This is a genomic window from Micromonospora sp. NPDC051141 (assembly GCF_044455765.1).
Classification (GTDB): Bacteria; Actinomycetota; Actinomycetes; order Mycobacteriales; family Micromonosporaceae; genus Micromonospora.
In genome coordinates, this window is sequence record NZ_JBITFD010000015.1 from 1 (window position 1) to 115,343 (window position 115,343).

Annotated in this window: 88 protein-coding genes, 1 tRNA gene, 1 other RNA gene and 4 pseudogenes (1 of these 94 running past the window's edge); 39 read left to right on the forward strand and 55 right to left on the reverse strand. The window is 70.8% G+C overall.

The annotated features are described in order from the left end of the window. Nucleotides 1-32: 32 nt before the first annotated feature. The 8 genes from ACIA6B_RS25325 to ACIA6B_RS25360 form a co-directional block, all read right to left on the reverse strand. On the reverse strand, nucleotides 33-1,016 hold the full coding sequence (locus tag ACIA6B_RS25325; protein WP_396776959.1) for an ABC transporter permease: 984 nt from the start codon (nucleotides 1,014-1,016) through the stop codon (nucleotides 33-35). A 150-nt stretch (nucleotides 1,017-1,166) separates the two neighbouring features. Beyond that, nucleotides 1,167-2,093 (reverse strand): ABC transporter permease, encoded by a 927-nt coding sequence (locus ACIA6B_RS25330; RefSeq protein WP_396776961.1) that lies wholly within the window; start codon nucleotides 2,091-2,093, stop codon nucleotides 1,167-1,169. Nucleotides 2,094-2,311: 218 nt separating this feature from the next. Then, entirely contained in the window at nucleotides 2,312-2,953 is a 642-nt protein-coding gene (locus tag ACIA6B_RS25335; protein ID WP_396776962.1) for an HD domain-containing protein, read from the reverse strand. Nucleotides 2,954-3,013: 60 nt separating this feature from the next. Then, nucleotides 3,014-4,465 (reverse strand): FAD-dependent monooxygenase, encoded by a 1,452-nt coding sequence (locus ACIA6B_RS25340; protein WP_396776964.1) that lies wholly within the window; start codon nucleotides 4,463-4,465, stop codon nucleotides 3,014-3,016. A 208-nt stretch (nucleotides 4,466-4,673) separates the two neighbouring features. Continuing rightward, the gene (locus tag ACIA6B_RS25345) at nucleotides 4,674-5,492 is read right to left on the reverse strand and encodes an alpha/beta fold hydrolase (protein WP_396776966.1); all 819 of its coding nucleotides are present in this window, start codon (nucleotides 5,490-5,492) and stop codon (nucleotides 4,674-4,676) included. A gap of 631 nt (nucleotides 5,493-6,123) precedes the next feature. Further along, complete coding sequence (locus ACIA6B_RS25350) at nucleotides 6,124-6,519, reverse strand: hypothetical protein (RefSeq protein WP_396776968.1); 396 nt, start codon at nucleotides 6,517-6,519, stop codon at nucleotides 6,124-6,126. A gap of 108 nt (nucleotides 6,520-6,627) precedes the next feature. Continuing rightward, nucleotides 6,628-13,158 carry an FG-GAP-like repeat-containing protein gene (locus ACIA6B_RS25355; RefSeq protein ID WP_396776970.1) on the reverse strand — a complete coding sequence of 2,177 codons (6,531 nt, stop codon included), beginning with the start codon at nucleotides 13,156-13,158 and terminating at the stop codon, nucleotides 6,628-6,630. A 570-nt stretch (nucleotides 13,159-13,728) separates the two neighbouring features. Continuing rightward, on the reverse strand, nucleotides 13,729-20,064 hold the full coding sequence (locus ACIA6B_RS25360; RefSeq protein ID WP_396776972.1) for an FG-GAP-like repeat-containing protein: 6,336 nt from the start codon (nucleotides 20,062-20,064) through the stop codon (nucleotides 13,729-13,731). Nucleotides 20,065-20,580: 516 nt separating this feature from the next. On the opposite strand from ACIA6B_RS25360, the gene ACIA6B_RS25365 reads away from it, so the two are divergent. The 5 genes from ACIA6B_RS25365 to ACIA6B_RS25385 all read left to right on the forward strand — a co-directional run bounded on the left by ACIA6B_RS25365 (nucleotide 20,581) and on the right by ACIA6B_RS25385 (nucleotide 26,963). After that, entirely contained in the window at nucleotides 20,581-22,539 is a 1,959-nt protein-coding gene (locus ACIA6B_RS25365) for an anthranilate synthase family protein (RefSeq protein ID WP_396776974.1), read from the forward strand. A 319-nt stretch (nucleotides 22,540-22,858) separates the two neighbouring features. After that, nucleotides 22,859-23,722, forward strand: coding sequence for a hypothetical protein (locus ACIA6B_RS25370; protein WP_396776975.1), 864 nt, complete (start codon nucleotides 22,859-22,861; stop codon nucleotides 23,720-23,722). Between the two features lie 697 nt (nucleotides 23,723-24,419). Next, on the forward strand, nucleotides 24,420-24,683 hold the full coding sequence (locus ACIA6B_RS25375; protein WP_396776977.1) for a hypothetical protein: 264 nt from the start codon (nucleotides 24,420-24,422) through the stop codon (nucleotides 24,681-24,683). A 131-nt stretch (nucleotides 24,684-24,814) separates the two neighbouring features. Continuing rightward, a complete protein-coding gene (locus ACIA6B_RS25380) occupies nucleotides 24,815-26,254 on the forward strand; it encodes a hypothetical protein (RefSeq protein WP_396776979.1) in 1,440 nt (479 codons plus the stop codon). 220 nt (nucleotides 26,255-26,474) lie between these two features. Further along, the gene (locus ACIA6B_RS25385; protein WP_396776981.1) at nucleotides 26,475-26,963 is read left to right on the forward strand and encodes an IS30 family transposase; all 489 of its coding nucleotides are present in this window, start codon (nucleotides 26,475-26,477) and stop codon (nucleotides 26,961-26,963) included. A 1,053-nt stretch (nucleotides 26,964-28,016) separates the two neighbouring features. On the opposite strand, the pseudogene ACIA6B_RS25390 reads toward ACIA6B_RS25385, so the two are convergent. Then, nucleotides 28,017-28,149 (reverse strand): annotated as a pseudogene (locus ACIA6B_RS25390) (IS5/IS1182 family transposase); the annotation flags it as partial. Between the two features lie 536 nt (nucleotides 28,150-28,685). Between ACIA6B_RS25390 and ACIA6B_RS25395 the strand changes: the two are divergent. The 4 genes from ACIA6B_RS25395 to ACIA6B_RS25410 all read left to right on the forward strand — a co-directional run bounded on the left by ACIA6B_RS25395 (nucleotide 28,686) and on the right by ACIA6B_RS25410 (nucleotide 34,455). After that, nucleotides 28,686-29,708, forward strand: coding sequence for a hypothetical protein (locus tag ACIA6B_RS25395; protein WP_396776983.1), 1,023 nt, complete (start codon nucleotides 28,686-28,688; stop codon nucleotides 29,706-29,708). Nucleotides 29,709-29,754: 46 nt separating this feature from the next. Beyond that, the gene (locus ACIA6B_RS25400) at nucleotides 29,755-30,708 is read left to right on the forward strand and encodes a Rieske 2Fe-2S domain-containing protein (RefSeq protein ID WP_396776985.1); all 954 of its coding nucleotides are present in this window, start codon (nucleotides 29,755-29,757) and stop codon (nucleotides 30,706-30,708) included. A 208-nt stretch (nucleotides 30,709-30,916) separates the two neighbouring features. Next, nucleotides 30,917-33,781 (forward strand): AAA family ATPase, encoded by a 2,865-nt coding sequence (locus ACIA6B_RS25405; protein WP_396776987.1) that lies wholly within the window; start codon nucleotides 30,917-30,919, stop codon nucleotides 33,779-33,781. A gap of 407 nt (nucleotides 33,782-34,188) precedes the next feature. After that, nucleotides 34,189-34,455: a LuxR C-terminal-related transcriptional regulator gene (locus tag ACIA6B_RS25410; RefSeq protein WP_396776989.1), complete on the forward strand. Its 267-nt coding sequence runs from the start codon at nucleotides 34,189-34,191 to the stop codon at nucleotides 34,453-34,455. Between the two features lie 24 nt (nucleotides 34,456-34,479). Here ACIA6B_RS25410 and ACIA6B_RS25415 read toward each other — a convergent pair whose 3' ends face one another. Genes ACIA6B_RS25415 through ispG form a run of 4 tightly spaced genes read right to left on the reverse strand, consistent with a single transcriptional unit; the run spans nucleotide 34,480 to nucleotide 39,120 of the window. Further along, nucleotides 34,480-35,148, reverse strand: a complete 669-nt coding sequence (locus tag ACIA6B_RS25415) for a phosphatase PAP2 family protein (RefSeq protein WP_396776991.1) — start codon at nucleotides 35,146-35,148, stop codon at nucleotides 34,480-34,482. A 50-nt stretch (nucleotides 35,149-35,198) separates the two neighbouring features. Further along, a complete protein-coding gene (locus ACIA6B_RS25420) occupies nucleotides 35,199-36,239 on the reverse strand; it encodes a 4-hydroxy-3-methylbut-2-enyl diphosphate reductase (RefSeq protein ID WP_396776993.1) in 1,041 nt (346 codons plus the stop codon). Then, nucleotides 36,236-38,011: a 1-deoxy-D-xylulose-5-phosphate synthase gene (locus ACIA6B_RS25425; protein WP_396776995.1), complete on the reverse strand. Its 1,776-nt coding sequence runs from the start codon at nucleotides 38,009-38,011 to the stop codon at nucleotides 36,236-36,238. The genes ACIA6B_RS25420 and ACIA6B_RS25425 overlap by 4 nt, the downstream gene beginning before the upstream one ends. Beyond that, complete coding sequence (gene ispG / locus ACIA6B_RS25430; protein ID WP_396776997.1) at nucleotides 38,008-39,120, reverse strand: flavodoxin-dependent (E)-4-hydroxy-3-methylbut-2-enyl-diphosphate synthase; 1,113 nt, start codon at nucleotides 39,118-39,120, stop codon at nucleotides 38,008-38,010. The genes ACIA6B_RS25425 and ispG overlap by 4 nt, the downstream gene beginning before the upstream one ends. A gap of 158 nt (nucleotides 39,121-39,278) precedes the next feature. Between ispG and ACIA6B_RS25435 the strand changes: the two genes are divergently transcribed. Genes ACIA6B_RS25435 through ACIA6B_RS25445 form a run of 3 tightly spaced genes read left to right on the forward strand, consistent with a single transcriptional unit; the run spans nucleotide 39,279 to nucleotide 42,378 of the window. Next, the gene (locus tag ACIA6B_RS25435) at nucleotides 39,279-40,169 is read left to right on the forward strand and encodes a polyprenyl synthetase family protein (protein WP_396776999.1); all 891 of its coding nucleotides are present in this window, start codon (nucleotides 39,279-39,281) and stop codon (nucleotides 40,167-40,169) included. Between the two features lie 14 nt (nucleotides 40,170-40,183). Continuing rightward, nucleotides 40,184-41,281, forward strand: a complete 1,098-nt coding sequence (locus tag ACIA6B_RS25440) for a Rieske 2Fe-2S domain-containing protein (protein WP_396777001.1) — start codon at nucleotides 40,184-40,186, stop codon at nucleotides 41,279-41,281. Then, entirely contained in the window at nucleotides 41,278-42,378 is a 1,101-nt protein-coding gene (locus ACIA6B_RS25445; protein WP_396777003.1) for a Rieske 2Fe-2S domain-containing protein, read from the forward strand. Before ACIA6B_RS25440 ends, ACIA6B_RS25445 begins: the two co-directional genes overlap by 4 nt. A gap of 17 nt (nucleotides 42,379-42,395) precedes the next feature. Here the strand turns inward: ACIA6B_RS25445 and ACIA6B_RS25450 are convergent, their stop codons facing one another. Continuing rightward, entirely contained in the window at nucleotides 42,396-42,824 is a 429-nt protein-coding gene (locus tag ACIA6B_RS25450) for a protein-tyrosine phosphatase family protein (RefSeq protein WP_396777004.1), read from the reverse strand. A gap of 140 nt (nucleotides 42,825-42,964) precedes the next feature. Between ACIA6B_RS25450 and ACIA6B_RS25455 the strand changes: the two genes are divergently transcribed. The 8 genes from ACIA6B_RS25455 to ACIA6B_RS25490 all read left to right on the forward strand — a co-directional run bounded on the left by ACIA6B_RS25455 (nucleotide 42,965) and on the right by ACIA6B_RS25490 (nucleotide 52,155). Then, entirely contained in the window at nucleotides 42,965-44,014 is a 1,050-nt protein-coding gene (locus ACIA6B_RS25455; RefSeq protein ID WP_396777006.1) for a Rieske 2Fe-2S domain-containing protein, read from the forward strand. After that, nucleotides 44,007-46,559, forward strand: coding sequence for a PEP/pyruvate-binding domain-containing protein (locus tag ACIA6B_RS25460; RefSeq protein WP_396777008.1), 2,553 nt, complete (start codon nucleotides 44,007-44,009; stop codon nucleotides 46,557-46,559). The genes ACIA6B_RS25455 and ACIA6B_RS25460 overlap by 8 nt, the downstream gene beginning before the upstream one ends. Before the next feature lie 77 nt (nucleotides 46,560-46,636). Continuing rightward, nucleotides 46,637-47,680, forward strand: coding sequence for a lysylphosphatidylglycerol synthase transmembrane domain-containing protein (locus ACIA6B_RS25465; protein WP_396777010.1), 1,044 nt, complete (start codon nucleotides 46,637-46,639; stop codon nucleotides 47,678-47,680). Beyond that, entirely contained in the window at nucleotides 47,601-48,164 is a 564-nt protein-coding gene (locus ACIA6B_RS25470) for a hypothetical protein (RefSeq protein WP_396777012.1), read from the forward strand. The genes ACIA6B_RS25465 and ACIA6B_RS25470 overlap by 80 nt, the downstream gene beginning before the upstream one ends. Then, nucleotides 48,157-49,131 carry a lysylphosphatidylglycerol synthase transmembrane domain-containing protein gene (locus tag ACIA6B_RS25475; RefSeq protein ID WP_396777014.1) on the forward strand — a complete coding sequence of 325 codons (975 nt, stop codon included), beginning with the start codon at nucleotides 48,157-48,159 and terminating at the stop codon, nucleotides 49,129-49,131. Before ACIA6B_RS25470 ends, ACIA6B_RS25475 begins: the two co-directional genes overlap by 8 nt. Then, nucleotides 49,128-49,925 (forward strand): hypothetical protein, encoded by a 798-nt coding sequence (locus tag ACIA6B_RS25480; protein ID WP_396777016.1) that lies wholly within the window; start codon nucleotides 49,128-49,130, stop codon nucleotides 49,923-49,925. Before ACIA6B_RS25475 ends, ACIA6B_RS25480 begins: the two co-directional genes overlap by 4 nt. Next, nucleotides 49,922-50,644 (forward strand): hypothetical protein, encoded by a 723-nt coding sequence (locus ACIA6B_RS25485; RefSeq protein ID WP_396777017.1) that lies wholly within the window; start codon nucleotides 49,922-49,924, stop codon nucleotides 50,642-50,644. The genes ACIA6B_RS25480 and ACIA6B_RS25485 overlap by 4 nt, the downstream gene beginning before the upstream one ends. Before the next feature lie 50 nt (nucleotides 50,645-50,694). After that, the gene (locus ACIA6B_RS25490) at nucleotides 50,695-52,155 is read left to right on the forward strand and encodes a cytochrome P450 (RefSeq protein ID WP_396777019.1); all 1,461 of its coding nucleotides are present in this window, start codon (nucleotides 50,695-50,697) and stop codon (nucleotides 52,153-52,155) included. A gap of 36 nt (nucleotides 52,156-52,191) precedes the next feature. Here ACIA6B_RS25490 and ACIA6B_RS25495 read toward each other — a convergent pair whose 3' ends face one another. Continuing rightward, a complete protein-coding gene (locus ACIA6B_RS25495; protein WP_396777021.1) occupies nucleotides 52,192-52,398 on the reverse strand; it encodes a hypothetical protein in 207 nt (68 codons plus the stop codon). A gap of 249 nt (nucleotides 52,399-52,647) precedes the next feature. Then, complete coding sequence (locus ACIA6B_RS25500; protein WP_396777023.1) at nucleotides 52,648-53,079, reverse strand: RICIN domain-containing protein; 432 nt, start codon at nucleotides 53,077-53,079, stop codon at nucleotides 52,648-52,650. Between the two features lie 201 nt (nucleotides 53,080-53,280). On the opposite strand from ACIA6B_RS25500, the pseudogene ACIA6B_RS25505 reads away from it, so the two are divergent. Both ACIA6B_RS25505 and ACIA6B_RS25510 read left to right on the forward strand, forming a co-directional pair. Next, nucleotides 53,281-53,448, forward strand: a pseudogene (locus ACIA6B_RS25505) (transposase); the annotation flags it as partial. Nucleotides 53,449-53,615: 167 nt separating this feature from the next. Then, nucleotides 53,616-53,810, forward strand: coding sequence for a hypothetical protein (locus ACIA6B_RS25510; RefSeq protein WP_396777025.1), 195 nt, complete (start codon nucleotides 53,616-53,618; stop codon nucleotides 53,808-53,810). A gap of 159 nt (nucleotides 53,811-53,969) precedes the next feature. Here the strand turns inward: ACIA6B_RS25510 and ACIA6B_RS25515 are convergent, their stop codons facing one another. From ACIA6B_RS25515 to ACIA6B_RS25525, 3 genes are read right to left on the reverse strand one after another with little or no spacing between them, the layout of a single operon-like run. Next, a complete protein-coding gene (locus tag ACIA6B_RS25515; RefSeq protein ID WP_396777027.1) occupies nucleotides 53,970-54,872 on the reverse strand; it encodes a LysR family transcriptional regulator in 903 nt (300 codons plus the stop codon). Between the two features lie 42 nt (nucleotides 54,873-54,914). Further along, nucleotides 54,915-55,847 (reverse strand): peptidoglycan DD-metalloendopeptidase family protein, encoded by a 933-nt coding sequence (locus ACIA6B_RS25520; RefSeq protein ID WP_396777029.1) that lies wholly within the window; start codon nucleotides 55,845-55,847, stop codon nucleotides 54,915-54,917. A 22-nt stretch (nucleotides 55,848-55,869) separates the two neighbouring features. Next, complete coding sequence (locus tag ACIA6B_RS25525) at nucleotides 55,870-57,141, reverse strand: DUF3370 family protein (protein ID WP_396777031.1); 1,272 nt, start codon at nucleotides 57,139-57,141, stop codon at nucleotides 55,870-55,872. 243 nt (nucleotides 57,142-57,384) lie between these two features. On the opposite strand from ACIA6B_RS25525, the gene ACIA6B_RS25530 reads away from it, so the two are divergent. Together ACIA6B_RS25530 and ACIA6B_RS25535 are read left to right on the forward strand one after the other, a co-directional pair. Beyond that, entirely contained in the window at nucleotides 57,385-59,694 is a 2,310-nt protein-coding gene (locus tag ACIA6B_RS25530; RefSeq protein WP_396777033.1) for a M4 family metallopeptidase, read from the forward strand. Nucleotides 59,695-59,742: 48 nt separating this feature from the next. Further along, nucleotides 59,743-60,840, forward strand: a complete 1,098-nt coding sequence (locus ACIA6B_RS25535; RefSeq protein ID WP_396777035.1) for an N-acetylmuramoyl-L-alanine amidase — start codon at nucleotides 59,743-59,745, stop codon at nucleotides 60,838-60,840. Nucleotides 60,841-61,064: 224 nt separating this feature from the next. Here ACIA6B_RS25535 and ACIA6B_RS25540 read toward each other — a convergent pair whose 3' ends face one another. Further along, the gene (locus ACIA6B_RS25540; protein ID WP_396777037.1) at nucleotides 61,065-62,360 is read right to left on the reverse strand and encodes an MFS transporter; all 1,296 of its coding nucleotides are present in this window, start codon (nucleotides 62,358-62,360) and stop codon (nucleotides 61,065-61,067) included. A gap of 11 nt (nucleotides 62,361-62,371) precedes the next feature. Then, entirely contained in the window at nucleotides 62,372-62,497 is a 126-nt protein-coding gene (locus tag ACIA6B_RS25545; protein ID WP_396777039.1) for a hypothetical protein, read from the reverse strand. Between the two features lie 417 nt (nucleotides 62,498-62,914). On the opposite strand from ACIA6B_RS25545, the gene ACIA6B_RS25550 reads away from it, so the two are divergent. Continuing rightward, the gene (locus ACIA6B_RS25550) at nucleotides 62,915-63,163 is read left to right on the forward strand and encodes a hypothetical protein (RefSeq protein WP_396777041.1); all 249 of its coding nucleotides are present in this window, start codon (nucleotides 62,915-62,917) and stop codon (nucleotides 63,161-63,163) included. A gap of 165 nt (nucleotides 63,164-63,328) precedes the next feature. Here ACIA6B_RS25550 and ACIA6B_RS25555 read toward each other — a convergent pair whose 3' ends face one another. Continuing rightward, nucleotides 63,329-64,288, reverse strand: a complete 960-nt coding sequence (locus ACIA6B_RS25555; protein WP_396777043.1) for a proline dehydrogenase family protein — start codon at nucleotides 64,286-64,288, stop codon at nucleotides 63,329-63,331. 137 nt (nucleotides 64,289-64,425) lie between these two features. On the opposite strand from ACIA6B_RS25555, the gene ACIA6B_RS25560 reads away from it, so the two are divergent. Further along, the gene (locus ACIA6B_RS25560) at nucleotides 64,426-65,412 is read left to right on the forward strand and encodes a GlxA family transcriptional regulator (RefSeq protein ID WP_396777044.1); all 987 of its coding nucleotides are present in this window, start codon (nucleotides 64,426-64,428) and stop codon (nucleotides 65,410-65,412) included. Between the two features lie 82 nt (nucleotides 65,413-65,494). Here the strand turns inward: ACIA6B_RS25560 and ACIA6B_RS25565 are convergent. The 4 genes and pseudogenes from ACIA6B_RS25565 to ACIA6B_RS25580 all read right to left on the reverse strand — a co-directional run. Then, nucleotides 65,495-65,681, reverse strand: a pseudogene (locus tag ACIA6B_RS25565) (IS5/IS1182 family transposase); the annotation flags it as partial. Between the two features lie 50 nt (nucleotides 65,682-65,731). Continuing rightward, nucleotides 65,732-65,863: pseudogene (locus tag ACIA6B_RS25570) on the reverse strand (Arm DNA-binding domain-containing protein); the annotation flags it as partial. Between the two features lie 115 nt (nucleotides 65,864-65,978). After that, nucleotides 65,979-66,051: transfer RNA gene (locus tag ACIA6B_RS25575), tRNA-Ala, on the reverse strand. Nucleotides 66,052-66,138: 87 nt separating this feature from the next. After that, complete coding sequence (locus ACIA6B_RS25580) at nucleotides 66,139-66,729, reverse strand: YqgE/AlgH family protein (RefSeq protein ID WP_107157788.1); 591 nt, start codon at nucleotides 66,727-66,729, stop codon at nucleotides 66,139-66,141. A 149-nt stretch (nucleotides 66,730-66,878) separates the two neighbouring features. Here ACIA6B_RS25580 and ACIA6B_RS25585 point away from each other — a divergent pair, with 149 nt between their 5' ends. Both ACIA6B_RS25585 and mdlC read left to right on the forward strand, forming a co-directional pair. Next, nucleotides 66,879-67,679 carry an S-methyl-5'-thioadenosine phosphorylase gene (locus ACIA6B_RS25585; RefSeq protein WP_396777045.1) on the forward strand — a complete coding sequence of 267 codons (801 nt, stop codon included), beginning with the start codon at nucleotides 66,879-66,881 and terminating at the stop codon, nucleotides 67,677-67,679. 110 nt (nucleotides 67,680-67,789) lie between these two features. Further along, a complete protein-coding gene (gene mdlC / locus ACIA6B_RS25590) occupies nucleotides 67,790-69,385 on the forward strand; it encodes a benzoylformate decarboxylase (RefSeq protein ID WP_396777046.1) in 1,596 nt (531 codons plus the stop codon). A 3-nt stretch (nucleotides 69,386-69,388) separates the two neighbouring features. On the opposite strand, the gene ACIA6B_RS25595 is transcribed toward mdlC, so the two are convergent. From ACIA6B_RS25595 to pruA, 8 genes are all read right to left on the reverse strand, one after another. Continuing rightward, nucleotides 69,389-70,339 (reverse strand): hypothetical protein, encoded by a 951-nt coding sequence (locus ACIA6B_RS25595; protein WP_396777048.1) that lies wholly within the window; start codon nucleotides 70,337-70,339, stop codon nucleotides 69,389-69,391. A 553-nt stretch (nucleotides 70,340-70,892) separates the two neighbouring features. Then, nucleotides 70,893-71,268, reverse strand: a transfer-messenger RNA (tmRNA) gene (gene ssrA / locus ACIA6B_RS25600). A gap of 104 nt (nucleotides 71,269-71,372) precedes the next feature. After that, nucleotides 71,373-71,852: an SsrA-binding protein SmpB gene (gene smpB, locus ACIA6B_RS25605; protein ID WP_107157789.1), complete on the reverse strand. Its 480-nt coding sequence runs from the start codon at nucleotides 71,850-71,852 to the stop codon at nucleotides 71,373-71,375. Between the two features lie 133 nt (nucleotides 71,853-71,985). Further along, complete coding sequence (gene ftsX / locus ACIA6B_RS25610; protein WP_281943960.1) at nucleotides 71,986-72,861, reverse strand: permease-like cell division protein FtsX; 876 nt, start codon at nucleotides 72,859-72,861, stop codon at nucleotides 71,986-71,988. 67 nt (nucleotides 72,862-72,928) lie between these two features. Continuing rightward, complete coding sequence (ftsE, locus tag ACIA6B_RS25615; RefSeq protein WP_013284225.1) at nucleotides 72,929-73,609, reverse strand: cell division ATP-binding protein FtsE; 681 nt, start codon at nucleotides 73,607-73,609, stop codon at nucleotides 72,929-72,931. 118 nt (nucleotides 73,610-73,727) lie between these two features. Then, nucleotides 73,728-74,849: a peptide chain release factor 2 gene (gene prfB / locus ACIA6B_RS25620; protein WP_107157709.1), complete on the reverse strand. Its 1,122-nt coding sequence runs from the start codon at nucleotides 74,847-74,849 to the stop codon at nucleotides 73,728-73,730. Nucleotides 74,850-74,894: 45 nt separating this feature from the next. Continuing rightward, entirely contained in the window at nucleotides 74,895-75,410 is a 516-nt protein-coding gene (locus ACIA6B_RS25625) for a PadR family transcriptional regulator (protein ID WP_396777051.1), read from the reverse strand. Nucleotides 75,411-75,561: 151 nt separating this feature from the next. Further along, on the reverse strand, nucleotides 75,562-77,190 hold the full coding sequence (gene pruA / locus ACIA6B_RS25630) for an L-glutamate gamma-semialdehyde dehydrogenase (RefSeq protein WP_396777053.1): 1,629 nt from the start codon (nucleotides 77,188-77,190) through the stop codon (nucleotides 75,562-75,564). A gap of 424 nt (nucleotides 77,191-77,614) precedes the next feature. Between pruA and ACIA6B_RS25635 the strand changes: the two genes are divergently transcribed. Next, complete coding sequence (locus ACIA6B_RS25635) at nucleotides 77,615-78,631, forward strand: hypothetical protein (protein ID WP_396777055.1); 1,017 nt, start codon at nucleotides 77,615-77,617, stop codon at nucleotides 78,629-78,631. A 14-nt stretch (nucleotides 78,632-78,645) separates the two neighbouring features. Here ACIA6B_RS25635 and ACIA6B_RS25640 read toward each other — a convergent pair whose 3' ends face one another. After that, complete coding sequence (locus ACIA6B_RS25640) at nucleotides 78,646-79,155, reverse strand: DUF6912 family protein (protein ID WP_396777057.1); 510 nt, start codon at nucleotides 79,153-79,155, stop codon at nucleotides 78,646-78,648. Between the two features lie 198 nt (nucleotides 79,156-79,353). Between ACIA6B_RS25640 and ACIA6B_RS25645 the strand changes: the two genes are divergently transcribed. Further along, a complete protein-coding gene (locus tag ACIA6B_RS25645; RefSeq protein ID WP_396777058.1) occupies nucleotides 79,354-79,581 on the forward strand; it encodes a helix-turn-helix domain-containing protein in 228 nt (75 codons plus the stop codon). A gap of 100 nt (nucleotides 79,582-79,681) precedes the next feature. Then, nucleotides 79,682-80,350 (forward strand): Rv3235 family protein, encoded by a 669-nt coding sequence (locus ACIA6B_RS25650; RefSeq protein WP_396777061.1) that lies wholly within the window; start codon nucleotides 79,682-79,684, stop codon nucleotides 80,348-80,350. A 248-nt stretch (nucleotides 80,351-80,598) separates the two neighbouring features. Here ACIA6B_RS25650 and secA read toward each other — a convergent pair whose 3' ends face one another. Continuing rightward, the gene (gene secA, locus ACIA6B_RS25655) at nucleotides 80,599-83,502 is read right to left on the reverse strand and encodes a preprotein translocase subunit SecA (protein WP_396777063.1); all 2,904 of its coding nucleotides are present in this window, start codon (nucleotides 83,500-83,502) and stop codon (nucleotides 80,599-80,601) included. Between the two features lie 170 nt (nucleotides 83,503-83,672). Between secA and ACIA6B_RS25660 the strand changes: the two genes are divergently transcribed. Both ACIA6B_RS25660 and ACIA6B_RS25665 read left to right on the forward strand, forming a co-directional pair. Further along, nucleotides 83,673-84,830, forward strand: coding sequence for a GNAT family N-acetyltransferase (locus ACIA6B_RS25660; RefSeq protein WP_396777065.1), 1,158 nt, complete (start codon nucleotides 83,673-83,675; stop codon nucleotides 84,828-84,830). Beyond that, on the forward strand, nucleotides 84,827-85,933 hold the full coding sequence (locus tag ACIA6B_RS25665) for a GNAT family N-acetyltransferase (protein WP_396777067.1): 1,107 nt from the start codon (nucleotides 84,827-84,829) through the stop codon (nucleotides 85,931-85,933). Before ACIA6B_RS25660 ends, ACIA6B_RS25665 begins: the two co-directional genes overlap by 4 nt. A 45-nt stretch (nucleotides 85,934-85,978) precedes the next feature. Here ACIA6B_RS25665 and hpf read toward each other — a convergent pair whose 3' ends face one another. From hpf to mtrA, 5 genes are all read right to left on the reverse strand, one after another. Further along, nucleotides 85,979-86,623: a ribosome hibernation-promoting factor, HPF/YfiA family gene (gene hpf, locus ACIA6B_RS25670; RefSeq protein ID WP_396777069.1), complete on the reverse strand. Its 645-nt coding sequence runs from the start codon at nucleotides 86,621-86,623 to the stop codon at nucleotides 85,979-85,981. 249 nt (nucleotides 86,624-86,872) lie between these two features. After that, nucleotides 86,873-87,580, reverse strand: coding sequence for a ComF family protein (locus tag ACIA6B_RS25675; protein ID WP_396777070.1), 708 nt, complete (start codon nucleotides 87,578-87,580; stop codon nucleotides 86,873-86,875). A gap of 1 nt (nucleotide 87,581) precedes the next feature. Continuing rightward, nucleotides 87,582-89,375, reverse strand: coding sequence for an LpqB family beta-propeller domain-containing protein (locus ACIA6B_RS25680; RefSeq protein WP_396777236.1), 1,794 nt, complete (start codon nucleotides 89,373-89,375; stop codon nucleotides 87,582-87,584). A gap of 2 nt (nucleotides 89,376-89,377) precedes the next feature. After that, nucleotides 89,378-91,132 (reverse strand): MtrAB system histidine kinase MtrB, encoded by a 1,755-nt coding sequence (gene mtrB, locus ACIA6B_RS25685; protein ID WP_396777072.1) that lies wholly within the window; start codon nucleotides 91,130-91,132, stop codon nucleotides 89,378-89,380. 13 nt (nucleotides 91,133-91,145) lie between these two features. Then, nucleotides 91,146-91,835 (reverse strand): MtrAB system response regulator MtrA, encoded by a 690-nt coding sequence (mtrA, locus tag ACIA6B_RS25690; protein ID WP_091060316.1) that lies wholly within the window; start codon nucleotides 91,833-91,835, stop codon nucleotides 91,146-91,148. A 216-nt stretch (nucleotides 91,836-92,051) separates the two neighbouring features. On the opposite strand from mtrA, the gene ACIA6B_RS25695 reads away from it, so the two are divergent. From ACIA6B_RS25695 to ACIA6B_RS25715, 5 genes are read left to right on the forward strand one after another with little or no spacing between them, the layout of a single operon-like run. Next, nucleotides 92,052-92,894, forward strand: coding sequence for a hypothetical protein (locus tag ACIA6B_RS25695; RefSeq protein ID WP_396777074.1), 843 nt, complete (start codon nucleotides 92,052-92,054; stop codon nucleotides 92,892-92,894). Beyond that, nucleotides 92,891-93,517 carry a DUF4129 domain-containing protein gene (locus ACIA6B_RS25700; RefSeq protein WP_396777076.1) on the forward strand — a complete coding sequence of 209 codons (627 nt, stop codon included), beginning with the start codon at nucleotides 92,891-92,893 and terminating at the stop codon, nucleotides 93,515-93,517. The genes ACIA6B_RS25695 and ACIA6B_RS25700 overlap by 4 nt, the downstream gene beginning before the upstream one ends. After that, the gene (locus ACIA6B_RS25705) at nucleotides 93,514-94,806 is read left to right on the forward strand and encodes a DUF4350 domain-containing protein (RefSeq protein ID WP_396777078.1); all 1,293 of its coding nucleotides are present in this window, start codon (nucleotides 93,514-93,516) and stop codon (nucleotides 94,804-94,806) included. The genes ACIA6B_RS25700 and ACIA6B_RS25705 overlap by 4 nt, the downstream gene beginning before the upstream one ends. Then, entirely contained in the window at nucleotides 94,803-95,792 is a 990-nt protein-coding gene (locus ACIA6B_RS25710; RefSeq protein ID WP_396777080.1) for an AAA family ATPase, read from the forward strand. The genes ACIA6B_RS25705 and ACIA6B_RS25710 overlap by 4 nt, the downstream gene beginning before the upstream one ends. Continuing rightward, nucleotides 95,789-97,099: a DUF58 domain-containing protein gene (locus tag ACIA6B_RS25715; RefSeq protein WP_396777082.1), complete on the forward strand. Its 1,311-nt coding sequence runs from the start codon at nucleotides 95,789-95,791 to the stop codon at nucleotides 97,097-97,099. Before ACIA6B_RS25710 ends, ACIA6B_RS25715 begins: the two co-directional genes overlap by 4 nt. Before the next feature lie 81 nt (nucleotides 97,100-97,180). Here ACIA6B_RS25715 and ACIA6B_RS25720 read toward each other — a convergent pair whose 3' ends face one another. Next, the gene (locus ACIA6B_RS25720; RefSeq protein WP_396777084.1) at nucleotides 97,181-98,146 is read right to left on the reverse strand and encodes a stage II sporulation protein M; all 966 of its coding nucleotides are present in this window, start codon (nucleotides 98,144-98,146) and stop codon (nucleotides 97,181-97,183) included. Between ACIA6B_RS25720 and ACIA6B_RS25725 the strand changes: the two genes are divergently transcribed. Beyond that, complete coding sequence (locus tag ACIA6B_RS25725) at nucleotides 98,117-99,100, forward strand: RDD family protein (RefSeq protein WP_396777086.1); 984 nt, start codon at nucleotides 98,117-98,119, stop codon at nucleotides 99,098-99,100. The genes ACIA6B_RS25720 and ACIA6B_RS25725 overlap by 30 nt on opposite strands. 76 nt (nucleotides 99,101-99,176) lie before the next feature. Here ACIA6B_RS25725 and efeB read toward each other — a convergent pair whose 3' ends face one another. The 13 genes from efeB to ACIA6B_RS25790 form a co-directional block, all read right to left on the reverse strand. After that, a complete protein-coding gene (gene efeB, locus ACIA6B_RS25730) occupies nucleotides 99,177-100,499 on the reverse strand; it encodes an iron uptake transporter deferrochelatase/peroxidase subunit (RefSeq protein ID WP_396777088.1) in 1,323 nt (440 codons plus the stop codon). After that, entirely contained in the window at nucleotides 100,496-101,626 is a 1,131-nt protein-coding gene (gene efeO / locus ACIA6B_RS25735) for an iron uptake system protein EfeO (RefSeq protein ID WP_396777090.1), read from the reverse strand. Before efeO ends, efeB begins: the two co-directional genes overlap by 4 nt. Nucleotides 101,627-101,655: 29 nt before the next feature. Further along, nucleotides 101,656-102,663 (reverse strand): iron uptake transporter permease EfeU, encoded by a 1,008-nt coding sequence (gene efeU / locus ACIA6B_RS25740; RefSeq protein ID WP_396777092.1) that lies wholly within the window; start codon nucleotides 102,661-102,663, stop codon nucleotides 101,656-101,658. 243 nt (nucleotides 102,664-102,906) lie between these two features. Next, nucleotides 102,907-104,406: an adenosylhomocysteinase gene (gene ahcY / locus ACIA6B_RS25745; RefSeq protein ID WP_357302424.1), complete on the reverse strand. Its 1,500-nt coding sequence runs from the start codon at nucleotides 104,404-104,406 to the stop codon at nucleotides 102,907-102,909. Nucleotides 104,407-104,679: 273 nt separating this feature from the next. Continuing rightward, nucleotides 104,680-105,840, reverse strand: coding sequence for a mannose-6-phosphate isomerase, class I (manA, locus tag ACIA6B_RS25750; protein WP_396777094.1), 1,161 nt, complete (start codon nucleotides 105,838-105,840; stop codon nucleotides 104,680-104,682). Between the two features lie 3 nt (nucleotides 105,841-105,843). Beyond that, nucleotides 105,844-106,878, reverse strand: coding sequence for a cation diffusion facilitator family transporter (locus ACIA6B_RS25755; protein ID WP_396777096.1), 1,035 nt, complete (start codon nucleotides 106,876-106,878; stop codon nucleotides 105,844-105,846). Between the two features lie 28 nt (nucleotides 106,879-106,906). Next, a complete protein-coding gene (locus tag ACIA6B_RS25760) occupies nucleotides 106,907-108,103 on the reverse strand; it encodes an SIS domain-containing protein (RefSeq protein WP_396777098.1) in 1,197 nt (398 codons plus the stop codon). Beyond that, complete coding sequence (locus tag ACIA6B_RS25765; protein ID WP_107157732.1) at nucleotides 108,100-108,306, reverse strand: Trm112 family protein; 207 nt, start codon at nucleotides 108,304-108,306, stop codon at nucleotides 108,100-108,102. Before ACIA6B_RS25765 ends, ACIA6B_RS25760 begins: the two co-directional genes overlap by 4 nt. 159 nt (nucleotides 108,307-108,465) lie before the next feature. After that, complete coding sequence (locus tag ACIA6B_RS25770) at nucleotides 108,466-109,440, reverse strand: hypothetical protein (protein WP_396777100.1); 975 nt, start codon at nucleotides 109,438-109,440, stop codon at nucleotides 108,466-108,468. Between the two features lie 112 nt (nucleotides 109,441-109,552). Further along, nucleotides 109,553-110,230: a deoxyribonuclease V gene (nfi, locus tag ACIA6B_RS25775; protein WP_396777238.1), complete on the reverse strand. Its 678-nt coding sequence runs from the start codon at nucleotides 110,228-110,230 to the stop codon at nucleotides 109,553-109,555. 53 nt (nucleotides 110,231-110,283) lie between these two features. Further along, complete coding sequence (locus ACIA6B_RS25780; protein WP_396777101.1) at nucleotides 110,284-110,856, reverse strand: DinB family protein; 573 nt, start codon at nucleotides 110,854-110,856, stop codon at nucleotides 110,284-110,286. A gap of 16 nt (nucleotides 110,857-110,872) precedes the next feature. After that, complete coding sequence (locus ACIA6B_RS25785; protein WP_396777103.1) at nucleotides 110,873-111,313, reverse strand: hypothetical protein; 441 nt, start codon at nucleotides 111,311-111,313, stop codon at nucleotides 110,873-110,875. Next, on the reverse strand, nucleotides 111,313-115,343 hold the 3' portion of the coding sequence (locus ACIA6B_RS25790) for a toxin glutamine deamidase domain-containing protein (protein WP_396777240.1). 196 nt of this gene lie beyond the right edge of the window; 4,031 of the gene's 4,227 nt are visible here — the last part of the coding sequence; its start codon lies off the right edge, out of view; its stop codon occupies nucleotides 111,313-111,315. The genes ACIA6B_RS25785 and ACIA6B_RS25790 overlap by 1 nt, the downstream gene beginning before the upstream one ends.

The window sequence follows — 115,343 nt, forward strand, 5'->3', positions numbered from 1 at the left end:
CGGACACGAGAATGTCGGACAACTCAGTTCCCCTAACGGAGCTTCGGGTCGAGGGCCTCGCGGACCGCCTCACCGAGCATCACGAAGCTCAGCACAGCGGTGACGAGGAACGCGGAGGGGAAGAACAGCAGGAACGGCGAAACCCGGATGTAGTTCTGCGCCTCACTGATCATGATGCCCCAGGACACCACCGGGCTCTTCAAACCAATACCCAGAAACGACAGCGTCGCCTCCGCGCCGATGAACGAACCCACCATGATCGTGCCGTAAACCAACAGCGGCGCCAGACAGTTCGGCAGCAAATGCTTCAGAATGATCCGACCGGTACCGGCACCCAACGCGCGGGCCGCCACGATGTAATCGGCCTCCTTCGCCGCCAGCACCGACGAACGCATCAATCGCATCACCACCGGCCAGGTCAGCACCGTCAGCGACATGATCACCAAAAACATGATCTCGGCCTTGCCGTTGCTGCTGCCCGAGCCGTTGAACGTGGTCAGGATGACGATCGAGCCGAGCACGAACGGCAGACCGAAGAAAATGTCCGCCACGCGGGAGAGCAGGGAGTCCACCCAGCCGCCCCGGTAGCCCGCCATCATGCCCATGGCACCGCCGATGAGCAGCGTGCCGAGCACCGACAGCAGCGCCACAACGATCGAGGCGCGGGCGCCGTAGATGACCCGGGAGTAGACGTCACGGCCCTGCACGTCGTAGCCGAACCATGCCTCCGATGACGGTGTCCCGAGACTACGGGCCAGGTCACCGTTCACCGCATCACCTGAGGTGAACAACGACGGGACCGCCGCCATCACCACGAACAGCAGAATGAGCGCCGCCGAAGCCCAGAACAGCGGCTTACGTCGCAGGTCACGCCACGCGTCGCCAAGTAGACCACGGGTCTTCTCCATACGAGGGCTCTCCGACGGAGCGGCGTTGGCGGACGCGCTTGCGCCGGTCTCGGTCGGGAGGGTCGGGGGCCGCGTCGAGACGATCGACGCGGTATTCGGGTCACTCAACCTGCACCTCGCTGTGCTCAGAGCGGGAAACGCTATCTACGCCGCTTCCGCGGCTTAGCTTCGCTGAGGGGGCGGCTCGGGCGTACCTCGTTGCGCTTGGCACAGGAGTGGCTGCCCGCGCAGAGTGAGGACCCAACTTCCGCCGCGGGGTCAGTCATAGCGGATCCTCGGGTCCAGAGCCGCGTAGAGCAGGTCCACCAGCAGGTTCATCACGAGATAGATGAGCACCAGCACCACCACGATGCCGACAACGGTGGCGCTCTCCTTGGTGACGATCGAGCGGAGCACCTGCCGGCCGATGCCGTTGATACCGAAGATGCCCTCGGTCACGATCGCGCCACCCATCAGCGCACCGAGGTCGGTGCCGAGCAGCGTGACCACCGGAATCAGCGAGTTGCGCAGCAGATGCACCCCGACCACCCGACGCATCGGCAGGCCCTTGGCGATCGCGGTACGCACGTAGTCCGACCGCCGGTTCTCGGCGATGCTGGTCCGCGCGATCCGCGCGACGTACGCCATGCCGGCGCTACCGAGCACGAAGCCCGGCACGATCAGCTCGCTGAGCCGCATCTCATTGGAGACGGTCGGTGTGATGACCCCCCACTTGACGCCGAGGAACCACTGGAGCACGAAGCCGATGACGAAGACCGGCAACGCGATCAGGAACAGAGCGGAGACCAGAACGAGGTTGTCCAGGAAGCCGGTGCGGCGGAGACCGGTCAGCACGCCTGCGACGAGGCCGATGACCGCCTCGATGGCCAGCGCGACAATCGCCAGCTTCAGGGTGTTCGGGTAGGACGTAGCGATGATGTCGCTGATTTCACGGCCGCCGAACGTCACGCCGAAGTCACCCTGGAGAAGGTTCTTCATGTAGCTGGCGTACTGCACCCATATCGAGTCGTCGATATGGTACTTCTCCGTCATCACTGCCCGGTAGGCGGCTGGACAGCCACGGTCGCCGCACTTGCCGGCGAAGGGGTCGCCGGGGACCGACCAGGCAAGCCAGTAGATCAGGAACGTCGTGCCGAGGAACACCGGCACGAGCTGCAGTAGTCGTCTCACCAGGTAGCGCCCCATGGGGGTGATCCTCCAGAACAGCGAGCGTCGGCCAGCGGCCTGCCGGCAAGGCCGCCGCTCATAGTTACGTGCATGAGGGGCTCATCGGTTCTCGCCCAGACGTTCGCCCGCGGAGGGCTTGAGACGGCGAGGCTCCGGTGAGGTGTGCGGGGCCGAGGGTGACGCCGGGTTGACCGACCAGTTCAGCCGGGCACGTCCAGCGCGGCGAGCGGGAGTGCTCAGAATGCGGCGAGTCGTGCATCAGGGTCTGGCGCGCTGCGGTGCGCCGCCAGCAGGGCGGCCGGCCAGCTCGCTTCGGGCGCCCGGCGTTCGTCCCGCAGTGCTTGTTCCACCACCACGCCACTGAGTACGCGCTCGATATCCAGCCGAGGCAGCTCCGCCTCGACCATCTCCCTGATGTCACTGTCGAGCAGGTCCGCTCCGAAGTCGGCCATGACGCTGAGACGGACCACCCTGGCGAGAGGACTGATCCGTTCCGCGACATGCGGCGTGGTGTGCAGCGCGATGGCAGTCCAGATCGGCTGACACGCCTCGCTCGTCCAGCCGTGCGCAGCCAACAGCTGAACGGCCAGGTCTGCGCCCTGCACCTCGAACCGCTCCGGGCCCTGCGCCAGACCGGACGCGCCCAGATCATGCATGAGGCAGCTGTGCAACAGCATGGCATCGTCGAGCTCAATGCCCTCGCGCTCGGTGAAGTACAGGCCGTAACGCAGGACCCGGATGCTGTGGTTGACCACAGCGGGATGACAGGCTCGGCGCAGTAGGGCCAGCGCATCGAGGCCACCGTCGGCACTTGCCGCCCGCTGCAGCAACCATGGCGGCACCGTCGGCGAGGTGGCCCACCTGGCGCTGTTGGTCAAGGGAAACCTCCTGTCAGCACAGCAGTATGAGCTGAGTGCTGCCTTCAGCTTCGCGTTCGGTCAGCGAAGCTTGCCTCGGGCGACCGCGGCGACCGCGGCCGACAGGGCCTCTACGGCGTTGACGTGGGCCTGCCATCGTGCGATTGGGCGGCCGTCCGGGCCAACCAGCAGCGCATCCCCGTCCTTCAGGGCCACCGCCTGGGCCGCAGAGGCGTCGAGACTGCGTACGGCTATCGGGATCTCATCCCTGACAGCGCTTGCTGCGGACAGCCAATCACCTGCGCTTTGGCCCGTGAAGAGGGTGAGACCGGGCCCCACCAGGTCGATCGTCGAGACGCTTTCCCCGGTCGTCTCCAGCCAGGCATGCGGAACCCGTCCGTTCAGGTCGATCCGCAGCTCGCGTTCCACCTCGCGTTCCGTTCCCTGCGGGTCGGCCGAGCGGACGACGTTGTGGGCTGCCGGAGGGCGCCGGTCGGCCTCGTACGAATCGAGAATCCGGGCATGTGCCCAGCCACGCAGCGCCCAGGCCAGTTTCCAGCCCAGGTCATAGGCGCCGTGGATCGCCATGTTCATGCCGGTGCCGCCGCGCGGGGACACGCGATGCGCAGCGTCGCCGACGAGGAATGCGGCGCCGCGCCGGAATTCACTGGCAAGCTGTGCGCCGGCGGTGCTGGGGCCGAATTTTTCCACGCTCACGGGTAGGTTGGGCATTCCGGCGCCGATCCTGATGCGTCTCACGAAGTCGACTTCAGCGGCGGGGCGGGGAGAGTGCGGCGAATCGAAGAACACGGCATAGAGCCACCGGTCGCCCACTCCTGCGGGGAAGAATGTGCCCTCCGCCCCTGGATGTGCGACATTGTATAACCCGTACTTATGCCCACCCAGCGTTTCCCACAGTGGCGCACGAAACTGAGCGCTCGCGAACGTCATCACTGTTTCCGGCCCGCGCATCGCGATGTCCAGGTGTTGACGGATGGCGCTACGGGCCCCATCTGCCACCACGAGGTAGCGAGCGTTGACGACCTGCCTCTGCCCGGTGACGACATCGCGGAGTACGGCTGCGGCACCTTCCGCCGTGCTCTGGACCTCTCGGACCTCCAACCCGAACCTCACCTGCGCCGAGGGCACGCGGCTGAGCCGGCGGAGCAGCACCGACTCAAGGTGGTCCTGGGGTACGCAGGCGACGTAGCTCGGGCTCAGTCGGGCGGCCTGTGCGCGCGTCGGGTATCCCAGGTAGGTGCCGGAACCGTCCGCCACGTCGGTAAGAGTGCGACAGTTCCAAATGAGCCACTCCACGTCGACGCCACCGGCCAGGGTGTCCTGCTCCATTCCCAGGACGCGCAAGAGTTCCATAGATCGCGTGCTGACAACTGTGGCCTTCGCGTGCGTGGATGGCGCACTGCGCGTATCAGCGACGAGAACCGGGATCCCATAACGGGACAGCGTGACAGCGGCGGTCAGCCCGGCTGGGCCGGCTCCCGCGATCAGCACCGGCACATCAAGGGTATCCATGAATCCTCCGTCGTCATGAACAACGCGTAGCCCTCAAGCTGAGGGCTACCCGCAGAGCATTACGACAGCAGCCGGCGCCGCGGTTCGCCTCGCGGAGCACAAGCCGATTCCGGTTGGCGCATGGACATGCTGGCTGCACGGCGGGAAGGGTGAGGGACATGCAACGTCGGCAGGGCAGGCCGAACATGGACGGCGCTCTGAAATGACACTACGTGGTGGGGGTCTGACGACTCCAGGACGTCACGGCATCCGCTAGTTCGCGGGGGTGGGTGAGGGGCAGCAGGTGGTTGGCGCCGGCGATCGTAGTCGTGCTGGCGGCCGGCAGAGCACCGGCAAGACGGGCAACCAGCCGGTGCGTCGGCCCCGGGCTTGCCGCGCCCTGCACGAGAAGGACGGGCACGGTGATCCGGCTGAGGTCGACAGGGGTCCAGCGGTTCATCGCCGGTATCTCGTTGGCGAAGAAGAACCCGGCCTCTCCCTGGGCGTGGGTCAGCCCCGCCTCGCCGAGGACATCGACAAGCACCGACCGGTAGTCAGGGCCGAGGACCGCGGTGTTGAACGCGTCGGATGCTGCCGGAATGTCGCCGCGCGCGGCGGCCCCGAGCGCCGTACCCATGGCTGGCCCGAGCGTCGCCTGCACCTCGCCCACATCGGCGGGGTCGAGCAACGAGTCGATCAAGGGAGGCTCGGAGAGCACGAGACGCGTCACGAGGTCGGGCCGGTCATGGGCGAGCTGAAGCGCAATCACGGATCCCGAGGAGTGACCAACCACGGTGGCGGGGCCGGCGCCGAGCGTCTCGAGCACGGCGGCGGCGTGTGCGGCGTGATCGGCGACCTCGATGATCTCGGACACTGGAGGGCCGCCGGCGTAGCCGGCCCGCAGCATACGTACGACACGGCCGGGTAGCCGCTCAGCAAGTGGCGCGAACCAGGCCCCGAAGCCGCCGGCGTGCAGAAGCAACGTAGCCGCGCCGACGCCGGTGTCCGTCCATCCGACGGTGGCACCGTCGATTGCCATTGTCTTCATTGCCATCCTTCGTTGGGAGGTAACTCGGCGGACCGTTGGGACGCGGTTGAGTTCGACCATCTACCCGCCAGCACCCTGCCCTCGGGTTCGCTCGTGAGCCGCCTGACGAACAATCACCCCTTCACGGACAAGAGCATCATAACGGACACGGGTCGCTCATCCTGACCAATCAGCGTTGCCGCACCGGCTCCCACGAATACGCGGCCGAACAGGGCGCGCGTTGGCACGAGATGGCAGATCGAAAAGAGCAGCGGCCTGGGCTGTCGCGAGGCGTGCGGTCGTTCCGGGCGCGGCGAAGAGCCGCAGCGGCGGTTGAACGGCCGAGGGCCAGTCCGGCGCGATCCCGGACTGGCCCGAGGCCCATGCCGCTCACGTGATCAGCGGCTCTCCTGAGTGTGGGCCTGACCCCCGTTCCGGCAGGTCAGACCCCTCATGATCTTGTGGTGCCCGAAAGAACTCGAACCCCCAACCTTCTGATCCGTAGAGGTTGGTGACGGACGCCTCGCCCTACGGGGCGGATTGGGTCGGGCAGGCACCAGCCCGGCCACTGCGAGAGCCGAACGAGGAGAGATGCTTTCCGCCCTGGAGGCCCTATGACCCCGCGCGCGAAGGCGCCGAACTCCGCAACCTCTTATGCGCCGCGCAGGACGGCGGCGGATGAGTGCGGACTCAGGTAGTAATGGCCAGGGAAATATTCGACGTGAACATGCCCGCCCTTTGAAAGATCAGCGACACCCATGACGTTCTCGGCCAGAATCTCTAGGTATCTCGGGTCACCCGTGATGAAGAGCCGCCCATCTTCGGCATCGACACTGATAGCCACCAACTCCTCCGCGTGCGCCTCCACCACGATGCGCTCAAGATTCACAACATATGACGTCGAGGCGATCCCGGATTCGACAGAAAGGCTTCCATGGCCGGCCCTCAGCACAAGAGCGAGAGACTCAATGGCCTGCCGACTCGGCATCACAATGTCGATCTCGTCGGCGTCGGAATCATAACCGATCTTTATCGAACTGCTGGTCACTCTTCTCGCTCCTCGAATGAACAATAACGTTCGCCGGCCGGCGGGATGGCTGCACTAGGTGAGGTTGCTTCCGGCAGCCATCCCACCAGCCTGGAGTAGGCTGCGCTATCAGTAATCGCCCGGTCTAATCGTTGCCGGATCGATCGGGATATGCGGATCGGCCATGGGGCCACTCGTCACGGTTTTTCCATTGATTTGCGTCTCCAGGTTCAGATGCGCACCGAGCGCCTGCACATGCCCCGAATTTGGATTGATGTCGAACCTCGAAATTTTCGTCACGGTCCGGCCCGCAGCATCAACGCTTGAGTTGATGAACTGGACACCTCCACTACCGGAAGTCACCGCCTTTCCTTGACCACCAACATGGGCAGCGCCCAACTCCACCGCCTTGTTCATCGATATTGGACCAGTGCCTTTCAGCGATGCAGGACTGGAGGGCTGTCCGGCCATCACTGTAGCGGCCACCCCCACGACGGTGCCAATGATATCCAGGGCCAGAGCCTGGCCGGCTGGCGTCGTGATTCCTAGGGGCCGAAACACCGAGTCGACGAACCTTTCGATATCCTTCCCGGGATAGGTTTTGTTGGCAATAGGAACGTCGGTTGCTGCGGGGTTGTTGTTGCTGGTGCTCATTTCCGGGCTGGTCTGGCGTTCGGTGCTGGCGGGGTCGGCCGTCCCGGCGCTGCACAGGACCTCACAGACCTGGGGGCCGGAGTGGCCGTCGGCGGAATCTCCGTTGTCGTCGGGTAGGTCGTCGCACCTCAGCGGCGGGCGGCAGCTCTCGCCGGAGGTTTCATCCGGCTCGTCGCCGGGCTCGACGTGCCCGCCGGGGGCACCTCCGGTGTAGTGGTGCTTGCCCGGGCCGGGCCCGTCCGGCCCTGGATCACCGCACTTGGGCCACGTCGCGCACACCTCGATCATCGTCCCTCCGCAGGTGGCCTGATCGGCGCAGACCGGGTCCGGCGGCGGGCAGGAGTCGCACTCCTCGTGGCCGGTGGGATCGGTGTATCGAAGAGGGTTGTTGGACACGTAGGCGAAGCGGTTCCATGCCTGAACGGGGTTGGCGCCGCTGATGATGGTGTCGGGGGTGGTGAATCGGCCCAGGGTCGGGTCGTAGAGTCTGGCCTTCATATTGACCAGCCCGGACTCGTCGTCCTCGTCGTGGCTGGTGTAGCCCTGGTCGAGGGTACGGTTCTGGATGCCGGTCTGGTACTGGTCGTCACCGCGGGTCAGGTCCGGGTTGCGGCGCTTCCCGAAGGCGTCGTAACTGCGCTTCTCGACCGGTACGGCCTGCAGGCCGCCGGTGACGTTCTTGTTCTTCGTGACCAGCCGCACCGAACCGAGCCGGTCGGTGTGGGTGAACAGGGTGGGTTGCTTCGTCACCGTGCTGGCGCCAGCGGCCTGCCGGTACACGAGCGTCGCTGTCGCGCCGCCGGCCCGCACCAGGAGTCGGTGTTCGGTGTCGAGGCCGGTCTGGTGACGCTCGTACAGGCCGGGCAGGTAGGTGACGGTGTCGGCGCCTGTGGTCTTGCGGATCCGGGCGCTGTTGCCGTCGTAGAGGAACCTGGTTGCCGCCCCGCTGGTGGGCGTGATCAGATTTGGCAGGTCAGAAGTGTTGTAGCCCACCGTGGCGCCGGGGCGGCCGGTCTGGTTACCGACCTTGTCGTAGCTGTAGGTGCGGGTGCCGAACAGACCGCCGGTGACCTGGGTGACCTGGTTGGGCTTGGCCGGGTCCGCGTAGGTGTAGCTGCCACGAAGTTCGCTGGTGGTCAGATTTCCCAGCCTGTCGTAGTGCCAGTTGTCGGTCTGGTAGACCACGCCACTGGTCGGGCTGTATGTCTTGGCGGTAGCCAGCCGGTTCAGGTCGTCGTAGGTGAACTCTTCAGTGACCGCGCCCTGGGCGCGGGTCTTGAGGTTGCCCTCGTCGTCGTAGCTGTAGCTTTCGGCGAACAGGGTCGTGCCGGGGTTGATGTCGGTGTCGGACGTGGACGTGGTCAGGTCCTCCACCCGTCCGGCCCAGTCCAGGGTGCGGGAGGTCGTGACCCCGTCCCCAGCCTCTTCGACCACGAGACGACCCTGGGCGTCGTGGTCCTTGGCCGTCCACAGCGTCTCGGTACCGGTCTGCACACGGGTCAGGCTGCCGTTACTCGTCGCGGCCGGACCGTAGACGTAGTCGACCTTCACCGGACTGGTCTGGCCCGGCAGTTTCGGATAGGTGACGGCGGTCGGTCGGTTGAAGGTGTCGTAGTCGTAGTCGGCGGTCAGGGTCTCGTTCGGCGCGGCCGGCTCGGCGTTCTGCGGCTGGGTCTGGGTGACCCGGTCCAGCCGGCTGAACGTGTCATAGAAATAGTCGGTGCTCACCGTCACCGCCGCCGTCGCGATGGTGCGGTCGTTGTTGCTGACCTGCATCAGCCGGCCCTTGGTGGTGCGGCCGTTCAGGTTGTCCCAGGTGCGGGTGGTACTGCTGAGCAGCGCCCCGGCAGCGTCGGTCGTCTTACGCAGGTACTCGCGGCCGAGCGGATCGTAGTTGAGGACCAGGTAGCGCCCGTTGGCGTCGGTGCTGGTGGTCAACTGCCCGAACGCGTTGTAGGTGTAGACGGTCTTGCCTCGCTCAGCCTCTGTGCTGGAGGTCATCGCGCCCTGGTCGTCGAAACTGTAGGAGACCGTGGTCGCGTCGCTGCCGTTTCTCGTGCTGAGCAGCGTCCCGAACGGGCCGTAGGTGTAGGTGCGCGTCGGCGACTGGGGCTGGCTGGCATCCTTCTGGCTTTGGCTGACCACCTGGCCGCGATGATCCGCGGTGGTGCTCGTCTGCCCACCACGGGTGTCGGTGTAGGTGGTGACCAGGCCGCTGTAGTCCCAGGTGCGGGCCTTCGCGGTGCCGGGCTCACGCTGCGAGGTGATCCGGCCGAGATCGTCATAGGTGAACGTGACCTTGTCCAGGTCGGCCACGGGCGTACTGCTGTACCCGGGCACCGACTGCGACGTCAGCATGCCCTGCGCGTCGAAGGTCGCCACCTGCCGCCGCATCACGTTGTCGGAGCCCTTGAACCGGGAGATCACCGGGCGGCCCAAGCGGTCCAGCACGGCCTGCGTCATCGCACCCGTGCCGTCGGAGGACTGGACCCGCACCAGGTTCTCCGGCCCGACCTCCTCCAGGCCGTAGGAGACGCTCTGCTCCGCACCGGTCGGGGACTTCTCCTTCACCGGACGACCCAACGTGTCGTAGGTGTAGTCGGTGCGCAGCCCGTTGACGTCCACCGCGACCTTCACGACCCCCAGTACCGGGTCGTAGCCGGTGTAGGACGTCTGCTGCTTGCCGTTCATCGCCGCATGGGGATAGCCCAGGTCGTCGAAGGCGAACGTAGCCTCCCGTGTCTCGTCGGTCGCCATGTCGGTGAGCGTCGTGCGCAGCACGTTGCCGGACACGTCGTACTCGTAGGACGTCAGCAGCTCCCGGCCCGGCTTGGTGTCACTGGCGTACGACTTGTCCGTCTTCACCCGGTCGGTGGAGGTCTCGTAGGTGTAGAGGCGGGTCCGGGTCTGCGCGGGCCCCCACTGCTGAGTGACCGGGTCGAACACCTCATCGAGGGTGGTCACCTTCTTGGGCCGCTGCACCAACCACACCGACTCGTCGACGTCAGGCGTCAACGTCACCGTGGTCCTGCCGCTTCGGGCACTAGTCGCCGAGTTCGACAACGTCACCGTCTTGCCCGCGTTGCCGTAGACGTCCATGTCCGAAACGGTCCTGGTCACCGTCCGGAACGCGGGCTTGCCCAACCCGTCGAACTGCGCCGGCGTCAACTGGTTGAGGTTGCTGATCGTGGTGAACTCATAGCTGGGCTGCTTCGCCTCCGACACGTAGTTGAAGAACAGCAGCCCCGCGCCCTGCACGGCCCACGAGTTCACCAGCCGGTCGAGTCTCTGACGTCCGCCAGGCAACGAGTGGACCGTCCACTGCTGCTGCAGTCGCGGGTCCTTGTTCCGCTGGGTGTTCGTGTAGAAAGATCGCTGCGTCACCGCCCGCGACGGGTTGTCGGAGGGGAATGTCGTCAGCAGCCGCTCGGCGAACCCGAGCATGCCACGACCGAACCTGTCCAGTCGGCCGCCGACATAGAAATAGTTCGACACCAGGTGCTTCTGGGTGTCGACCCCGGCGTCCCGGCGCACCTGCTTGACCACGTAGCTGCCGCCACCTCGGGAACACGACAAGCCGGTGATTCGTGGACAGCCTCCCGGTGAGTAGACCGCGCTGTCGGACAAGGGGGCGTAGCGGAACTCCACCGTTGGCGGGAGGTCGCCCTCCGTGCCCTTCGGGTTGTGCGAGCCCTCGTACACCTTCCACAACAGGTCCAACCGGTCTCCACCGGGGCCGCCGTCGGTGTTGTGCCGATAGAGTTTCAGCACCGGGGCGCCGGTGGTGCCCGCCGGCGGACGCTCCACCAGCAGCACGTCGGTCAACCCGTCGCCATTGGCGTCGACCGTGCGCGCGCCCTGCCGGTCAAAGATGTCGGGGGCCATCGCGTTGAAGTTGATCGTCGTGACGTTGCGGGTAAGGGAAACCGCCCCGGCCGGCGAAACAGTCGCCCGAATGACGTCCAGACCAACATACAACGGCTCAAGCTGCGCGCCGCCAGCCGGACGCGCCACGAGGAGATCCTGCCTGCCGTCACCGTCGTAATCGACGACCAGGCCGTTACCGAAAGCGTGGGAACCCGCTGTCGCGCCCGTCGCCGTCGCCCCGGTGAACCCCCGACCCGTGTTGAGCCAGTAGTAGAGGCTTGAACCTTTCACCCCGTTCGCGCCGCCATTGGTCACCAGGTCAACCAGGCCGTCACCATTGACATCCAGCCACTGCTTGTCCAGCTGCAGAACCTTCGCCGGCAACTTCGTCGCCGCGCCCGAGCCCGACACCAGCAGGTCGCGCGCCCACAGCATTCCGTCCTGCGCGAACAGCACCCGATCCCGGCCGTCACCGAACACATCCGCGATCATGATGCTGGCCGGGGGATCCGACTGGGGTGGCCCGCCCGCCTTCGGAGCCGTGAACGCCTTGTCATCCGACGGATTCGTCGCCGCATCGAACGAGGCGCTCACCGCGCCCGTGTTCGCCCGCCACGACCAGTCCCACAGGTTGGTCGTACCTTGCCGCGCGTACTGCAACACATCCTGGTAGCCGTCACCGTTGAAGTCACCCGTGAACGCGCCGGAACTGCTGCTGTTGCTGTTCAGTCCGCCGGTGAACGGCGTCGACACATCCGCCACCGATCCATCCGGCCGCGACGCGTGCACCCGCCACGTCGCTGCTCCGTCGCGGGGCACCAGGTCCGTACGCCCATCACCGTCGTAGTCAAGCGGCAGGGCCCTGCTCGCTACACCCTGCGAAGCCGGCCCACCGTTCACCGTGGTGGTGTAAACGGCCGGGCTACCGGCCCCATGCGCCAACGCGCGCTTCCACGTCGCCGACTCCGGCCACGCCAGATCCGTACGCCCGTCGCCGTTGAAATCCGCCGTGACGATCTGACTCGCGTCCGAAGTCGGCACCAGACCCCAGGCGGTCTGCGCCGTCCCGTTGTCGAACCCCTGCGAGCCCAGGGTCCAGCGGAGCCGGGTGGGTCGCTTGCACTCGCCGGTGCTCACACCACACTCAAGCACCGAGCTCAACTTGCTCGCCTTACTCGCTCCCGTGTTGTCGTACGACAGCGTGTAGGACCTGGCCCGCTTCTTCACTCCGCCACTGACCAGGCTCATCGTCACCGACGCCAGCCGCTTCGTCGACTCACGGGGCGCGCCCAACGCGAAACCGTACCGGGCGTCCGGCCGCGTCTCGTACCCGAACTCCACCAACCGGTCCATCGACCCGCTACGCCCGTACCTGATGGAGTCGATCCACCGCTCGACCTCCGAGGCGGTCCCCGTCGATGTCCGACGCCCGTAGGAGTACTCGATCCGGTTACCCGAGCGATCGGTCGCCAACTCGATCAGCCACGACGTGTTCACCGTGCTCGACCCGGAGCTGACCTGAGCCTTGGCGCTGTTGCCGTACCACTCGATCCGCCCGTCCGGCCGCCACACCTGAAACTGCGTCGGTCCCACCTCGGTGGAGGGTGCCGCGGACGAGCGGTAGGACACCACCCGGACATGCGTGTCAGGCAGCGTCCGGTACTCGGCGAGGTTCGCCCCGTACACACCCTTGACCGCGATCAACTTCTGCCCGTTCAGGCAGAGCAGATCGTTGTCACCCAACTGGACGCCCTGGGCTACTCCGTCGTCACCAACCGAGCGGGCGCACCGCGAGATTTCCGACAACCCGGTCAGGCCGAAGCCCATGCCCACCTGACCGTTGCCGGTCTGGCTCGAATACCGAAGCGACAGCTCAGGCGCGAACCCGCCGCGACCCGGCACCACCCGCAGCGGGATCTCATACGTCGACCCGCCTGTGTCCCCTACTGAACCCTCGCCGGACGAGCCGCCCAGCCGGGTCGCACCAGCCGACACGGTCGCCGAGGGATTCGCCACCTTCGACGGATCCACCTGGGGGAACGGCAACGGCCCGGCTGCCCGCGCCGGCACAGCCCCCAGCCCTAGCGACACAACCTGAACCACGGCCATCACCTGTGCCGCCGATAGCCCGAACGCCACCCCCCTTCGCCATCGGTGTTGTTTCCTCTGTGTCAGTCCAGATCTCATCAGTCGTCTCCCAGACGCGAGGAGCGCTACCGGCAGCGCCCGAAACCGGCCGAGCGCAGGGACTATGTCGGCCCCCGCCTCCGGCGATACGGCCGCATCCGGGGAGTCGGTTCTCACCAGGAGCGATGCGGATGGCCGCCGTTGAATCCCTGCGCGAGCAGGCCCCGGGTGGATCGCCCGGCGTTGTCTACGTACGCGTCGTCGAGACGAGGGCGTGAAGCACCAGGGGTCGCGTGCTGGCCCTCCTGAAGGCCAGGACGCTGTGCCGCAGCCACCCGGCCGAGATGGTCAACCCAGACTCCGGGACGATTCCCTTCCTGGATCCGCAGCGGCGGGTGTGCCGGTACGAACCCCGGAGGACCCCGCGTCGATCGGGTGGGACGTCTCGCGTGCAGAACGCCGCTCACCACCGAGCTGGTCCTGGCGGGGGGGGACGGCGTGACGGCGTGGGCCGGACGACGGATCGCCCGGCCCACGACGAACTCGACCATGACATCCGCGGATGTCATGCGCCGGGGTGGCTCACAACAGGAGCAGGAGGACCACCCAGCCTCCTTCGGCGAGCATGGAGCCGGCGACGGCGCCCGCACCGGCGGCGGCACTGACCGCCGCACCGGCGTACCACCAGTTGGCACCGCCGATAGGCGATGAACCGCGCTCGATCAGCTGCGGTGTCATCAACCAGTCGACCATGCCCTCGACCGTCCTGGGACCGGGCGGGGGCGGCAGGGTGTCCAGCAGTTCCGTGTCCCACCTCGGCACAGGGGGGCCGTTGTCGTTGACAGGCGGCACGCCGACCAGGTCCCACTCGTCGGACGTCAGCTCGCGGTCGCCCTCCATCATCGCGCTACAGGGACCGTTGCAGATGTCGGTGCCAGCGGGGTTGCCGTTGGGGGTGGCTGAGGTGTCGACGCTGGTCTGGGACTGGCTGGCCTCCTTCTCCTGGGCTTCGTCGCGGCACACGGCCTCACAGACGGGGGCGTCGTTGGGGTTGGTGTCATCGGTGAGGCTGCCGTGGAGGACCGGCAGTTCGCCCCCGTAGAACGGTTCTCCGCCACTGTTCTGCTGCCCGTCGCCGCATCCGCTGCAGCCGCCGACGCCGTTGTTGTCGCCTTCATCTCCGTCGCCGGGGCGGGGAGCGCCGCCGTCCGGGTTGACGATGTCGTCGTCGGGGTCGTGCGGATCGCCGTAGACGGTGACCTCGTCGGCGCACATCAGCGGGTTGGCACAGGGGTTGTCGGTGCTGGTGCCGCCGCAGCCGCCGTCGTCGTTGGGCACGCACTCCGGCACGTTCGTGCAGTGGCTGCCCGCACCGCATTCGGTGTAGCCGCTGGGGTCGGTGTAGGCCAGTGGATTACCCGACACGTAGGCATAGCGGTTGAACGCCTGGGTGGCGTTGGCACTGTGGGTGAACGGGTCCGGTGTCGTGAAGCGGCCCAGGGTCGGGTCGTAAATCCGGCCGACCATGTTGACCAGGCCGAGTTCGTCGTCCTCGCCGTGGCCGGTGTAGCCCTGCTCGACCGCGGGCGCGGTGATGCCGGTGGTGTACTGGTCGTCACCGCGGGTCAGGTCAGGGTTGCGCCGCTTGCCGAGGGCGTCGTAGCTGCGCGTCTCGACCGGCACCGCACGTCTGGTGGCATTGGACAAGTCGGCGTTCTTCGTCACCAGTCGGGTCGAGCCGAGCCGATCGGTGTGGGTGTAGAGCGTGGCCTGCTTGACCACGCTGGTCGCCCCGGCGGCCTGGAAGTACCCGAGGGTGGCGACGTCGCGCCCGCCGACGCTGACCCGGAACCGGTGGTCGGTGCCGGTGGGACCCTGGTGGCGTTCGTAGAGGCCAGGCAGGTAGGTGACCGTTTCCTGACTGCTGGCCTTGCGGACCCGCTGCCCGTTGCCGTCGTACTGCAACAGTGTCGCGCCGGCGGGCGTGGTGATCTGGCTGGCCAGGTCCCGGTCGGTGTAGGTGATGGCACCGTCCGGGCGTACGGTCTGGTTGCCGACCTTGTCGTAGCCGTAGTCGCGGGTGCCGAAGAGTCCGTCGGTCACCTTCGTCACCTGGGTTGGCCGGTTGGTGTCGCCATACGTGTAGGTGCCGCGCAGTTCGCTCTTGACGAGGTTGCCCAGGTTGTTGTAGTCCCAGTCGTCCGTCTGGTAGACCTGCCCGGTCCTCACGTGCGACGTCTTGGCGCTGGCCAGCCGGTTGAGCGGGTCGTAAGTGAACTCCTCCCGAATCTCACCCTGGCTACGCGAGGTGAGGTTGCGGTGGTCGTCGTAGCCATAGCTCTCCGCGAAGAGCGTCTCGTCGGGATTGACGTCGTCGTCCGAGGTGGCAGTCCGCAGGTCGAGGACCTGGCCGTCCCAGTCCAGGGTCTGGTTGGTGGTGACCCCGTCGCCGGTCTCCTCGGTGACCAGGCGGTCCTGCGAGTCGGTGGCCGTCGCGGTCCACAGCGGCGTCGGACCGGTCTGCACGCTGGTCAGCCGACCGTTGGTCGACGATGCCGGACCGTAGTTGTAGGTCACCTCGGTGGCCGCGGACTGTCCGGCCAGCTTCGGGTACCGCATCTTGCTGACTCGACCGAAGGCGTCGTGATCATAGTCGGCGGTGAGCGTCTCCACCGGCGCGGTCGGCGCGGTCGAGGTGGGCATCGCCTGGCTGACCGTGTCCAGCCGCCCGAAGCCGTCGTAGCTGTAGTCGGTGGTGACCGTACCCCGCGCGGTTCCGGCGCGTTCGTCCTGGGCGACCTGCATGAGCATTCCCTGTCGGGTCCGCCCGGCCACGCTGTCCCAGACGTGGGTCGTGACGCTGGTCGTGGCACCACCCTTGGTCACCGTGCGGGTGGTCTCCCGGCCCAGCACGTCGTAGGCCAGCACCGCCTTCCGTGCCTCGGCGTCCTCCCAGGAAGTGACTTCGCCGAACGCGTTGTACGTGTAGGTGGTGGTGCCCCGCTCGCCGTCTGCGCGGGACGTCAACGCACCCTGCGGGTCGTAGGTGAAGGTCGCCTTACTGCTGTCCGTGCCCGCGATCTGCGTCTCCACCAGGGTGTCGAACGGACCGTAGCCGTAGGTGCGCACCGCGGCGTCGGCGGTCCCCTTGCCGTCAGTCTGTCCGACGAGTCGACCGCGGTCGTCCACCGTGCTGATCTTCACCCCGCCGCGGGTGTCCGTGTGGTGCGTGGAAAGACCGTCGTAGACCCACGTCTGGGGCTTGTCCGTGTCGGGTTCGCGCCGCTCGACGACGCGGCCCAGATCGTCGTACCCGAACGTGATGGCCTTGATGTCGGCGACGGGCGCCGAGGCCGGATGGTAGGTCGACAGCGCGGTCAGGTCGCCCCGGGTGTCGTAGTCCAGGGTGCGCTCACGCATCGTGCCGTCGAAGCCCTTGAACCGTTCGACCGTCGACCGACCCAACCTGTCGAACACGGTCTGTGACACCGCCCCGGTGCCGTCAGCGATCTCCACGCGCAGGAGCTGCTCCGGGTACTTGCCGTTCTCGAAGGCGTAGTTGACGGTGCGCTCAACGCCGGTCGGTAATTTGGTCTTCACCAGCCGGCCCAGGCTGTCGTAGGTGTAGTCGGTACGCAGCCCGTTGGCGTCCACCGCGACCTTGAGCGCGCCCAGCAGGGGGTCGTAGTGGGTGCGGGACGTGTGCAGCTTGCCGTTCATGACGGCGTGCGGCAGGCCGAAGTCGTCGTAGGCGTACGTGGTTTCCCGCACTTCGCCGCTGGCCAGGTCGGTGCTCGTGCGACGCGTCACGTTGCCGGAGGCATCGTAGTCGAACGCTGTCCGCAGCTCACGGCCCCTGGCCGCGTTGCTGGCGAAGGATCGTATCGAGTCGACCCGGTCGGTGTCCCCTTCATACGTGTAGGTCCGGGTGCGCGTCTGTGCCGGCTTGAACGCGCTGGTCTTCGGGTCGAGCACCTCCTCGGACGTGACGACCTCCTGCGCCCGCCGGATCAGCCACTCGTCCACGTTGTGCAGGGGTGTGCTGAGGGTCGTGGTTCTCGTCTCCCGCACACCGGCCTGGGTCATCGAGTGCACGACCGTCTTGAGCGGGAACCCGAAAAAGTCGATCTCGGGTGTCGTCGTGGTCGTCGAGGCCACCGGGGCCACGGTCACCGTGCCACCGATCGAAACGACCGGGATGGTGTACACGCTGTTGTTCGTCGGGAACTCGTAGCGCAGTTGCTCGCTCTTGGCGAGGTAGGAGAAGAAGTTCGGCGCGCTGCCCTTGCTCTCCCAGGAGGTGATGGTGCGGTCCAGCATCATCCGGTTGCCCGGCAGCTTGTGGATCACCCAGCGTTCCCGATCGAGCGGGCCCGTCTTGCGGTCCTCGTTCCAGGTGAACGACCGCTCCGTCACGATGCGCGCCGGGTCGTTCTTCGGATACGAGACCGTCCTGCGCTCGGCGAAGCCGAGATCGCCGCGGCCGTACATGTCGACCCGCCCGTCGGCGTAGCCATACGTCGCGATCATCTGCGCCTGCCCGTCGAGGCCGGCGTCGCTGCGTACCTCCTTGACCACGTGCCTGCCGTTGCCCCGCACACAGGCCACGCCGGTCTTGCGTACGCAGCCGTCGTGGCTGTAGAGGCCGCCCTCGCTGAGCGGAGCGTAGGCGAAGACCACCGTCGGAGGCAGGCTGGACCCCGGCGAATCGATGGGGTACGGCTTCTGCTCACCCTCGTAGATCGAGCGCAGCAGGTCTGGCTCGGCGATCCCGGTGTCGTTGTCGACCAGGCGCGAGAACAGCACGAACTTCGCCGGACCCGAGGCCGGACGGTTCAGCACCAGCACGTCGGCCTGGCCGTCGCCGTTCGCATCAACGATGCGCGGCCCCTGCGACCTCATCTCGTCTGCCGTCTTCGCCGCGAAGTCCACGGGCGTCTGCGAGCGGCTGAACGTCAACTGCTTGCCCGACCAGCCGACGCGGATCACGTCCAAGCCCACGTATGAGTTACCGCTCGGACGGGGCACCAGCAGGTCACGGAACCCGTCGCCCTCGAAGTCGACGACCTCGGTCAACGGCAGCTCCGCTCCACCGGTGGCCAGGCCCGTGTCGTACGGGCCGGTCATGGTGCGACCCGTGTTGAGCCAGTAGTACAGCCTTGAGCCCTTGGTCGCCGAGTTGCCGTTGGTGATCAGGTCCACCAGACCGTCGCCGTTCAGGTCCAGCCACTTGCGGTCCAGGAGCCTCACGTAGCCCGGCAGGTCGACAGACCATCCGGTGTTCTTCACGAGGTCCAGCGTGAACAGGACGGCGCCGAGCTGGTAGAGCACCTCGTCACGGCCGTCCCCGTCGACATCGACCACCGAGATCGAACTCGGTGGCAGGTTTCCGAGCGCAACGGTCTTCGCCGGGCCGTACGCCTGGTTGTCCGACGGGTTCGCCCCGTCGACGGCGGCGTCGACCGTGCCGGTGCGCTGCCGCCAGGTCCACGCCCCGCTCCCACTGGTCGGCTTGTACATCAGCACGTCCTGGTAGCCGTCCCCGTCGAAGTCCCCAGGAAGAGCGGCCTCGTCCCCACCCGTTTGGTTGAACCCACCGGTGAACGGGGTGCTCACCTTCACCACGCTGCCGTCGGCCCGGCTCACCAGCGGGCTCCACGTCGAGTCCGGCTGGTTCTTGCGTGGCAGCAGGTCCGTCCGTCCGTCACCGTCGTAGTCCATCGGCCACGCCTCGCCTCCCAGAGAGGCCGACCCCGCAGGCCCGTCCGTCAGGTTCTGGTAGGTGTTCGGCCCCGGCTGCGCCATCAGGTAGTTCCACGCGAACTGACCCGCCCAGGCCACATCGGTACGGCCGTCGCCGTTGAAGTCCCCCGCCACGACCTGCCGGCCCGCATCCGGCGTCAGCGGCACACCAGCGGTCGACGCCTGCGCGACTCCGGGACCGAACCCAACCTTGCCTCGCGTCCAGTCGAATGTCGTCGGCCGCTCGCACTCCGACGCCACCGTCCCGCATTCCCGGACCGTGACCAGCTTGCTCGCCTTCGTCACCCCGTCGTTGGCATATCCGAGCGAGTAGGAACGCGCGCGCTTCATCCCGGTTCCCGGATCCGCACTCATCGTCACGGTCTTCAGACGCTGGGTCCGTTCCCGGGGCGCCCCCAGCGCGAACCCGGACCACACGTCGGGCCGCGCCTCGTAGGCGAACTCCACCTTCCGGTCCAGGGTGGCGCCGTTGCCGTAGCTGATCGACGTGATCCGGCGCTCCACCTCCGAACCGGAGGCCGACGCGGGCTTGGAGACCTCGTAGTCGAACACCATCGTGTTGCCGGACCGGTCCGACGCCTGCCGGACGGCCCACGCCGTGTTCACCAGCCCGGCGGTGCTTGCCACGACGACCTGGGTGCGTGTGCCCGAGCCGCCGTACTGCTCGACAGTTCCGTCCGGACGCCACACGGTGAATCCCGTCGGGCCCACCTCCGAGGCAGGGGTGCCAGCCGCCCTCAGCGACTTCACCAGCACGTGACGGTCGGGAACCGTCTTGTAGGTGGTGCCGTCCGCGCCGTACGCGCCGCCCGTCGAGAGCAGCTTCTGCCCGTCGAGGCAGAACACGTCCGAGTCGTTCAGCTGCACACCCAGACTGACCTGGTTGTCGACGATCGTCTTCGCACACCGCGCGATCTGCGACAGGCCCGTCAGCCCGAATCCGACACCCACCTGACCGTTGCCACCCAGGCTGGAGTACCGCAGCGACAACCGCGGCTCGAACCCACCCCGCCCTGGCACGACCCGCAGCGGGATCTCATACCCCGCCGCACCCGTGGCACCCACCGATGCCTTGCCCGCGACGCCACCGAACGTCCCCACCGAGGCGACCGTCGCCGACGGGTTCGCCACCGTGCCCGGACTCGGCGTCGGCAACGGGATATCCGCATACGCCGCCGGCGAGGCCGCCACCGACAGCGTGACCGCGAGAATCAGGGCTGTCGTTCTCCACCGGCTGCGGGAACTCCCCGGGGGATTGAGTCGGACCATAGATCGCTCCTTCGTCGGCCGAGGTACGCCCCCGGGCAGTGCAGCCTGGTACCTGACGGTCCGACTATCGACGGTGGTCGTCGCGCCGAATATCCATGAACTCCCTCAATCCTGGTCCGACGTCGGAGCACTGCAGGGGCACGACAGGGAGACCCGCCCGCGCCGCCGACACCTCGACCGGGGACCGGCGCGCGACCGCGGACCCCGACGGCTTCCGCATCCGGCGAGCAGACCGTAAGGTGGTCGCATGCTCGCGCATCTGTCCTGCTGGTGGCCCGCCGACCCGGCGGCCACCTTCCGCGCGTAGCTTTCCCACGCGGCCGCCCGACGAGGCGGCTGCCGGTCTCTCCCGGCTCCCGGGCCGCCCGACGGGCGGTGCCGACGCCCTCGGAGGAGACACCGATGACTTGCCCGCACGACCTGCTCGCCACCCTCGCGGACGACCCCGACCCCGGCCCTTTCGCGCTCGTCCGCCGCGAGGGCGCCGCCCACCTCGACCTCTTCAGGGGTACGGTCCGCACCGCCGACCGCCTCGCCGACCTGCCGCTGCCCGACGGGGCACCCGGCCCGCACACGCTGGCCCTGGTGCCGTACCGACAGATCACCGAGCGGGGCTTCGCCTGCATCGACGACGGCATGCCACTGGAGTACCTGGAGATTGCCGGGCACACCCGGATCGCCCTGGCGGACGCCCTCGCCGCGCTCCCGCCCGACCCGGTGCTCACCTCGGACGCCGCGTTCGACGTGACCGACGAGGAGTACGCCGACACGGTCGGGCGGGTGCTGGACGAGGAGATCGGCCGCGGCGAGGGCGCCAACTTCGTCATCCACCGCGCCCTGCGGGCGACCGTGCAGGGCGCGCCGCTGCGGGCCGGACTGGCGGCGTTGCGCCGGCTGCTGCTCGATGAGCGGGGCACGTACTGGACGTTCCTGGTGTACACCGGGCATCGGATCCTGGTGGGCGCCAGCCCGGAGCGGCACGTCAGTGTCAACGACGGGCTGGTGATGATGAACCCGATCAGCGGCACCTTCCGGCACGCCAGCGCGGCCCCGGACCGGTCCGCCCTGCTGCGCTTCCTCCGCGACCCCAAGGAGGTCGAGGAGCTCTACATGGTGCTCGACGAGGAGCTGAAAATGATGGCCACGGTCGCCGAGCACGGCGGTCGGGTGATCGGGCCGTACCTGAAGGAGATGGCGCACCTTGCGCACACCGAGTACCTGCTCGCGGGGCGCGGCTCGAAGGACGTCCGGGAGGTGCTGCGGGAGACGATGTTCGCCCCGACGACGACCGGCAGCCCGATGGAGAACGCCTGTCGGGTGATCGCGCGGCACGAGCGCTCGGGGCGGCGTTACTACGCCGGCGTGCTGGCCCTGCTGGGACGCGACGGCGCGGGCAGGCAGACACTGGACGCGCCGATCCTGATCCGGACCGCGGAGATCTCCCCCGTCGGCGAGCTGCGGGTGCCGGTTGGGGCGACCCTGGTGCGGCACTCCACCGCCGCCGGCGAGGTGGCCGAGACGCACGCGAAGGCGGCCGGGGTTCTCGCCGCGCTGGGGCTGGCACCGCAGGCGCCGGCCGCCGACCCCGCCCGGATGGTACGCGACGGGTCCGGTGCGCCGCGGCCGGACCGCCGGCCCTCGCTCGCCGACGATCCCGAGGTCCGCGCGGCGCTCGCCGTGCGGAACATGCCACTGGCCCGGTTCTGGCTCGACGAGCGGGTGCCGGGGACGACCGCGCTGGCGGGGGCGGCCGGTCGACGGGCGCTCATCGTGGATGGCGAGGACACCTTCACCGGCATGCTTGCGCACCAGCTCGGCGCGCTGGGTCTCGCGGTGGATGTCCGGCCCTGGCGACGGGTCGCCCCGCTCGACGGGTACGACCTGGTGGTGGCGGGACCGGGGCCGGGTGACCCGCGGGCGGTCACCGAGCCGAAGATGGCGGCGCTGCGGGCGCTGCTGACCGGTCGGCTAGCCGCCGGGCTGCCCACCCTGGCGGTCTGCCTCGGCCACCAGCTTCTCGCCGGCCTGCTCGGGTTACCGCTGCACCGGCGGGCGGCGCCGTATCAGGGGGTGCAGCGGGACGTGCCGGTTTTCGGCAGGACCCGCCGGGTGGGCTTCTACTCCAGCTTCACCGCGCTGGCCGACGGCGACCGGCTCGGCACTCCGTACGGGCTGGTGGAGCTATCCCGCGACCCCGCCGACGGGGCGGTGCACGCGCTGCGCGGTACCGGCTTCGCCGGGGTGCAGTTCCACCCGGAGTCGGTGCTCAGCCCGGACGGGCTGGCCGTTCTGGCCGAACTGGTCGGGCATCTGCTGGCCCGACCGGCGCTGACCACCCACGGGGCGGCCGATCGCGGGTAGGGGTTGGGCATGTAACGGGGCGACGGCCGTTGTGGACGGCGTGAGCCCCTGAGGCGAGGCGAGACCTCCGGCGAGGTGTGAGGTGCTGACGCCCGCACCGAAACCGGAGGTTTCTCGTCAAGGAACTGGACTACTTCCCGCCACCGGCTACGTCGTTGCGGCGCCTCTGCGTGCGCCACAATCCGGTGCAGCGGACCCCTTGGAGACGGTCGAGCCCGCACCAATCAGACGTAACGTCCTCAATTCAGGCACCTGGAACCGAGCAAGCTCGACCTTACGTAGAGCCGGAGTGCGTCGCTCCCACTCTGGAGGTTTGATCATGCGCAGACCACTGGCGCTGTTCGCGCTGCTGATAGCTTTCCTTGCTGGCCTGGTAGGCGCGGAAGCTCTTGCCTTTGCGAGCAAGCCTGCCGTGTCGGCAGCTCCTGTCACGGCCAACCTTGCTGAGGCCGCCTCGACAGCAGGCGATCCGAGTTCCTTCGTGCCGCTGAGCCCATCGCGGGTCTTCGACACAAAGAATCTGACCGAGTCCCCGGCGGGTGCGCTCAAGGCAGGAGAGACCCGGCCGTTTGGGTTCAGCAGTTGCTCCTGCTTGAAGTTTGGCGCCACGGCGGTGGCACTTTCGGTGACGGTCACCAGCTCGACGCAATCCGGCAGCCTGTTGTTCTTCCCCTTTAACGGCGTCAAGCCGATTGCGACTACCGTGAGTTTTGCGCAGGGGAAGAAGGTCTCGACCGGAACAATTGTCAAGCTTGGCGATGCTGAGGCAGTAGCCGTTTTCAACTCCGCGGGTAGCACGAACATCACCGTCGACATCCTGGGGTACTTCATCCCGCCCAAGCTTTATGGGCCGCAGGGCTATATTGGCTGGGCCAGCATCGGTGGGGCGGGACACGTAAACGCAAAGTTCGTGCCCCAGGTCGGCGGCAGTGCGACTGTCATCAGAGTCCAACTGGGGAAGTACCGGCTTGAGTTTGGCCGGATGACCACTACCGCTGCAGCAATCCAGATCACCGCCAGGGCACCCATAGGACGTGCTGCAAACTGCGCAGTTACCGGGCTTCCGAAGCTGGTTGCCGTGAACGGGTCGGGCGTCGGCCTCCTGTCTTTCGATGTTGTCTGCAAGGACAGCGTGTCCGGCGTGAGTCTGGACTCGGACTTCGATGTGCAGGTGATGGCTTAGAGTTGCACGTCGACTTGCACCACGTGCCTGCCTGGAACTGGCTGATGTGCACGAGTGGTCCGCCGTTCGTGAAGTCGAGTGAGCCGGCATTACGACCGAGCCGACGAGCCCGCTACACACGCCACCTCAACCTCGAGATCGCGAACGGCGGCTACCAACTGGGCTTGGCCTACGCATCACAACATGTGGCGTCACGCACTCAGGATCAGCCAGGGCCCGCTGATCACCAACCGACTTGGACACCGGTCCGCCGCTGCAGCAGACGGCCCATCGCAATGCTCCACACCCAACGGGCTCTATCAAGGAGTGAGACAGCGCTGCATGGCAGGAATTGGTTGTGCGTGTGGGCATGCGTCAGGCAGATGCGTAGCTGACACTCGTGGGCCCCCACTGCGCGACATGATCGCAGCCGAGGAGTCATCTTTGTATGTGGCAACGGGAAGAGGTAGGTCGCAGAATGAATGTCGTAAGTCGTCTCAGAATAAGCCATTGGCGTTCGAAGCTCTACGCATCGCTGGGAGTAATTGCGTCGGTTGGCCTGGCTGCGCCTGCCATTGGCTCTGCGCTCGAAAGCAGCAACCTCGCCGCCCCGCCAACCGAGGTGCAGGTGGGACCCCAAACGTGTATTCACAAGCTGTTCGGCCCCCATCTCCGGCTTACCTTCACCACCTGCAGAACGGAGTATACGAGTCAAGGAATGAAGCGCTTTTCTGTTAACGCAATCGTTTTCAACAACAGCCCGCTCGGCGACGATACGAAATATTACATTGAGCGCGTGGATCTCAAGGCAGGCGCGGGACCTGTCCTTGAGAGTTGCAAGCTCGGGTGGATTAAGCCAGGAGAGGTTACAAACTGCACGCTGCACCCCCCAGGTGGCATCACCTATGCGACCGCCATCTGGTTTGAGCCACCTAATGCGACGCCGGGCATGGTGGAGATGACTGTAAATAATCCGACGTGATTCCGAGTGCAACAGAGACTTTAGCCGGCACCCGCCGGCCATGGTTGAACGTTCAGCAACCGATAAGAGAGAATGCCCTGCTGCTTCACGGTTGGAGTGTTTGAATGTGGCATAAGATTAAGGCTTTAGCCGTGTCGCTGACAGTTCTTACTGGCGGCGTGTTTGCCATCGCGCCAGTGCCGGCACTGGCACTTGGCAGCGGGCAATGGATTCCGGTCAAGATCACCGATGCTCCGGCGGTTGATGTGGTGCATGCCGAGCACCAGACGCAGCTTACGATTGTCCGCGGTTCCGATAATAGAATCTACTTCGCCGAGTCGGCCGTAGGCGACGAGGAGCATTCGCTCTACGGCTGGCTTGAGGTGCCAGGAGGCGGCAGGACGCCCTACCAGGTCGCGGTCCACTCTGATCGATATGCGGGTAAGACCTACGCGGCGGCCGTAGGAATGGACGGCATCGGCATCTGGGTGCAGACGTACTCCTGGAAGACGGGCCAGTGGTCGGGCACTTGGCAAAACTGGGGCGGCGTCTTCAGCTCGCCCCCAGAGATTACAGCTTTCAACAATGAAGTCACTGTTCTCGGTGCGGCGAAACTTGATGGCAACAGGCTGTACTACAGGCGTCAGACAGCGACCGCACCAGTAGACCCGGCGGGAAGCAACTGGCATAGATGGGAGTCGCCAATTGCCACCACCAAAAAGGTGGCCGCTCGGTACTATGAGCCGTCAACCTCGTCGAACAAGACGTACCTGCTCGTCGCCGCTCAAGGCAGTGACAGCAAGATCTACAACACGCAAGGCGTGAAATCTGCCGGCATGTTGTATCAGGCGTCTGCGTGGTTCGAGGTGCCTGGGAACGGCCTCACCCAGCACGGCCTTTCGATGGCGGAATGGTCTACGGATGACGACGGCACTCCCGACGTGATTTGGCTGGCCGCCAGAGGTACCGCAGACGGAGTGTTCTACCAGACGTATCAGAACAATTGCTGGAAGGGGCAGGAATACTGCCCACCCGGCGGATGGTCTGCCTTCCCCGTGCAGGGAAATACCCCATACGGGCCATCAATCTACACCCTCGGAACAACGACTGGCTGGGCGGGGCCGGTGGTGGCCGTCACGGAAAGCGCAACGTTCAACTCCGGGATTGCCTATCAGATCACGAGGCCGGACATACCGAATCCCGCGGGAGCGTATTCCCACTTCAAGCTCAAAGGCGTGCCAGAATACCCGGGCTGGCTCCAAGTCTCGCACAGTGACTTTGGGGTCGCTGGCTCGGGGACTCACCCTGAAGAGCAGGCCGCAGGATGGAACCCTTCCTGGAAAGACAGCAACGGAAACCCAATTCCTTCGCCAGTGAACGGGCCAAGCGCTGCTCAAGGCTCTGAGCCGGTCAACCAGTGGTATCGCTGGTGTCAGGTTTACACCTCTGGCCCGAATGCCGGGCAACGCGTACCGCATTGGATGCCTGGGGAGAATCAGAGCGCGGCCTTCGCGGACCTGGCCGCCTGGCTGGATGTCGCATACCCGCAGCACGAGGGCGGAACCTGGAACGAATACAACGGCGCCTGTTAGGCCGTCGGGGCCGGCGGCAAGTGGCAGGAATGTACCGCTCGTGGGCGGACGGGTCGGGGGGGTAGACCCGGTTGCCAGGCCCTGATGCGGGCGAGCCGGGGCCGGCCGGGGCCCGCAGCGGTCAGCCCGTGCGGTCGAGGACCGCGGTGAAGTGCACGCTGTCACTGCGGTCCCCGGCCGTGACGGCGGTGGCCGAAGACCTTGCGGCCCTGTTACAGGGGTGGTGCTTCACCTGCCCGACGGTCACAGCGCCGCCCAGGTCCGCGACGCGCTCATCACCGCGTTTGCCGCACTGCCCGGCGACCTCGCACTGACGCTGACCTGGGATCAGGACGGGGAGATGGCCGCATCACGAATTCACGGCCGCTACGCAGTTCGAGTCTACTTCTCCCAGCCGGGCAGTCCCTGGCAACGCGGCTCCGACGAGAACCTCAACGGCCTGCTGCGTCAGTACTTCCCGAAGGGAACCGCCCTCGGCGCCGACAACGCCGAACACCTCGCCCAGGTCGCCAAGCAACTCAACAGCCGGCCCCGCCGGTGCCTCGGCTGGTCAACACCGACCCAACGCCTCGCTAAGCCAATCCCGACCACACGCCCACCAGGTCTGTTGCGACGACTCCTGAAAGCCGCCCAACAATCACCGCAGCCATACCGCACTCGGCGGCCTACCGCCAGCCGCGTCCCAAAGGTCTCTGGGCAGAACACCTAGCTGGCTCAGCAAACGCCGCCAGGACTGGACGCAGCGGCAGCCCAGTCTGAGCCACTCGAACTCGGGCGTTGATGAACGCCACCGGAGTGCGGGGTACGCCGAACGTTCGAGAGCCGGTTGGTCGAACCGGCTCGTGTCAAAGCCTCATAATCTGGCCCAGGTAAGCCGGCCGTTGTCTGCGGTGAGACCGAGCCGAACTCGATGCACGATCATCCTGGCCCGGACGCCGGCCTTGTCATGCCATCTGCATGATGTCCGAATGCCTTTTTCGGAGAGCAGCCGTTGCATAGCTTACACCTCAAGTGTCACGGTGGCCGGCCAACCCTCGTTACCGCTTTCGAACGTAAAGCTTGCTCGCACTGTTGATGTGGGTGGAATCGCAGCGTTTGCTGCACATTCGACGGTGCTCCCTGGGCCAAGCCAACCGTTGAGCTCGCACTTGTCGAGTTCGCTGCCTCCGCCCTCCAGCACAATTCGAATCAAATAATACTTTTTTTTGGTGTGCGCATTCTTGAACCCGGCGGAAACTTGTAGTCTACTTTTCGCGAATCCGACGCTATTGTAATCGGTCTTGCATACCCAACCCTCCAGCTTCTCATAGAGGGTGGCTGAGGTACAGTTTGTTGGCTTTACAGTCACCCCCGGCGGCGGGGTCGCGAGGTGATGTGAATTCTGGGTCGCCATGGTGGCGGAACCGAGAGCGAAGGTCAGCATAAGGCCGACGAGTGCGGCCAGCCCAATTCTGGAACTACCCAAAGTTGCGCCCTTTTTCATTGCATCCCGCTTTCTGTGTCGTGGCGAATATTCGCCCTGGCCTCCTGCACTTAGGATGCACTCTTCTTCCAGGGAACGCGTCGGGGTAAACCCCCAAGCGCCAAAGGCTGAGGGGGCTAAGGCTAAGGAGGTATCTCGTAACTCGGCGGCCATCCATGGTCGATGATCATGTGCCGCCCCCCGCGCCAGAGACCCCAAAATCCGCGGCTTCGCCACCGGTCTGACCAGCGACCGCGATGCCGTCGCCGCCGGCCTCACCCAGCCCCGGAACTCAAGCCCGGTCGAAGGCCGGGTCAACCGCATCGGGCTCGGACCGACTTGGGCCGCCCTTGAGCGCCCGGATATGGGAGCCGTCGATCACCGCCCGCGACATGTCCAACTGCCCGGCGCCGCGCAGCCGGGCCAGCAGAAGTCCCACTCGGGCAGAGGTGTACGAGCCTGGTGCCGCCACGGCCCGCTACATGCGACTGACGTCGGCACGCCCACCAGCACGACCGACCCAAGCGGCGGGATCTACGAGTTCGAGGTCTCGAGCCGCTGACCTGAGCGTCTATCTCTTACGCGTACGGCCAATTTTTCTATCATATACCTACTAATTCGATAGGTTTTATGGTTAGTCTGTCTGTCGAGGCTCTGCCAGCCGCCCACCTCGGCCAGTTCGACGGCGTTCCCCGAGGTGGGCGTCTGCCCGCGCTACTCAAACCTCTCGACGCCTCACCGGCGACCGGTGCTGCGATCCCGCCGCCTCTCGCCGCTATTCGACCACAAAAATCGAAATGTCACGACCCTGGGAACAATCTTTGAATGAGCAGTCATCGACGTTAACACGAGCGTAGAAAAAGGCACAAGACAGTCGATGCACGAACTTTAACCGACCATGCGGGGCATTACCTGACCTCCCACTATTCATGGTTGACCGTCGATATCAGCCGATGCTAGCTTGACATCGTGGGCAATGTCGGAGAAGCGTGCACAGATTATGCGACGGACCGCGAACTGCCATCCCGCCTTCATTTTCGGCACAGCCACGTCCGCCGGGAGATCGGGCTGCGCCTCGCGGCCGGCTGGTACATCGCCCTGCGCTCGGACGAGCTGACCTCGGAGCCATGGGCGCTGACGCTGTTCGGGCGGCGTCTGGTCGCCTGGCGCGACGGCCACGGCACCGCCCTGATCCGGCAGCGACACGGCACGCCGGGAAGTGCCGGCGTCACCGGGCATGACGTGGACGGCCCGCCCCCGCGGTGGCGCGACTATCCGGTCGTGGAGCGCTACGGCTACGTCTGGGCGTGGTACGGCGGCAGCGAACCGGCGTACGCGCTGCCTCGCGTGCCGGCGCTCGACGGCGACCGCAGGGGCTACCTGACCTATCGTTTCTCCCACACCACGCCGGCCCCGCCCCGGCGCATCCTGGAGAACGCGTTCGACTTCTACCATTTCCTGTTCCTGCACCGCGTCAGGTCCCGGGTGCCGATGGACATGACAGTGTTGTCGGACCAGCGCGCCGCGGCCGAAAACGGGCCGCCGATCCCCCACGATGCCTGGTTCGGCGCCCAGTTGACCGCCCGCGGTCTGCACATCCCCCAACCGTTCCGGGCCTTCGGCCTCCGCACCGAGCGATCCGACGTCCTGGTGGACAGTTGGCCGACCGGGCAGCGGCTGACGTTCCTGCTCGACGGCAGGGTGGTGGCCAAGGAACTCCTCGGCGTCACGCCGGTCGACGCCGGCCGGACCATCATGCGGGGCTGGACGCTGGTGGCCCGCACCGGCCATCCGCTGCGGGACGTGCTGACCTACCTGGGGTACCGCACCCAGCATCGGCGGGGCACCCGTGAGGATCTCGTCATCTACCGGCACGCCAGCGAGACCGACGCCGTTGTTCCGGTCCGGTACGACCACGGCGTGCTCCGGTTCCGCAAGTTCCACGCCCGCTGGGCGGAGCACGCCGACCGGGCCGAGTCGGACGCCCGGTGAGAGGGTGAGACACCGGCCCGCCCGCGCCGACGTGGACCCATCGGCTGTGCCAGACCTGGCGGCGAGCTGGTACGTGGCCCTGCCGTCGAGGGACCTGACCCGACGCCCGGTGCCACTGACCCTGTTCGGGCGGGCACTGGTGGCCTGGCGTGCCGACGCCGGCCGGGCGGCCGTGCTGCCCCGCGCGTGTCCGCACATGGGCGCCAGCCTCGCGCACGGCAGGGCCATCGACGGCCTGTTGGAGTGCCCGTTCCACGGTTGGCGCTTCGACGGCTCGGGCGCGTGCGTGCAGATCACCGGCTCCGACCGCATCCCCGCGGCGGCGCACCGGCAGCCGTACCCGACAGTCGAACGGCACGGCTACGTCTGGGTCTGGTACGGCAGCGCCGAGCCGATGTTCGCCCTCCCGGAACTACCGGCGCTCGACACTGCCCCGCCCTACCGCCGCCTCCGCCGCGCCGACCGCACCACGACCTCGGTCCGGCGCGTCCTGGAGCGCGCCTACGATCCCGGCCACCTGGCCGGGCTGCCCGGCGTACGGGTCGAGGGGCCGCTCCGTTCGCGTGTGCTGGCCCCGGCCGACCTCGCCGGTCGCCACGGCCCGCCGGTCCCGGCGGACGCGTGCTTCGGCGTCGAACTGTTGTGGTCGGGTCGCACCCACCGGGTCACCGTGCGGGTCGACGGCTGGCCGGCAGGTCAGCGCATCTCGGTGTTCGTCGACGGCACGGCGCAGTACCGGCTGCTCCTGGCGGCCACACCCGTCGCACCCGACCACACGATCCGGCACACCACCATGATCATCGAGGGAACCGGACGGATCTGGGCGGGACTGCCACGCCTCATGACCAACCGCATCAGGCTGGCCGCGACCTCCGGGTGGGACCGGCCCGGTCCGGGCGACGGACGGCGCGACGGTCCACCCGGCGGCGACCCCGAGGGCGTCCGGCTGTTCCGGCAGCACTACCGGTGGTGGGTGGACCGGGTGGTCGATGGCGCCTGACGACCGGACACCGACCCGCCTCTCCGGAATGACGCCCCACCCGCCTTCCGGGCCCCCGCGCCCTTTCCATATTTGCGCCCGAGGGCCGCCGACTCCGACCTTTTCGCTGTCCCGCGCACGTCTAGGAATAAGCATTCGACAGCGGTAGCGTCGACCTCGGCGGGCCGGTCGATATTCGGCGTTCCCTCTGATTGGAGGAATGTGCTCGGTGGCACGGCTCGAACCGCAGCAGAACGCGGAACACGACGGCGCGCGACCCGGGCACCTTGACCAGTTGCTCGAACGCGAGGAGGCGAGCCGCTCCCTGCACCGGATGCTCGCCGGCATGCAGGCCGGTCAACCCGGTCTTGCCCTGCTGCACGGGGAACCGGGCACCGGGCGCACCGCCCTGGCCGACGCGATCGCCGCCGCCGCTGGCCACCACGGCGTCCTGGTCTGTCGGGCGCGCTGCGGCGAGGGCGAGAACGAGTTCGCCTTCGGCACCGTACGCCAACTGTTCGAGCGCCTGGTCACCGGCGACGCCGGTGCCCCGCTGCCGGCGACCGGGGCGGCGGCCCTGGCCCGGCCCGTCTTCGCGGCCAGTCCTGAGACGTACCACCTGCAACGCCCGGACAACCTCTTCGCCCTGATGCACGGCCTGTACTGGCTCGCGGCGAACCTGGCCGCCACGACCGCGCTGCTGCTGGTGATCGACGACGCGCACTGGCTGGACGAACCGTCCCGACGGTGGCTCGAGTTCCTCGTCCGTCGGATCACCGGCCTGCCGATCGGTGTCGTGCTGTCCGTACGCGACAACGAGTCCGGCGCCACCGACGTGCAGGCGATCGTGGCCGCGGCCGGCTGCGACCCGGTGTCGGTGCTGCTGACACCACTGAGCGCGGACGGCAGCCGGCGTCTGGTGCGCTCGACGTACGGCGACGACACCCATGCCGAGTTCGCCGCGGCCTGCCACCGGGCCACGGGCGGCAACCCGCAGTTGCTGACGGCACTGCTGCAGGATCTGCGGGCCCGGGGGATCCCGCCGACACAGGCTGCGGCGCGGGAAATCGGTACGGTCAGCCCGGTCAGTATCGCCGGCTCCGTGCGGCGGCGACTCGCCGCCGCCGGACCGCACGCCCCGTCGGTGGCGTTGGCGGTGGTCGTTCTCGGCGGCCGGGCGGACCTGCCGCTGGTGGCCACCGTCACCGACCTCCACCCGCGCGTGGTGAGAGCCGTGGTGGACCGCCTGGTGCAGGCCGCGGTCCTCCAGGACGGCAGCCCGCTGACGTTCACCCAGCCGATCCTGCGCACCGCGGTCGGTCAGGGCGCGTCGACGGGCGAGCGCAGCCGCTGCCACGAGCGCGCCGCCGACCTGCTGCACGCCGAGGGGGCCCCCGTCGATCAGGTAGCGGCCCATCTTCTGCATGCCGACCAGTTGCCGACGTGGGGTGTCGGGGTGCTGCGACAGGCGTCCGAGGTGGCCGCCGTCCGCGGCGCTCCGGAGTTGGCCGCGCGTTACCTGTACCGGCTGCTGCCGGTCGCGATGGACTCCGTCGACCGGACCCAACTCCTGCTCGACCTGGGTGGTCTCGAACTGATGCTCGACCCGACGACGGCCATCGACCGCCTGAGCACGGTGCTGCGCACCGCGCAGGACACGCGCCACCGGGGCCGCGCGGCGCGTCTGCTGATCCACGCCCTGATGATCGGGCGTCAGCCGGGGGACGCCTTGACGGTCCTCGAAGAGGTCGTCGGTCAGGTGAGGGAGAAGGACGAGGAGTTCGCCGCACTCCTGGAGGTCGACATGGTCGCGATCGCGATGGTCGACGGGCGGACCGTGCCCTGGGCACGTCACCGGCTGGACCGGTTCGCCCGCGTGGGCGCCACCCATCCGAGCACCCGATCGACAATGGCGGCGCTGGCCGCGGTCGCCGCCGCCTGGTCCTGCGACGGCCGCGAGGACACTGTCCGGCTGGCCCGGCAGGCGCTGGCCGGCGGCCTGAGCCAACGGGACGACGGCGACCTGATCCGTCTGTTCAGCGTCGGCGCGCTGGTGCAGGCGGAGGAGTTCGCCCTCGCCGAGCGGTACTGCGAGCAGGCGATCGGGGTGGCGCGGAGTCGCGGCTGGGTCATGTTCTATGCCACCGCCCTGCACGTACGGGCGACGGTGTACCACCGCCGGGGCGCGCTGGCCGAGGCGGCGGCGGACATGCGCGAGGTCTTCGACCTCACCGAGCCGGCCCAGTGGGGACGGATGCTGTCCCGGCCGCTCACCACGTGGCTGGAGGTGCTGCTGGACCAGGACGAGATCGGCGAGGCCAGCGACCTGCTGCACCGCCACGCCCTGGCCGGGGAGCTGCCGGCGACCTGGCCGAGCAATCCGCTGCTCGTCGTGCGGGCCCGGTGGCACCTGGCGCAGCGCAGCACCGAGGCGGCGCTGGAGGACCTGCGCGAGTGTGAGCGACGGCTGCGGTCCTGGCGGCACACCAATCCGGCGGTCTGCCCGTGGCGCAGCTACACCGCCCTCGCCGTGGCCGCCACCGGCGCCGGTGTCGAGGCACGTCGGTTGGCGATCGAGGAGGTCGAGTTGGCCCGCCGGTGGGGCGGCGCGGGAGCCGTCGGCCTGGCCTTACGGGTGCTCGGCACGGTGACCGAGGGCGAGGCAGGGCTGCCGGCGTTGCGGGAGGCCGTCACCGTGCTCACCCCGGCGCAGTGCCGGCTCGGTCTCGTCGAGGCCCGCCTGGCGCTCGGGCGCCGGCTGCGTGAGGTGGGCCGCCGGGCGGAAGCCCGTGGCTCGTTGCGCGAGGCGGTCACCCTGGCCGTCCGGTGCGGGGCGCCGGCGCTGGTGCGTAGCGCGCAGACGGAGTTGCTGGCCGCCGGTGGACGGCCGCGTTCCGTGCCGGATTCCCACGAGCAGTTGCTCACACCGGGCGAGCGCCGGATCGCCTCGATGGCGGCGGCGGGCGCCACCAACCGGGAGATCGCCGAGGCGCACTTCGTGACCCTGCGAACCGTCGAGATCCACCTCACCCGCGTCTACCGCAAGCTCGGCGTGACCGGGCGGTCGCAGTTGCGGGATGCGCTCGGGCAGTGACGTCCGCACCGGGTGCCATTTCGTGTCCACGGTTTCCGCACCGCATCCGATCGTGGGAATTGCGCATCCCGCAATTACGTATCCACTTCCCGCTTGTGTGGTAAATATTTCGGTACCCGGTACGGCACCTACTGTTAACGTGACATTCATCGATGGGTGCCAGCGGCCGGCGGGATCCGTGTGTTAGGGGCTTCCGCGAGCGGCCGTACCCGCCTTCGTATCTGCGGGGAGATATGAATGCCCACGTCGGTTCGACGCGACTCGCGGCACGACGTCCTGTGCGCGGCGGCCATCCGTGGCCCGCCCGGGATCGCACGAAGGCCGGTCAGGCGGCCCACGCCACCCCACGACCGCTCGACGCCTCACCGCCCAGCGGGCAACGAGCCGAAAGAGGATGTGGACTGAAGATGTCCGTACGCGTGATGAACGACGCGCAGCAGCGCATTCGCCGGTCGACCGTTCGCGGTCGCGTCCTCGAACTGCTCGCCCTGGGGCACAGCTCCAAAGAGATATGCGAGATGCTCTACCTGTCCCGAACCGCGCTCGACTACCACGTCGCGGCGCTGCGCGACGCGCTCGGCGCGTCGAACCGGGCCTCGATCGTCGCCCGCGCCTACAACCAGGGGGTGCTCCAGCCCGACACCTGGCCGCCGAGCATCTGTCCGGAGGATTAGCCGGCCCCGCCAGCGGCGTCTTCCTCACCGCCCCCGATCGGCGGAGGTCGACGGGCCGGCTGACGCCAACACCTGACCGGCCACGGCGACCGCCACACCCCACAGCAGACCGGCGAGGACGTCGTGTGGATAGTGGACTCCCGCGACCACCCGGGCCGTCGCCACGATCACGCCGACCAGCACCGCCACCGCCGCCAGGCGCCGGGCCAGGAACACCACACCCGTCGCCAGCGCTCCGGCGATCGCCGCGTGGTCGTTGGGGAACGACCAGTGTCCGGCCGGCGGACAGGCCAGCCACGTCGCGGCGTGCGGAACCGCCCGGCAGGGACGCTCCTCCGCGACCACCGCCTTCACGATCCCGCTCCCCAGGTCGGCGATCACCGCGGCGGCCAGCGCGACCGACACCCCGACCCGGGACGCCCACCGGTCGCGCCGGCGCGTCCAGGACACCGACACCAGCACCGCGAGCAGGACAAGCAGTCCGACGCTCGGCAGAAAGCCACCGGCGGTGGCGACCCAGGCCGGCGCGTCGGCGACCCCCGCGGTCACCGCCCGGTAGAGCGCCGCGGACGGACCGCCACGGACCACCGTCACGTGTGGCGGGTTCGCCCCGGCCGGGGCGAGCAGCACCACCGCGCCGGCGCCGGCGGCCAGGGCGAAGGCTGCGGTCGGTATCCGCCCTCGTGCGCTCACTCGGCGCCCGCCGGTTCGAGGATCGCCGCGTCGCATCCCCCCGCCCATCGTCATCCGGCCGCCCCGGGCGGCGGCGTTTCTCCGTATCCGGGGTCACGTCCGCCGCCGGATCCGGCGTCGGCCGGGCGGGGCCGGTGAAGCGGTGGCGGGACGAAGGAGACGTCCTCCGCCGTACCGGCGACCTGCTCGACGTCGTCCCAGCCGTGCGCGGCCAGCCGGTCGAGCACCTGACGAACGACCCGTTCCGGTGCGGAGGCGCCACTGGTCACGCCGACGGTCCCGACGCCCGCAAGCCACCGCGGATCCAGGTGGTCGGCGTCGTCGACCAGGTGGGCGGTGCGGGCGCCGGCGCGCCGGGCCACGGTGACGAGCCGGTTCGAGTTCGACGAGGTGGTCGAGCCGACGACCAGCACGAGGTCGCACCGGGCGGCGATAGCGGCGATCGCCGTCTGCCGGTTGGTGGAGGCGTAACAGATGTCGTCGGTGGGTGGCTGCGCCAGGTGCGGAAAGCGTTCCCGTAACCGGGCCACGGTCCGGTCGACGTCGTCGACAGCGAGGGTCGTCTGCGACAGCCACACCACCGGGCGACCCGCGTCCAGGGGCAGCCGCGCCACCGCGTCCGGATCGTCGGGATCGACGACGTGCGTGTGCCGGGGCGCGTGACCGCGGGTGCCGGCGACCTCGATGTGGTCGTGGTGGCCGATCAGGACGATCTGGAGATCGTCGCGGGCGTACCGGCGGGCCTCCGCGTGCACCTTGGACACCAACGGGCAGGTCGCGTCGACGACCCGCAGCGCGCGACGACGCGCGTGCTGGCGCACCTGCGGAGCCACGCCGTGGGCGGAGAACACGACAACCGAACCCCGTGGCACCGTGTCCAGGTCGTCGGTGAAGACCGCACCGGCCGCCTCCAGCTCGGCGATGACGTGGGTGTTGTGCACGATCTCGTGCCGGACGTAGACCGGCGGGCCGTACTCGGCCAGGGCCGCGTACACGGCCGCCACGGCCCGGTCCACGCCCGCGCAGAATCCGCGCGGCGCCGCGAGCAGCACTTTCCGTCGCGCACCCGATGCCCTCTCCACGACGGTCATCGCTGGTCCAGGCAGGTCCGCACGGCGTCGGCGATACCTGACGCGTCGAGGGCGTGGGCCCGCAGGATCTCCTCCCGGCCACCGTGCGCCACGAACGCCGCCGGCAGCGCCAGGGGTACGGCACGCGCCGACGAGCCGGTCGTGGCCAGGGCCTGCGCCAGACGGCTGCCCACCGATCCGGTGGTCGTGGCGTCCTCGACGGTCACGACGAGGCGGTGGGCGGCGGCGAGGGCCACCAGCTCGGGGGCGAGGGGAGCAATCCATCGGGGGTCGACCACCGTCGTGGGGACGCCCTGCTCGCCGAGCAGCCGGGCGGCGCCGAGAGCCGCCTCGGCCATCGGCCCGACCGACACGATCATCACCGGTGCGTCCGCGGCGGCGTGCAGCACGTCGTAGCCGGGAGTGCGCCGCACCGCCGGCACGTCGGCGCCGCTCGCGGCCCTCGGGAAGCGGACCGCGGTCGGCCCCGCCCGGTGGGCCACCGCCTCCCGCAACAGGTGCCGCAGCCGGGAGCTGTCCCGCGGCGCGGCGAGCCGCAGTCCCGGCACCAGCGCCAACAGGCTGGCGTCCCACATTCCGTGGTGGCTCGGCCCGTCCGGGCCGGTGATGCCGGCGCGGTCGAGCACGAACGTCACCGGCAGCCGGTGCAGCGCCACGTCCATCAGGATCTGGTCGAGCGCGCGGGTGAGGAAGGTGGAGTAGATCGCGACCACCGGGTGCAGGCCGCCCAGCGCGAGCCCGGCCGCCGACGTGACGGCGTGCTGCTCGGCGATCCCGACGTCGAACACCCGCTCCGGCGCTCGGCGCATCAGGGCCCCCAGGCCGGTGGGCAGCGCCATGGCCGCGGTGACGCAGACGACGTCGGGCCGCTCGGCGCCGATCAGGTCGAGTTCCTCGCCGAGCACCGACGTCCAGGACCGGCCTCCGCCGCCGCCGGCCGGGCCGACCGCGTGCATCCGGTCGGCGGGGTCGTCCTCGGCCGCGGGATGGCCGGCGCCCTTGCGGGTGACGCAGTGCACGACGACGGGCCGGCCCAGCCCGGCGGCCCGGCGCAACGCACGCTCGACGGCGTCGACGTCGTGCCCGTCCACCGGACCCAGGTAGGCCAGGCCCAGCCCGTCGAACAGGTTCGGGCCGCCGCGTCCGGCGCGCAGCTCGGCGAGGTGACGGGCCAGGCCGCCGACCGTGGGCGCGTAGGAACGCTCGTTGTCGTTGAGCACCACGACGACCGGCAGCGAGCCGGCGCCGAGGTTGTTCAACGCCTCCCAGCTCATGCCGCCGGTGAGCGCACCGTCACCGACCACCGCCGCCACGCGCCGCTGCTCTCCGCGCAACGCGAACGCCTTGGCCATGCCCTCGGCGTAGGACAGGGCGGTGGAGGCGTGGGAGTTCTCCACCAGGTCGTGCCGGGACTCCGCCGGGCAGGGATATCCGGACATGCCGCCGGCCTGCCGCAACGTGTCGAACTCCGTCGCCCGACCGGTGAGGATCTTGTGTACGTAGGACTGGTGGCCGGTGTCGAACAGCAGCACGTCGCGCGGGGAGTCGAAGACTCGGTGCAGGGCGATGGTGAGTTCCACCATGCCGAGGTTGGGCCCGAGGTGGCCGCCGGCGCGGGTGACCCGGTCGACCAGGAAGCGCCGGATCTCGGCGGCCCGGCGCCGGCACTGCTCGGAACTCCACCCGCGCACCGCCTCGGGAGTGAGCCCACGCAGGTCCGGGTAGGTGTCGTCGGCGAGGTCGACGGTCGGTGCCGTCGGCTGCCCGATCATCGGCTGCTCGTGGTGGCTTCGGCGGGGACGGGTTCGCCGGACAGCCGCAGCGCCTCCTCGATGAGCACCTCGGCGATCCGGGACTCGGGGACGGTCCGGACAACCCTGCCCCGGACGAAGATCTGTCCCTTGCCGTTGCCGGAGGCGACCCCGAGATCGGCCTCCCGCGCCTCACCGGGTCCGTTGACGACACAACCCATGACCGCCACCCGCAGTGGCACCTCCAGCCCGTCCAGCGCCGCCTGCACCTCCGCCACCAACTCGTAGACGTCGACCTGGGCACGCCCGCAGGACGGGCACGACACGATGTCCAGGCCGGTACGCCTGCGCAGGCCGAGGGACTCGAGGATGCCGATGCCGGCCCGCACCTCCTCGACCGGGTCCGCCGAGAGCGACACCCGCAGGGTGTCCCCGATCCCCTGGCGCAGCAGCGCGCCGAACGCCGTGGCGGACTTGACGATGCCCTGCGGTGGTGGACCGGCCTCGGTTACCCCGAGGTGCAGGGGATAGTCGCAGACCGCGGCGAGCAGCTCGTACGCGCGGATCATCACCTGCGGGTCATGGTGTTTCACCGAGATCTTGAGGTCGTGGAAGTCGTGTTCGGCGAAGAGGCCGGCCTCCCACAGCGCGGATTCGACAAGCGCCTCCGGGGTGACGCCGCCGTGCTTGGCGAGCAGCCGGGGATCGAGCGAGCCGGCGTTGACCCCGATCCGGATCGGGACACCGCGGGCCGCGGCGGCCCGGGCGATCTCCCCGACCTGGTCGTCGAACCGCTTGATGTTGCCGGGGTTGACGCGGACCGCCGCGCAGCCCGCCTCGATCGCGGCGAAGACGTACCGGGGCTGGAAGTGGATGTCGGCGACCACCGGGAGCGGAGACTTCCGGGCGATCACGGGCAGGGCGTCGGCGTCGTCCTGGGACGGAACGGCGACCCGGACGATGTCGCACCCGGCGGCGGTGAGCGCCGCGATCTGTTGGAGGGTGGCGTCGATGTCGGTGGTCGGTGTGGTCGTCATGGACTGCACGGAGATCGGGCTGTCGCTGCCGACGCCCACCTTCCCCACCGTGAGCTGACGAGTGGGACGTCGGGCGATGTGCAAATCGGTCATGGCTGCTCCCTCACCGTCGATGGGGGCACCGATGGTCGACGGCATCATCGCCAAATCCTTAACCGAACCCCCTCCGCGGAACACCATGCAAATGCACAGGCTTCGATGCCGACTTCACGTTAGCCTTCGCCTAGGCCAGTCCGTCGAAGCGAGGTCTCATGCTTCAGGAATTCGAGTTGTCGTCCTACCTGCGCGAACAGCAGGGCCTCATCGATCGGGAACTTGAGCGAGCTCTTGACGGAGACATTCCAGAACCGCTACGAGCCTCGATCCGCTATTCGCTGATGTCCGGCGGGAAAAGGTTGCGCCCGATTCTGTGCCTGGCCGCGTGCACCGCGCACGGCGGCCGGCCGGAAATCGCCTTTCCCACGGCCGTCGCCCTGGAGATGCTGCACACCGCCACGCTGATCCACGACGACCTGCCGGCAATGGACAACGACGATTTCCGGCGAGGTCGACCGACCAACCACAAGGTCTTCGGTGAAGGGGTGGCCGTGCTCACCGGCGACGCGCTCCTGGCGTACTCGTTGGAGTACATGCTCACCCGCACCGACGCCCCGCCGGAGCGGCTGTTGCGGGTGGTCGGCACGTTGCTGCACGCCATCGGCGTGCACGGCGCCATCGGCGGGCAGGTCATCGACATCCAGAACACCAACCGCGCGGACGTGGACCTGCCGACGCTCGAGTCGATGGATTCCCGCAAGACCGGCGCCCTGCTGGTGGCGGCCCTGGCCAGCGGCGCCGTGCTCGCCGACGCGAGCGAGGAGATCATCGCCCGGCTCTGCCTCTACGGCGAGAAGATCGGCCTGGCCTTCCAGATCGTCGACGACATCCTCGACGTCACCTCCACCCTGGACGAACTGGGCAAGACCCCGCACAAGGACGACCGGGCGAACAAGGCGACCTTTCCGCGGCTGCTCGGTTTGGAGGAGTCCCGCCGGCGGGCCACCACGCTCGTGGAGTCCGCCAAGCAGGAGGTCGAGATCCTCGGCAAGGGCGCCGCGCCGCTGTTCGCCATCGCCGACTACGTCTGTAGCCGGTCGAACTGACCAGGAGACGCGCAATGACCGGTGTGTTGCCTCGAAGGCTCTCCGCCCAGGTGGCGAGGCCCGACGCCGTCCCGACGGGGCTGGCCGCGAGCTGGTACGTGGGACTGGCGTCGCGGCAGTTGGGGCGCCGCCCGGTGCCGGTACGCCTGTTCGGCCGGGACCTGGTCGCCTGGCGCGACGGGTCCGGCATGCCGGTCCTCGCCGGCCGGTTCTGTCCCCACCAGGGGGCGAGCCTGGCCCTCGGCACGCTCACCGGCGGCAACCTGCGCTGCCCGTTCCACGGCTGGCGGTTCGACGGCTCGGGAACGTGCGTGGCGATCCCCGGCTCCGATCGGATCCCCTCGACCGCCAGGCTGGCGACCTACCCGGTGCAGGAACGCTACGGCTTCGTCTGGGTGTGGTACGGCACGCCGACGCCGCTGTTCCCCCTGCCGGACTTCCCACCCCGCGACGTCGACCGACACCGCTACGTCGGCTTCCGCTACGCCGACCGGACCGTCGGCACCGCCCGGCAACTGCTCGAGAACGCCTTCGACTACTTCCACTTCGAGGCGCTGCACGGGCTCTCTCTCGACCGCACCGAGTTCCGGATGCTGCGCGACCAGTCCGAGGCCGCCGACAACGGGTCGCCCATTCCGACCGAGGCCTGGCTGGGCTCGTGGTTCGAGGGGGTGGCGACCCCCGGCCACCCGATCCGTGACCCGTTCCGGTGGCTGGTGGCGAAGTCGGCGACGTTCGCGGCGGGCGACAGCTTCCAGGTTCTGGTGGATGGCTGGCCGGGCGGCCAACGGTTCACCGGGTACGTCGACGGGAAGGTGTTCTACAAGGTGCTGCTGGCCATCGTCCCGATCGAGGAGCGGCGGACCACGCAGGTGGGCTGGATGGTCACCCCCCGCGGCAGCGGCATCGGCCCACGCACCGTGTTCAACCTGTTCACGCTCTTCGGCCAGTACCGCGGCGGGAGCACCCAGGACCTGCCCGTCTACAACAACACCGAGCCGGCCGCCGGCACGCTGCGCGCCTGGCACGACAACGGGTTGCTGCGGTTCCGCAAGTACTACCAGTCCTGGGTGGACCGGGTGGATCCGGCGTTCGCCGGGAGCCGGTCGTGACCCGGCCGGGCCGGGGGCCGGTACGGGCGGCCGACCAGCCGGGCACCCCGGACGCGGCACCCCGGTCGCCCGTCGCGCCGCAGCCGATGACCCGGTTGGCCGCCTCCTGGTACGTCGCCCTGCCGTCGCGCATGGTGGGCGCCAAGCCCCGGCCGCTGACCCTGTTCGGCCGCCAACTGGTGGCCTGGCGGGACGGCGCCGGCACCGCGTCGGTGCTGCCGCGCCACTGCCCCCACCTCGGTGCCAGCCTCGCGCTGGGCAAGGTCGTCGAGGGGCAGTTGCGGTGTGTGTTCCACCACTGGCGCTTCGACGCCACCGGCGCGTGCGTGCACATTCCCCGGCTCGACGGTCTGCCCAGCCACCTGGCCCGGCAGCGGGCGTACCCGGTGCGGGAACGCTACGGTTTCCTCTGGGTCTGGTACGGCTCACCCGAGCCGCTGTTCGCCCTGCCGCAGATGCCGCCCGAGGTGCTGAACCGGGTCGACTACCAACGCGACCGGTTCGCGTACGTCACCTCGGCGTCGCCGCGCCGGGTCCTGGAGCAGGCGTACGACCACCACCACTTCGTGGCCGCACACGGGCTGGAGGCGATCGACCCGGCCGGGCCGGCGGTGCTGTCCGATCCCGACGCGGCGGCAGGCAACGGCCCGCCGATTCCGGCGCCGGCGTGGACCGGGGCCAGGCTGGCGTTCCACGGGCCGCGGCTGCCGCGCCCGCTGGGCGGCGCGGACGGTCGTACCGAACTGTTGGTGGACGGTTGGCCGGGCGGTCAGCGGCTCACCTTCTCCGTCGCCGGTCAGGACGTGGTCCGGGAACTGCTCGCGGTCACGCCGGTCCGCGACGGCCACTCCATCGTGCGGGGCTGGTCCTTCGTGCGCCGATCGGGTCGTCCCGCCCAGGACGCGGCGGCGGCGGCCGGCTACCGCAGGTTCCGCCGGCGGGACATCCGCGAGGGCCTGCGCGGCTTCGCCGGCTCACGCCCGGAGCACGACGGCGTGCCGACCGAGCACGACGCGCCGCTGGCACGCTTCCGCGAGCGGTACGACGACTGGGTGCGGCTGGCGAACCGCGACGGCGAAGGTGACCGCGCGCCGTGAGCCGCATCGCCGCCCGGTCAGCGAAAATTGACGACGAAGCGCCGCTGCCACGGCGTTTCCACAGCACGGTGCGAATAGTGGGTACGCACGTAGTCGACCGCCTCGTCGCCGGACACGCCGTCCAGCACGGCCAGGCACGCCATGGCGGTGCCGGTACGACCGACGCCGCCGTAACAGGCGATCTCCACGCGCTCGGACCGGGCCCGTGTCAACAACTCGGTCAGGGCGTCGCGGAATGCGCCACGATCCGACGGCAGCCAGAAATCCCGCCAGCGGATCCAGGTGCTGTCCCATTTCACCGACGGCGGCTGCTTACCGAGCAGATACACGCCGAATTGCGGTTCCGGGCCGACCGGCACGGGCCTACGAAGTCCTCTGCCCCGGACGAGCGCGCCCGAGGGGAGACGCATGATTCCGGCGGTATCGGCATCCCAGGGCTGCGTCATCGTGAACTGGCACCTCCGCCTGTCGGCATTTTCCGTGCGATCGAGATAAGTCATACCACAGGGCATCGGGGGCCACCAGCAAGCAAATGCGCCATATCGGGGCCGCCCGAATTCGAATACGAGGGTAGGTGGACGGCATCATGAACCGAGAGCTGACCGCGGCGACGCACACCGCTGCGACGCTCACCGACCTTCCGGCGAGTTGGTACGTGGCCCTTCCTTCCGGTGAGCTGAAAAAGGGCCCGCGACCGTTGACCCTGTTCGGCCGGGAACTGGTGGCCTGGCGTGGCGGAGCGGGCCGGCCGGTGGTGACCCAGGGCTTCTGCCCGCACCTGGGCGCGAGTCTCGCCCGGGGGCGGGTCGCCGGCGGAGAACTTGAGTGCGCGGCGCACCGGTGGCGCTTCGACGACACCGGCCGGTGCCGGGCCGCCCCACCCGCACGCGACGCCTCGGGCCGGCCCGGAATGCGCAGCTATCCGACCGCCGAACGGCACGGCTACGTCTGGGTCTGGTACGGCAGCCGCGAACCGATGTTCCCGTTGCCCGCCTTCCCCGTCCTGGACCGGGCGACCGGCTACCCCACCGGCTTCCGGATGGCCGACGACACGCGGGCGACCGTCCGCCGGATCCTCGAGAACACCTACGACCCCGACCACCTCGTCGCCCTGCACGGGCTCGACGTCGACGGTTCGACGACCCTGCGCATGCTCGACGACCCGCGTGCGACCGCCGATCACGGCCCACCCATCGCCGCCGAGGCCTGGCTCGGCGCGGAACTGAGCTGGCCGTCGTACCGTGGCCGGATCGGCCGGATCGCCGGTCTGCTGGGCACCAACGCCAAGGAGTTCGTCCTGCGGGTCGACGGTTGGCCCAGCGCCCAACGGATCAGCTACTTCGCCGACGGGCGCCTGCGGTACCGGATGTTGTTGGCCGCCAGCCCGCTCGGGCCCAACCGGACCGTCCAGCACATCGCGGTGGCCCTGCCGCCGACCGGGACGCGCTGGCGGGACCTGCGCAACTATCTCCTGCACCGCCCGGAGATCACCCTGACCTCCCAGCAGGACATCCCGCTGTTCAACACGATCGAACGCGGCGACCGGCATGGCATCTACGTGGGCGGCGACCACGGCGTGCTCGCCTTCCGCAAGTACTACCAGCAGTGGGTCGACCGGGTGGCCGACGATGCCTGACCTCGTGCCGCTTGACGACCTGCGCGGATCGGACGCCGGCACCGCCGGCGCCAAGGCGGCGAACCTGGGCGACCTGCTCGGGGCCGGCCTGCCCGTCCCCGCCGGGTTCTGCCTGCCCATCTCCACCTACCACGCCGTCGTCACCCCCGCCGTCGCTCCGCTGCTCGACCGTCTCACCGCGGTCCCCGCCCCGGAACCCGGGTCGGCGACGGCGGCCTGGGAGCCGATGGAGCAGGTCGCCGGGGCGCTGCGCGCCGCCATCCACGACCTCGACCTGCCCGCCGGCCTGCGCGCCGAACTGGACCGGGCGTACCGGCGGGTGTGCCCGGACGGCGGCGGCGTGGCGGTGCGCTCCTCCGGCACGTCCGAGGACACCGCGGACACGAGCTTCGCCGGCCAATACCACACCGAACTCGGCGTGCGCTCGCTCGACCAACTCGTCGACGCCGTCCGGACGTGCTGGGCGTCGCTGTGGGAGATCCCCGCGATCCGCTACCGCGAGCGGGCCGGCGTACCCCATGCCGACGCCGCCATGGCGGTCGTGGTGCAGGCGATGGTGCCGGCCGACGCGGCCGGCGTCATGTTCGTCACGCCCGATCCCACCGCGCCCGGCGAACCCACCGAGCCGATCGTGATCGAGTCGAGCTGGGGACTGGGTGAGGCCGTGGTGAGCGGCCAGGTCGATCCCGACCGGTTCGTCGTGTCCCCGACCGGCGACACGGTGCAGCGCACCGAGGTCGGGAGCAAGTCGCGGACGGTGGTGCCCGACGGGAGCGGGACCGTGCTGGTCGACACCGCGCCGGACCGGCGCTCCACCGCGTCGCTCCGCGCGGAGCAGGTGACCGAGCTGGCCCGGCTGGGTCTGCGCGTGAGCCGGCACTTCGGCGCGCCGCAGGACGTCGAGTGGGCCGTCCACGACGACCGGCTGTGGATCCTTCAGGCCCGGCCGCTCACCCGGAGCCTGGCCCTGCCGCCCGTGACCGACTGGACCAGCCCGATCGAGGGCGCCACCTGGGCGCGGATCAGCATCTGCGACTCGTGGCTGCCCGAGCCGCTCTCCCCGCTGTTCGAGACCACCCTCTATCCCCGCCTGGTGGACCGGTGGCGGCGCAACTGGTCCGGCTCCGACCGGCTGACCGGTCCGCTGGTGCCCGAACCGATGGCCGGGTCGATCAACGGCTACGCCTATCTGCGCCTGGACTTCCCGCTGAACCGGTACCCGCTGCGCACCATCATGCTGATCGTCAACTTCTACCGCTTCCACCTGTCCCGACTGGAGTCGCACTGGCGCCGGGTCCTGCTGCCCCACCACCTCACCCGGACCGCCGAGCTGGGCCGACTCGACCTGCGTCACCTCGAAACCGAGGAGGTGCGGCGCGTCATCGACGAGGTGACCGACCTCAGCGGCGTCTACTGGGCGATGTTGGGCGGGCTCGCCTGGTACTGGAACGTCAGCGAACTGCTGCTGGAGAAGCTCTACCCGGCTCTGGTCCGACCGGTGCCCGCCGCCCCGGAACTGGCCCAACTGTTGCAGGGACATCCGACCAGGACCTCCGAGATGGAGGCCGCGCTGTGGCGACTCGCCCACACCGCCGGGGACGAGGACGCAGCCGAGCGCGGCCTCGCGGCGCTGCTCGCCGAGTACGGGCACCAGGTCTACCAGCTCGACTTCGTCGAGCCGACGCCGGCGGAGGACCCGACCGCGCTGCGCGCCGCCCTGGCCGGCAACCGCGCCCCCGACGCGCCCGACCCGGCGCAGCGGTTGCAGACGCTCGCCGAACGGCGGGACACGGAACTGGCCCGCATCGACGCCCGGCTCCGCCGCCACCCGTTGCGCCGGCAACTGCTGGGGCTGCTGCTGCGGCTCAACCGGCGGTACGCGGCCGTGCGCGACGAGGCGCTGTTCCACTTCACCCAGGGCTGGCCGATCATGCGCCGCGGCTACCTCGAACTGGGCCGCCGCCTGGTCGCCGACGGTGGCCTGAGCAGCCCCGAAGACGTCTTCTACCTGACCGGCGACGAACTCGCCGCCGAACTGCGCGCGGACCGGCCGCGCACCGCGTCGTGGGAGCGGACCGTGGCCGACCGCCGCGACCTCCGAGCGCGGCGGCGCGCCCTCATCCCGCCGCCCGCCGTACCGCCGGACATGCGGCTCAGCTTCGCCGGCATCAACCTCAAACCCGTCGCCTTCCTCGGTCAGGAGGAGAAGTCCGGCGATCCGGCCGAGCGCCACGGCGGCATCAAGGGGTCCCCGGTCAGCCCGGGACGCGTCACGGCCGTTGCCCGGCACGTCGCCTCCGTCCAGGACTTCCCCAAGCTGGGCACCGGTGAGGTCCTCGTCGCCTCCTTCATCACCCCCGCCTGGTCGCCGCTGCTGAGCATCGCCGGCGCGGTGGTGACCGACACCGGCGGGACGCTGTCCCACGGGTCGATCGTGGCCCGCGAGTACGGCATCCCCGCCGTGATGGGCACCAACCACGCCACCCGGCTGATCCGCGACGGACAGGTCGTCACCGTCGACGGCGACCGTGGGCTGGTGTACTGATGCCCGGCGTCGCGCCGCCCGCCGGCCAGCTCCCGAGCCGTCCCGCCCACCTCGACTACACACCGGGCTGAGCGGCCATGAGCGACATCGCCGTCACCTCCCCACCCACCGTGGCGTCCGGCCGGTCGCTGCGGCGCTTCCTGCTCCGGCTGCTCTGGTTCGTGACCACCGTGGCGCCGGTGTTCTGGCTGGTGCCCCAGCTCGACGCGCCGACGCTGGGGCACCGGCTCGGCCACCCGGTGGTCCAGCTCCTGCTGCTGGCCGCGCTGCTCAACCTGGCCGGGCAGGTCGTCCAGGCCGGGTGTTGGTCGGTACTGCTGCGCCCGCGTCACCGGGTGCCCTTCACCCGGCTCCTGCGCTACGAGTTCGCGGCCCAGTCGACCGCCTTCGTGGACGTGCCGAGGGGCGGCACGGACCCGCTGCGGTCGCGGCTGCTCGGCCGGCAGGACGTCCCGCCGGGCGTGACCCGGGCGCTGATCATCCTGCGCCGCATCGTCCGCGCCGCCGCGATCGGGCTCCTCGCGATCGCCGCGCCGCTGCTGATGGCCGGGCTTCCGGGCTGGGTCACCGCCTTCATCTGGTCGTCGACGGTGGCCACCGTGGCCCTGGTGGGCCTGCTGGTGTGGCTGGCCCACCGGGACGGCGGCAGGCCGGTCCCCCGTGGGCTGCGTCGGCTGGCGGACGGCCTGTTCTGCCTCCGCGACACCCGGACCCTGCGGCTCGTGCTGGTGCTGGCCCTGGTGGGGGTGTTGATCGATACCGCCGCGGCGGTGGTGATCCTCAACGCCCTGCACGTGCACGTGTCGGTGGGCGTGGCGACGCTCGTGCTGTTCTTCGTCGACGTGTCGGTCAGCCTCCCGGTGACCCCGGCCCACCTCGGCACCTTCGAGGCCGGCGCGTTCTTCAGTCTCCAGCTCGCGCACGTGCCGCTCGAGGCCGGCGCAGCCTTCGCCCTCGTATTCCACGCGCAGCAGAACCTGCCGCAGCTGATCGCCGGCCTGCCCCTGCGGTTCGCCGCCGGCCAACCGAAAAGAGAAGATCATGGCAGCATTGTCGAACTGGATGCCCGGCCTGGACGGAGACCAGAAGCTGGGCGAGGCGTACGCGGCGATGCCGGGTGACGACGCCTCCGTCGTGCCCTGGTACGTCCGCCTGCTGGAGAACCCGGCCAGTCCGGTCGCCCTGCCCGGCGCCATCGACCTGCGCGGGCACGACTGTGTGCACATCGTCTTCGGCCGGGGAACCACCTCGGCCGACGAGGCGTTCGTCCTCGGGGTGACCATGGGCTCGACCGGGCGGGTCGCCGGCTGGCAGCGGCAACTCTTCACGCTGGCGGCCCGGCACCTGTACCGCGGGCCGTGGCAGCTCTCCGAGCGCGACGTGCTGCTGTTCCGGATGGCCGTCGAGTTCATCCGTCAGCAGGGCGTCCCACCCCTCAACGGGGTGCGCTGGGACGATCTGTGGGACGAGCCGTTGAGGAAGATCCGGGCGTCGCTGGGCATCCGGGTGCCGGAGCTGCTCAGGTTTTTCGAGATCGAGCGGCTGCTGTGGCCCGACAGCCTGTCCGCCAGCCGACTGCCCACGGCGGCCCACTCGAATGAATGAGCGGACCAAGAGCCGGCTGGGCCTCGCGTTCCGGCTGCTCTGCGTGCTGGCCACCGTGGTCGTCCTCTGGCGGTTCCTGCGCGGCATCGACGTCGACAGGTTCACCGCCGCCCTGCGGGGCGCCGACTACCGGCTGCTGGTGCTCGCCGTGCTGCTGAACGTCGGCGCGCAGTTCGTCCGCGGGGCGAGCTGGACGGCCATGCTCGGCGCGCGGCACCCGGTGAGGTTCGGCACTCTGCTGCGCTACGAGCTGGCCGCCCAGGCCGCGTCCTCGCTCACCCCGGCGCGCGCCGGGGAGGTGATGCGCCTGTGGATGCTCAGACGCGAGGGTGTGCCGGTCACCGTCACCACGGCGCTGATCGTGCTGAAGAAGTCGATCGGCGCCGTCGGGGTGGCCCTGCTGGCGCTGCCCGTCCCGCTGCTGCTCGGCTTCACCGGCTGGGTGCCCGGCGTCGTCCTGGCCATCACCGCCGCCATGGTCGCCCACCTGGCGCTGCTGGTCTGGGTGGCGCACCGCAAGCCGGGCGCGAAGCTGCCGGCGTTCCTGCGCGGCCTGGTCGACGGCATGTACTTCCTCCGGGACCGGCGGGGCTTCGCAGGTGCCTCCGCGTGGATCCTGCTGGGTGAGATCGCCGACGCGGCGGCGGCGTTTGTGGTCCTGCGGGCACTGCACATGAACCTGTCGTTCGCAGCGGCGATCCTGGTGCTGTTCTTCATCGACTTCGCCAACGCCCTGCCCTCCGCCCCCGCCCAGCTCGGCACCTTCGAGGCCGGCGCGTTGTACGCACTCGGTCTGCTCGGCGTCTCCCCCGATCTCGCCCTGGCGTTCACCCTGGTCTTCCACGCCCAGCAGGCCATGCCGCAGATCGTCGTCGGGCTGCCGTTCCAGCTTCACTACCTGGCCGTCAGGCGAACCACGCAGGACAGCCCGACCGCCGCCCCGGTTCCGGAAGGGATGCACGGATGACGCCGTGGGAGAAGCTGCGGGCCGCACGGGAGACCCTCGACAAGTCCCGGGACATCTTCCGGGACTTCGCCCGGGACCTCTACTTCCCCGCGTTGCGGCTGTCCCGGTGGCAGCGGATGCGCTGCACGCCGGTGCTGTTCCTGGTGGAGTTCCTGGTCTACCGGGTCGACGCGGTCGCCGAGCACACCCGCGACGTGGAACTCGGGGCCGACGGCAACCAGGACTACCAGAAACTGGTCCGGTACAAGCACCGGTTCGCCGCGCTGCTGCGCCGGTTGGGCGCCTACGACGACGCCGTCGGCCACCTCCTCGACCAGGGTGAGCGGTACGTGCGGCTGGAGAACCGGGTCACCACGTGCGGCACCGCCGACCACGCGGACGTGATGCGGCTGGTCGAGCTGCGCTCCTCGGACCTTCGGCTGCTGCACGCGATGATTTACCCCCTGCTCGGCCGGCCCGTCGACCAGCGGTTGCTCGACGTGCTCTGGCCGGTCGAGGTCCTCGCCGACATCGGCAACGACCTCGCGCACTACGAGCAGGATGTCCGGACCGGGAACTTCAACACCTACGACGCGCTGGTGCGGCTCTACGGACCGGACGCGCCGCAGCGGCTCCGCGACGAGACGGCCCGCTACGAACGGTTGTTCCGCGAACGGCTGGACCGGTTCCCGGACGGGCAACGGGCCCACCTGGCGAGGTTGGGCCTGCGCCGGTACCGCACCCGGATCGACCGGATCCCGCAACCCGTCCAGTCCGACGGTTCCGAACCCTCAGCGACGAAAGGCTCGGCATGATCTCCCAGGTGGTCGTGGTCACCGGCGTCATCTGCACCCTGTGGTGGCTGGTCGCGTACGCGGGCATCATCCACCGCGGCTTCCGCGACAGGACCTACGGGATGCCGATCGCGGCGCTCGGCGCGAACCTGTCCTGGGAGGCCGCCTACGGGCTGTTCATCAACCCGTTCGCCGACCACATCCACACCCTCAGCATCGCGTGGCTCCTCGTGGACCTGGTCATCCTCTGGCAGGCGTGCCGGTACGCGCCCCGCGAGTTCGGGGACGCCCCCGGGGTCGGTCGGTACGCCAGGTTCCTGCCCATCGTCGCGGTCGTCGTCGCGTACCCGATCGTCTACCTGGGATTCTTCGAGTTCAACGACCCGGACGGCGAATACACCGGGTTCGGCGTCAACTGCCTGATGTCGCTGCTGTTCCTGGTCATGCTCGTCCGCCGGGACAGCCCTCGCGGCCAGTCCCTCTACATCGCGATCGCGAAGTTCTTCGGCACCTTCTTCGCCTGGCTGGCGACCGCGCTGACCGTGACCACGAGCGCCACCCAACCGTGGCCCCGCAGCTTCGGCTCCTTCTGGGTCGACAGTTTCCGGCACGACTCGTACCCGCTGACCCCGCTGATCAACTACCTCTACCTGGTCGTGTTCGTCGCCGACATCACCTACACCGTCGCGCTCTACCGCAGGTTGAAGGCGGCGAACATCCGGCCGTGGCGGCACATCTGATCCGCTCCGGAGGTCTCCCCCACCCACCGACCCTGCGCAGAGGAGTCGCCATGCCCAGCCCCTACCCCCTCGCCCCCTCCCGGCCGGACACCGGCCGCACCGCGACGGGCCGGCTGCTCGACGTGCTGCGCCGCCCCGCCCCCGACGACGTACCCGGAACCAGGCCGTGGCCGCTGGTCGGCGACCTACCGCGCTTCGCGGCCGATCCGCAGGCTTTCGTCACCGACCTACACGACGCGTACGGCGACCTGGCCGCCTGGTCGCTCGGCGGACAGCGCCAGTACTGCGCCTTCCACCCCGACGACGTCGCGACCGTGCTCAGCGCCACCAACTTCGCGCTGCGCAAGGGGTTCACCGAGGGCTTCACCCAGCACGCCGACCTGCTCGGCGCACGCGCCCTGCCGGCCAGCAACGGCGAACTGTGGAAGCGGCAACGCCGGCTGGCGCAGCCGGCCATGCACCTTCGCCGGATCGGCGGCTACGCGACCACCATGGTCCGCTACACCAACGAACTGGTCGACCGGTGGCAGGACGGCCAGATCCGCGACGTGCACCAGGACATGGTCCGCCTGACCGCCCAGATCGCGGTGAAGAGCCTGTTCGGCGCCGAGGTCGGCCACGCCGACGGCGACGCGATCCGCGAGGCCCTGGCCGAGATGGCGCGGCTGGAGGAGATCGAGTACACCGGCCTCCCCGGGTTGTTGCCGTACTGGATGCCGACCCCGCACCGGCAGCGGTTGCGCAAGGCGTCCGCGCACGTCGAGCGACTGATCATGCGGGCGGTCGACCGCCGCCGCCGGCCGCCGAGGGCGTACAGCGCGACAGACGGCCCACCCGATCTGCTGGCGATGCTGCTCGATGCCCGCGACGAGACCGGCCAGCCGATGGACGAGCGGCAGTTGCGCGACGAGATCCACACGCTCTACGTCGCCGGGCACGCGACCACCGCGAACACACTCGGCTTCGCCTTCGCCCTACTGGCCCGGCACCCCGACGTCCTCGACCGCATGCACGCCGAGTTGGACCAGGTGCTCGGCGACGCGGATCCCGACTTCGAGGACGTGGCCCGGCTGCCCTTCACCGAGGCGTGCGTCAAGGAGACGCTGCGGCTGTTCCCCGTCGTGGCGATGCTCCCCCGAAAGGCCAACGTCGCGCTGGAACTGCGCGGGCGGACCATCCCGCCGGACGCGGGCATCTGGGTCAGCGCGTGGGTCACCCACCGCGATCCGCGCTTCTGGCCCGAGCCGACCCGGTTCCGGCCGGGACGCTGGCTGGACGAGAACCCCGGGACGCACCGCTCCGCGTGGTTTCCGTTCGGGGGCGGCCAGCGGGTCTGCTACGGGATGCGCTTCGCCCTGACCGAAGCGGTGCTCGTCCTCGCCGTCGCGGCACGCGCCTTCACCTTCAGGTCGATCGGCGACGCCCCGGTGCACTACACCAACGAGGCGCTCCTCGCCCCCCGGGGCGGCGTCGTGCTGGCGTTGGACAGGCGGCAGCCGCCGGCCCGGTGACGGAAGCGGACGAGGGGCCGACGTCGGGCGGGTGGATCAGCCGGCGGTGCGGCCAAGCAGTTGCAGCAGGTCGTTCGCCGCCAGTTCGACGTCCTTTGGCGCGAATGGAGAAGCGCGGTAGACGGGACCACCCAGCGCATCCACGACCTGATGCGGGAACAGGTGCGAATCGGGCGAGGGCGTCGGGGAGCCCTTCGGCGGTGGCCTGGACTCGGAGAGCGTGATGACCTCCAGCAACGTCACTGAGTCCAGCCACGCCCGGACGCCCCCTGCGCATCGTCGACGTCAGCAGAAGGCCCTCGGTATGAAGACGGTTGGCTCGACACCACCGGACCTACCGAGGGCCTTCCGTCGCCAACAACACGACACGCCGCCCGACCGTCAACTTCTCAAACGCTTACAAGCCACCTTCGCCCTGCTGCACATAGCGCACCAAGTTACGTCGCAGCCCCATTCGAGCATTGCCACGATCAACCGTCAGGATGAGTCGAGTCAGGGAGTCTTGATCCAGTGCTGGTTGGTGCTGCCGTTGAACCCTGCGAGGCTCGGCTGATTGCTGTTGAACTTCGTCAGGTACTTCCCCGTGAAGCTGTTACGGATCATCTTGAAGCTACCGCCAGAGACAACGTCCAGGTTCCAGTCCTGGCTGAGCGTTCCGTCACACGGCCGAGCGGCGACGAGTGTGCCCGTGCCACCGTTGTTGGTGTCCAGGCACAGCCCCGTGGCTCGGTTCTTCGCGATGACGGAGACCCCGTTGGACGACGTGAAAAGGTCCCAGGCCGCGAGGCTGCCCACGAGATTCGCGGTCTTGACGTTGGCCAGGTTGAGGTTCGGCACCTTCAAAGCGACCAGTCGCTCATTGGTGTTGCGGGCCTGAAAAGCGACTGTCGACACCGGTCCGGCAGCCTGCGCGGACGCGGCCATGGGACCGAGGATGCCTCCCGCAACCACAGTGACAATTGCTGCGCTGGCCCGAAAACGCGCACGAGACGACCGGAACATGAGAACTCCGTTTCTTGAGACATAGCGGCATGTGCATCAGCGCACGTGGCCGATCGGTGAGGACTGTCTGGTCACTGAGCAATACGCCTCACCTACGCGACCGGTTCACCAAAATTCCTCGCTGTAGGTCGACCAGCCGACCTCGGCGCCTTGCCGGTCGCGGTGGCTCGATCATGTGGTCATCACGTGGCCCACCTGCCTGGCCTGGCGATGCGGCGCATTGCTGACCTGCATCCGGGTTCGGCGAAGACCGACGCCCGGCACGCCTACGTCATCGCCGATGCGGCCCGGTGTCATCGAGGTGGTCACGCTTCAGCCTCGCACCGCCACGACTTGCGAGACCACGATCGTGCTACTGGGGTGGGCAGTCCTGACACCTGCGGCGTAGACAGACGCCAGGTGACGTCGCCCGCTGCCGGTGCCACAGCACGGGCTGGGGACACTCGATGACACGAGGCGTGTATGACCTGATCGTTCTGGTCGTCAACCGCCTCACCGTTCACCACCCCTTCGTCAACTCGGCCGCCGGCCCGGTGCACGGCGCCGCCTACCTCGCCGTCATCGCACTGGCCCTGCTCGTCCCCACCGCCCCCGCCGCGCCCGCCACGCCGCCTTCGTGCCGGGAATCGGTGGCTACCTCGCCCTGCGCTTGATGAACCGGGCCGGCTCGACGACGTCTGCCGCGCCGACGTCGGCGGACAACGGCCGGAAGTTCCGCGAGACGCTCGCACGGTAGATCGCACGCGGTAGAAGGACCGGCCGGCACACCCGGACGGCTCGGCGCGCTGGCGGAGGTCGTCGATGAGTTCGCGTCAGGGTGCCGGCGGCAGTGCGGAGATCCGGGCGAGGTTGGTCCGGTTCCCATCCGCGACCAGCCGGGCGAAGCGGCGCCCGACGTCGACGGGTACCCGATGCGGGTGCCACGCCACCAGCACCGGCTGGCTGATCGGGTCCACCAGGGGGATCGTCACGAGATCCTGGTTGGCCAGTCCGACAGGAGTGCCAAGTGTGACCGCGTGGAATTCGCGCAGGCAGACGTCGTACGCCTCCCGGGTGAGCCCGACGTAGTGGATCAGCGGGGTAACCCCGGCCTGCGCGCAGATCAGCTCCAGGTGTCGGCGGGCGCTGGTTCCCGGCGGTCGGCAGATCCACGGGTGCGCGCAGAGCTCGCGGAGGCTGACCCGTTTCCGTGTGGCCAGCGGATGGGTCCTCCAGACCACTGCCCACAGAGGGCTCTCGCCCACCTTCTCGGCCCATACCGAGTCGGGCAGGATGGTAGGCAGTTCAGCGAAGTCCAGGTACTGGACGAGATCGAGCTGGCCGGCGGTCAGGCCAGCGACGAGGTCGTCACTGGGGCCGATGGTCACCGTGAGCGCGGTCTGCGGTAGCTGTCGGCGAAGCTGGTCGAGTGCGGCGCGCAGGTCGAGAGCCTCGATGCCCACGCGAAGCATGCTCTGCTCGTGGGTGCCCGCCTCGAGACGCCGCATCGCGTGGTCGACGGCGAGGGCCTGTCGCAGCAGGTCCCGTCCCTCCTGAGTGAGGGTGACATGCCGGGTGGAGCGTTCGAAGAGGGTTCTGCCCAACTGTCGTTCCAGGCGTCGGATCTGGTTGCTCACCGAGGGTTGTGGCAGCGACAGTCGGACGGCGGCCCGGGTGAAGCTGAGTTCCTCGGCCACCGCGATGAAGGTCCGCAGCGACCTGATGTCGATGTCCACATCGACAATGGTAGTGATCTGGTGGTCGATCTCCGGCCGAGGTCAGTAGTAGCAGCCGGTGGTGGGCAGCGCTGCCGCCGCCGGCGGAGTGACCTGGTCGTAAATGGCCAGCAGGTAGTTCTGCGGGCACCGGTAGGTGCTGCCGGTCCGGATCCCGAAGTGCAGGTGAGGGCCGGTGGAGTTCCCGGTGCTGCCGCTTGACCCGATCTGCTGACCGGTGGCCACCGTTGCCCCGGTGGCCACGGACCAGGCCGACAGGTGGCAGTAGGTGTAGACCGCCCCGTCGGTGCCGGTCAGGTTGATCCCCCGGCCGCACGAGGTGTCGTCGACCCGGACCACGGTGCCCGGTCGGGTGGCGTAGACCGACGTCCCGGTGTCGACGGGCAGGTCGATGGCCGGGTAATCGTGGTGTGGGTCGTCATACTCGCTTCGGGGTAGCAGGGTTCTGGATACCGGCAGGGAGAAGCCCGCCTGTCCCCCGCCGTCGCCGGTGAGCCGGACCGCGTCGGCGACCACGTATCCGGTGCCGGTGCTCCACCGGCTCACCCCGACGGCATTGCCGGTGCCCGCGTCGAAGGAAAAGGCACCGAGGCTGACCCACCGGCCGCCGTTGACGCGTTGGTTGACCCGGACGGTCTGGGTGCCGCCGCTGGCGGCCACCACGAAGGGGGTGGCGTCGTTGTAGCCCGGATCAGCCGGGTACCAGACCTCGACCTGGTAGTTTCCCGCTGCCGGCACGGTCAGGGCGAACCACGCCACGTCGCTGCCGGTGGTGTTCGGGGTGGCGTAACGATAGTCGGCGCCGTAGCGCTGGCTGGACCAGCCGGAGATCCCCCAGTTGGCGCTGGCGGTGAAGCCGGCGTCGGCGTTGTCGCTGGTGATGCTCGCCGCCGAGGCCGACCCGGGGTGGACGAGGGTCAGGGCGCTGGTCAGGATCACCGCAACGGTGATCCGTCGCCAGTGGTCACGGGGCATGGCGAACACTCCTCGTCGAATGTCAGACCGATTCCAGGATGAGTTGGGCCTGGGAGTAGATCAGCCCCGGTATGAACAGTTCGATGGTGACCGTCTCGGTCGCTGCGGGGGCGAGCGTCCAGGTGCCCAGCGCCGTGGGGTCCCGTGGGGCGGTCGGGCGGGTACAGAGAATGTCGGTGCGGGTGCCGAGGTGGTCGGTTACCTGCACCGGCCCGTTCCAGGTGGTCTCCCCGTTGTCCGCGCTGCCCGCGAAGCCGTGACCGAAGGACAGCCGAACGGTGCGGGTCACCGACGACGGATTGCTGAACGCGAGACCGACGCGGTAGCGGAAGCCGTAGTTGCCGTAGCTGCGGGTGGCGCTGTCGCTCAGGTACGCCACACCGGCAGCTGACTGGTCCAAATCGACGCGGTTGTACCGGATGGTGTCTAGGCCGTACCCAAGGTAGGCGGGCGCGGCGGGAACGGTGACCTGCGTCGCGGAGCCGGTGCTCCAGACCGAGTTGGCGTAGACGCCGGCCATCCGTCCCGGCTCCCCGACCGACGGGACCTCCGGCTGGATGTTCCCCGGTGCCGCCGAGGTGTTGCTCTGCGAGTAGTTGATCGCGGTGGTGGCGCTACCGTCGCTGGTCATCACCGTGTACAGATAGGCACTGCCCCCGACGACGGTGACCCGGATCCGGCCGTCGATCAGGTTGGCCGGGTTCATCCGGGCGACCACCGCCTGCACGGCCTTGCCCGGCCCGACGGTGAGGATCCCGAAGCGGACGTTCGCCCGCGGCGACTGCCAGTCCCGCTCGATGTCCAGCCAGTCCCGGGCCACCCGGTAGCTGGGACCGCCACCACAGCGAGCGGCGGGATCGGGGTCCAGGGGCACCTGGTCGTTGGTGTACATCGACCCCACCCCGCTGACCTGGATGGCCGTCGAACCGGGGTTCGAGATGAGCACGTGCAGGTATCTGGTCGTGCCGGTGCCGTTCTGGTGGTAGAGGTACAGGGGCACGTCACCGGTGACCGGGTACGCGCGCCCACCGCGTCCGGTGGCGCGGGAGTGCAGCATCAACCAGCCGTTACCGGTGACGGTCTCGGGGTTGTTGCTGACCACGACCGGTGCGCCGGACAGCCCGCCGGGAAGCTGCTGCACCTGATCGAGAGGGACGGTGCGTCCCGGCCCGGGGGCGCTGCCCGTCCGCCAGATCGCCTCGGCGGCGGATACCGGGGCGGACGCCAGCCCGATGACGACGGCGAGTACCGCCAGGAATGTCAGCAGGTGCCGGGCCGGTGTGACAGTCCACATGCCGAATCCCTCCGCTTCAATTGATGGCCCTCGCAATATAGGAATGCACTTCGCTTCCCGTCAACAGCAACCGACATATTCGTCGGCCCTTTATCGCATTCATATGCCAGCCGAATAGATTTATTCGATTCTGGTATTTGCCTGTCCGTCGATGGGTTTGGGACCGTGCGGCTGAGCCCTCGTGGTCGGCGGCGGGGCGCGGCCCGCCCGGCGGTCCCGGGGCCCACATGGCCGGTGCGACGAGTGGAGTGTCACGTGCGGATGAGAGTTCGGGCCACGATCCTGGCAGCCACCCTGACGACGGCGGCCGGGATGACAGCGCCCGCTGGCGCGGAGGCGGCGGACCGGGGTCGACCGGCGGGCACGCTCCCGGCGGTGTCGGTGAAGAACCAGCAGGCAAGAGCCCTCGCGGCTGCGGACCGGGCGGTGGCCGACGAGGTCGGCCGGTTCGGTTCGGGAATGAGCCCGAACCGGCGGACCGCCACTCGTGGCGGCGACGGGCTCCATTACGTGGCCTACGAGCAGACCTACCGCGGCCGGCCGGTGATCGGAGCGGACGGGGTGGTGGTCGTCGACGGCAGCGGCCGGATCCATCAGGTCCAGTGGGCGGCGGGGGCACGAGCCAGAATGGACGTACTACCCGCCGAGCCGGTCGTGAACGCGACGGCGGCGATTCGTACAGCCCGTTCTCAACTGGCTCGGGTCAGCACGAGTACCACCGCCCGCGAGGTGGTACTGGCCCGCACCGCACGGCCGGTGCTGGCCTGGGAAACGGTGGTCACCGGGCGTCGGGCCGACGGGACACCCTCGCGCCTGCACGTGTATATCGACGCCCAAACCGGTCGGATCGCCGACCGCTACGACGAGGTCCGGTCCGGCAGTGGCACCGGCTACTACTACGGGCAGGTCGCGATCTCCACCAGCGGGTCCGGTGGTTCCTGGTCGATGACGGACCCGACCCGCAGCGGGATCCGGTGCGGCGGCCAGAGCGGCACCGCCTTCACCGGCACCGATGACGTCTGGGGCACCGGATCGGGGACCAACCTCGAAACGGCCTGTGTCGACGCCCTCTACGGAGTGCAGAAGGAGTGGGACATGCTCGCCGCCTGGCTGGGCCGTAACGGCATCAACGGCAGCGGCGGCGGATATCCCGCCCGGGTGGGCATGACCGACGTGAACGCCTACTGGACCGGCAGCTACGCCACCTTCGGTCGGACCCAGGATGGCGTCCGGCAGATGACCTCGATCGACGTGGTCGCGCACGAGTTCGGCCACGCCATCTTCCAGTTCACGCCGGGCGGTGCGGGTTCGGGCAACGAGAACGGCGGCATCAACGAGGGCACCGGTGACATCTTCGGCGCCCTGACGGAGCACTACGCCAACAACGTCAACGACCCCCCGGACTACCTGGTCGGCGAGGAGGTCAACCTGGCCGGCACCGGCGAGATCCGCAACATGTACAACCCCTCGGCGGAGGGGCACCCCAACTGCTACACCTCGTCGATCCCGAACACCGAGGTGCACGCGGCGGCCGGCCCGCTCAACCACTGGTTCTACCTGCTGGCCGAAGGTTCCAACCCCGGGGGAGGCAAGCCGAGCAGCCCGATCTGCGCCGGCGGTCCGTCCAGCGTGACCGGGATCGGCATCCAGAAGGCCGGAAGGATCTTCATGGGGGCGTTGAACCGCAAGACCTCCACCTGGCGCTACGCCAACGTCCGGTCCGCCTCGGTAGCCGCAGCCGTCGACCTGTACGGCGCGGGAAGCGCCGAATGCGCCGCGACCAAGGCTGCCTGGAGCGCGGTCAGCGTAGCGGCCCAGGCCGGGGAACCCGGTTGCACGTCGCCCGGTAACAACTTCACGCTCTCGCTGAACCCGGTCGCCGGCAGCGTCCGGCCCGGGGAGTCGGTGACCGCTACCGTGTCCACGCAGACCAGTAGCGGCAGCGCCCAGCCGGTCACGCTGACCGCCACCGGTCTGCCCACTGGCGCAACCGCGTCCTTCAACCCGGCTGTCGTCACCTCCGGCGAGTCCGCCGCGCTCACCATCGCCACCGGCACGACGACATCGGCCGGAACCTATCCGATCGCGGTGACCGGAACCGGCACCACCGTCACCCACACGGCGACCTTCACCCTCACCGTCGGAGGCGGTGGCACCTTCAGCGTAGTCGTCGACGGGCCTTCGTCCGCCAGCACCGCCTGGGGTACGTCGACCTTCTCAAGCCAGCGTTACGGCACGGACTACCGCTTCGCCGACCCGGTGGCCGCCAGCGATCCGGCGTGGTTCCGGGCCAACCTGCCGGCCACGGGCAGCTATCTGGTGGAGGTCTGGTACCCGGCCAGCGACGGATACAACAGCGCGACCCCCTACGTAGTAGCCACCGCCACCGGCAACCAGACGATCACGGTGGACCAGCGGCTCAACGGCGGCCACTGGGTGGCCCTCGGCACATTCACCCTCAACGGCGGTGACCGCAACGTCGTGGCGGTCAGCCGCTGGACCTCCACCAGTGGCTACGTCATCGCCGATGCGGTCCGCATCACCCGACAGTGACCCACCAGGCATCGATCCGACAGTCAAGCCCCGCACGAGGAGAAGCCCATGCGCGTGTCCCGCCGTGAACTGATGCGTACCGCGATCGTCCTCGGTACGGGCGCCGCCCTGCCGGGCGCGCTGCCGCAACTGGCTCTCCCCGCGACGGCCGGTCCGGCGGCGCGCCCGCCCACCGGGCTGGCGGCGCCCGTCATCGCCTCGTGCGACACCTGGGGAGCCCGAACCGTCTCCGGCCTGTCCCAGCTCACCAGCAACCCGGACAAGATCGTCATCCATCACACGGCCACCGCCAACACCGCTGACCTCTCCGTGACCCAGGCTTACGCCCTGGCCAGATCCATTCAGGCGTACCACATGGACAGCCTCGGCTGGTCGGACACCGGTCAGAACTTCACGGTCAGCCGCGGTGGCTACCTGATGGAGGGACGACACACCAGCCTCTCCCACCTCAACTCCGGATCAGGTTTCGTGACCAGCGCCCACTGCCCCGGTCAGAACACCACCGGGGTCGGCATCGAGAACGAGGGCACCTACACCTCCGTCACTCCACCAGACACACTCTGGAACGGCTTGGTCGACCTCTGCGCCCACATCTGTCAGCAGTGGGGCATCGCTCCGAGCCAGATCTTCGGCCACCGGGACTTCGTCGCCACCGAATGCCCCGGCAACGCCTTCTACGCCAAGCTTTCCCAGCTACGGCAAGCCGTGCAGGACAAGCTGGGGACGCCCCCACCGACGGGTTGGAGCGCCGTCGTGGACAACGCGTCGAGCAACTTCCGTGCCTCGACGAACTGGTCAACCTCCAGCACATCGACGCAGCGCTACGGCAGTGACTACCGCTACGTCGTTCCCGCCGCCGTCAGCGATGCCGCGTACTTCACGGCGACGCTGCCGGTCACGGGCAACTACCGGCTGGAGATCTGGCATCCGGCGAGTACGGCGTACCACCCAGCCGCTCCCCACGTCGTCCTCGCCTCAACCGGCACCCAGACCGTCCTGGTCAACCAGCAGAGCGGCGGCGGAAGCTGGCGCAACATCGGCACCTTCACCTTCACCGCCGGCACCCGGGACGTGCTCGCGGTCAGCCGCTGGACCACCGGCACCCAGTACGTCGTCGCCGACGCCCTGCGGATCACCCAGCTCTGAACCCGCTGACTGGCGGCTGTCGGGTCGGCGCGGCTCGGGGGTTTGATAGTCGACTCCGCCGCCCGGCTCGACCCGGCGCATGAGCCAGCCGCACAGTGGTCAACCGGGGGGCCCGCGGATTTCTGCCGCTGTCACTCACGCCGACGGATCGGCTTCAGGCCCGGGTCCAGGCCGTCGGCGCAGTGGCGGCCTGCGGAGAAGCGCACGCTCCGTGACGCGCCGCCCTACCCAGATCGGCCGAGGCTGTGGTGACCGGCGGGCGTGGCGCGCAGACGACGGCGGCCGATCACGGCCGCGGTGAGGGCCACCACGCCGGCGCCGGTGGCAGCCCAGAGCGCGGCGTCGGCGCCGAGGCGGTCGATGAGCGTGCCGCCGAGGGGTGCGCCGACCGCGATGCCGGCGAAGATGGTGACACCGAGCCAGGTGTACGCCTCGGTGGCCGCATGGGCCGGCACCACCCTCGTCACGAGGGCGTTCCCGGTGATCAGGGTCGGTGCGTTGGCCAGGCCGGCGATGGCCAGGGCGATGGTCGCGAGGGCTAGTGAACTGGTGAGGACTGCGACCAGGACGCTGCCGGCGACCATGCCGGCGACGCCGATCAGGAGGCGGTGGGCCGGCGCCGTGTCCCAGGTGCGGCTGCCGTACGCGATACCGGCGATGAGGCTGGCGCCGGCCCACGCGGCGAGCATCGCGCCGGACACGCCGGGCTGGTCGAGTTCGCGGGTCAGCGCCACGACGCCGACCTCGATGAGGCCGAACAGAACTCCGATGCTCAGGAACACCGCTATGAGGACCCACAGCCCCGCATGCGATGTCGCTCGTGTCCGGCGGCCCTCCGTCGCGGCGGGCTGCGGTGCGGGTTCGGTCGAGCGGTGAGCGAGGAACAGGCCGCACCCGACGGCGACCAGGAAGGCGGCGACGACCAGTCCCGCTCCGGGCGCGACGACCGTCGCGGCGGCCACGACGAACACCGGTCCGATCACGAAAACCGCTTCTTCGATGAGTGACTCGATGGCCAGGGCCGTGTCCAGCCGCCGGTCGTGGCGCAGCAACGCCGTCCACCGAGCGCGGGCGAACGCGCCGATCTGCGGCACCGACACCCCAACCGCGGCGCCCAACCCGACGAGCGCCCAGACAGGAGCGCGCAGGTACGCGGCGACGACCAGACCTGCCAACGTCGTGATGGCGGCGATCGCCTGGGGTGCCAGCACGCGGCGTTGCCCGAGCCGGTCAGCGAGCCGGCTGATCTGCGGCGCCAGCAGACCCTGCGACAGCGAGATCGCACCGGCGACGGCACCCGCCACGGTGTACGAGCCACCGAGCCCGGTGATCATGACCACGGCGCCGAGGCCCACCATCGCCTGCGGCAGCCGGGCGAGGGCGCCCACGACACTGAACGACGAGCCCGGCACCGCCCACACCTGACGGTAGGACGCCCACCACGACCCGGAGCCGGCATCGCTCAGCACCGTCGCCGCCCCGAGCAACACGACACCACGCCAGGAGGGTACGGCAGGCATCCGGGGCACCTTCAGCTCGCGACGCGGAAGCTCCCTGTCCCGAACGGGCCGAGCGGGATCCGGTCGTCCGACACCGCACCGCCCGTCGGCTGCTCGGCGAGGTCACACTCGACGAGTCCGCCGTCGAGCCCGGACACCGTGGCCACCACCTCGGCGGAGGTCGGGTCACCAGCCGCAGCACCGCACCGTCGCCGTCCTCGGCGAGCTTGTGGGCGGACGCTTGCGCCCCCTGCACGCGCAGTCCGGGCGTCACTGCCGGCGCCGCCATCCCGGGGCGCAACTGCCAGGCTCGCAGTGGCGCACGCCGGAGGGTCGCCGCCGCGGTCACCCTGGCCTCGTCGTCGAGGCGTACGCCGACGGCGGCGGTGATCCGACGCCGACACTGCGCCTCGGGCGTGGGCAGTTGTGGACCGGCGCCGGCGGTGCGGGCCCGCAGGTCCGGCCGGGACAGCCAGCCGACCGCGCGCAGCACCGCGACGGCCAGCGACGGCCGTTCGCCGGCGATGCCCTGGACCTCGGGCAGCCCGGGTGCGAGGACCGCCAGGCCGGGCAGGGTGGCCGGCGAACGGATCGGGGCGACACCGCGCCAGCGGCGCGTACCGCCGAGGTCCGGGGCCCGGCTCGCCGCCGCCGAGCGGCTGCTCGCCGATGGAATGCCCGCCCCGGCGGTCGACGCGGCCGCCCGGCAACTCGCGATGGCCGCCACGTCGGCGGCCGGCTGGGGTGACGCAGTGCAGCCGGAGCTGAGCTGGCGCGCCGCTTGGGGCCTGCGCATGTACGCCTGCTGGGCCGACCTGGCCTGATCTGGGCGGCAGGGCGCGCCGGTGCTTGGCGCGCCGAGTGAATTCCAGTCTCGCTTCAGATCAGGATCTGATCATTTTGCCGGCGCGGAGGAAGGCTGATGGTGCCGTGGTGGATGTAGTCGTGGTTCTCGCTGGCTGGAATGGTGCCGGCAGTGGCTTGAAGGTCTAGGAGGCAGCGTCGACCACGGCTTGAAGGAGGCGTTGGGGGTCTTCGGCCAGCCGGTTGCAGACGTAGAGCCACCATTCGGTGCCGAAGACAACGTATTCGCGGGTGGGGTGACCGCGCTCAGCCATGGCGTCGAGACGATCAGGTCCGAGTCCGAGAAGTGTCTCGAACTCCCATGCGGCGTCCTTGTGTCTGCGGCCGTCGAGATGGTTGTCGATGTGGCGGAGCAGTTCCCAGTCGTGGGTGGCGATGGAGCACAGATGGCCGGAGTCGATCAGCTGTCGTGCGTAGGTGAGGTACGCCGCGGTCAGGGCGGGTGCTTCCCGTGGATACGCGATGTCCTCGGGCTCGAGGAAGGCACCTTTGACGAGGCGGATGCGGCCCGGAAGCGCGAGAAGCTTCGGCAGGTCTTCGGCGGTTCGGTGCAGGCGCGCCTGGACCGTGATGCCCACATGCTCGAACCGTTCACAGAGGGCTCGGTGGATGGCCAGGACGGCATCGGTTCGGTCCGAGCCCTCGGCCGAGATGATCATCTCCCGGTTGTTGTCTCTGGTGGCCTGCGCGATGCGGGAAGCGTTCGCAAGGACGAGTTCCTCATCGACCGCCAGACCGATATGCGACAAGTCGAGCGAGATCGAACAGCCGGGCGGCAGCAACCGCGCGGCCTCGGCGAATACGTCGGCCTCTGCCGTTGCTCGCTGCGCGTCGCGGCAACTTTCTCCCAAGTACTCCACGTTCACGCGGTGACCACGGGCAAGGATTTGCTGCGCGCGGTCGACAGCGTCAGGCAGGCTTTCGCCCGCCACGAAGCGGCTGGCGATCTTGCGAGCTAGGGGGCCCAGCAGTGGATCTTCAGGAACTCGCCATTTCAGATCTTCGTTCAATGCCAGCTTGCGCAGAACCTGGGCGGCTTCGGACGAAAGCGCGTCGCTATCAGTGGAGCGAAGCGGCGTGGTCATCGAGCACCTCACTGCCTGTGACGTGGGTTGGACGGGTGTGTCTGCGAGTGTTCCACCGTCGAACACCCATCAGAAGTGGCAGGACTGACGGTTACACTGAAATTCCTGCCACGCCTCACACCCCGAGGAGCTGTCCTATGCTTCGCGACGTAGCCGTCCTGGCCCTCGAAGGCAGCCATGCCTTCGAGTTGGGCGTGTTCTGCGAGGTCTTCGGGATCGACCGAACCGACGATGGGCTGCCCGCCTACGACTTCGCCGTTGTTTCAGCCACAGGGGGCAGCGTGCGCACCAGGCATGGCTTCGACGTGCAGACGTCTCACGGCCTCGATCGGCTTTCCTCCGCGGATCTCGTCTGCGTACCGGCCTACGATCTGCGAGTGCCACAGCCACGGCGACTTGCCGAGGAGGTGCGCGCCGCGATCGATCGAGGTGCGCGTGTCTTGAGCATCTGCACCGGTGCGTTTCTTCTAGGCGACGCAGGTGTCCTGGACGGGCGCCGCTGCACCACTCACTGGCGCTATGCCGAGGATCTCGCGAGACGCTACCCCCGCGCGCGAGTCGAGTCGGACGTGCTGTATGTCGACGAGGAGGCCGTGATCACGGGGGCAGGGACGGCCGCCGGCGTCGACACCTGCCTTCACCTGGTCCGCAAGGAACACGGCAGCGCGGTCGCGAACACCATCGCCCGCCGCATGGTCGCGCCCCCACACCGGGAGGGTGGCCAGCGCCAGTACCGTGAACGGCCACAGCCATCCGAACGCACGGGATCCCTGGGCCCTGCACTGGAATGGATCGAAGCCAACCTCGATCAGGATCTAACGGTCGAAGCGATGGCGTGGCACGCCAATCTGTCCCCGCGTACTTTCGCCCGCCGCTTCCAGCAGGAGACCGGGACCACTCCGGTGCAATGGCTGACCGGGCAGCGTGTCCTGCTCGCCCAGCACTACCTGGAGAGCACCGACGACCCCATTCCGGCCATCGCCCGACGCGCCGGCTTCGGTAGTGTCGACAACCTCCGTCACCACTTCGCCCAACGTGTAGGGACCACCCCACAGGGCTACCGACGCGCGTTCCGCGTCCCTGCCAACACGAGTGCCCTTCGACAGGAGGTACTCAACCAGTAGCGCGGCCACTGCTGAAGCCGCGTCTCCCCCCATGCCTCTGAAAGAGGCGTCTGATTCACGTACTTTGCGGGTGATGGTGCCTTCAGTTATATCGCCAGGTTGGGGTGGTTTCGTTGGTGATGCGTTTGGTGAGGTTGTCGATCATCGCGATGTGGATCATGCTGGCGGAGTTGTCGGGTAGAGGCTCGCAGTCACAGGCCAAGCGCCGGGAGCATGATCCAGCCGAGTGTGCGTTCGACGACCTACCTGCGTTTGACCACCGAGAACCCTCAGACGGCGGGATGATGTACTTGATCACGGATTGGGTGCGGGCTTCTCGCTCTGCCCGCTCAGCCAGCTTCTCGGTCTTGAAGCCTCGCCTGCGCATCTGACGGCGCTTGCCGGCACGCCCTTTGGGAAGGTCGATGGTGAACTCCCACGACCTGCGTTTGGTGTCGTAGTTAACCGACATGGTGAACCTCCGCGGTCACAAGTACCGTTCGGAGGTTCAAACGTCACTGGTCTTTGTGACCACGGGCGTGACTCAAGATCATCGCCCGTGGTCACTACCACCAGGTCAAACCCGGTGGAGCCGAGGGGACTCGAACCCCTGACCCCCACACTGCCAGTGTGGTGCGCTACCAGCTGCGCCACGGCCCCTTGCGGTCGTCCCCGGTCGCCCGGGCACGGGAAGAACTATACACACGCCGCCCGCCATGGTCATCTCGCGGGGTCCCCCCGGGCGGGTCAGTTGAGCGCCACGTCCGGCGGGAAGTGGGCCACCGCCGCCATCATGCCGCCCTGCCGGCGCAGCACCATCGGCCAGAGATCGTCCGGCCGGTCGACGAAGGCGTCACCGGGCAGCGCGTCGAGCACGAACCAGGACCCCTCCTCGATCTCCCGCTCCAACTGACCGGCGCCCCAGCCGGAGTAGCCGGCGAAGACCCGGATACCGCCGACCGCGTCGCGCAGCTTCTCCGGGTCGACCGAGAGGTCGATGGTGCCGACCGCGCCGGAGACCCGGTGGAAGCCCTTGACCGGTTGGACCGGGTGGCGCATCCGGGCCAGGCAGATGGCCGAGTCGGGTTGAACCGGGCCGCCCTCGAAGAGCACCGCCGGCTCGCGGGCCAGGTCGCTCCAGTCACCGAGCACATCGGCCACCGGGACCTCGGTGGCCCGGTTCAGCACCACGCCGAGCGCGCCGCCGGGCTCGTGGGCGACCAGCAGCACGACCGTACGGTCGAAGTTCGGGTCCTTGAGCACGGGTGTCGCGACCAGCAGCCGTCCGGTCATCGACTCCATGGCTCGGCCACCGATCGCCTGCCCCTCACCCTGCATGTCCGACACCCGTCAGCCGTGCGCCCGTGCGGGCCCTCCGTCGTCGACCGTCCACGCTGTCAACGCCATGTCACGCACCATAGCTTGCGTCCCGCCCGCTGGCTAAGGTCTGACCGTCGGGTGATCGCGACGGATCGAGGGAGGACCGGATGGCGGCGCAGGCGGAACTGGCGGTGATCGGCGGGTCGGGTCTCTACGCCCTGCTCGACGGCGTGGAGCACGTGGTGGACACCCCGTACGGCGCGCCGTCGGACCCGATCACGGTCGCCGAGGTGGGCGGCCGGCGGGTGGCGTTCCTGCCGCGACACGGTCGGGACCACCGGCACCCCCCACACCTGATCCCCTATCGGGCCAACCTGTGGGCGTTGCGCTCCCTGGGCGTACGCCAGGTGCTGGCGCCCTGTGCGGTCGGCGGGCTCCGGCCGGAGCTGGGTCCGGGCACGTTCGTGGTGCCGGACCAGCTCATCGACCGCACCAGCGGGCGCGCGCAGACCTACTACGACCAGGGGGCGGTGCACGTCTCGTTCGCCGATCCGTACTGCCCGGCCGGGCGGCGGACGCTGCTGGACGCGGCGGCCCGGCGGGACGTGCCGGCGGTGGACGGCGGGACGGTGGTGGTGGTCGAGGGCCCGCGTTTCTCCTCCCGTGCGGAGTCTCGCTGGTTCACCTCGATGGGCGGCGCGGTGGTCAACATGACCGGGCATCCGGAGGCGGTACTGGCCCGCGAGTTGGCCCTCTGCTACTCGTCCATCGCGCTTGTCACCGACCTGGACGCGGGCGTCGAGGCGGGCGAGTCGGTCACCCAGGAGGAGGTGTTCCGGGTCTTCGCGGAGAACACCGACCGGTTGCGGGAGCTGCTGCTGGACGCGGTCGCCGCGCTGCCCACCACGCGGGACTGCCCCTGCGGGAGCACGCTGGACGGCATCACGCTGCCGTTCCCGCTGCCCTGAGCCGGGGCGAAGCGCCCGAAAAGCCGCGCCCGGCCCGCTAGATTCGGTGGGTCGGGGCTGTGCACCGGGCCGTCTCCGACGCTCTCGGCCAGGGACGGAGGCAGCCGGCGATGGCGACGGTGCGCGAGGCGACCCACGACCTGCTGCGCGCGCTCGGGTTGACCACCGTCTTCGGCAACCCCGGCTCCACCGAGGAACCGTTCCTCGCCGGCTTCCCGGCCGACTTCCACTACGTGCACGCGCTCCAGGAGGCGTCCGCGGTCGCCATGGCCGACGGCTACGCGCAGGGCACCGGGCGGCCCGCGCACGTCAACCTGCACACCGCGCCGGGCACCGGCAACGGCATGGGCAACCTGGTCACCGCCTGGCACAACCGGACCCCGCTGATCGTCAGCGCCGGCCAGCAGACCCGCGAGATGCTGCTGATCGAGCCGCGCCTGGCCAGCCCCCGGGCGGTCGAGCTGGCCCAGCCGTACGTCAAGTGGGCGCACGAGCCGGCCCGCGCGCAGGACGTCCCGGCGGCGTTCATGCGGGCGTACGCCACGGCGGCGCAGCCGCCCACCGGGCCGGTCTTCCTGTCCCTGCCGATGGACGACTGGGACCGGCCCGCCGACCCGCCGCCGCCGGTGCGGACCGTGGCCACCCGGATCGGGCCGGACCCCGACCGGCTGCGCGGCTTCGCCACCATGCTGGCCACCGCCCGCGCCCCGGTGCTGGTGCTGGGCGCGGCCGTGGACCGGGCCGACGCCTGGCCGGAGGCGGTCGCGCTGGCCGAACGGCTGGCCACCCCGGTCTGGGCCGCCCCGGCACCGGAACGGGCCGTCTTCCCCGAGGACCACCCGCAGTTCCGGGGCGTGCTGCCGTACGCGATCGGGCCGCTGTCGGCGGCACTGCGCGGCCACGACGTGGTGCTGGTGGTGGGTGCCCCGGTGTTCCGCTACTACCCGCACGTGCCGGGCGACTACCTGCCCGGCGACGCCCGGCTGCTGCACGTCACCGACGACCCGGACGAGGCGGGCCGGGCCCCGGTCGGGGAGAGCCTGCTCGGCGACGCCAAGCTGGTGCTGGCCGCGCTGCGGGAGCTGCTCCCGCCGGCCGACCGGCCCGCGCCGCCGCCCCGGGACCCGCCCGCCCCGCCCGAGCCGGCCGAGCCGCCCAGCGCGGACGCGCTCTTCGCGGCGCTGGCCGCCGCCTGGCCGACGGACGGGGTGCTGGTGCAGGAGTCACCGTCCAACCTGGCCGCACTGCGCCGCCGGCTGCGGATCGACCGGCCGCGGTCGTACTTCACCATGGCCAGCGGCGGGCTGGGGTTCGGGCTGCCGGCGGCGGTGGGCCTGGCACTGGCCGAGCGGGACACCGGGCGGGGCCGGCCGGTGGTCGCGGTGATCGGTGACGGCTCGGTCCACTACTCGGTGCAGGCGTTGTGGACCGCGGCGCGGCTGGGCCTGGCACTGCCCGTCGTGGTCCCGGTCAACCAGCAGTACGCGATCCTGAAGGCGTTCGCCGAGCTGAAGCACACCCCGGGCGTACCGGCGCTTGACCTGCCCGGACTGGACCTCACGGCGGTGGCCCGCGGCTACGGCTGCGCGGCCGAGGTGGTGGCGTCGCCGGACGCGCTCGGCCCGGCGCTGGCCCGGGCGTTGGTCGCGGACCGGCCCACGGTGCTGCCGGCGCCGATCAGCACCGAGGTGCCCCGGATCCTGTGACCCTCACCCGCCGGTGCGGACGATCAGCGGCGCGCCGCTGCCGACGTCCAGCACCGTACGGTCGCCCAGCGGGGCGGCGAGCGTGACGCTGACCGGCTTCATCGCGAGTTGCATGGTGCAGGGGCCGGTGGCGGGGACCACGGCGGCGCCGACCACCACCACGTCCGGTCCTTCCCGCACCAGCGGGGTCGGCGCGCCGTCGCAGGCGCCGACGCCGACCAGGTAGTCGAGCCGGTCGGCCGTCACCGTCCGCAGCTCCTGCGCGGCGACCAGGCCGGCCGGCAGTGGGCCGGTGTCCGCCGCGCCGCCGGGCACCGTGCCGACCGCGCGCGGCGCGACCGCCAGCCGGGCCACCGGCGCGGCCAGTTCCGCCACGGTGAACAGCCAGGCCGGCACGTCGGCCCGGCCCCGACTGGTCCACACCGGCGCGCTGCCCAGCCGCACCGAGGTGACGGTGAGCGGGATGCACGGGGTCGGCGCGGTGGTCGACACCGGGTCGTCCGGGCCCGGCGCGGCGGTGGCGTCGGACGGCTGCGGTCCACGAGGGCGACCGTCGCAGGGCGGCGGATCACCCCGGTCCAGTTGGGCGTACGCGTCGGCGGCGCTGACCAGCGGCACCCGCAGCACGCCGTCGGGAAAGCGGATCGAGCCCTGCGGCGGAACGGCGGTCGGCATCGCGATCTGATCCCGGTACCAGCCGGCGGCGAACGCCACCTTGGTCTCCTCGGTGAAGTCCGCATCGCCGGTGAGCACGGTGGCGTCCTGGAGCGGGACGTATCCGTCGCGCCACCGCGGATCGGGCTGCCACCGCGCGGCCACCTCGTCGGCCCGCTTGGTGAACGCGGGGCGCTGGTCCGGGTCGGCGGGTGGCGGCGCGCCCGACCCGACGCCGGGCGCGGCGCATCCGGAGAGGACCAGCAGCGGCAGCCCGAGCAGGGCGATCGATCGGCGCATACGGATCAGACGCCGATCCCCCACCTCCGGTTCCCAGCTCCCCACCCGTGCCCACCCCCGCGCGCCCATACATCCCCAACACCTCAGGGGTCTCAATCGCCGCGCCCCTCACACAGCCCTCAAGCGCCGCGCCCCCACGCGCCGCGCCGCCCACGCCGCGCCGCCCACGCCGCGCCGCCATGCGCCGCGCCCGCCGCCACGCGGCCGTCCCATGCGCCTCTTTCACGGAAAGAGTGGCCTTCGGGACCCAGTTAGCCACTATTTCCGTGAAACAGGGCGCCGGGGGCGTCGCGCCCCCTGGGCACGGGGGCGTCGCACCCAGGGGGCGGGGGCGTCGCGGCCCAGCTTGCGGGGGCGTCGTGCCCCTGGGCGCGGGGGGCATTGCCCCTGGGCGCGGGGGCATTGCGCCCGGGGCGCGGGGGCATTGCGCCCCGGGGCGCGGGGGTTGGCGTTCGGGCGGGGACGTCGCGGCCCCGAGGGGCGAGGACGTCACGTTCGGGGGCGGGGACGACTGTGCGCCCCGGTCCGGTGGACCGGGGCGCACAGGTCAAGGTGGTGGAGGTGCCGGGAATCGAACCCGGGTCCTTCGCCGGTTTGTCAGGGCTTCTCCGAGCGCAGCTCGCTGTGCCTCTACTCGGCCCCACCGCTCACGCGAGCAAGTTGGTGTGACGGGCCCAGTCGCTGATTGATCTCGCCGCACGGACCCCGCGACCGGGTCCGATTGGCCAGCCTTCTAGCTGATGCCGGCTAACTGGGTCGAAGGCGCTCCCAGGCCGACAGACTTGCTACTCGCCTCAGGCGGCGAGAGCGAAGTCAGCGCGATTGTTCTTGGCGCTTATTGGTTTCCGACGACCGATTCTCGAGACGACGTCGGCTTCCTCGGCTCGCTTCCCCTGTCGCTGCGTACGAAGTCGAAACCAGTCACCCCCTCGACAGGCCACCGACGTGGTGGCACTGACAAGCCTAACGCCTCCCGCAACGGGTTTCATCCCGAGCCCCGGTCGGACGCGCCGAACCGGACCAACGTGATGAATCAGTCGTCCATGCCCTTGCCGCGCCGGCCCGCCGCCCGCTGGATCTCCCGGTCGGCGTCCCGCTTGGCCAGATCCTGCCGCTTGTCGTACGACTTCTTACCCTTGGCCAGGGCGATCTCGACCTTGGCCCAGCCGTCCGAGAAGTAGACCTGCAACGGGACCATGGTGAGGCCGCCCTCGCGAGTCTTGCCGATCAGCCGGTCGATCTCCAACCGGTTGAGCAGCAGCTTGCGGGTCCGCCGGGGCTCGTGGTTGGTCCAGGTGCCCTGCGTGTACTCCGGGATGTGCATGCCGTGCAGGTACAGCTCGCCGTCGCGCTCCTGGGCGAACGCGTCGACAAGCGACGCCCGACCGGCCCGCAGCGACTTCACCTCGGTGCCGGTCAACGCCATGCCCGCCTCGTACGTGTCGAGGATGGCGTAGTCGTGCCGCGCCTTCTTGTTGGAGGCGACCACCTTGCGACCCTTTTCCCGTGGCATCGGCGCCACCCCCTTTCCGCCGGCTCCCCGGCCGGCGGCCGACGAGCGAAGATCATGCTACCGGAACCACAAGAGCCCTCCCGCGCCGTTTATTCCGGCACGGGAGGGCCCTTTCGGAGAGCCGTACGGGTAACTAGACCCGCAGGTAGAAGCGGAGCGTGACCCACGCGGTGATGGCGCTGACCAGGCCACCGACGGCGGCCATCAGCGGGAAGGTCAGGAAGATCTCGGACCAGGAGATCGGAGTGATCAGGCCCTCCAGCGCCGCCATCGAGCTGCCGGCCGCGAGTGTCTTCACGCCGATCAGCGCGAGCAGGCCGAGGATGGAGCCGATCAGGCCGGCCACCACCGCCTCCAGCACGAACGGCGCCTGGATGAACCAGTTCGAGGCGCCGACCAGCTTCATGACCGCGACCTCACGGCGCTTGCTGTACGCGGCCACCTGGATGGTGTTCGCGACCAGCAGCAGGGCGGCGGCGGCCATCACGATGGCCAGCGCCAACGCGCCGTTCTGGATGCCGGTGAGCACCCCGAAGACCTTGTCGAGCAGCTTGGACTGGTCGACGATCGTGTCGATGCCCTCGGCGGCCTTGTACTGGTCGTAGATCTGCTTGTACTGCTGCGGGTCGTTCAGCGTGATCCGGAACGACTCGGGCAGCTGGTCGGCCTTGACCGCGTTCACCAGGTCGGGCGCGTCGGCGTACATCTGCTGGAAGCGCTTGTACGCCTCGTCCTTGTTGACGTACGTGACGTCCTTCACCAGCGGGTCGGCCTTGAGCTTGGTCTCCAGGTCGGTCCGCTGCTGCTCCTGGACGTCGGTCTTCAGGAAGATCGACACCTGGACGTTCTCGTAGTAGAGATCCTTCATGTCGCCGACCTTCTGGTACAGAAGGCCGCTGCCGCCCAGCATGAACAGCGACACCGCCATGGTGATGATCATGGCGACCGTCATGGTGACGTTGCGCCACAGTCCGACCAGTACCTCGGACAGGACGTACTTCATCCGCATCGGGATATTCCTCCGGCTCTCCGGCGTGAGGTGTTCGTCGTCGGGGTCTTCGGGCTGCCTTGTCGGCTCAGCCGTAGACGCCGCGGGCCTGGTCGCGCACGATGCGGCCGCTCTCGATCTCGATCACCCGGCGCCGCATCTGGTTCACGATGTTGGAGTCGTGCGTGACCATCACGACGGTCGTGCCGGTGCGGTTGATCCGGTCCAGCAGGCGCATGATCTCGATCGAGGTGTCCGGGTCCAGGTTTCCGGTGGGCTCGTCGGCCAGCAGGATCAGCGGCCGGTTCACGAACGCCCGGGCCACCGCCACGCGCTGCTGCTCACCACCGGAGAGCTCGTGCGGGTAGCGGTGCTCCTTGCCGCCGAGACCGACCAGCTCCAGCACCTCCGGTACGACCCGACGGGCGACCGCCTTCGTCTTGCCGATCACCTCCAGCGCGAACGCCACGTTCTCGTACGCGGTGCGGTTCGGCAGCAGCCGGAAGTCCTGGAAGACGCAGCCGATGGAACGCCGGAAGTGGGGTCGCTTCCAGGAACGCATCGACGTGACGTCCTTGCCGTTGACGACGACGCGACCCTTGTTGGGCGTGACCTCGTGCAGCAGCAACTTGATGATGGTGGACTTGCCGGAGCCGGATGGACCGATGAAGAAGACGAACTCGCCCTTCTCGATCGAGACGGACACGTTGTCGAGCGAAGGCCGGGACGCCTTCGGGTACGTCTTCGTCACTTGCTCAAGCTGAATCACGGGTCGAGAGTCTACGCGGTGTAACCGCAGAGCCAAGCCCCACGCCCCTCAGATGCGGTGCGAGTCATCGATTCGCCGGGTCAGACCGAGATCGATGACGCGCTGCGTCCGAGGGTGATCACGCACTGTCAGCAGTGAGCTGCTGCTGCTTCCGCCAGCGGATACCCGCTTCGATGAAGCTGTCCAGCTCGCCGTCGAAGACCGCGGACGGATTGCCCGTCTCCTGCTCGGTACGCAGATCCTTCACCATCTGATACGGGTGCAGGACGTACGACCGCATCTGGTCGCCCCACGAGCCGGCGGCGTCGGTCTTCAGGCCGGCCATCTTGGCCTGCTCCTCCTGCCGCTTGCGCTCCAGCAGCCGGGCCTGGAGCACCCGCAGCGCGGACGCCTTGTTCTGGAGCTGGGACTTCTCGTTCTGGCAGGTGACCACGATGCCGGTCGGGATGTGGGTGATCCGGACCGCCGAGTCGGTGGTGTTGACGCTCTGCCCACCCGGGCCGGAGGACCGGTAGACGTCGATCCGCATCTCGTTCTCGGGGATGTCGATGTGGTCGGTCTGCTCCACCACGGGCAGCACCTCGACGCCGGCGAAGCTGGTCTGCCGGCGACCCTGGTTGTCGAACGGGCTGATCCGCACCAGCCGGTGGGTGCCGGACTCCACGCTGAGCGTGCCGAAGGCGTAGGGCACCTTCACCGTGAAGGTGGCCGACTTCAGGCCCGCCTCCTCGGCGTAGGACGTCTCGTAGACCTCGGTCGGGTAGCCGTGGCGCTCCGCCCAGCGCAGGTACATCCGCAGCAGCATCTCGGCGAAGTCCGCGGCGTCCACGCCACCGGCCCCGGCCCGGATGGCGACCAGCGCCTCCCGGGAGTCGTACTCGCCGGAGAGCAGCGTGCGGACCTCCATCTCCTGGATGGCCTTGGTCAGCCCGGTGATCTCCGACTCGACCTCGGTCAGCGCGGCCGGGTCGGACTCCGCCTGGGCCAGCTCCAGCAGCACGCCGGCGTCGTCGAGCCGGGAGCGCAGGTCCCCCAGTTTGGTGATCTCGCCGTTGACGTACGACAGCTGCGACGTCACCGCCTGCGCCTTGGCCTGGTCGTCCCACAGGTCGGGCGCGGAGGCCTCCTGCTCCAGGCGGGCCTTCTGCTCGCGCAGCTTGTCGAGGTCGAGCACGGCCTCGATGTTGCGCAGCGTGGCGTCGAGTTCCTTGAGCTGTTCGGCATAATCGGCAGCGGTCACGACAGACAAGACTACTGCCTTCGCTGGTCGACCCGCCGCAGGTGGTCAGCCGGCCGGCGCGCTCTTCAGCCAGGACAGCGCCGCCCGATGGTAGGCGACCGCGAACTCCAGCGCGCTGGCGTCGTAGCCGTCGCCCTCCTTCTTCGCGTTCTTGACCTGCTCGCGCACCGCCGCCAGCGCCTCGGTGTGGTACTCGTTGGCCGAGGCGTACAGGTTCTTGAGCTGGCTCGCCGAGTGCAGATTGCCGAACGCGATCCGCAGCGCCACCGGGTTGCGGATGGTGTCCTTGCCGGGATTCTCCGCGAGCCAGCGGGAGAATGTCCGTTTCCCGGCCGCCGTGAGCGCGTACGGCTGGCTCATCCGCGGCCCGGGCTTGCCGAGACGCACCAGACCCTTCTCGGCCAGCACCGGCAGCTCCCGGTAGACCTGGCTACGGGTCATCGACCAGTACGGCGCCAGCCGGCGCTCGGCGGCGGCCATCAACTGGCCGCCAGTCATCGGGCCGTCGTGCAGCAGGCCGAGCAGGGCCGCCGCCGTCGGGTTGACTCCGGATTCCGCCATGCCCTCTAAGCTGCCACTTTGTCGGCTCTGGCGTCCAGGATTTGCCGTTTTCGCCACTCGTAGGCGGTCCAGAGTGCACCGTCGACCGACGACAGTAGGGCGGGGCCCCTTCTCAACAGACGTCTGTTGAGAAGGGGCCCCGCCTTACACCTCAGCCCATGTGCGGGTAGGTGTGGTCGGTCGGCGGGACGAACGTCTCCTTGATCGTCCGGGGCGACGTCCAGCGGACCAGGTTGTGCCAGGAGCCCGCCTTGTCGTTGGTGCCGCTGGCCCGCGCGCCGCCGAACGGCTGCTGCCCGACCACCGCGCCGGTCGGCTTGTCGTTGATGTAGAAGTTGCCGGCCGCGTACCGCATCTTCTCCGCCACCTGGTCGACCACCCGGCGGTCGGTCGCGAAGATCGACCCGGTCAGCGCGTACGGCGCGATCGACTCGGCCTGGGCGACCACGTCGTCGAACCGGGCGTCGTCGAAGACGTGTACGCCCAGGATCGGCCCGAAGTACTCGGTGGTGAACGTCTCGTGCGCGGCGTCCGAGCACTCGAAGAGCGTGGGCCGGACGAAGTATCCGACCGAGTCGTCGGCGGTGCCGCCGGCCAGCACGCGGCAGCTGTCGTCGCCCTTGATCAGCTCCAGCGCGGCGGTGTGCCGGCCGAACGCCCGGTCGTCGATGACCGCGCCGCCGAAGTTGCTGAAGTCGGTCACGTCGCCGTACGTCAGCGCGTCCGCGGAGGCGGCGAGCCGGTCCCGCAGCCCGCCCTCCCAGAGCGAGCGCGGCACGTACGCCCGCGAGGCGGCCGAGCACTTCTGGCCCTGGTACTCGTAGGCGCCCCGGAGCAGCGCGGTGTGCAGCGCGTCCACGTCGGCGCTGGTGTGCGCCACCACGAAGTCCTTCCCGCCGGTCTCGCCGACCAGTCGCGGGTAACCCCGGTAGCGGGCGATGTTCTCGCCGACCGTGCGCCAGAGCTGCTGGAAGACCTTGGTGGAGCCGGTGAAGTGGATGCCGGCCAGGTCGGGGTCGGCGAGCACCACGTCGGAGACCTCCTCGCCGCGCCCGGTGACCATGTTGATCACACCGGGCGGCAGGCCGGCGGCCTCGAACAGCCGCATGGTGAAGTGCGCGGCGAACTGCTGGGTCGGGCCCGGCTTCCAGACCACGGTGTTGCCGAGCATGGCCGGCGCGGACGGCAGGTTGCCGGCGATGGCGGTGAAGTTGAACGGCGTGACCGCGTAGACGAAGCCCTCCAGCGGCCGATGGTCGAAGCGGTTCCACACGCCCGGCGAGGACATCGGCTGCTCGGCCAGGAGCCGACGGGCGAAGTGGACGTTGAACCGGAGGAAGTCGATCAGCTCGCAGGCGGCGTCGATCTCGGCCTGGACGGCGGTCTTGGACTGGCCCAGCATGGTGGCCGCGTTGAGCGTGTCCCGCCAGGGGCCGGCCAGCAGGTCGGCGGCGCGCAGGAAGATCGCGGCCCGCTCCTCGAACGGCAGGGCCCGCCACATCGGGGCGGCGTCCTTGGCCGCCTGGACGGCGGCGCGGGCGTCGTCGTGGGTGGCGTGCCCGGTGACGCCCAGCACGTGCGCGTGCTTGTGCGGCTGGACCACGTCGATCGACTCGCCGCCGGCCATCCGCTGCTCGCCGGCGATGGTCATCGGCAGCTCGATCCGCTCGGCGGCCAGCTCGGCCAGCCGCCGCTGGAGCCGCTCCCGGTCGGCGCTGCCGGGCTCGTAGGTGTGGACCGGCTCGTTGCGCGGCTCGGGGACGGAGAACACGGCGTCCATCACAGGCTCCTGTGCGATCTCGACGGCGATGGCGAAACCGGACCCGCGGGCACCGGCCGGGCGGCCGGGTGCCGGACACCACGCGGCGGACCGGTCGCGGCGGCGGGACCTGCGCCGATTCTGTCACGCGACGTTCCCGTCGGCCCGGGCTCCCCGGGTGCGGGCGGGGAGATCGGACGCACCCGCCCTCTCCGGACCATCGGCAGGAGTGCCTCCCACCCGACGAAACGTCAGAATAGAGAGCTTCGAATCGACGATTCGTCAGAGCCTTGTCGGGCCGGACGGGGGCAGCTCCGTCGTCAGCGCCGGGCGGTCGGCCACCGCGGCGGGGCCGCCGGAGCGGCGTCGCGGGACGCGTACGCTGGATGGCCGGTGACCCGCCCGGCCCGCGCGGGGCGATCCGGCAGCCGTCGAAAGGGAGACGATGAGCAACCAGCCCGGCAGCTCCACGGCCGCGGAACCGGACCGGCCCGAGGCCGACGCGCCGCCCGTCGCCGGCCAGGTCGGCACCGCCGCCAGCCGGCCGGGGTACGCGCCGGGCGCGCTGCCGCTGGCCGTGCTGTCGCTCGCCTGGCTGGCGGCCATGCTCTGGTCCACCCGGGAGGCGATCACCTCGACCGCGGCCGGGGTCACCGCGATCAGCCTCTCCGCGTACGCGCTCCCCGGCGTGATCACCGCGGCGCTGGTCACCGGCGCCACCGTCGCGCTGGCCGCCACGAACCGGCTGGACCGCGCCTCGCTGCGCTTCCTGGCCACCGTCGGCGCCGGCCTGCTGGTCGGGCTCGTCACCGCGGTGGGCATCAACCTCACGTACGCCGACAACGCCACCACCAACACCATCGCCGGCACCACGGCCGCCGCCGCGATCATCGGCGGGGCGCTGGCCGGCGCGCGCCAGGCGCGGGTGGTGGCCGGTCTCGCCGCGGCCACGCTCGCCGCGCAGATCTTCGTGGTGCTGTTCAGCCGCGCCCGGGATCCGCTCTCCGACCTGTACGGCGCCGGGGAGACACAGCAGTCGGTGCTGGACGCCGCCACGTGGGTGTCCCGGACGGAGTCGCTGCTCGCCGGGCTGATCGCCGGCCTGGTGGCGTACCTCTACCTCGCCTGGTCGCGCCGGCGCGCGGAGCGTCGGGACGGCGGGGCGTCGTCGCTGCGCTGGCCGGCTTACCTGGTGACCGGCGCCGGCGCCGGGCTGCTCCTGCTGCTCACCGAGGTGATCATCCGGATCGGCGGACGCGGGCTGCTCGACCTGGCCGCCGCGCTCAGCGAGGCCGACCAGGTGGCGCAGACCGCGCTCGGCACCTCCCGGGTGGACAACGCGATCTGGGTGCTCTTCGTGGGCGCGCTCACCACGCTCATCGTCTTCGGGCGCACGCTCGGACCGCGCGCCGTCGACGACGAGGAGGAGGAGGAGGAGGAGGAGGACGAGCCGGCGGCCTGAGCCGTCCGGCGGCCTCAGCCGGCGTCGCGCAGCAACAGGTCCAGCTCCGTCACGTCGTACCACTCCAGTTCGTGGTCCTCGACGCCGTCGACGGTGAACTGGGCGTCGGGGTCACCGGCCTGTGCCTGCGCCGCCACGTCGGCGGCGGCGGCCACGTCCCCGGCCGCGTCCGCGCCGTCCACGTGGATCGCGGCGACGGACTTCACCGGCACCGGTCCGGCCGGCCGGACCACGCTGGAGCCCAGCTCGCCGGCGACCCGGTCGACCGCGCCGGCCGGCAGGTCGGCCGAGACCACCACCCGCCGCCGGGGAGCGCCGGGATCGGCCCGCAGCAGGAGCAACGCGTCCTGGGCGGCCCGGGTGAAGGCGACGTACTCCAGCTCCTCCTCGTCGCCCTCGGCGTACCACTCGCGCAGCTCCGGGGTGACCGCGTGCGCCGCCTCGGCGGCCAGGCCCTCGTCCCGCAGCCGGGCCAGCATCGGGACGGTCGCCGGCAGGTACACCCGGACAAGCTCGTCGGTCACCGCACTCTCCCCGCACTCTCCGCCGCTCGCCGGCGGACGCCGGCTCCGGGCGCCGATCATGCCGTACGCCGACACCGTCATACACCCGGCACCCGCCGGGGGAGAAGCGTCCCACCGGTGTGTCCGCCGAAGCAGGCGTCAACGGTGTCGCTGGCTGGTGGCAAACTGAGGCAAACGAAGCCAACCCCGGGAGTAACCGTGGAGTCGAGGTTCCTGCTGCTCTCCGACGTCGCCGCCGAGCTGAACGTCTCGGACTCGCAGGTCTACCACATGGTCCGGAGCGGCGAGCTGCCCGCGATCAAGATCGGCGGCCGGGGGCAGTGGCGGGTCGAACGCGTGCGCCTGGAGGAGTACATCCAGCGCAAGTACGCCGAGACCGCCGAGTGGGTACGCGGCAACCCGCTGGGCGAGCGCGACGTGGAGTGACCTCCCGGGAACCGTGAGCCATTGACGCGTACGCTTCTCATGCCTGAAGATGAAGGTCGTCGAAGGCAAACACAGGCAAACGTAGGATTCGAGGGCTGACATGGTTGACACCCGCCGTCCCCGGGCACCGCGTCCACCGGTCCGGCTCCGCCCCGCCCCGCCGCTCGACCCGCCCTGCACCGACGAGGACGCGGTCTGGAGCCACGTCGGTCAACTCGCGCTCGACCTGGTCGACAGGCGTCGCCGCGATCCCGATCGCCCCGCCAACCGGGCCCCGGACCGCGCTCCCGGCTGGCCACGCTGGTCCACCTCCGGTGCGCCCCGCACCGCCCCGGGCGAGGGCAGCGCGCCCTGCGACGCCGGCGCGAGCGGGGACGGCGACGGGCGGCCGGCCCCCGGGCTGTCACCGTCCACCCTCGCCACCGCCACGCCCGAGGCCGCACGGGCGGCCCACCGGTTCGTGCGCACGTTCCTGGAGATCGTCAACGGCTTCCGGCCACCCGGGCAGCTCCGGCCGCTCTGCCTGCCCGAGGCCGCCGTCCAGGTGTCGGCCGAGCTGACCCGGGCGGCCCGCCGGGTCGCCCCGGTCCGCCGCCGCAGCGCCCGGCCGGCCCTGCTCCTGCGCCGGCTGCGCGTCTGTGAACCCCGGGCCGGCGCGGTGGAGGCCACCGCCGTGTTCGCCGGCATCGGCGGCACCGGTTGGGCCATCGCCGTGCGTCTGGAACACCGCCGCGGCAACTGGCTCTGCCTCGTCCTGGACGTGCTCTGACCCGCCCTCCCCCTCGATCGGCGCACCCCGCCTCCCACCCCCACCTCCCACCCCCACCTCCCACCTCCCGCCTCCCGCCTCCCGCCTCCCTCAGGGTTGATCAAGGAGTTCGCGTCATCACGGAGATCGACTCCGACACAAAATCCTTGATCAACGGGCCGGTTCCACCCGGCCGGCCCCGACGATCAGCCCACCGGACGCCGACGGGCCCCGGCCGGTGGCCGGGGCCCGTCGGGCTGGTGCTGGGGTCAGTTGCCGCCGTTGGGGGAGCCGTGGCAGCGCTTGTACTTGCGGCCGGAGCCGCACGGGCAGGGCGCGTTCCGGGACGGGCCCTCGCCGCCGTCGACCTGCGGGGACGCGGAGCGCCGGGCGGCACTGCTCGCGGCAGCCGCCTGGCCGCTCGCCCCGGCCGGGGTCCGACGCGGCGTCGAGGCGGCCGGGCGCTCCGGCGCCGGCTGGCCGATGCCCAGCGCCGGCGCCTGCTGCTCGACCCGCTCGATCACCGGGGCGCCACGACCGGCCTCGCCGTCGACGGCGGGCGCGGAGTATTGCAGACCCTGCTGCTGCGGCGTGCGGTTGAGACCCTTGGCCCGGATCTCCACCGGCTTCTCCAGCAGCTCCACCTCCTCGGCCTCCGGCGCGGCCTCCTCGACCTGCACGTCGAGGTTGTAGAGGAAGCCGACCGTCTCCTCCTTGATGCCGTCCATCATGGTGGCGAACATGTCGAAGCCCTCGCGCTGGTACTCGATGACCGGGTCGCGCTGGGCGTACGCCCGCAGGCTGATGCCCTCCTGGAGGTAGTCCATCTCGTAGAGGTGCTCGCGCCACTTGCGGTCGATCACCTGGAGCAGGACCATCCGCTCCAACTGGCGGACCGCCTCCTCGCCGAGGGTCTCCTCACGCCGGTCGTACGCGGCGTGCGCGTCCTCCTTGAGGCGGGCGAGCAGGAAGTCCTGGTCGAGGCCGGCCCGGGAGCCCACCTCCTCCTCCAGCTCGTCGACCGTGACGCCGACCGGGTAGAGCTGCTTCAGGCTGGACCAGAGCTGGTCGAGATCCCAGTCCTCCGCGTAGCCGTCGCTGGTGGCGCCCACCACGTACGCGCCGACCACGTCGTCGATCATGTTGCGGACCTGGTCGGAGAGGTCCTCGCCGTTGAGCACCCGGAGGCGCTCGGCGTAGACCACCTGGCGCTGCTTGTTGAGCACCTCGTCGTACTTCAGGACGTTCTTGCGGATCTCGGCGTTCTGGCCCTCGATCTGGGCCTGGGCGCTCTTGATCTGGCGGGTGACCATCTTCGACTCGATGGGCACGTCCTCCGGGATGTTGAAGCGGTCCATCACCGCCTCGACCGCGCCCGCGCGGAACCGCTTCATCAACTCGTCCTGGAGCGACAGGTAGAACCGGGACTCGCCCGGGTCGCCCTGCCGGCCGGCCCGGCCCCGGAGCTGGTTGTCGATCCGGCGGGACTCGTGCCGCTCGGTGCCCAGCACGTAGAGCCCACCTGCGGCGGCGACCTCCTCCGCCTCGGCGTCGCATGCCTGCTTCCAGGTCGGGAGGATCTCCTCCATCGCCTTGGCGTACTCCTCCGGCTGCTCGACCGGGTCGAGGCCGCGCTGGCGGAGGTCGTTGGCGGCGAGGAACTCGGGGTTGCCGCCGAGCAGGATGTCGGTGCCCCGGCCGGCCATGTTGGTGGCGACCGTGACCGCGCCCTTGCGCCCGGCCTGGGCGACGATCTCCGCCTCCTTGGCGTGGAACTTCGCGTTCAACACCGAGTGCGGGATGCCACGGCGGCGCAGCATGTGCGACAGGATCTCGGAGTTCTCCACCGAGACGGTGCCGACCAGCACCGGCTGGCCCTGCTCGTGCCGCTCGGCGATGTCCTCCACCACGGCGTTGAACTTGGCCTTCTCGGTCTTGTAGATGACGTCGGGCTTGTCCATCCGGACCATCGGCCGGTGCGTCGGGATGGTCACGACGCCGACCTTGTAGACCTTGTTGAACTCGCCCGCCTCGGTCTGCGCGGTGCCGGTCATGCCGGACAGCTTCTCGTAGAGGCGGAAGTAGTTCTGGAGGGTGATGGTGGCCAGGGTCTGGTTCTCCTGCTTGATCTCCACCCCCTCCTTGGCCTCGATCGCCTGGTGCATGCCCTCGTTGTAGCGGCGGCCGTGCAGGATGCGGCCGGTGAACTCGTCGACGATCAGGACCTCGCCGTCGCTGACGATGTAGTCCTTGTCGCGCTTGTAGAGCTCCTTGGCCTTGATGGCGTTGTTCAGGTAGCCCACCAGGGGCGTGTTGACCGACTCGTAGAGGTTGTCGATGCCGAGCCGGTCCTCCACCCGGGCCACCCCGCGCTCGCTGACCGCGATGGTGCGCTTGGCGTGGTCGACCTCGTAGTCGCCCTCGCCGTCGGTGCCGGGCTGGAGCCGGGCCACCACCCCGGCGAACTCCTGGTACCACCGGGCGGAGTGCTCGGCCGGACCGGAGATGATCAGCGGGGTGCGGGCCTCGTCGATGAGGATCGAGTCGACCTCGTCGACCACCGCGAAGAAGTGGCCGCGCTGGACCAGCTCCTCCTTCGACCAGGCCATGTTGTCGCGCAGGTAGTCGAAGCCGAACTCGTTGTTGGTGCCGTAGGTGATGTCGCACTCGTAGGCCGCGCGGTGCTCGGTGGCGGGCCGGTTCGGCAGCACCACCCCGACGGTGAGCCCGAGGAACTCGTGCACCCGGCCCATCCACGCGGCGTCGCGCTCGGCCAGGTAGTCGTTCACGGTGATCACGTGCACGCCCTTGCCGGCGAGCGCGTTCAGGTAGACCGGCATGACGGAGGTCAGCGTCTTGCCCTCACCGGTCTTCATCTCGGCGATGTTGCCGAAGTGCAGCGCCGCGCCACCCATCACCTGGACGTCGTAGGGGCGCTGACCGAGCACCCGCGAGGCGGCCTCACGGCACACCGCGAACGCCTCGGGCAACAGGTCGTCGAGGGTCTCGCCGTCGGCGAGCCGCTCCTTGAACTGGTCGGTCATGCCGCGCAGCTCGTCGTCGTCGAGGTTGACGTAGTCGTCCTCGATCGAGTTGACGGCGGCCGCGATGGCCTTCAGCCGACGCACCATGCGGCCCTCGCCGGCGCGAAGGACCTTTTCCAGAATCGACACGGATCAACGCTCCCCTAGACGGTCTCGAACCATCGTAGGCGCTCCGACGCGGCGATGGTCACTGGTGGCGGCGGTCCGAACCCGGGAACCCGACATAACGCCGCGGGCACGCGGGCAGCAACCGCTAATCGGGTTACGCCGTCCGCGAACGATCCGGCACCATGGCTCGGATGGAGCCTGTGGAGATCGTCGAGGACGGGCTGTTGCTGCGCCCCTGGCGGGCGGCGGACGCCGACGCGGTGCACCGCGCCTGCCAGGACCCGGACATCCAGCGCTGGACCACCGTACCTCGCCCGTACCGGCCCGAACACGCCCTCGCGTTCGTGACCACGATCGCCGCGACGGCCTGGTCGACCGGAGCCGGCGCGCCGTTCGCGGTCTGCGACGCCGACAGCGGCGAGCTGCTCGCCTCGTGCGGCCTGGTCTCCGTCGACCGCGCGCTCGACTCGGCCGAGATCGGCTACTGGACCGCGCCCTGGGCTCGGGGCCGGGGCGTCGCGGTCCGCGCCGTCCGCGCGGTCGCCCGCTGGGCGTTCGACGCGCTCGGCCTGCGCCGGCTGACCTGGCAGGCCGAGATCGGCAACCACGCGTCCCGGCTGGTCGCGCTGCGGGCCGGCTTCCGGGTCGAGGGGGAGCTGCGGCTGGCCCACCCGGCCGACGACGGCCGGCCGGAGGGGTGGATCGGCTCGCTGCTCCCGGCCGGGCTGGCCGCGCCGGGCGCCCCGGTCCCGTACGGTCCGACCACGCTCCAGGCCCGCCGGGCGGCCGTCTTCGGCCGGCCGCAGCCCGTCCTGTTCGCCACCGCCGGCGGCACCGAGCTGCGGCTGCGCCCGCTCGAAGAACGGGACCTCCCCGACATCACCCGCACCTGTCAGGACGCGCAGACGGTGCGCTGGACCACGGTGCCGCACCCCTACCGGCCGGAGGACGCCGAGGGCTACCTGCGGGACCTGGTGCGGCCGGCCTGGGCCCGGGGCACCGCCGCGATGTTCGCGGTGGCCGACCCGGACGACCACTACGTCGCCTCGATCGACCTGCGCATCCTCCCCACCGACCCGCTGGTCGCCGACGTCGGGTTCATGACCGCCCCGGCCGCGCGGGGGCGGGGCTACCTGCCGGCCGCGCTCACCGCGCTGTGCGCCTGGGGCTTCACCACGCTCGGCCTGGCCCGGGTCGAGTGGCGGGCCAACGTGGGCAACACCGCGTCCCGACGGGCGGCCGAGAAGGCCGGCTTCACCGTCGAGGGCACGCTGCGCGGCGGCGTCCAGCACCGCGGCGAGCGGCAGGACGTGTGGATCGGCGGCCTGCTGCCCCGGGACCTGGTGTGACCCCGGAGACGATCGAGGGGTACGGGGTCCGGCTGCGCCCCTGCGGCCCGGCGGACGTGCCCGGGACGGTGGCCGGCTGCGCCGACCCGGAGACCCGGCGGTTCATCCCGCGGCTGCCCGATCCGTACGACGCGGACAGCGCGCGGTGGTGGATCACCGAAGGGGCGCCGGCCGCCCGGGCGGCGGGCGGGGCCGCGTACACGATCGCCGACCCGGCCTCCGACCGGCTGCTCGGCAGCATCGGCCTGACCCGGCTCAGCGCCGAGCGGGCGACCTACGAGATCGGCTACTGGGTGGGGCCGTCGGCGCGCGGCCGGGGCGTGGCGACCGCCGCCACCCGGCTGCTGACCGAGCGGGCCTTCGCCGCCGGCGCGGCCCGGCTGGAACTGCTCACCCACCAGGAGAACGTGCCGAGTCAGCGGACGGCGCTGACCTGCGGCTACCGGCGTGAGGGCGTGCGGCGGGGCGCCGGCACGCCACGTGACGGCGTCCGCCCCGACCTGGTCGTCTGGGCGCGGCTGGCCGACGATCCGCCCGGGCCGACCGCCCGGCTGCTGCCGGACCTGCCCGGCGGGCGGCTCACCGACGGCGTGGTGACGCTGCGCCGCGTCGAGCCGGCGGACGAGGACATGATGTACCGGCTGCACACGCTGCCGGAGGTGGTGGCGAGCCGGGTGCCGCCGATGCCGCCGGACCGGGCGTCGATCGCCCGCCGGTGCCGGCTCGCGGCGAGTCACTGGTTGGCCGGCGACGCCGCCGACCTGACCGTCGTCGACGCGGCCACCGGCACGCCCGTGGGCGGTTGCCTGCTGGCGTACGACGAGCCGGCCACCGGTCAGGCGATGCTGGGCTACAGCCTGCTGCCCGAGGCCCGCGGCCGGGGTCTGGCCAGCGGGACGGTCCGACTCGTCGCCGACTGGGCCTTCGGCGTCGGGGTGGCCCGCCTCTGGGCCGGCACCCGACCCGAGAACGTCGCCTCCCAGCGGGTGCTGGAGCGGGCCGGCTTCAGGCGGGAGGGCCTGCTGCGCGGGCGGCTGCCCGGCCTGACCGGCACCCGCACCGACACGGTGATCTTCGGTCGGCTGGCCTCGGACGGGACATGAGCGGAGCCCCCGCGGCGGGCGGGGGCTCCGGGTCGTGGCCGAGGGTCAGGTGTCGAGCGAGATGATCCCGTAGTCGTACGCGCGTCGACGGTAGACCACGCTCGGACGGCCGGACTCCTTGTCCAGGAACAGGTAGAAGTCGTGGCCGACCAGCTCCATCTGGAACAGCGCGTCGTCGACGGTCATCGGTTCGGCGGGGTGGACCTTCTCCCGGGCGATGTGCCACGGCTGGTCGTCGGGTTCGGAGTAGCCGTCGGCGTCGGGGCGTTCCGCCACGGCGGTGGCCGTGGCGTGCCCGTTCAGCGACGCCAACCCGGGCCCGTCGAGGTCGGCCACCGGCAGCCCGGCGGTCGCGGCGGCCACCGAGAGCGGCGCGTGCCGCCCGCGGTGCACCCGGCGGCGGTCGGCCGCACGGCGGAACCTGGTGTCCAGCTTGGCGATGGCGGCGTCGAGCGCGCTGTAGAAGTCGTTCGTGCAGGCCTCGGCCCGGATCACCGGGCCCCGCGACACGCAGGTGATCTCCACCCGCTGGCAGTGGTCGGCCTGGCGCGGATTGCGCTCGTGGAACAACTCGACATCCACGCGAATGAGTTTGTGGTCGTAGCGTTCGATCTTCGCGAGTTTTTCGGCTACGTGCACCCGGTAATGGTCCGGCACTTCGACGTTACGGCCCTTGACCACGATGTCCACGTGACCTCCCTTGTTCGGACGGTCGTTCGGTCCGGATCTTCCGGTCGACGCGCCTGGGACGGCCCCGCTCGGCGTCGACCGGTGATGTACGGCTACGCCTCCTTCCAGTGCCGGGGAAGGTTGGCATCCTCACTACCCCCGACACGGAAACGCTAACTCCTGTTCGGTCACCAGTCACCCCCGGTTGTCGAGAGCGGTCGCGAAAATTAACACCTCATACACCATGGGGTGAAACGGAACCACGAAGCGTCACCGAGCACGCCGCTTTTGCGTTGCAGCGAGCACCGCCGCGACCTTTGGCGTCATTCCCGCGCCATGCAATTTCCGGCTCACCGCCGCCAACGTTGCCCCGGTGGTGACGATGTCGTCGAGCAGCACCACGGTCCCGGCCAGCGCCGCCGTCCCCGGCCGGCGCAACCGGAACGCCGCCTCCGCCGCCGCGGCCCGACCGGCGCTGTCCAGCACCACCGAGTCCGGCCGGGGCAGCGCCCGCAGCGGTCGCAGCACGCGTACCGGCCAGCCGGCCGCGCGCAGCCGGGCCGCGGCCGGCCGGACCAGCCGCTCCAGGTGGTCGCCGTAGCGGGCCCGGGCCGCGCGGGCGGTGTCCGGCACCGCCACCAGCGTCACCGGGCCGGGCCGGCCCACCGCCACGGCCACCACCTCGGCCAACAACCCGCCCAACGGCCGGGCCAACCCGTGTCGGCCCCGTTCCTTGTACGCCAGCAGCCCCTCACGCAACACCCCGCCGTACGGGCCGAGGGCCACGCAGGGCGGCAGGCCGGGTGGGGCCGGATCGGGCCGGGTCGACGCGGGCCGCAGCGCCTGGAGCTCGGCCACGCAGCGCGGGCAGAAGCCCTGCCGCAGCGCCGGGGAGCGGACCGCGCACCCGGCGCACCCGGCGGGCAGCACCAGATCGGTCAGGTCCGACCAGAGGCCGCCCAGGTCCGGCACCGGCATCTCAGTAAAAGAAGAACGGTGCGGTCGGGTTGGCCGTCCTGCCGCCCGCCGGCAGGTCCAGCACCTGCTCGGGCGTGACGAGGTCGAACGGGTTGTTCCGCCAGGCGCTGCCGGCGGTCTCGAACATGAACGAAAGCGCGGGCAGCCCGCCACTTCCGCCGTCCGGGTATCCCGCCAGTTGGGTCACCGCGGCGCCGATCCCGGACTTCAGCGTGGAGCCCAGAAGGCCGTCGATGCTGAGCTGGTGGATGGCCGAACGCCGGTCCGGGTCGTTGCCGGCGATCACCAGTTGGTCCTCCGCGATCCAGTCGACCGCCGTCACGCCGGTGAGCGGCGTGGGCAGCCGGCGGGGCTGGCCCAGGGTGACCACACCGCCCTCCACGCTCACCGGTGCCACGTAGACCGCGCCGCCGCTGACCAGCGCGATCCGGTGACCGTCGAGGGACGCGGCGACCGCCACGACGCTCCCGGAGACGTTCAGCGGGACGGGGCTCAGCGTGGCCGTCGAGTCGAACCGGTAGAGCTTGCCGTCGGCCGCCACCAGACCCGCCGGATGGTCGGTGGCCAGCGAGCGCAGCCAGGTGGGCCGGCTCATCGTCTGGAACCCGGCCTTCGGCTCGCTGGTGTTGAACACCGCCACCGGTTCCGGCCCGGTGCCCACCTTGAGCCGGAGCCGCCGGTCCGCCCCGGTCACCACCAGCGCGGCCAGCACCTGGTCCTCGGCGCGGGCGAGGGTCGCCGAGACCACGTTCCGGTTCTCCGCGGCCGGCAACGGGACGACGGCCCGCTGCTCGGTGCCGATGGCGAGTGGATGGAGGACGCCGTCGTAGACGCTGAACCGGGTGGGATTCGCGCCCCTCGGGTACGCGAGATGGGTGTCGCGCTCCCGCTCCAGGTCGACGCTGAACCGCTTCTGGTTCTGGATCTTCAGTTCGAGCTGCCCGGTCAACTCCGGCAACGACCAGGCGAGCTGGGTGCCGAGCCGGGCCAACCGCCCCTCGTTGGCGCCCGGCATGGTCAGGTTGACCTCCCACTGGGAGTCCGCGCCGGTGGCGTTGTTGATCGGGCGGGTGCCGTCCGGGAGCCCGGTCACCCCCGGCGCCAACCAGTCGGACGGGCCACCGGCCAGCCACTTCACCACCTCGGTGACGCGCCGCTCCGCCGACACCGACGACGGCAGGTAGCGCAGGTCGGGCACCAGCCGGGTCAGGTCGGAGTTCCAGAAGTAGACGGTCCGCGAGCGGTAGTACTGGCGCAGCGCCGTGTCGCTGGTCAGCAGCACGTTCGGCAGGCTGGTGATCAGCAGCCCGGTCCCGGCGGGCTCGGCCCGTCGCAACTGGAAGACGTACTCGGTCTCGGTGGCTCCCGGCGGGCCGAGGGTGCCGTCGGCCCGCAGCACCCCGACCTGCTGCACCTTGATGGTGACCCGGCTGGTGCCCTGGTTGTTCGGCGGGGTGCTCTCCTTCGCCCGCAGCCGCACCACGGTGAGTTCGACCTCGCTGGTCTGCGGCTTGCCGGGCAGCAGCTCCCGGGCCTCCGGAGCGAGGAACTTCTGGGCCCGGTTGTACGCCTGGTCGCGCTCCCCGGCAGCGGCCGCGCTCAGGTAGTTCTCGATGAACGGCACCGGCTCGTCGCTGTCGGTCGGCGCCGGCGGCGAGGCCGGCGGGCCGTTGAGCGAGCCGGCCTCACCGGCCGGCACCGAACCGTCGACCTGGACGTCCGTCTGGGCCGGAATGCCGCACCCGGCCGGCAGCAGGACGCCGGCCAGCAGCACGGCCAGCAGTCGCCGCGGCACGTTCACGGCCCCACCTCCATCCGCGCGGAGTCGTCGGCGGGGCCGACGGCCAGCGCACCGGCGCCGCTGCCCGGACCGATGGCGAGCAGGCCACCGTCGCGGGGGCCGCCGAACGGCAGGGCCGCGTCGGCCGGCACCAGTCGCAACGGCGAGGTGGTCAGTCGGTCGCCGGCCCGCGCCGGCAGCGTGAGCCGGAACTGCGCGCCCTGCCCCGGTGCGCCCCACGCCTCCAGCCAGCCGCCGTGCAACCGGGCGTCCTCCACGCTGATCGACAGGCCCAGGCCGGTGCCGCCGGTCTGCCGGGCCCGGGACGGGTCGGCCCGCCAGAACCGGTTGAAGACCAGCTTCTCCTCGCCCGGCTTGAGCCCGACGCCGTGGTCCCGCACGGTGATCGCGACCGCGCTCTGGTCGACGCCCAGCGTGACCCGCACCGGCTTGGCCTCGCCGTGCTCGACCGCGTTGCCGACCAGGTTGCGCAGCACCCGCTCGACCCGGCGCGGGTCCACCTCGGCGATCACCGGAGCGTCCGGCAGGTCCAGCTCGATGGTCACCCCGACCCGCTCGGCCAGCCCGGCCAGGCGCTCGACCACCCGGTGCACCACCGGCACCAGATCGGTCGGCTCGCTGTCCAGCACGGCGAAACCGGCGTCGAACCGGCTGATCTCCAGCAGGTCGGTGAGCAGCTCCTCGAACCGGTCCAGCTCGGCCTGGAGCAGCTCGGCGCTGCGCGCCACCGCCGGATCGAACTCGTCCCGTTCCGCGAAGATCAGGTCGGCCGCCATCCGGACCGTGGTCAGCGGCGTCCGCAGCTCGTGCGAGACGTCCGAGGTGAACCGGCGTTGCAGCCGGGACATCTCCTCCAGCCGGAGGATCTGCCGTTGCAGGTTGGTCGCCATCTGGTTGAACGAGGCGGCGAGCAGGGCCAGGTCGTCCTCCCCGGAGACCACCATGCGCTGGTCGAGCAGGCCGGCGGAGAGCCGCTGGGCGGTGCGCGCGGCCACCCGGACCGGCGTCACCACCAGCCGGGTCACCAGCGCGGCCAGCAGGCCGAGCAGGAGCACCAGCGCGACGCCGGTGGCGACCACGGTGGCCCGGGCGTCCGCCGCGGTGGCGTCCTGCCGGGCCAGGGGCACGAGGTAGTAGAGCTCGACCTGCCCGAACCGGGTGGGCACCGGGGAGCCGTAGACCAGGTACTTCGTGCGGTCGCCGCCGAGCGTGCCGGTGCGGATCTGGTGGGCCACCTTGCCGGAGGCGACGGTGGCCCGCAGCTCGTCGCCGATCACCGTGCGCACCGGCACGTCCGGGGAGACGCGAGGCTCGATGAACTCGGCGAAGTTGTCCGCGGTGATCGCCACCACCACGCCGCTGGTCTGCGCCGGGTCCCCGCCGGCCAGGTAGTTGACCGTGCCGTCGATGGTGTCCTGGAGCTGGGCCTCCTGCGGCTGGCTGTAGAGGTTGAACTGCTTCGCCGCGTACTCGCTGCCGTTGCTCAGCCGCATCCGCACGTCGGTCTCGGCGTTCTCCAGGAGGATGTTGGTGATCTTGTCGGCGATCAGGTAGGCGAAACCGCCCACCAGCAGACTCGACGCCACGAGTGTGATGGTGACCACGCGGACCTGGAGCGACCGGCGCCAGGCCTGGCGTACGCCGGCGGCGAACCGCGTCGACCGGCCGGCCAGCGCGCGCCAGAGCGCCCGCGCGGCACGGAGCCGGCGGGACGAGGCGGTCGGCGGGTCGGGCAGCGGGGCGGTCAGCACAGTGCTGACCAGGTTATCCGGTGCCCGCCTTGTAGCCCACGCCCCGGACGGTGAGGATGATTTCGGGTCGCTCCGGATCCGGCTCGATCTTGGCCCGCAGCCGCTGCACGTGCACGTTGACCAGGCGGGTGTCGGCGGCGTGCCGGTACCCCCACACCTGCTCCAGCAGCACCTCCCGGGTGAACACCTGGCGGGGCTTGCGGGCGAGCGCGACCAGCAGGTCGAACTCCAGCGGCGTCAGCTTGACCTCCTCGGCGTCCCGGCTGACCGTGTGCGCCGGCACGTCGATGGTGATCTGGTTGCCGGGCGGGCCGATGGTGAGCAGCTCCGGCGCGACGTCCTCGCCGCGACGCAGCCGGGCCCGCATCCGGGCCACCAGCTCCTTGGGCTTGAACGGCTTGACCACGTAGTCGTCGGCGCCGGACTCCAGCCCCAGCACCACGTCGACCGTGTCGCTCTTGGCGGTCAGCATCACGATAGGCACCCCGGACTCGGCGCGGATCGCCCGGGCCACGTCGATGCCGCTCATGCCCGGCAACATCAGGTCGAGCAGGACGATGTCGGGCCGGCTGTCGCGGAACGCGGCCAATGCCCGTTCTCCGTCGGCGACGAAGGACGGCACGAAGCCCTCGCTGCGCAACACGATGCCGAGCATCTCGGCAAGGGCGGGGTCGTCGTCGACCACGAGTACGCGGGCTCTCATGGGGTTTATCGTTCCATCCCCGTTCATCTGGAGGGTCGGAGTCTTTCCCGGCACGGTAGCGCCGAGCGCGCCCCCACACCACAGCTCACGGCGTGGTCACCAGCGTGGCGCGCCGCGACGGACGGGTCCACCGGATGCGGACCCGCCGTGCAACCATGATCCCCCGGGTGCCCCGCCGCCCGCCACCTCTGCTGCCCTGCCCGCCCGGGAGTACGCGTGTCCGACGTCGGCCCGACCGCGGTGCTCCCGCGCCGTCCGCTGACCGTCGGTGAGCTGCTCGACGCCGCCGTGTTGCTCCTCCGCGACCAGGCCCGGGTGCTGCTGCCGCTCGCCGTCGCGCTGGCCCTCGCCGAGCAGGCCGTGCTGTACCCGGTGCGGCTGCTGGCCGGCGCGCACCCGCCCGGCTGGTGGCCCGCCGGCGGGGAGTCGTTCGGTTGGTACTGGCTGCTGCTCGCGGCCGGCGCCGGGACCGAGGCGGCGATCATCGCGCTGCTGGGCAACCCGGCCGCGCGGGGCGGCGCGGCGGCGCTGCTCGGCCGCCGCCGCGCGCCGTCGGAGCTGCTCCACGAGGCCCGTCCGGGCGCGACTCTGCTGGCGGCGGGCGCGGTCGGGCTCGCCGTCGGCCTCGCCGGGCTGGCCGGGCCCGCCTGGTTCGTCGCGTACGGGCTGCTCGGCCTCGTGGTGCCGGTGCTCGTGCTGGACGGGGTGCCGGCGTACCGGGCACCGGGACGGGCGATCCGGCTGGCCGGCCGGGTGGGCGGGCGCGCCGCCGCCGTCCGGCTGCTCGGTTATCTGGGCTGGTGGCTGGTCCGGGTCGGCATCGGGCTGGGCGTCCCCTACGGTCTCGGGCTGCTCGACCTGTTCGACGTGTCGGCCTGGGCGCTGCCGGTCGCCGTCGTCGCGCAGGCGGCGGTGAACGCGCTCGCGTACCCGGCGTTGGCCTGCCTGGACGCGGTGCTGCACCTGGAGACCCGGATGCGCACCGAGGGGCTGGACATCCGACTCTCCCGGGCGCCGGCCGGCGTCCCGGAGCCGGTGCTGCTGGCGGTCGAGCGGTGAGCCGCTGGTGGACCGAGACGGTGGCCGCGCTGGGCGACGTGGTGCCGCTGCCGCTGGTCGCGCTGCTCCTGCTGGCCGCCGCGCTGTTGACGGCGCTGGCCTGGCACTCCTTCCCGGCCTGGGTGCCCCGCCGGCTGCCCCGGCTCAGGCTGCCCCGGCTGCGACTGCCCCGGCCACGACTGCCCCGGCTGCGACTGCCCCGGCTCCGACGACCGCGGATGCGCCTGCGTCGTCCCGCCCGCCGACAGCGGCCCGACCCGCCGGTGCGTGTCCCCGCGCCCCGGGCCGCGCCGCCGGCACCCGTCGGCGGCGCGGCGACGGCCGACCGGCTGGCCGCCGAGGGCCGCTACGCCGAGGCGGTGCGGGAACGGCTTCGGGAGATGGTCCGGCTCCTGGTCACCTGTCAGGTGGTGGAGCCACGGGCCGGGCTCACCGTCACCGAGCTGACCGAGGCGGCGGCCCGGACCCGCCCGGCGGTCCGGCCCACCCTGCACGCCGCCGGCACGATCTTCTCCGACCTCTGGTACGCCCAGCGTCCCGCCACCGCCGGCCACGACCAACGGATGCGCGCGCTCGCCGCCGAGCTGCGCCGCGAACTGACCGGTGAGGAGGACGCCTGGTGACCGTCGCCCCCGCCCCGGCCCGACCCGCGGCCCCGCCGGCGTCCCGCCGCCGGTGGCACCGCACCGTCGTCCCGCTCGGGCTGGCCGCGCTGCTGATCGGGGCCACCGTGGTGCTGCACGCGGTGGACCAGCCCGACCCGGACGAGCGCGGCTTCCTCTCCCCCGTCGCCGGCGACGACGACGGCGGCAGCCGGCTCGCCGAGGAGCTACGCGCGCAGGGCGTGCCGCTGCGCCGGGAGACCGACACCGCCGGGGCGCTGCGGGCCGCCCGGGCGGCGCCGAGCACGCTCTTCGTGCCCGCACCCGACCTGGTGCACCCGGACACGCTCACCGGGCTGACCGCGCTGCCGCCCGGCAGCCGGCTGGTGCTCGTCGAGCCGTCCCGCCGGGTGCTGGCCGAGCTGGGCACGTCGGTCGAGCCGACCGGCCGCCGGTGGGCCACCCGGGCGCTACCGCCGGACGCCGGGGGCGCGGAGTGCCGGCTGCCCGAGGCGGTCCGCGCCGGCACCGCCGCGGTCGACCACCAGCGGTACGCCGGGCCGGAACGCGCCGACCGCTGCTACGGCGGCGCGCTGCTCCGGATCCCGGCCGGCACCGAGGTGGTGCTGGTGGGCGCCAGCGACCCGTTCCGCAACGACCGGATCGACGAGTGGGGCAACCGGGACCTCGCCACCGGCCTGCTCGGCGCCACCGGTCGTCCGCTGGTCTGGCTGGACCTGCCCGCCCCCGATCCGGCCCCGACCGGGACGGGCGCGTCGCGGACCACCGAGACCGAGGCTCCGCCGACGCCCCGCCGCACCGCCGAGCGCCCCGATCGGGCGGACCCGCCGCGGCGCGCCGACAACCCGTTGTGGGACGCGTTCCCGGCCTGGTTCTGGGCGATCCTGGCGCAACTCGCGCTGGCCGGGTTGCTGGTGGTGTTCTGGCGGGCCCGCCGCCTCGGGCCCCCGGTGACGGAGCCGCTGCCGGTGACCGTCCGCGCCGCCGAGACCGTCCGCGGCCGGGCCCGCCTCTACCGGCGGGCCGGCGCCCGGAACACCGTCGCCGCGACGCTGCGCGGCGCCGCCCGGGACCGCGTCCTGCCCCGGCTCAACCTGCCGCCCGACACCCCGGACGACGAGGTGGCGGCCCGGGTCGCGGCGGCGACCGGCGACGACCCGGAGCGGGTGGCCGAGCTGCTGCACGGCCCCGCCCCGGACGACGACCGGAAGCTGCTGGAGCTGGCCCGGGCGCTGGACACGCTGACCCGTACCCTGGCCCCGCCCCCGAGCGAAGGAGAACCCCGGTGACCGGACCCGTCATCGCCGCCGCGTCGCCCGCCGCACCGTCCGACGCCCGCGCCGCCCTGCACCGGCTGCGCGCCGAGGTGGCCAAGGCCGTGGTCGGCCAGGACGCGGTGGTCACCGGCCTGGTCATCGCGCTGCTCTGCCGGGGGCACGTGCTGCTGGAGGGCGTCCCGGGGGTGGCCAAGACGCTGCTGGTGCGCACGCTCGCCGCCGCGCTCGACCTGGACGCCAAACGGGTGCAGTTCACCCCCGACCTGATGCCCGGCGACGTCACCGGCTCGCTGATCTTCGACCCGCACACCGCCGCGTTCACGTTCCGCGAGGGGCCGGTCTTCACCAACCTGCTCCTCGCCGACGAGATCAACCGCACCCCGCCGAAGACGCAGTCCGCGCTGCTGGAGGTGATGGAGGAACGGCAGGTCACCGTCGAGGGCGAGCGCCGCCCGCTGCCCGAGCCGTTCATCGTCGCGGCCACCCAGAACCCGGTCGAGTACGAGGGCACCTACCCGCTGCCCGAGGCGCAGCTCGACCGCTTCCTGCTCAAGCTGACCGTGCCGTTGCCGGGGCGGGACGAGGAACTGGGTATGCTCCGCGCGCACCACGCCGGGTTCGATCCGCGCGACCTGCGCGCCGCCGGCGTACGCCCGGTGGCCGGCGCGGCCGACCTGGCCGCCGCCCGCGCGCAGGCGCACGCCGTGCACGTGGCCGAGCCGGTGCTCGCTTACATCGTGGACCTCTGCCGGGCCACCCGGGCCGCGCCCGCGCTGGAGCTGGGCGCCTCGCCCCGGGGCGCGACCGCGCTGCTCGCCACCGCCAAAGCGTGGGCCTGGCTGGCCGGCCGCGACCACGTCACACCGGACGACGTGAAGGCGGTGGCCCGCCCGACGCTGCGGCACCGGCTCCGGCCGCGACCGGAGGTGGAGCTGGAGGGAGTGACGGCCGACGCCGTGCTCGACTCGGTGCTGGCCACCGTGCCGACGCCGCGATGACCTGGCGGGCGGGCCTGCTGCTCGCGGCCGGCGCCGGAACGCTGCCGGCCTGGCCGGCGCCGTTCCTCGGCGTCGCCGTGCTGACCGCGACCGTGCTGCTGCTTGTCGCCCTGGACCGGGCGCTCGCCGCCCCGCCGCACGCGCTCAGCGCCACCCGCGCCGGCGACCGGACCGTCCGGCTCGGCGGCACCGCCACGGTCACCCTGCACCTGGCCAACCCCACCGACCGGACGCTGCGCGCCCAGGTCCGCGACGCGTGGGTGCCGTCCGCCGGGGCGCGTCCCGGGCGCTCGCCGCGGGAGACGCTCACGGTCCCGCCCGGCGGCACGGCCACGCTGCCGGTCCGCCTCACCCCGACCCGGCGCGGCGACCGGCCGGCGGTGGCGCTGACCGTCCGCTCGCTGGGGCCGATGCGTCTGGGGTTCCGGCAGCGCGCCGAACGGCCCGGCACACCACCGTGGACGCTGCGCGTGCTGCCCCGCTTCGACTCCCGCCGGCACCTGCCGGAGAAGCTGGCCCGGCTGCGGGTCATCGACGGCGTCCAGGTGACCCGGGGACGCGGCCACGGCACCGAGTTCGACACCCTGCGCGAGTACGCCGTCGGCGACGACGTCCGGTCGATCGACTGGCGGGCCAGCGCGCGCCGCGCCGACGTGCTGGTGCGCACCTGGCGACCGGAGCGGGACCGGCGGCTCGTCTGCGTGCTGGACACCGGTCGCACCTCGGCGGTCCGGCTCGGAGACGAACCCCGGCTGGACACCGCGATCGACGCGGCGTTGCTGCTCACCGCGCTGGCCGCCCGTGCCGGGGACCGGGTGGACCTGCTCGCCGTGGACACCGCCGTCCAGGCCCGGGTGACCGGCGGCAACCGGCCGGCGCTGCTCACCCGGTTGGTCGAGGCGATGGCGCCGCTCCAGCCGGCGCTTGTCGAGACGGACTTCGAGCTGGTCGCCGGTGAGCTGCTGCGCCGGGAGCGGCAGCGCAGCCTGTTGGTACTCTTCACCGCACTGGACGCGGGCGCGCTCGGGGCGGGCCTGCTGCCGGTGCTGCCGCGGCTGGCCGCCCGGCACCGGGTGGTCCTGGCGGCCACCCACGATCCGGTGCTGACCGGGCTCGCCACCGCCACCCCGGTCGGCCCGGACGACCCGTACGCGGCCGCGTCGGCGTGGCGGGCGCTGGCCGAGCGGGACCGGGTGCGGGCCGCGCTGTCCCGGCACGGCGTGACGGTGGTGGACGTCCCCGCCGACCGACTGGCCCCCGCCGTGGCCGACACCTACCTGCACCTGAAGTCCGTCGGCCAGCTCTGACCCCCGAACTCGCCTCCGCCCTGATTCACGGAAACAGTGGCTGTCGCGGGCTCCACAGCCACTGTTTCCGTGAATCTGCGGTCAGTGGCGGAGGGGGCGCGGAGCGGCGGACGCGGCGGCGCGGCGGCCCAGGATGAGCGCGTACGCCAGGAAGGCCGCCCAGACGGTGGCGCCGGCCGCCACCCGCACGACCGTCGGCACCGGCGCCGGGGTGACGAACGCCTCCAGCAGCGCGGAGACGGCGAACAGCCCGACCAGGCCGACCGCGACCACCATGGCCGAGCGCCCCGCCTCGGCGACCGCCCGGCCGCGCCCGAGGTGCGGGGGCGGGGCGATCCACGCCCAGGCGGTGCGCAGCCCGACCCCGGCGGCGACGTAGATGCCGGTCAGCTCCAGCAGGCCGTGCGGCGTGATCAGGCCGAAGAAGACGTCCGCCCGGTCGTAGGAGACCATCACGCCGCCCACCACGCCGATGTTCAGCGCGTTCTGCCACAGCAGCCAGAACACCGGCACCACAAGCACGCCGGCGGCCAGGCACTGGGCCGCCAGCCAGGCGTTGTGCGTCCACAGGTGGAACGCGAACGTCGGCGCGGCGAACTCCGTGTAGTAGCCGGCGAAGCCGGAGTCGACGAGCTGCCGGGCCGACTCGGCGCCGATGAACGCGGCGGCGGTGTCCGGGTGGCCGGCGACGAACCAGATGAGGAAGACGCTCAACGCGCTGAAGCCGGTGGCGACGCCGCACCACCAGGGCCAGGCCCGGTAGAGGGCGGCCGGCAGGTCGGCCAGCAGGAACCGGCGTACCGCCGCCCAGGACGGCCGGGGCCGGCCGATGATCCGGGCGCGGGCGGCCAGGACCAGGTGGGACAGGTGACCGAGGAGCGCCGGCTCGGGGGCGCGGCTGCGCAGCACGGACAGGTGGGTGGCGGTGCGCTGGTAGAGCGAGACCAGCTCGTCGACCTCGGCCGCGTCCAGCCGACGCCGGCCGGTCAACTGCGCCAGCCGCCGCCACTGCCCACCGTGCTCCGCCACGTACGCGTCGAGATCCACTCGTTCATGGTGTTCACTGTCGGGGTGCGCGCGCAACCTCCCCCGCCCTCCCGGTGGGCCGACGCCGGTCTGGTCAGTGGCGAGGCGGTGGAGCTGGACGTCCGGGCCGCCCGGCTGGGTTCCCGGGTGCTCGCGCTGCTGATCGACCTGGTCGTCCAGCTCGGTCTGGCGCTGGTGCTCGGTGCGGCGCTGTCCATGCTGGTGCTCGCGATGCCGCCGGACCTGATGGACGCCGCGCTGGCCGGCGGTCTCCAGGTCGTGCTGCTGGTGCTGGTGCTGGTCGGCTATCCGGTGGTGATGGAGCGGTTCGCCGGCGGCCGGACGGTGGGCAAGCTGGCGGTGGGACTGCGGGTGGTACGCGCCGACGGCGGTCCGGTCGGGGTCGGGCAGTCGCTGGCCCGGGCGCTGGTGGGCGTCGCGGTGGAGTGGCCCGGTCTGGTGCTGCCGCTGCTGAGCTGGGCGGCGACCGTGACGGTGATGCTCACCGACCCGCGCGGCCGACGGTTGGGTGACCTGGTGGCCGGCACGCTCGTGGTGCACACCCGGGGCGCGGCGGTGTGGCGGCCGTTGCCGCCGGCCGTGCCGCCGCTGCTCGCCTGGGCGGGCACGCTGGACCTGACCCGGGTGGACGACGGGCTGGCCCTGGCCGGCCGGCAGTACGTGGACCGGCTCCCCCAACTCGCCGCCGCGGACCGGGTGCGGCTGGGCCGGGAGCTGTGGGCGGAGGTGGCCGCGGTGACGTCACCGCCGCCGCCGTGGACCGCGCCGGAGTGGGCGTACCTGGCCGCCGTGCTGGCCGAGCGCAGGCGACGGGCCGGGTACCGGCTGGGCCGGGCCCGCACGGTCAGCGGCAGGCTCTGGCCGGAGCTGGCCCCGACCCCGGCCGCGTCGCCCGGCGTTCCGCTGCGGCGGGCCGCGCCGGAACCCGCCGGACCCAATCCGGTACGCCGCTGAGCGCGGCGGGCCGACTCAGGGACGACCGGGCCGACTCAGGGACGACCGGGCCGACTCAGGGACGACCCGGGCCAGCTCAGGAGAACAGTGCGCGGCCCCACCAGTCGGCGGCGTCGCGGACGCCCGGCGGGCAGGCGAACAGGCCGCTGGAGACGTGGCGGAGGTACTCGTTCATCGCGTCGTTGCGGGCCAGCCGCGTCTGGATCGGCACGAACTGCTTGCGCGGGTCCCGCTGGTAGGCGATGAAGAACAGCCCGGCGTCGAGCCGGCCCAGCCCGTCCGAGCCGTCCACGAAGTTGTAGCCGCGACGCAGCAGGCGGGCGCCGCCGTTCTGGTCCGGGTGGGCGAGCCGCACGTGCGCGGTCGGCGCGATGACCGGCTCGCCGTCGTCGCCCTTGGCCGCGAAGTCCGGCTCGTCGAACTCGTCGCGCCGGCCGAGCGGAGCGCCGCTGCCCTTGGTCCGGCCGGTGATCGTCTCCTGCTCGGCCAGCGGGCTGCGGTCCCAGGTCTCGATCAACATCCGGATCTTGCGAGTGACCAGGTAGGAGCCGCCGGCCATCCAGTCCGGACCGTCGCCGGGCTGCACCCAGAGCTGCTCGCGGAGCAGGTCGGCGTCCTCGGCCTTGAGGTTGGCGGTGCCGTCCTTGAAGCCGAACAGGTTGCGCGGCGTGGCCTGGTCCCGCGACGTCGACGAGGTACGCCCGAACCCGAGCTGCGACCAGCGGACGCTGACCACGCCCATGCCGATCCGGGCCAGGTTACGGATGGCGTGCACCGCCACCTGCGGATCGTTGGCGCAGGCCTGGACGCAGATGTCGCCGCCGGACAGCTCCGGCTTGAGCGCGTCGCCGGCGAAGTGCGGGAGGTCGGCCAACGCGGCGGGGCGGCGGTCGGCGATGCCGAACCGGTCCCGGCCCCGGGCGTCGCGGAACAGCGTCGGACCGAAGCCGACCGTGACGGTGAGCTGCGACGGGGGCAGCCCGAGCGCCTCGCCGGTGTCGTCCGGCGGGGCCTCCGGCACGCCGCCGACCGCACCGATCAGCCCGGCGTCCTTGCCGGCGGTCATCCGGGCCGCGGCGGCGGTCCACTCCTGGAGCATCGCGACCAGCCGGTCCCGGTCCTTGGTGACCACGTCGAACGCGACGAAGTGCAGCCGGTCCTGGGCCGCGGTGGTGATGCCGGCCTGGTGTTCGCCGAGGAACGGCACCGCCCCGGCGGCCGTCTCGGTGGCCGACGCCTGGCCGCCACCGGCGATCAGCGCGCCCGCGCCGGCCGCCACCGCGCCGACGCCGGCCGCACCGACACCGGCCAGGGTCATCGCCCGCCGGCGGGAGATCCCGCGACCGGGCTGCGTGCTGTTCGGCTCGCTCGTCGCGTCACCGCCGGCCGGAGTGCTCATCGTGCGACGGCCGCCGCGATCTTGCTGACCGGCTCGGCCAGCGCGTTGATGCTGTCCGACAGCTCCTTCAGCTCGGTCTTGCTGAGCTGGGTGTGCAGCTTCCAGCCGTCCCCGGCCCGGTGCTTGCCGAGCGCAGCCTCCACGTTGGCGAACTCGGCGTCGAGTTGCTTGACCAGGTCGGGCGCGCGCTGTTCCAGGGCCGGGCGCAGCGCGCCGACGGCGGCCTTCGAGCCCTCCAGGTTGGCGTTGAAGTCCCAGAGGTCGGTGTGCGAGTACCGCTCCTCCTCACCGGTGATCTTGCCGCTGGCGACCTCGTCGAGCAGCGCCTTGGCGCCGTTGGCGAGCTGGAGCGGGGTGAGCTTCTCGGCGTCGGCCTTGGCCACGATCGCCTTGACGTCGACCAGGAGCTGGTCGGCGATCGGCCCGTCCTTGCTGATGTCGCCGGTGGTCCAGAGATCCTTCTCGATCCGGTGGAAGCCGGTGAACTCCATGCCCTCCTCGACCACCTCCTCGCGACCGTCGATCTTCGGGTCGAGGTCACCGAAGCTCTCCGCGACCGGCTCGATCCGCTCCCAGTAGGTGCGGGCCACCGGGTAGAGCGCCTTGGCCTTGGCCACGTCGTTGCCCTTGACCGCGGCCACGAACTCCTCGGTCTTGGCCAGCAGCGCGGCGGTCTGGCTGCGCACGTAGCGCTGGTAGCTGGCGGTGGCCTCGGTGAGCGCGGCGTCCGGCGCGACGCTCGCGGCGGTGCCGCTGACCTTCAGCGCGCCCCGGATGCCCCGGCCGCTCATCCCCGGCTTGCAGGCGGTCTCGTACGTCCCGGCAGGCAGCTCGACGCGCAGCTCCCGGCTCAACCCGGGGGCGATGTTCTCCACCTCGCCCATCACCCGGTCGCCGGCGGCGTACACGTAGAACTCGTTGACCTTGGAGCCGTTGTTGGTCACCTTGAACGTCACCTGGCCGGCGTCGATCTCGGTGCTGTCGACCTCGCAGGCGCTGTCCGTCGCCTTGACGGCGATCGGTCCGCCGGCGGTCGCGTCGGCGTCGTCACCACCGCCGCAACCGGCCAGTCCGGCGACGGCGAGCAACCCGGCGGCGGCGGGCGCGACGAATCGAGTGGTACGCATCGGTGCGGGATCTCCTCGGAAACGGGCGGTCAGGCGCGCGGGGACGGAACGGCGGCGGCGTCGACGGTGGCCGGCGCGGGCTCGGGGGTGGTCGCGGTGGACTCGGCCGGCGCGTTCCCGGCCGGGGTCGCGGCCGGCGCGTTGGCGGCGGGGGCCCCGGTCGACGCGTTGGCGGCGGGGGCCCCGGTCGACGCGTTGGCGGCCGGCGCGGCGGGCGGCTTGGCCGGCGTGGCCGGCTTGCGCAGGAAGAGCACCAGCACCGGCACCGCGTACGCGACCCAGGCGACCAGTTCCAGCACGGTCGGCGCGGCGGTGATGTTGAACATGCCGGCGAGCAGCGCGCCGTACCAGGCGTTCGGGTCGAGCGTGGCGGAGATGTCGAAGGCCTGGTTGTTCAGGCCGGGCAGCACGCCGGCCTCCTGGAAGTCGTGCACGCCGTACTTGAGGATGCCGGCGGCGACCAGGATCAGCAGCGCGCCGGTCCAGGTGAAGAAGCGGCTCAGGTTGATCTTCAGGGCGCTGCGGTAGATCAGGAAGCCGATCACCACGGCGGTGGCGATGCCGCCGACCAGGGCGAGCAGCGAGCCCGCGCCGGTGCCGCCGGCCACGCTCTCGGCCGCGGCGTAGAAGATCAGCGCGGTCTCCAGGCCCTCCCGGACCACCGCGAGGAAGGCCATGCCGGCGACCGCCAGCGACCCGACGGCGAGCGCCTCGGTGAGCTTTCCACGCAGCTCGCCCGCGATGGAGCGGGCCGCCCGGCGCATCCAGAAGATCATCCAGGTCACGAACACGACGGCGGCGACCGAGGTCACCGCCTCGAAGAACTCGCGCGACTCGGAGGTCCGCAGCAGCGAGGTCGAGGTGTACTGGATCAGCGAGCCGAAGACGACGGAGAGCGCCACGGCCAGGCCGACGCCGGCCCAGACCTGGGGCAGCCGGTCACGCCGCTGCGACTTCACCAGGAAGGCGACCAGGATGCTGACCACCAGGGTCGCTTCCAGGCCCTCCCGCAGGCCGATCAGGTACGTGGCGAACATCGGTAACTCCGTAGTCGGTCAGGCATGCCTCAGTTAACTTAGGGCAGCCATACCTTGCTCCTGTTCCGGCACGGCGTCAAGTTGTTCACGGCAACGTCACCTCGCCGGCCGCGACCGCCGTCCCAGCCTCGTCCCGGGCCGGCCGGACCGGACAGGGCCGGAGGACCCGATCGTCGGTGCGTACGCGAAAAGGGACCGGGACGGCCGCGCGGCGGCCGACCCCGGTCCCTCCCGGGTGCGGAATCAGTAGCGGTAGTGCTCCGACTTGAACGGACCCTCCTGGGAGACGCCCAGGTAGGAGGCCTGCTCCTTGGTCAGCGTCGTCAGCTTGGCGCCGAGCGCGTCCAGGTGCAGCCGGGCGACCTTCTCGTCCAGGTGCTTGGGCAGCACGTAGACGCCGATCGGGTACTCGTCGGTCTTGGTGAACAGCTCGATCTGGGCGATGGTCTGGTTGGCGAACGAGTTCGACATCACGAAGCTCGGGTGCCCGGTGGCGTTGCCCAGGTTCAGCAGGCGGCCCTCGGAGAGCACGATGATGGCGTGGCCGTCGTCGAACCGCCACACGTCGACCTGCGGCTTGATGTTCTCCCGGGTCACGTCCGAGCGCTTGGCCAGGCCGGCCATGTCGATCTCGTTGTCGAAGTGGCCGATGTTGCCCACGATGGCCTGGTGCTTCATCCGGGCCATGTGCTCGTTGGTGATGACGTCGAAGCAGCCGGTCGCGGTGATGAAGATGTCGGCCTGCTCGACCACGTCGTCAAGCGTGGCGACCTGGTAGCCGTCCATCGCGGCCTGGAGCGCGCAGATCGGGTCGACCTCGGTCACCACGACCCGGGCGCCCTGGCCGCGCAGCGACTCGGCGCAACCCTTGCCCACGTCGCCGTAGCCCATCACGACGGCCATCTTGCCGCCGATGAGCACATCGGTGGCCCGGTTGATGCCGTCGATGAGCGAGTGGCGGCAGCCGTACTTGTTGTCGAACTTGCTCTTGGTCACCGAGTCGTTGACGTTGATGGCCGGGAAGAGCAGCGTGCCGGCACGGTGCATCTCGTAGAGCCGGTGCACGCCGGTGGTGGTCTCCTCGGTGACGCCCTTGATGCCGGCGGCGATCCGGGTCCAGCGCTGGTTGTCCTCGCCGAGCGAGCGGTGCAGCACCTGGAGGATGACCGCGTACTCCTCGGAGTCGGCGGACTCGACCGGCGGCACGACCCCGGCCTTCTCGAACTCCGCGCCCTTGTGCACGAGCAGCGTGGCGTCGCCGCCGTCGTCGAGGATCATGTTCGGGCCCTGCCCGTCGGGCCAGGCGAGCACCTGCTCGGTGCACCACCAGTACTCCTCCAGCGTCTCGCCCTTCCAGGCGTAGACGGGGACGCCGGCCGGGGCCTCCGGGGTGCCCTCGGCGCCGACGACGATGGCCGCGGCGGCGTGGTCCTGGGTGGAGAAGATGTTGCAGGACGCCCAGCGGACCTGCGCGCCGAGCGCGACCAGGGTCTCGATCAGGACAGCGGTCTGCACGGTCATGTGCAGCGAGCCGGTGATGCGGGCGCCGGCGAGCGGCTGGGCGTCGGCGAACTCGCGCCGGATCGCCATCAGGCCGGGCATCTCGTGCTCGGCGAGCCGGATCTCCTTGCGCCCGAACTCGGCGAGCGACAGATCCGCCACCTTGTAGTCGCCCTCGGCGAGGGTGCTCGGCCGGGCGCCGGACGGCGCGCCGCTGGGGGCCGCCGGAAGCGTGCTGGTCATGGAAGCTCCTGTCGAACGAAGGGCTGCGCAGCCTTCCACCTTACGCGCGTGGGCCCGCTCACCCGGGTCCGGTTGGCGCAGGAGCGACGAACAGCGCACGGGGGCGGACGGTCGTGGACGACTTTTCCGCCCACGGCCCGGCCACCCCCGTGCATCCCCCCGGTTTGGATCCCCGCGCGTTCCCGGACGTTCGTCGCGACAACGCTGCGTACCCAAAGAGTCACACTGAGCGACCAGCCCGTCAAGCGGTTCCGGGAAATCGGCGACGCGGGCTCAGGACAGGCCACAGGTGGCCACGAACGCCTCGCCGTCGCCGGTGAGCACCAGCGGGCCGCCGGCGGCGGTGCCGACCGCGGACCGGCCCGCCGCCAACGTCACCACACCGACCCCGTCGTCCACGGTCAGCTTGCCGGCCCCGCAGAGCACCACCCGCGGGCCGGGCACCGTGAACCGCACCTCCGGCGACCCGGCGCCCACCACCACCCGGTGCAGCGCGAAATCCTCCACCGGCACCGGCCAGGTCGACACGCCCGGCGCCACCGGCTCCGGCCGCAGCACCGGATCGGCCAGCACCTCGAACCGGAGCACCCGCAGCAACTCGTCCACGTCGATCCGTTTCGAGGTCAACCCGCCGCGCAGCACGTTGTCGCTCGCCGCCATGATCTCCACGCCGGTGCCGCGCAGGTAGGCGTGCAGGTTGCCGGCCGGCATCCAGATCCCCTCGCCCGGCGCCAGCAGCACCCGGTTCAGCAGCAACGCCACCACCACACCCGGGTCGGTCGGATAACCGGCCGCGAGTGTGCGGACCAGCGCCGCGTCCGGGGACGCCGGCCCGGCGGTCGCCGCCGCCAGCACGGCCGCCACCAGCCCGGCACGCTCCGACTCCGGCCAGCTCAACAGCGAGCGTACGGCCTCCCGCAGCCCCGCCGGACCGCCACGCAACGCGGCCACCACCGGCGCCAACGCGGGTACGCCGAACCCGGCGAGCACCGCCGCCGACTCGGCCGGGTCCCGGAAGCCGCAGAGCGCGTCGAACTCGGAGAGCGCCACCAACAGCTCCGGCTTGTGGTACGGGTCGACGTAGTTGACCCGCCCGGTGTCCGCCGCGTGCCCGGTGCGGGCCTGCTCGGCGTCCGGATGCGCCTGAAGGCTCAGCGGCGCGTCGGCGGCCAGCACCTTCAGCAGGAACGGCAGCCGGGTGCCGAACCGGCCGACCAGGCGCTCACCCAGCCAGTGCCCCGGCTCGGCCAGCAACAACTCGGTGAGACTCACCGGGTCGCCGTCCCGGTCGACGGTGGCCGGGGCGCCCGGGTGGGCGCCCAGCCACAGCTCGGCCTCCGGCCCGTCGCTCGGCACCGCCCGGCCCTGCAACTGCGCGATCGCGGTGCGCGAGCCCCAGGCGTAGTCCCGGATCCGGCCCTGCATCAACTCCATCGGTCAGCTCCCGGGCCGCCCGGCCACCTCGTCGGCCTTCGTCGCCTCCGGCGCGGTCGCGTCGTCCGTCTCCGCCTCCGGCACGGCGGTGTCGGCGGCCTGGCCGGTGCCCGCCCGCTGCGCCGCCGCGCTCCAGATGTCCGGCTCCAGGTAGATCACCCGGGCGATCGGCACCTCGCGGCGGATCCGCGCCTCGACGGCGTTGATGCCCCGGGCCAGCTCCTCCGCGCTCTCGCAGGCCGGCACCGCGATCTTCGCGGCCACCAGCAGCTCCTCCGGGCCGAGGTAGAGCGTCTTCATGTGGATGATCCGCTCGACCTCCGGGCCGCCGGTGACGGCCTGCTCGATCTTGGCCAGCTCGCTGCGCTCGGCACCCTCACCGAGCAGCAGGCTCTTGGTCTCGATCGCCAGCGTGATCGCGATGATCACCAGCAGCACGCCGATCATCGCGGTGCCGGCCGCGTCCCACATGCCGTTGCCGGTGGCCAGCGTCATGCCGACCCCGAACAGTGCGAAGACCAGACCCACCAGGGCGCCGAAGTCCTCCAGCAGCACCACCGGCAGCTCCGGGGCCTTGGCCCGGCGGATGAACCGGACCCAGGTCTGCTTGCCCCGGATCAGGTTCGACTCCTTGATCGCGGTGCGGAACGAGAAGCCCTCCATCACGATCGCCGCGAGCAGCACCACCACCGGCACCCACTGCCAGCTCTCGATCGGGTGCGGGTCGGACGCCTTGTGGTACGCCTCGTAGAGCGCGAACAGGCCACCGAGGCTGAACAGCACGATCGCCACGATGAACGCGTAGATGTAGCGCTCCCGGCCGTAGCCGAACGGGTGCTGGGGCGTGGCCTCCCGCTTGGCCCGCCGGCCGCCGATCAGCAGCAGACCCTGGTTGCCGGAGTCGGCCACCGAGTGGATCGACTCCGCCAGCATCGACGACGAGCCGGTCAGCAGGAACGCGATGAACTTGGTGACGGCGATGCCGAGGTTCGCCGCCAGGGCGGCGACGATCGCCTTGGTGCCCCCGTTTGCGCTCATGCCCCGCCTCGCTCGATGCCGCACATGCTCACTGGTTTGCCAGCTCCTTCATTTCCGTGATGGCCGGAACCGCCATCGGGTCCAGCCCGTGTGCCAGGGCGAGGTAGATCGAGGCGAAGTCCGGCACCGCCACCAGCGACGCGAGCCGCTCCAGCGCGGAACCGCCCTCGGCGGTCACCACGTCACAGCGCACCCCGCGCCGCTCGGCGAGCGTCTGCACCGCGTCCGCGCGGCGCTCCTCCACCGCCAGCGGCTCGTCGGTGTCGTCGTCGGCGTTGAGGCCGCCGTCGCGCAGCAGCACCAGCCGCAGCCGGACGCCGTCCGGGTCGGAGTCGTCGGGGTCGGCGAAGATGTCCCGCTCGCCCTCGGCCAACCCGCCGAAGACGCCGTCGAGCAGTCCCACCCGACCCCGGCCGGCCTCGCCCAGCGCACCGCTCACCACCGGGTAGCGGGAGTTCGCGGACAGCGTGTCCCCGAACCGGCGGGCGGCCACGGTGGCCAACGGGGACGAACCCCACACGATCGGGATCGACCCGGCCAGCCCCAACGCGAGGGACTTCGCCGGATTGACGAACGACTCGGCGGTCGGCCGGCACCGGTCGGCGTCGGCGTCCAGCCGGGCCGCGGTCTCGGCCAGATCCGCCTCGTTGACCTTCACGAGGCCGAGCGTACGGGCGGCAAGCAGGACCGGCACGGTGAGCGCCCACAGGCTGGCCCGGGCCGGGGCCCGCCGCGGCACCGGGATGAACGGCGCGCGGGCCCGCTCCGCCACCGACTGGAGTTGCGAATCCGGAGCGCCGACCGCGACCAGCCGGGCGCCGCGCCGGTGCGCCGCCTCGGCCGCGCCCAACGCCTCCGGGCTACGGCCGGAGGCGCTCACCGCGATGACCACGTCCGCCGCGCCCACCCAGCCGGGCACGCCGGCGCTGCGGTGCGGGATCACCGGCACCGGGCAGCGCGGCCCGGCGACCGTGGCCAGCACGTCCCCGGTACGCCCGGCGGTGCCGATGCCGGCGATGACCACCGCCCGGGGTCGCCCGTCGTCGGCCAGCACGGACAGGTTCGCCTCGGCGGCCAACGCCGCCGACTCGCGCACCTGGGCGCCGGCGGAGGCGGTGAACCGCAGCATCCCGCCCGGATCCCGCTCGCCGAGCTGCGCCGGATCGTCCAGCAGGGCCTCGTCCGCGTGCCGGTGCCCGCTCACCCCGGCCGTACCGTCCATCACCGCGACGACCCGCCCCGCGCGTCGTCAGCCGCCGGACCGCCCCGCGCCTCGTCCAGGAGCAGCACCGGGACGTCGTCCCGGACCTCGAAGACGCGACCGCACTCGGTGCAGGTCAACGTCTGCGCCTGCGGGTCGTAGTCGAGCGGGGCGTGGTGTGTGTCCGGGCAGGCGAGGATCTCGAGCAACTGCGGGTCCAGGGCCACGGCGCGGCTCCTTCCACGTATGTGGTCTCACCGGTCGGCGGTGCCGTCCGGCGCACGCGATCTTAACGGCGAACCGGCCCCGGCACCCGGCCCCGTTCGACACCCGGCCGGCCGGGTCCACCCATGGTCACGGTAAACCCGGGAGCCGTCGGGTCCGGCTCAGTCCGGCATGCGGGGCAACAGGCTGGTGGCGTCCCCGTCCGCGGGGGCCGCCGGCGGGGACCCGGCGGGCGGCGTCCCGTACACGTTGCCGGTCGGGCGCGGTGGCGTGGCGCCACCGCCACCGCCGTACACCGTCGGGGCCGGCCCGGGCGCCCCGGAACGGTAGGTGGTGCTGCTGCGGGGCAGCGGGACCGGCGGATGCTCGACCACCGGGCCGTCGTCCGTCCGGTCCGCGCGGCTGCGGCGCACCAGCAGGACGATCAGCGCGATGCCGACCAGGACCAGCGCGATGCCGAACCACATGATCATGGAACCTCCGAAGGACGAATCGTCGGCCGCGGCGCCGGCGGCCGGCTCGACGGCGGCGACCACCGCCGACGTGCCCGCCGTCTCCGGCGGCGTGGCGGCGACCGTGCTGGGCGTGGGGGTCGGCGACGGCTTGCGGGAGGGCGTCGGGCTCGGGCTCGGCGTCGGCTCCGCGCCCACCAGCCGGGCCGACCGGCCGGCCCGGCCGAGCACCTGGCCGTTCGCGGCGCTCGCCTCGCCGGCGATCTCCAGCTGCCCGCCCACGGCGCCGGACAGGAAGGACACCCGGTAGCGCACCACCGCGCCCTTGCCCTTGCACAACGGCCGCCCGACCGGCGCCACCTGGGAGGTGGTCACCACGCCACCGCCACCGGCGACCGGCACCCCCACCCAGCGGCCACCGGACGCCACCTGCACCCGGACCTGATCGGCCCGCAGACCGTCCAGCCGCAACCCGAGCGTGGTGCGCAACGACACACACCCCTCGGTGCGCTTGCGCACCTCGACCGTCACCGCGCCCGCCGAGCCGCCGGCCGTGAAGCTGCTCGCCGAGCGCAGCCCGACCCGGTCGCCGTCGGCCAGCGCCGGGGACGCCGCGGCGACCACCAGGCCACCCAGCATCGCACCGGCCGTGGCCCAACGCGCCGCGTGCCGCCTCACCGACATCCCCACCTCACCGTTTCCGTCCCGGACGAGATCCGCCGGTCAGGTTACTACCGGGCCACCCGGGCACCCGCTCATCGAGCGCCCCACATGTGTGCAGCGTTACGCGCCCCGGTCAGCTCCGGTCGCCACCCGCCGCGAGGGCCCGACGGCAGAGCTGGTCGGCCGTCCGGATGGTCTCCGGCAGCCGGTACCGGGGCGTCAGAGCCAGTACCCGCTCCACCGCCCCGTCCAACCCGATCCGGTGCCCGACGCTGACGAAGACCGGCCGGACCCCGTCCCGGGTGCGCAGCACCCGCCCGACCACCTCCCCGCCGTCCCGCAGGTCGGCCCGGTCGCCGCGCCGTGGGCCCGGCCCACTCCACGAACCGACGAGCGGCGTCTTGCCCACCCCGATCGCCGGCAGCCCGGTCACCAGCCCCAGGTGGCAGGCCAACCCGAACCGGCGCGGGTGCGCCACCCCGTGCCCGTCGCACACCAGCAACTCCGGGCGGACGGTCAGCCGCTCCAACGCGGTGAGCAGCGCCGGCATCTCCCGGAAGGCGAACAACCCCGGCACGTACGGGAACGCCGGCCGCCCCACGCACACCGCCTCGTCCACCACGGCCAGTGTGGCCGCGTCCAGCACCGTGACGGCCGCCGCGAGCCGGTCACCGCTCTCCGCGTACGCGACGTCCAGCCCGGCCACCGTCGCGGGCGCGCTCGGACCGGGCCCGAGCAGGTCGACCCGCGACCGCAACTCCTCCTGTACGCGCAGCGCCTCCGCCACGTCGGCCGGCGGCCGGTACGGAATCCCCTCCGTCGCCGGCCCGGCCTGGTGCCCGGGGCGGGCGGGGTCGGCGCGCGTCACCGGCCCACGCGACCGTCGATCCGCTCGCGCAGCAGATCGGCGTGCCCGTTGTGCCGGGCGTACTCCCCGATCGCGTGCACCAGCAGCTCCCGCAGCGAGACCATCCGGTCACCCCGGTGGCCCCGGACCTCCAGGTTCGGCGCCTCCGCCACGAACCGCTCGGCGAACGTCACCTCCCGGCGCCACGCCGTCCACGCCTGCGCGACCAGCGCCGGATCGGCGACGGCGCCGGTGAAGGGCTCGTCCACGTCACCGGTCGGCCAGATCCGCGACACGTCCTTCCCGGCCATCACCCGGCGGAACCAGTGCCGCTCCCGCTCGGCGGCATGACGGAGCAGCCCGAGCAACGACAGCGTCGACGGTGGCACGGACCGCCGGGCGAGTTGCTCCGCGTCGAGCCCGGCGCACTTCAACTCCAGCGTGCGACGGTGGTACCTCAACTCGCCGGCCAGAACGCTCCGCTCGTCCGTACCCGGACCGTCGAAGCGGGGATCCTCGTCCGGCGCGACGAACATGTCCTCCCAGCCGAACCGGCGTTCCGGAAGGGCGGCTCCGGCATCGGCGCTCATGACCGGCACGGGACCATCAGGAGGCCGCGATGGTGGGGTCGGCACCGGGGTCCCCGGCCCGTTGGAGCTGCTCCTCGAACATCACAAAGGTCCGCCGCCGGATGCCCGCGACGAGTGCCGCTTCCTCCGGTGTGTACGCGCGCCTCTCGGCGGTGGCCTGCTCGTCGATCGCCCGCACCGTCTCGTAGAGCGCGAAGACGGGCCCGTCACCCTTGAGGTAGCGACCGCGGGCGGCCTCGGTGCGTTGGACGAACTCGGCGGACGTCCGAACAGAAATCTCGCCGCCGATGGCCGAGAGGACGTCGTCGATCACGTCATCGGCCGATCGCCAGCCGCCTGTCGCTCTGTCCAGCCGCCATGCGGCGATCCCTCCATCAGGCGTAGAGACCAGCTTCACCGGCGTCTTGTAATGGTCGTAGTAGGCGGGGAGCTCTACACCCTCGGATCCGTCTGTCATTAACGCCCTCCGTGCAACGCCGTCTGCAGAGCGACCCAGAAGAATTGACGCTGACGGTCGATGATGCCTCTGCGTATGGCTGACTCCATCGCGGTCACGCTACGTCCTTCCTCCTTCGCAACGGCATCGAGGTCACGCCGCACCTCGAAGAGTGAATGTTCCCATGTCGCCACCTCGTCCAACGCGGCCAACTGCAGTCGGAGCTCGGCGATATGGCCGTTGGACGCGCGCACGAACATCTGCACATCCCGATATCCACCGCTCTGCGGTGACCTGAAGCGGTCATCGAACTCCACGAGATCGAGGTGCGCATCGTTCTTGAGGGCTGCCAGTGCGCCGTAGAGGTCGTCCAACTTGCGATAAGAGACATAGCCGCCTGCCAGATCAGTCAGCTGTGACGCATCGCCGCCGTAGCCCTCGATCTTGTCCTCAGCCCTCCCACGATCCTTGGGTTTGCTGCGTGGATGATATTCGGCGGCACCACCGGAGGCCGCCGCGAGCCGGCTTCCCAGAGCGTCAACGTCGGACTGCGCGACAACCGCTAGCTTGTACAACTCGTCGAGATACTGCCTCCGGTAGCGCGCGTCATTGAGACGATCCTGATCGAAGCCCGGCTGCACGGCTTCCGGACCGTTGATGGCCAAGGACCTGCTGAGCTCCACTTGAGCATCGGTTAACGGGGTCGCTTCAAGATGCCGCGTCGGAACCGCCACGAGTGCGTCGGCTCCCTGCTCGGCTATCTCGTTCAGCACGTCCTGTAGGACGTCGATGGCCTGTTGGTGGCTGGCGAGATGGTGCAGGGTCACCGGCCTGGCGGTCAGCGAGTTGGCGAGTTCCGGCGTCGCCAGGATCATCCGCACCAGGTCGGGACGCTCCGCGAGCTGCCCCACCAGCGTCTCGGCGAGCAGTTCCCTCCGCCGCGGCGGGGCCTCCCAGCTCTGGTCCAGCATCCGCTGCACGCGGGCGTCGGTGAACAGCCGCTTCAGGTCACCGGCCGCCGCCTCGTCCAGCCCTGGCACGAGCCGCCGCAACGTCGACCCGTCGGCGTGCTGCGCCAACTCGACCGGGGTCACCCCGGCAGCGAAGGCGTCGGCCAGGCTGGCGCTTGCCGCCAACGCGTCGCGCACGTAGAGCCCGGCGGCGATGCGGTTGGCGTGGGCCGCACGGTGGACATCGCGTACCCGGTCGGGAGCGGGATCTGCCTGCGACGCGTTGCCGGGCGGGCGGTGCAAGGTGGTGGACTCGCCGAGCAGGTGGACGCGGTTGACGTCGGGCGCGCCCCCGTGGTCGCGCGGCAGCGGGTCGGGCGGTCGTGGCGGCGCCGGACGGTGCCGTGGCTCGGGCAGCACGTTGAAGTCGCCGGGCGGCCGGCCGGCGAGCGGCATCGGCCGGCCGTCCGGGCCGAGGACCAGGGCGTCCACCCCCACCACGTTCCCCTCGAACGGGACGCCGCTGTGCCGGTAGAGCGGCTGCCCCGCCACCATCCCGCTCTGCGGGTCGAGGTAGAGCACCGTGCCGTTCTGGTTGAGCGCCACCCAGGCGTGCGAGCCACCGCCCTCGAAACTGGTGATGAGGAAGGCGTAGCTGCCGTGACCGCCCGACGCCAGTTGCGCGTGCAGGTCGCGGTAGCCGCGCTCGACCAGCCGCCGCCGGGCCGCGCCGGTCGCCCCGGCGCGGTCGGACCCGCACAGGTTCTGGAACCGGCCGCCCGTCGTCTCCTCGACCCGCAGCGGGCCGTCCATCTCGCCGCCGACCGGCCGGCGCACGTCGCCCGCGAGATAACCGTCGAAGGTACGCGGCGCCGCGACCCGTGGCCGACCGTGTACCCAGGTCTCGAAGAGGGACAGCGTGCAGTCGAGGCAGTTGATGCCCCGGGTGGCGTCGGCGGCCGGGCCACCGTCGTTGGCCAGCCGGAACCAGTCGCCGCGCCGGGGATCGGCGGTCCGGATCACGCTGCCGTCCGGGTTGCGGGGCATCTGCCGTTCGAGGTCGGTCTGGTGCAGCGCGAGCGGAGGCCGGAGTCCGCCGCGCCGGCCGTAGGGGCGGGACCGGTCGACCGGCGAGGGGTGACCGTGGCCGGTGAGCGCGGAGTGGTCGGCCGTCTCCACCGCGCCGAGGGCCAGGTCCGCCACGTCGTCGTTGATCCGGTAGAAGTCGAGGTCGTCCTCGACCATCACCCGTTCCGGAACCAGTTTCCCCTTGAGGACGCGCTGCGACTCCGCGCGCAACTCCGACGCCTCCAGGCCGGCCTCATGCGCTTCCCGGTGCCAACGCTCGGCGGCGAGCGTTCGCCCCGACCGGCGCAGCTCCAGGGCCTGCGCCGCCCAGTCACTCGCCCGTTCCTCGTGGTAATCGGCGCGTTCATTGAGCCAGTCCGCCCGAGTCTGACGTCGACGGTCCTCGAACCAGTTGCGCTGGGATCGCAGGTAGCCCTGGTAGCGGCGTCGATCGAGGGCCGCCCGCTCGGCCATCAGACGCGTGGCCCGCTCCTGCGGAGTTTCGCGGTGGGAAGACGGAGGGTCGTACGGATTGAGGACGCTCGGCGGCGGACTCGCCGGCGCCAACGTCTCCAGTAGCGGGAAGCGGAGGTTCGGCACCGGCCGGGAATCGGGGCCGACGCCGGGTGCCCCCGGGTTCGGCGCGATCCGGGGATGGGGCGGCGGAGCTGGCGGCGCGGCGAGATGCCCGTCAAACCCGCCGGCGGTGATCCGATCCGGTGACGGCGGCATCGCCGGGTACGGATGGCCGACGGGCTGCGGCGAGAGTGTCGTCGGGGCCGCCGCCTGCACGGGTGTGGTGGGTGCCGGAGCATGGGTGTCGGTCACCGGCGGCGGGCCCGCGCCGCGCCAAGCGTCGGCGGCCCCCGGAAGAGCGGAGCCGGGGTCCGGCATGTCGACGGCCACCGAGGACAGCATCGGAGTGGTGGTCACGACGGCGGGATCGACGTTTCCCAGGGCGGGCAGTGTCGGGGTGGACAGTTCTGGCGTCGGGTGCGCAGCGCCCACCGGGTCGAGGTGCGGAGCCGCCGTCACGACATCGGCCAGCGGGGTCGAAGAAGGCGGGCCAGCAACCGGCCGGGAGTGCACGACCGGCTCACCACTCTGCGGGGACGACGGTCCGCCGGAGCGCTGGCCCGGAGCGAAGTCGGCCGGACCGGGCCCGGATGACACCTCCGGGACGACCGGGGGCAGGTCCAGGCCGACCGGCGGGGCTGTGAGGCCGCCCAGCCTCCCGTCGAGCCGGTGGTGCAGCGCCGTCTCGGTCTGCCCGGTGACGGAACCACTCACGCCGGACGCCGCGGCGCGAGCCAGGTCTTCCAGTGACGGGCCCTGACCGGTGGCCAGCCCGGCCGCGGTCTCGGCGAGGCTCTCGCCGGCCATCTCGCGCCCGAAGCGCTCCCCGACCTGCGCGAACCGCCCGCTTGCATGCCGCCCCAGACCGGCGAGCGGCGCGACCGCGCCGCCGGCGAAGCCACCGAGCCCCGACGCGCCCACGTCGGTCAGGTCGAGGCCGTCCCGGCGGCCGGTGGAGTTCTGGTACGCCTGGGTGGCCAGGCTGGTGCCCGCCTCCTGCCCAGCCTCCGCCAGGCCGGCGAGCACGGCCTTGCGGGCGAGCCCTCGGGCGCCGCTCTTGACGGCCTCCTTCGCGGCCCGTTCGCAGGCCTCCTTCAAACCTTCCTTGACCGCCTTGCGGGCCAGCTGGGCCACCAGCCGCTTGAAAATCTGTTGCACGGCGATCCGGGTGGCGGTGATCGCGGCGCCGGCCGCCGGTGACGCCGCGCCGAGCGTGAGCACGGTGACCACCGCGAGGGACAGCAGTTCGACGACCAGGATGCCCAGCTCGATCCAGGCTTCCAGCTTCGCGCCCTCGATGTCGCAGCCGCAGGAGTCGACGAGCCGCCCCAACTCGTCGGTGGCCGCCACGAGGGCGTGCAGCGGCGCGTCGTCGCCCCCCGCCACCTTGTCCCAGGCCGTGTCGAACGCGTGCGCCACCAGGCCGACGCCGCCGTATCCGCTCTTCACCTCACCGG

What these genes read in the sequence shown, in the direction of transcription:
- ACIA6B_RS25595 (WP_396777048.1), bottom strand. Translation starts at nt 70,339, where the DNA reads ATGCGCCGATCGATCGCCCTGCTCGGGCTGCCGCTGCTGGTCCTCTCC.
- ACIA6B_RS25785 (WP_396777103.1), bottom strand. Translation starts at nt 111,313, where the DNA reads ATGACAGACGGATCCGAGGGTGTAGAGCTCCCCGCCTACTACGACCAT.
- ACIA6B_RS25375 (WP_396776977.1), top strand. Translation starts at nt 24,420, where the DNA reads ATGAAGCGCTTTTCTGTTAACGCAATCGTTTTCAACAACAGCCCGCTC.
- ACIA6B_RS25370 (WP_396776975.1), top strand. Translation starts at nt 22,859, where the DNA reads ATGCGCAGACCACTGGCGCTGTTCGCGCTGCTGATAGCTTTCCTTGCT.
- ACIA6B_RS25490 (WP_396777019.1), top strand. Translation starts at nt 50,695, where the DNA reads ATGCCCAGCCCCTACCCCCTCGCCCCCTCCCGGCCGGACACCGGCCGC.
- ACIA6B_RS25585 (WP_396777045.1), top strand. Translation starts at nt 66,879, where the DNA reads ATGGCGGCGCAGGCGGAACTGGCGGTGATCGGCGGGTCGGGTCTCTAC.
- ACIA6B_RS25520 (WP_396777029.1), bottom strand. Translation starts at nt 55,847, where the DNA reads ATGCCCCGTGACCACTGGCGACGGATCACCGTTGCGGTGATCCTGACC.
- ACIA6B_RS25435 (WP_396776999.1), top strand. Translation starts at nt 39,279, where the DNA reads ATGCTTCAGGAATTCGAGTTGTCGTCCTACCTGCGCGAACAGCAGGGC.
- ACIA6B_RS25635 (WP_396777055.1), top strand. Translation starts at nt 77,615, where the DNA reads ATGAGCAACCAGCCCGGCAGCTCCACGGCCGCGGAACCGGACCGGCCC.
- ftsX (WP_281943960.1), bottom strand. Translation starts at nt 72,861, where the DNA reads ATGCGGATGAAGTACGTCCTGTCCGAGGTACTGGTCGGACTGTGGCGC.
- ACIA6B_RS25535 (WP_396777035.1), top strand. Translation starts at nt 59,743, where the DNA reads ATGCGCGTGTCCCGCCGTGAACTGATGCGTACCGCGATCGTCCTCGGT.
- ACIA6B_RS25660 (WP_396777065.1), top strand. Translation starts at nt 83,673, where the DNA reads ATGGAGCCTGTGGAGATCGTCGAGGACGGGCTGTTGCTGCGCCCCTGG.
- ACIA6B_RS25440 (WP_396777001.1), top strand. Translation starts at nt 40,184, where the DNA reads ATGACCGGTGTGTTGCCTCGAAGGCTCTCCGCCCAGGTGGCGAGGCCC.
- ACIA6B_RS25580 (WP_107157788.1), bottom strand. Translation starts at nt 66,729, where the DNA reads ATGCAGGGTGAGGGGCAGGCGATCGGTGGCCGAGCCATGGAGTCGATG.
- mdlC (WP_396777046.1), top strand. Translation starts at nt 67,790, where the DNA reads ATGGCGACGGTGCGCGAGGCGACCCACGACCTGCTGCGCGCGCTCGGG.
- ACIA6B_RS25345 (WP_396776966.1), bottom strand. Translation starts at nt 5,492, where the DNA reads ATGAAGACAATGGCAATCGACGGTGCCACCGTCGGATGGACGGACACC.
- ACIA6B_RS25625 (WP_396777051.1), bottom strand. Translation starts at nt 75,410, where the DNA reads ATGGCGGAATCCGGAGTCAACCCGACGGCGGCGGCCCTGCTCGGCCTG.
- ahcY (WP_357302424.1), bottom strand. Translation starts at nt 104,406, where the DNA reads ATGACCAGCACGCTTCCGGCGGCCCCCAGCGGCGCGCCGTCCGGCGCC.
- ACIA6B_RS25540 (WP_396777037.1), bottom strand. Translation starts at nt 62,360, where the DNA reads ATGCCTGCCGTACCCTCCTGGCGTGGTGTCGTGTTGCTCGGGGCGGCG.
- ACIA6B_RS25455 (WP_396777006.1), top strand. Translation starts at nt 42,965, where the DNA reads ATGAACCGAGAGCTGACCGCGGCGACGCACACCGCTGCGACGCTCACC.
- ACIA6B_RS25365 (WP_396776974.1), top strand. Translation starts at nt 20,581, where the DNA reads ATGACTTGCCCGCACGACCTGCTCGCCACCCTCGCGGACGACCCCGAC.
- efeO (WP_396777090.1), bottom strand. Translation starts at nt 101,626, where the DNA reads ATGCGTACCACTCGATTCGTCGCGCCCGCCGCCGCCGGGTTGCTCGCC.
- ACIA6B_RS25465 (WP_396777010.1), top strand. Translation starts at nt 46,637, where the DNA reads ATGAGCGACATCGCCGTCACCTCCCCACCCACCGTGGCGTCCGGCCGG.
- ACIA6B_RS25470 (WP_396777012.1), top strand. Translation starts at nt 47,601, where the DNA reads ATGGCAGCATTGTCGAACTGGATGCCCGGCCTGGACGGAGACCAGAAG.
- ACIA6B_RS25450 (WP_396777004.1), bottom strand. Translation starts at nt 42,824, where the DNA reads ATGACGCAGCCCTGGGATGCCGATACCGCCGGAATCATGCGTCTCCCC.
- ACIA6B_RS25420 (WP_396776993.1), bottom strand. Translation starts at nt 36,239, where the DNA reads ATGACCGTCGTGGAGAGGGCATCGGGTGCGCGACGGAAAGTGCTGCTC.
- ACIA6B_RS25425 (WP_396776995.1), bottom strand. Translation starts at nt 38,011, where the DNA reads ATGATCGGGCAGCCGACGGCACCGACCGTCGACCTCGCCGACGACACC.
- ACIA6B_RS25480 (WP_396777016.1), top strand. Translation starts at nt 49,128, where the DNA reads ATGACGCCGTGGGAGAAGCTGCGGGCCGCACGGGAGACCCTCGACAAG.
- ACIA6B_RS25560 (WP_396777044.1), top strand. Translation starts at nt 64,426, where the DNA reads ATGCTTCGCGACGTAGCCGTCCTGGCCCTCGAAGGCAGCCATGCCTTC.
- pruA (WP_396777053.1), bottom strand. Translation starts at nt 77,190, where the DNA reads ATGGACGCCGTGTTCTCCGTCCCCGAGCCGCGCAACGAGCCGGTCCAC.
- ACIA6B_RS25555 (WP_396777043.1), bottom strand. Translation starts at nt 64,288, where the DNA reads ATGACCACGCCGCTTCGCTCCACTGATAGCGACGCGCTTTCGTCCGAA.
- ACIA6B_RS25475 (WP_396777014.1), top strand. Translation starts at nt 48,157, where the DNA reads ATGAATGAGCGGACCAAGAGCCGGCTGGGCCTCGCGTTCCGGCTGCTC.
- ACIA6B_RS25340 (WP_396776964.1), bottom strand. Translation starts at nt 4,465, where the DNA reads ATGGATACCCTTGATGTGCCGGTGCTGATCGCGGGAGCCGGCCCAGCC.
- ACIA6B_RS25650 (WP_396777061.1), top strand. Translation starts at nt 79,682, where the DNA reads ATGGTTGACACCCGCCGTCCCCGGGCACCGCGTCCACCGGTCCGGCTC.
- ispG (WP_396776997.1), bottom strand. Translation starts at nt 39,120, where the DNA reads ATGACCGATTTGCACATCGCCCGACGTCCCACTCGTCAGCTCACGGTG.
- ACIA6B_RS25675 (WP_396777070.1), bottom strand. Translation starts at nt 87,580, where the DNA reads ATGCCGGTGCCGGACCTGGGCGGCCTCTGGTCGGACCTGACCGATCTG.
- ACIA6B_RS25485 (WP_396777017.1), top strand. Translation starts at nt 49,922, where the DNA reads ATGATCTCCCAGGTGGTCGTGGTCACCGGCGTCATCTGCACCCTGTGG.
- ACIA6B_RS25330 (WP_396776961.1), bottom strand. Translation starts at nt 2,093, where the DNA reads ATGGGGCGCTACCTGGTGAGACGACTACTGCAGCTCGTGCCGGTGTTC.
- ACIA6B_RS25460 (WP_396777008.1), top strand. Translation starts at nt 44,007, where the DNA reads ATGCCTGACCTCGTGCCGCTTGACGACCTGCGCGGATCGGACGCCGGC.
- ACIA6B_RS25715 (WP_396777082.1), top strand. Translation starts at nt 95,789, where the DNA reads ATGACCTGGCGGGCGGGCCTGCTGCTCGCGGCCGGCGCCGGAACGCTG.
- ACIA6B_RS25410 (WP_396776989.1), top strand. Translation starts at nt 34,189, where the DNA reads ATGTCCGTACGCGTGATGAACGACGCGCAGCAGCGCATTCGCCGGTCG.
- ACIA6B_RS25780 (WP_396777101.1), bottom strand. Translation starts at nt 110,856, where the DNA reads ATGAGCGCCGATGCCGGAGCCGCCCTTCCGGAACGCCGGTTCGGCTGG.
- ACIA6B_RS25500 (WP_396777023.1), bottom strand. Translation starts at nt 53,079, where the DNA reads ATGGCCGCGTCCGCGCAGGCTGCCGGACCGGTGTCGACAGTCGCTTTT.
- ACIA6B_RS25770 (WP_396777100.1), bottom strand. Translation starts at nt 109,440, where the DNA reads ATGTCGGTGAGGCGGCACGCGGCGCGTTGGGCCACGGCCGGTGCGATG.
- ACIA6B_RS25755 (WP_396777096.1), bottom strand. Translation starts at nt 106,878, where the DNA reads ATGAGCGCAAACGGGGGCACCAAGGCGATCGTCGCCGCCCTGGCGGCG.
- ACIA6B_RS25525 (WP_396777031.1), bottom strand. Translation starts at nt 57,141, where the DNA reads ATGTGGACTGTCACACCGGCCCGGCACCTGCTGACATTCCTGGCGGTA.
- mtrA (WP_091060316.1), bottom strand. Translation starts at nt 91,835, where the DNA reads ATGAGAGCCCGCGTACTCGTGGTCGACGACGACCCCGCCCTTGCCGAG.
- manA (WP_396777094.1), bottom strand. Translation starts at nt 105,840, where the DNA reads ATGGAGTTGATGCAGGGCCGGATCCGGGACTACGCCTGGGGCTCGCGC.
- efeB (WP_396777088.1), bottom strand. Translation starts at nt 100,499, where the DNA reads ATGAGCACTCCGGCCGGCGGTGACGCGACGAGCGAGCCGAACAGCACG.
- efeU (WP_396777092.1), bottom strand. Translation starts at nt 102,663, where the DNA reads ATGTTCGCCACGTACCTGATCGGCCTGCGGGAGGGCCTGGAAGCGACC.
- smpB (WP_107157789.1), bottom strand. Translation starts at nt 71,852, where the DNA reads ATGCCACGGGAAAAGGGTCGCAAGGTGGTCGCCTCCAACAAGAAGGCG.